Raw genomic sequence first — 115,343 nt, 5'->3', positions numbered from 1 at the left:
TTTAGGTGTTGCCCAAGCTTCGGAGTTGCCTCCCAAATTCATCCACTTAACCTACAAACCCGATGGTACGCCTAAGCGCAAGCTGGCGATTATCGGTAAAGGCTTAACCTTCGATTCTGGCGGTTTGAACATCAAGGGTGCTGGCAGCGGGATTGAAACGATGAAAATGGACATGGGTGGCGCTGCGGCGACTCTAGGGGCAGCTAAAGCGATCGCCCAATTGAAGCCCGATGTCGAGGTTCATTTTATTAGCGCCGCCACCGAGAACATGATCAGCGGTCGTGCCATGCACCCTGGCGATATCCTTAAGGCTTCCAACGGCAAGACAATTGAAGTTAACAATACCGATGCTGAAGGACGCTTAACCTTAGCAGATGCGCTAGTGTTTGCCGAAAAATTAGGCGTGGATGCGATCGTCGATCTTGCTACCTTGACTGGTGCTTGCATTGTCGCCTTGGGAGACGAGATTGCGGGATTATTTACTCCCCACGATGATTTAGCGAATGAAATCCAAGCTGCTGCCCAAACCGCAGGGGAAAAGTTCTGGCGGCTACCTATGGAAGAGAAATATTTTGAGGGATTGAAGTCTGGGATTGCTGATATGAAAAATACGGGTCCCCGCGCTGGTGGTTCGATTACTGCTGCCCTATTTCTCAAACAATTTGTCAAAGAAACTCCTTGGGTACATTTAGATGTAGCTGGTCCTGTCTGGACGGACAAGGAAAATGGCTATAACAACCCTGGAGCAACAGGTTTCGGCGTACGAACTCTGGTAAATTGGGTGTTGACTAGCTAGATAGAATGGATTCTGTAGCCTGTGCAACAGCACGGGCAAAACATCCTCAAACATATAATTCCAATGTTACCTGCGATTCCTGACTTGCCTTTGGCATGGCAATTTGCTTCTCCTGGACCCATTTTGGTACAAATTGGTCCTTTCACGCTCCGATGGTATGGTTTGCTGATTGCTTCGGCAGTCTTGATTGGAGTCACCCTGTCGCAATACCTAGCTAAACGCCGTCACGTCAACCCCGACATTATTGGCGATGTAGCGATTTGGTTAGTTGTGGGAGCGATTCCTGCTGCCCGTTTGTACTACGTATTATTTGAGTGGTCGAACTACGCGAATAATCCAGGTAAGATTTTTGCGATCTGGGAGGGGGGAATTGCCATTCATGGTGCAATCTTAGGTGGAGTTATCGCAGCTTTAATCTTTTGTCGGTTACGCAAGATTTCTTTTTGGCAAGTAGCCGATCTGATTGCTCCTTCGCTGATTTTAGGGCAGGCGATCGGACGGTGGGGAAATTTTTTCAATTCTGAAGCCTTTGGCAGCCCTACAAATTTACCTTGGAAACTCTATATTCCTCCTAGCAACCGTCCGCCGGGATACGGAAATTTTGAATACTTTCATCCCACATTTCTCTACGAATCGCTATGGAATTTGATGGTCTTTGGGATCTTAATGTATTTATTTTTCCGCAGCTTACGGGGATTGCGGTTGAAAACTGGCACGCTATTTTTAATCTACATGGTGGCTTATAGCTTAGGGCGCTTTTGGATTGAAGGATTGCGTACCGATAGTTTAATGCTAGGACCGTTGCGGATGGCTCAAATGGTGAGTCTAGTAGGAGTTGCCCTCGGGTTACTTGGGCTGGCTTGGTTGTATCTTTATCGCCGTTCGTTACCAGATGTTGCGCCTCCAGTTACAGCACCAGAACCAAGGATGGAAGTCTCCAAGCGTTGAATGTCAAAAAAAAGCCCTAAGGGCTGAATTTAGGGCTTACTTATGATGCAGCATCTACCAATAGGTATCTTCATCGTGAAGTGACTCGACTTCGGAAAAGAATGTGAAAATTTGGAGAAAATCTTAAATCTGCGATTATGAGAGCAGTTGACGGTTGACGGTTGACTGTGAAAGCGCGAGATTTACAAATTGTCTAAGATGGCTATACACAAATCAAGCGCGATCGCCTATGTCTAACTCTACTTCTGAATCTACTATCGAGTTAAATCGCGAATCAATTCCTTCCCTCGCCCCCGGAGTATACATTGTAGGGGCAGGACCAGGCGATCCAGAACTTTTGACCGTTAAAGCCCAAAAACTTTTAATGCAGGGAGATGTCATTCTTTATGCCGACTCTCTCGTGCCGCGACAAATCTTACAAATGTGCCGTCCAGAGGCAGAAATTATCCATACGGCAAATAAAACCTTAGAGGATATTTTACCCGTGATGGTGGAAAGGGTGCGATCGCATAAATCCGTAATCCGCCTCCAATCTGGCGATCCGAGTCTCTACAGCGCCATCCACGAACAAATGCACGCCCTCGCCGCCGCCGAGATTCCCTTTGAAGTCATTCCTGGGATCAGTGCCTTTCAAGCCGCTGCTGCCAAACTCAACGTTGAATTAACCGTCCCCGGACTCGTACAGACAATCATTCTCTGCCGTATCAGCGGACGCACGCAAGTCCCAGAAAGAGAAGAATTAGCATCCCTCGCTGCTCATCAAGCTAGTCTTTGCCTCTACCTCGCTGCCCGTCATGTAGAATCGGCTCAAAGTCAATTATTAGCACACTACCCGCCAGAAACTCCTGTAGCAATTTGTTTTCGCTTGGGTTGGGAAGACGAAAAGATTTGTGTCACCACCCTTGACAAAATGGCAGAGACCACCCACAAAGAACAGCTAATTCGTACTACTCTTTATGTTATCAGCCCCGCATTAGGAGAAGTCACGGCAAGATCTCGCCTCTACCATCCCGAACACACCCACCTGTTTCGCCCTAAGCAAAAACTCAATCCATAATTACAGTCACTGATAACTGATAACTGTCCCCTGCGGTTCGATAAGATTTACTTAGCAATTTAAGTAAACACAAATTTTGAGGAGAACGCACCTTGCTAGACGAACAAGCCAAGAAAACCATGCTGCGGAAAATTCCGCACGGACTTTATGTATGTGGTGTGAAGGATGGAGAAGATGTCAATGGCTTCACCGCTAGCTGGATCATGCAGGCTTCTTTTAAACCACCTTTAATAGTCAATTGTGTCAAACAAGACTCCAAATCCCACGAGATGATCAAAACCAGTGGGGTATTTGCAATCAGTTTTCTCGATGCCGAACAAAAAGATATAGCCCAAAAATTCTTTCAACCCCAACGACGAGTAGGCAACAAATTCGACGATATCGAGTTTTATATCGGCGAAACGGGGTGTCCGATCCTGACTGACTCTTTAGGCTACGTTGAATGTCAAGTTGTCGGTGCAGTGGAAAAAGGCGACCATACAGTTTATGTTGGCGAAGTCATCGCTGCTGGCGTTCACCGCGAAGGAGACTCGCTGCGCTTAGAGACAACCGGCTGGCAGTATGGAGGCTAGGGAAGAAGTCAAAAGTCAAAAGTCGGAAGTCTGAATTAACTGACAACTGGCAACTGATAACTGATAACTGATAACTGACAACTGACAACTGATAACTATGCCATTAATTAAAGTTCAAACTTCGATCGCGACTCCTGTTGAATCTGATGTGGAAGCTTTGCTGAAAAGCCTATCTTCTATGTTGGCAAAGCATACGGGTAAACCAGAATCATACGTGATGACGGCGTTTGAACCTGATGTACCGATGACTTTTGCTGGAACGTTAGATCCAGTTTGCTACATAGAAGTAAAAAGCGTCGGAACGATGAAGCCAGAACAAACCAAGGCAATGAGTCAGGACTTTTGCCAGCAGATTAACCAAGCGTTAGGTGTAGACAAAAACCGCATCTATATTGAATTCAACGACGCGAAAGGTTATATGTGGGGCTGGAATAGCTCGACTTTTGGATAGTCATCCACAATTGACCAATTTTTTGATAGGATATGTAAGCTCACTTCTAATGTAAGTGCAGCTTACTTTTTGTTAGGGTAGCAATGTTCTACCTTGGCTTAGTTTCTGGATCCTTAGTTCAGTGGATAGAACAACCGATTTCTAATCGGTAAGTCAGAGGTTCGAGTCCTCTAGGATCCGTTTAATTCTTACAGGCTTATACAAACTTTACCGAAGTGTGCGCCGCTTTCGAGGTAGGTTAGTGCTGCTCTGGTTTCGTGGAATGGAAAGACTCGATCTATAATTGGTTTTATTTCGTGCAGGCTAATACCGCGATTCATGTCTTCAAATAAATCGCGAGAGCCTACATAAATACCTTGGACTCGGATATGTTTGAACAGGATTGAACCAGTGCTGACATTTCCCATCATACCTGTAAGCACGCCGATCGTAGCCACTTTACCACCGTAGCGCACGGCACGAAGAGATTTTGACAGCGTTCCCGATCCCCCAACTTCTACAACCAAATCTACACCCCTACCATCCGTCAATTTCTCGACTTTTTCATCCCAGTCGGGTGTAGTTTTGTAATTAATGCCTACATCTGCACCTAGCTGCATGGCACGGTCTAATTTCTCATCACTACTGCTAGTTAGAATAACCCGTGCGCCCATCATCTTGGCGAATTGCAAACCAAACAGCGATACGCCTCCGGTTCCTTGTAGCAGCACGGTATCACCTGCCTTAAGCTGTCCCTCTGCTATCATTGCGTTCCAAGCTGTAACAGCAGCACAAGGTAAAGTTGCAGCTTCTTCATAAGATAGGTGTGCGGGAATTTTGACAACTCCCTGTTCGTCAAAGACAACGTACTCTGCTAATACACCATCGATCGCACCACCAAGGGCAGAATTCGCTTTTTCTAGTGTCAATTCCCCTGATATGAATGATTGCATGAAAATGCCTGCAACGCGATCGCCCACCTTTACTCGCGTCACACTTTCTCCCACAGCAACAACTTCTCCCGCACCGTCAGACAGTGGCACTATTGGATTAACTGATGGGGAACCATAAGTCCCTTTTGCAACGAGTAAATCTCGATAATTGAGCGATGCAGCCTTCATTTTGACCAAAACTTGTCCGGCTTTGGGTTGCGGCTGCGGACGTTCTACTAATGTTAAAGCATCCAATTCTGGCTTGTCGTTCTGGATTTCATAAGCTTTCATAAATGTCTCCAATTTGTTAGCGAACAGCACAAAATAATAGGTCGAGACGACCTAAATAGTCGATTAGAACGTGACAAATAACTAACAGAAATCTGAAACAAAAGCGCTACTTTACTTTTAATTGCGCTTCGTTCAAATAGTTGCGATCAAAAACCTATAATTTAAGTTTCTAAGCTAAATTAAGAATTGACAAGTACGCACATTTTTGTAGAGTAGTATTAAATTTGTGCGGTAGTATCAAAATTTATCCTATTAGAGGCAGTCTATGCAAAGCAGACAATACGATTATCGCTACGGTTGTTCTGTAGAAGCAACATTAGATGTGATTGGTGGTCGCTGGAAAGGCGTGATTCTGTTTCATCTAATGGAGGGAACCAAACGTTTTAACGAACTTCAACGTTTAGTACAAGGTTGCACTCAAAGAATGTTGACTTTGCAGTTACGCGAATTAGAAAAAGATGGTGTGGTTAAGCGTACTGTTTATGCTGAAGTGCCACCGAAAGTAGAATACTCTTTAACCGAATTTGGTCGCAGTTTAGAACCAATTTTACTAATGATGCGCGATTGGGGCGATCGCTATGTGAGTCAGTTGGTAGAGCAAAAGTCAAAAGTAGGGGTGGGTTTTGACTAAAAATTTCTGGTTCTAGCTGTGAATCTATCTGCTAAACCCGCCCGTACAACAGTCAAAGGTAGGGGCGGGTTTTGAGTAAAAATTTGTCGTCAAAGCGGTGAATCGATCTGCTAAACCCGCCCGTACAACAGTCAAAAAGGTAAAGGCTAGCGATCGCTTTTTTTGCGTCAGCAATATCCGATATTGGAATTAATACAACAGAATCGAACTGAGCGATTGAAATCGCAGCTATACAGACGAAACCCGCCTGCGCGGGTTTAAAAGCAGTCCGCGCAGGCGGACTTGGTTTGTTTAGCCGCGAATTCTATTCGCCCAGACTCTTAGGAAACAAAACCAAAGATTTTGGCAAACCCTCCTAAAATTGCTAGCACCAGTCCAATTACTACTCCTCGATTGATAAACTCCTGGGTATCAACCCGCTTGGCAATACCGTCTATTTTTTCATCCAAGACCCGAATTTCGCCTTTGAGTTCTGCTTCCACTCTGACTAGATCGCCTTTGAGTTCTGCTTCCACTCTGACTAGATTTGTTTTGATATCGCTAACATCTTCAGAAATCTTGTCAACTTTAGTTTCTAACCTAGTCAAGATTTCTTTGAGATGGAATTCTATATTCACAATCTCAACCTATTCCCATTCGATGGTTCCAGGTGGCTTAGAAGTAATATCGTAAACAACACGATTTACGCCCTTGACTTCATTCACAATCCGGTTAGAAATTAATTCCAATAAATCGTAAGGAACTCTTGCCCAATCTGCCGTCATCCCATCTTCGCTGGTAACGAGACGTAGAACAATTGGATAAGCATAAGTTCTCTGGTCGCCCATGACACCAACGCTACGAATTGGTAAAAGGACTGCAAAGGCTTGCCATACGTCATTGTATAAACCCTGGCGATTGATCTCTTGACGGACGATCAGATCTGCATCGCGAAGAATTTCCAACCGTTCGGCTGTGACTTCACCAATAATCCGAATTGCTAAGCCAGGACCAGGAAATGGCTGGCGCTGAACGATTTCTTCCGGTAAGCCGATCGCCCGTCCGACTTTACGTACTTCGTCTTTGAAGAGTTTGCGGAGGGGTTCGACGAGTTTGAATCTCAAGTCTTTGGGTAAACCACCGACGTTGTGATGACTCTTGATCTTCACTGCGACACGTTCGCCTGTTTTGGGATCGACGTTGGTATCGGCAGATTCGATTACGTCTGGGTAAAGCGTTCCTTGAGCTAGGTAGTCGAAGGGTCCGAGACGCTTGGAACTCTCTTCAAACGTGCTAATGAATTCATGTCCGATCCGACGGCGTTTTTCTTCGGGATCGGTAACACCTGCGATCGCCGCTAAAAAGCGATCGCTAGCATTAACATACTCTACCGGAATGTGAAACTGTTCTCGAAACAACTTCACCAACCGTTCCGGTTCGTGCTTGCGCATAAAGCCTTGATCGATGAATACACAAGTCAGTTTGTCTCCGATCGCCCGATGTAAGAGAAAAGCCAGGGTAGAGGAGTCTACACCACCCGAAAGCGCCAATAACACCCGCTTATCACCGACTTTCGCCCGGACTTCGCGCACTGACTCTTCAACAAAAGCCGCTGTCGTCCAAGTTGGTTCGCAGTCGCAAATGTGGTAGACAAAATTGCGAATTAATGCTAGACCACCGATTGAGTGGACGACTTCTGGATGAAACTGCACGCCGTAAAGCTTTGTATTGTGTTCGGCGATCGCCGCACAGCTAGTATTTTCTGTATGGGCGAGAATTTCAAACCCTTCCGGTAGCTTGACGCAGGAATCCCCGTGGCTCATCCACATGGTCGTCCCATCTTCTACGTTGGTCAGCAAGTCCGTAGGATCGTCTATACACAAGGCTGCTTTACCATACTCTCCCCGTTCGGCGCGAACCACTTGTCCGCCTAACTGATTGACCATCAGCTGCATTCCATAGCACACACCAAGGATGGGGATACCCAAATGCCAAATTGCGGGATCGCACTGCGGAGCGCCTTTGTCATACACGGAATTGGGTCCCCCTGAAAGGATAATTCCTTTGGGATTGAGTAGCCGCAGTTGTTCGGCGCTGGTGCGATAGGAGATCACTTCTGAATAAACTTGCGTCTCGCGAATTCGACGAGCAATCAATTCCGAATATTGAGAGCCGAAGTCAAGAATCACGATCGTTTGCCGATCGAGCCGCCTGAGTGACGCATCCTGTGGCGGCATTTCTGTTTGTATTGTCACTGCTGGAAGTCCTGCTGGATGAGAAAGGTTGCTCTAAGAGATGAAGCTCTCGATGACAAATCTAAAAAATATATCCCTATCTAATGAGGGATACTAAAACTGTATTTATTGCTATCTTTAAACGTTTATTCTTATTAAGTTAACACAAGCGATCCAGGATGGTAGTAGCAGTTTCGCTTTTGACTAAAATTTGCCGATCGCGGTCAAACAGAACTGTACCAACACTAACTTGGCGATCGCTGTAGTTGTAGATATATTCCTGAGAACGTCGATCGATTTCTGAGGCGATCGTTTCATAAACTCGACTTACCCAGTCGCTGTTTTCGCTCACATCCAATTCCCGTAAATATTCCAGCGCGGCTTCTGCTGTCGGACAAGCAAAAATTGCCTGAAGCACGTTTGTCGGTAAGCCTAGATTGGCACAGTGCGCTGTCAGGATCTCGCGCCGTCCGTCAGCTAGGTGGTGGTGCGTATGAAAAATGCCACCTGCGAGTTTCAGCAGCTTGCCATGATAGCCAAACAACAAAATTTCTTTGACTCCCTGCAATCCCGCCTCTACTAAGAGAGAACCTAGCCAATTAGCTGTTTTAACTAACCGTTCGCGATCGATCCCCAGTTGAGGCGCTAAGTCTAGACCATTTTCTCCCACACAAAAAACTAAACTCTCAAACTGTCGTGCTTTTGTTTGTAATTGTTCGCGACAGATATCTAACTGTCCTGGGGCGCTCAAAGGTTGAGAGATCCCTGTCGTCCCCAATAAAGAGAGTCCATCTACTACGCCAAAAGCAGCATTAGAAGTACGCTCTGCAAGTTTTCTGCCTTCTGGGAGGATGATTGTAACCTCAATTGTTTCCCCTGGGGCGAGCGATCGCTCTAAGTTAGCGTATAACAATCTTTGGGCATAGGCGTAAATTGCAGGCTTGGTAGGAGAATTCGGAATTCGGAATTTGGAATTCGGAATTGAAGAATCATTGACTATCCTTCCGATTCCTGCGCCGCCAACGATTGTAATTCTGGGTGCATCATCCTGCGTCCCGATTATCTTTGAAATGGGCAGGTTTGGCGTGATGGCTGGTGAATCTGTCCCGACTTCTGACTCCGGTACGGGCGGGTTTCGACCCAAGAGATCTTGCTTTGGCTGTGAATCTTTTGCTAAACCCGCCCCTACAATTTCGACTCCCAATTCTACCAATGCCCAGATCGGCGTATTTCGCGTGATATCCAAATTATCTCCTGGATCGCTACTGGTAATTGCTAAAGCGATCCCTGGCTTAAGTTCGGCTACTTGTTCGATCGCAATTTCGACAATTTCAGGTGGTTCGAGCAAGTCGATTGAAACACGATCGAGCGATCGCCCGTGTTTGATCTGCTGTAAAGCTGCTACAGCCGCAGCACAAGCGAATACTGGTAAGGTGTATCCAGAGCGGGGTGACATGGGTTGGAAGTCGGGGCGAAGAGGTGAAATGCCGAGATGGGTATAAATGTCAGATACAATAAGACTGCAAAGCCACTGATGGCGCAAACAATTACTGGTGTTCGATCGAGTAGTGACCTATGCCAGCCAATTCATGGTCTGAAAATGATTCATATGACGAACTAGACGCACTGAGCGCTTTCTTGTCAGACCTGTCAGATGCAGAAGAATCTGTAGAAACGTTGCCAGCAACGTCGCTGCCATCTCTGTTCCAAGGTCGCAGGCGCAAAGCCGCAGTTGTTTTAGTTACGATCTGGAGCAGTACTATTGCCCTGCATTTAGTTTCTTGGGGAGCATGGTTTGTACTTGGTCTAACTACGTTGTTTGGGATTCATGCCCTGCGGATAGTCTTAGCTCGACCGCGCCAGCAGGCAGAATTAGTTAGTGATGAAGCACTGGCAACGGCTCCTTTTATTTCCCTGCTTGTGGCAGCCAAGAACGAAGAAGCAGTAATCGGCAATCTTGTCAAGATACTTTGCAATCAAGATTATCCAAATGACAAGTACGAAGTTTGGGTGATAGACGATGATAGCACCGACAACACGCCAAAAATACTATCACAACTGGAGCAGGAATACGACTGCTTGAGAGTATTGCATCGCCAGACTGGAGCGACTGGTGGCAAGTCAGGAGCGCTAAATCAAGTCTTGCCGCTGACGAAAGGCGAAATTTTGGCAGTATTCGATGCTGATGCTCGCGTGACTCCCGACCTACTCAAACAAGTTCTACCTCTATTTGCAGAAAAAAAGGTAGGAGCCGTACAGGTACGCAAAGCGATCGCCAATGCCAGCGAAAATTTCTGGACGCTAGGACAGCAAGCTGAAATGGCTTTGGATGCCTACGTGCAGCAGCAACGACTGGCAGTCGGCGGATTAGGTGAACTACGGGGGAACGGTCAATTCGTCCGTCGTGCGGCTTTACAGCACTGCGGTGGCTGGAATGAGGAGACAATCACCGATGACCTCGATTTGACATTCCGCTTGCACTTAGATCGGTGGGAGATTGAGTTCCTACCTTATCCAGCAGTGCAGGAAGAAGGTGTAACGACAGCACTTGCCCTATGGCATCAGCGTAATCGTTGGGCAGAAGGCGGCTATCAGCGATACTTAGACTACTGGCGACCGATCCTGAGCAACCGCATGGGAACGCAAAAAACCTTTGACATGTTCATGTATCTGCTGATTCAGTACTTATTACCCGCTGCCCAGGTTCCCGACTTATTCATGGCGATCGCTCGTAATCGTTTGCCTGTGTTTAGCCCGCTGACAGGTTTAGCCATGTCAATGTCTATGTTGTGGATGTATCAAGGGCTAAAGCGGTTTCATCCAGATGGAAAGCTGCGTTTATCAACGCTGTTGATGGTGCTACTTCAAACCATGCGCGGTACTATTTATATGTTTCACTGGTTAGTGGTGATGCCTAGTATCACTGCGAGAATGTCAGTCCGCCCCAAACGATTGAAATGGGTTAAAACTGTTCATCGGGGTAAGAGTTAGGATTTGGTTGTTTGTTGATAGTTAATGGTTAATAGTTAATAGTTAGGATTTGGTTGTTTGTTGATAGTTAATGGTTAATAGTTAATAGTTAGTAGTTAACAGCAACGAACAATTCACTATCAACCATTATCAGATCGTCAAAAATCAAGATCGGAGTCTTCGGCAGTATCACTATCTTCCCACTCTGGAACGGTGGCAGATGAGATACTGCTTATGTCTGTAGACGACGTAAATTCTGTACTGTCACCGATCGCCTCACCATTGAAAGATTTAGCAAAGCGTTGAACTACAATATCAAACTCGCTAATTTCCAGTTGTCCGACTGGAGTGGAAGTCATGGGAGCTACCGGATCTCCAGTTGCGGCTGCTGAGAGTGGTGTTTTAGCAGTGCCATCTTGAAAAGAGGTTGCTGGTTGGGTGCTTGAAACTGGAGCATCTGGCTGAGTTACACCTATACCAATCGGTTTCTCGATCGCGGGAGCAGTGCCATTCGTATGATTGTTTTTCGTTTCAAGTGCGATACTATTAGCTGGAACAATCTTAGCTACAGTCAAGGTTGTTTCGCGAACCTCCTTCGACATTGTGGCTAATTCTAGCTGTACCTGGACTTCTTGTCCGAATGCCGAGAGAAAAGCAGCTTTAATATTTGGCACGTAAGCCTTAGCGCGATCGCGCCAAGCTGGAGATTTCATGCCAATCCGGGCAATACCAGCTTCAAATTGAATTAATCGTCCCATTTGCTTGAGCAATGCTTGAGTCGAGTGCGGTTGCAAGCAAGCAAGTACCTGAAGCCAAACTTCCTCATTAGAAGAATTTGGAGTTTGGAATTCGGAAGTCGGAATTGAGGATTCTTGGTTGTTGGTTGTTGGTTGTTGGTTGTTGGTTGACGGTTGACAGTTGACGGTTGTTTTTTCTCCCCCAGCTTCCCCAGCCTCCCCAACTCCCCCAGCTCTCTTCTCTCCTTCTGCAACTCTGCACCTCTGCGCCTCTGCTTGCTCGCTCCCAACTTCTGTACGGGCGGGTTTTGAACCAAGGTTTGTTGCCTCATCTGTCAAGCTTTCGCTAAACCCGCCTCTACGACTCCCGACTCCCGAAGGTGTAGGAGAAAGCGACGATCTGATTAACTGCTCCCTGCTACGCGGCTCCGATGGCGAGGAAACCTCGCCCTCTGCCCGCTTCCCTGCTCTCTGCTCCCTAAGTGAAGCAGATGGCAACAATCCCAATAAGCTGACTTCTAGCCATAAGCGGGGCTGGGTTGTATTTTTGATTTGGGCTTCACTTTTAGCTAAGTGCTGTTGTCCTACCAAGATATTAGAAATATCCCAAGCTTTAGCTTGCGTGCAAAGCGCATCCCATGTTCCAGGAGTAACGGCGATGAGATCGTTACGGTTGGGAGCGGTTTTAGCCACAAGCAAATCGCGATAGAAACCTGCCAAGTTTTGCAGCAGCGTCAACGGTTCTCTACCCCGATCCATAATTCGACGCACGGCATCGAGCAATGCTTCTGGTTGGTTCTGTGCGATCGCCTGTAAAATTTCTAGCAAGTCCGGCTCGGCTACAGAACCAACTAAATCCCAAATTCGCTCTACAGTTATGACCCCAGCGAATAAGCTCAACTGATCGAGTAAACTTTCGGCATCCCGCAACCCTCCCTGCGCAAAGGATGCAACTAAATGTATGGCTTCTGGGGTAATATCAATGCTTTCTTTAGCTGCGATCGCGCTTAAATGCCCTATCATCGCGTCTAGAGGAATGCGGCGAAAATCAAACCTTTGGCAGCGCGAAATAATTGTTGGTAAGACTCGTTGGGGATCGGTGGTAGCTAGGACAAATACGACATGTGCTGGCGGCTCCTCTAATGTTTTTAGTAGGGCATTAAACGCCGCCGTACTGAGCATGTGGCATTCGTCGATCGCGTACACTTTGTAACGACACTGGACGGGGGCAAATTGGGCGCGTTCGATCAATTCTCTAACATTATCTACCCCCGTGTTACTGGCAGCATCGATTTCAATCACATCTAGAGTCGCACCTTTAGCAACTCCTTGACACACGACACAGACACCGCAGGGTTGAGCTGTTGGTTTGTTGCTATTGAGGCAGTTCAGCGATTTTGCTAAAATCCGAGCGCTAGAAGTTTTTCCCGTCCCCCTCGGACCCGTAAATAAATAGGCAGGGGCGATTTTCTGTCGCTCGATCGCATGAGTTAATGTAGTCGCGATCGCCTCTTGACCTACCAAATCGGCAAAAGTCTGAGGGCGATATTTATGGTGTAGCGGCTCGTAAGACATTGATTTGAAACTCTTCCCTACCACTGGCTAAATAGTACTAATGCACTATTTAGAACCCCATCTATAGTATGGCAGAGGAAGTATATCTCCTAAAGAAACGAAATTATATTCTATTAAGCTAGGCGATTGGAAATCGCGTCTATACAGATAAAACCCGCAGATGCGGGTTGTAAATCTTTTACTCGAGTGATTCCGCGCAGGCGGACTTGGTTTGTGTAGTCGCGAATTTCATTCGCCCATTGCTTTCGCCTAAAGCGTCCTCATCTGACTTTGCTGAATCTGTTCCTGCATCTTTTCTAGAGTTTCAGCAGGTGCAAGACAAGTCAAACCTTTACACACTAACCCAACACTGGAATCCGGTAAGTTATCTGCTTGGGTCAGCACGACAGCAGGAAGATATTGACTTAAAAATGTCTCAATTTGCGCTTTTGAAGTCCGAATCGTCGTACAGTGAGAATACCAATCAAAAGCAGTGAATAAACTGGGACAAGCTTGTGGGTGTTGATGCATAGCGCTACTAAAAGCCTGTAAACCTTGCTCGGCGCGATCGAGATAGGTAAGATCTTCTGTCAGCAAAGCTAACCGTACGAGATTAGCGATCGCCACTCCATTCGCCGCCGGAGTCGCATTATCCGTGTAGCTGCGTTCTCTAACAATTAACTCCTGACTCGCATCTTTAGCGGTATTGAAATAACCTCCTAGTTCTACACTCCACAAAAATTCATCAAACTCTGCTTGAACTGCGATCGCTTTTTCTAACCAATTGTGAGGGGCGAGGAGTGAGGAGTGAGGAGTGAGGGAAACAGCACTTTCCCGACTCCCGACTCCCGACTCCCGACTCCCTAGTTCAGCCTGATGTAAATCCAACAATGCTTTAATAAATTGGGCGTAATCTTCCGACTGCGCCATGACAGCAGCCTTACCATCATAATTCAGGCGATGAAACCGCCCATCTACCCACTGATTTTCTAAAATGAAATTTGCTGCACGAACAGCCAAATCTAAATAATCATCTTGTTGGAATACGACAGCAGCTCTTGCTAAACCTGAAATCATCAAACTATTCCAGGCAACAATCATTTTGGTATCGGTGACAGCAGGAATTCTCCCCGCCCAAGTCTGATTTTTTGCTTCTTGGTTATTCCTAGCAGGTGAAAAAATTTCTAATTCTTCAACTGTAGAACCATAACGCACTTGAAATAGTTTTTTCAAAGCTGATTCTACTGTCTCGCTTAAACTACCAATTTGACAGCGTTGCAAAACATTTTTGCCTTCAAAATTGCCTTGGGGAGTGACGGTAAATTCTACTTGGATTGCAGTTAATTCTTCTGAAGTCAGGATATTTTCTAATTCGCTGTAACTCCAAACGTAAAACGCTCCTTCCTCTGGCTCTGCCTCTTCTGGGTGTATAAAACTATCAGCATCCTGAGCGGCATAAAAACAACCTTCAGGAGCCGTCATTTCTCGTTCCAACCATTTTACACTCAGCGCGATCGCCCTTTCAAAAGCTGGTTCTCGTACTCCCGCACTCCACAAATTTGCTAAATACTCGACAATTTGCCCATTATCGTAGAGCATCTTTTCAAAGTGAGGGACTGTCCAAGTTGGATCGACGGTGTAGCGATGGAAACCACCCCCAACATGGTCGTAAATTCCACCCAACGCTAGATCGATACCCCGCTGAGTACAAGACTCTGGGAGATTGTAGCGAAAATTATCTTTCCAGACAGGATAGAAACGCCACCCCCGTAAAGCCAAGTCAGCATAGGGAATCATGGGAAACTTAGTTCCGTAGTCGCCACCTGTAATAATTCCCGTACTAGTTTCAATTCCTTGGCGCAACAGTTCGCTATCTAAAGGCTGGGTATTGGGGAGAATAGCCGCTTGTTGAATAGCTTCAAGAATCGCTTCCTGGCGCGATCGCAAGTCCTGTTTTTCGGTATCGTAATAACGGCGCAGCGCTTGCAAAACTTGTAAAAATCCTGGTCTACCGTAGCGCGGTTCTAAGGGAAAATAAGTTCCACCATAGAACGGGACTAAATCTTCCGGTGCGAGAAAGATATTTAAAGGCCAACCTCCTTGACCAGTCATCATCTGCAAGGCTTGCATGTAGATACTGTCAATATCGGGACGTTCTTCTCGGTCTACCTTGATTGGCAAAAAGTTAGCATTCAAGTATTCTGCCACGGCAAGATCGGAAAAAGCTTCTCCCTCCATGACCGTACACCAGTGACAGCTAGAATAACCAATCGACAGAAAGATTGGCTTATTTTCTGCTTTTGCCTTTGCCAAAGCCTCATCACACCAAAACCACCAGTCAATCGGATTTTCAGCGTGCTTGCGGAGATAGAGGCTTTGAGTTTGAGCCAGACGATTAGTCATGGTTAAATTGTGGTTGCCTTCACTGCCAGTCTATCGCGAGCAGTTATCAGTTATCAGCGATCGGTTATCAGTTATCAGTTATCAGTCAACCGTCAACCGTCAACCGCCAACCGTCAACCGTCAACCGCCAACCGTCAACCGTCAACCGCCAACCGCCAACTGTCAACCGTCAACCGTCAACCGTCAACCGTCAACTGTCAACCGTCAACCAATGACCAATGACCAATGACAAATAGATAAAATGAAGAAAACTCACAACAGACTAACCGAATGATTCCTATTGTTATCGAACAATCTGGACGCGGGGAACGCGCTTTTGATATCTACTCTCGCTTGCTGCGGGAACGGATTATCTTTCTAGGACAAGCCATTGATTCTAACTTGGCTAATTTGATTGTTGCCCAGTTGTTGTATTTGGATGCTGAGGATGGCGAGAAAGACATCTATCTCTATATCAACTCTCCTGGTGGCTCGGTGACGGCGGGAATGGGTATTTTTGATACGATGAAGCACATTCGCCCCGATGTTTGTACTATATGTACGGGATTAGCAGCCAGTATGGGGGCTTTTCTACTCAGTGCTGGCACGAAAGGAAAGCGCATGAGCCTGCCAAATTCGCGTATCATGATCCATCAACCTCTCGGTGGCGCACAGGGACAAGCCACTGATATTGAAATTCAAGCTAAAGAAATCTTGTATCACAAGCGGAAGTTGAACGAGCATTTAGCCGAACATACAGGTCAACCGCTAGAAAGGATCGAGCAAGATACAGAGCGAGATTTCTTTATGTCGCCCCAAGAAGCGATGGATTATGGTTTGATCGATCAAGTTATCGACAAGAAAGCTGTTGGTAGACGACCGATGGCGGCAGTTGGCTAATAGGGAAGACAATTCAATTCACAATGGATTGTGTAAGGGCGGGTTTTGACCAAAGAAAAACTGCTTCGGTTGTCCATCTATTTGCTAAACCCGCCCCTACGACTGCTGGCTTCACACTTTATCTCAATGCGATGTATCAATGCGATCGCGTTCGGTTTGCAAATAGTCCAAAAATCCCTGTAATTCCCGCTCGGTCAATTGATGCCGCTTATTCTTACTATATTCTGCTTGCAGGTATTTAGGACCTTCTTTAGCATCCCATCCAAATTCCTGTAGCTCTTTGACGGCTTGAGTTGTTTGAGTGTATAACTCCAAATAGCGATTGAAGTCCCGTGCTTGTAGGGCTGTTAACTCGTAGCGCGACCCTTTACCGTAGTTAGTTTCCAAACATTCGCGCTCGTCGTTTGCCTTCAGCTTTGCCTCCTTGAGTTTGACCTCAATCTTTTGTAATTCCGTAGCTAAGTCCGCAGAGGATTGAGTTTCTTCTCTTGTTATATCATCTGCGATCGCTAGAGATTCATCATGAGAGGATAAATCTGCGCTCTCATGACTGTCTTGAGATAAAGGCAATTTACTGCTACTAGCAGCGAATAAATCAGCAGCAAAATCTCCGCCAAAAATATCTGTTTCCAGTGGTGGTTCGGGATTGGTGGCTAATGGTTTACTTTTGCCTCTACCACCAGTATTGATGGAAGTTGATTTTTGTTCTTTTGTAGAAGGTTCTAATTCTGGCTTGTGGCTAAAATCTAACTGCGATTTAGTCGGAGTAGGAGGAGTAGAAGAATTGCTTGGTTCCGACAAGGATGCAGCTGGTTGCGCCACAGGTATTTCTGGTGGCGTAGGTAATGCAGGAATTATTTGAGTTTTTGGGGCAATTGCTGTGAGAAAATCGTGGTTGAAACAAGCGATCGCTCTTTCTCTCGCCCGCTCTTCTGCTGCTTCCAGCGTTTCTGCTGTTGCCATCCCAGTAGCACGAACAATACCATCAACCTGTACCGCTACCCGCACGACAAACTTACCCTGATAAATTGTCAATAACTCTGAAATTAAGCTTTTGTCATTTGTCATTTGTCATACCCTACGGGAAGGGCTTCGCCCTACGTCATTTGTCAGGAGGCAGGAGTCAGAAGTCAGGAGTCGCGTGGGAGAAGAATATATCGAAATTCTCCCTTGTCTCCCTTGTCTCCCTTGTCTCCTTTGTCCTAAAACACTCTAGCCCCTATCCCCTTTTCTATATGTCGCTTGTTTCCTAAAATAGAATGGGGACAGCTGATTTTAGTAGATGACGTGCTGCTTACTCAAATGTTACCGACTTTTTGAAGAGAGTGTAACAAAACTGAGTAAATAGTATTTCAGCTCGGTCAGATAAATCCTCATGCATCACAAGTGTTACATCTTTTGACACTTCAATCCTCGTTATCTCACTGCCTAGCTGCGATTTATTTGTGGCTATATATCCGTTGGTGAGAGGCGATCGACTCGCACGCAGCATGACTACATCCGTTGTGTAGAGTATAGACCTTGATGATGCGACCCTCTCGCCTTTCCTAGTAACAAAGGTTATTTTGGGAGTTGGGTGAGATACTGCTGTTAGAAGTCCCAACTGTTTCACCCTACCAAAGCCAAAGTTGCGCCCAGCGGTAAAGATCTGGCTAAAGGTAGATGTAAAAGGAAAAAGCCTATTTTCCACAGGCAGTCAGAGATAGCTGACTGCCTAACCCAGACAACAAGAAGTATGATATTTTGACCGGAGGTCGGCTCGCTACATGGAGTTTTCAATCGCTACACTACTAGGTAATTTCACAAGTGATAAATTAGTTGCAGCAAAAGCCCTAGAAAAAAAACTAGATTACCAAGACGAAAGTAGTATTCAAAGGTTATTCATTGCCCTAGACGTACTGGAAAAAATCGGCGTTTTGGTTAAGGAACACGGTAAGTATCGTCGGGTAAGAGAAGAAGGAACGATTGAGGCTAAACTTCGTTGTTCTAGTAAAGGTTTTTGCTTTGCAATTCAAGAAGCTGAGGGATCGGAAGATATCTACATTCGCGAAAGTCATCTAAGTAATGCTTGGAATGGCGATCGCGTTTTAGTGAAACTGACGAAAGAAGGTAGCCGTCGTCGCAGTCCCGAAGGCGAAGTCCAACTCATTTTAGAACGGGCAAATCAAAGTCTGTTAGCAAGAATCAAACAAACAGATACTAATTTTAGAGCTGTTCCTCTAGACGATCGCCTCCTATTTGAAATCGAACTGCAACCCGACGGTCACGACCTAGCACAAGCGATTGACTATTTGGTACATGTAGAAATCCTCCGCTATCCCATTGCCCAATATCCTCCTTTAGGCAGAGTCGTACAAGTTTTAGGCAGCGATGCCGAAGCCGCCTCAGATGTAGAGTTGGTGTCGTGCAAGCACAACCTACCCCGCGCCTTTTCCTCATCCGTGCTTGAAGCAGCGGTCGAATTACCAGCTCAAATTAGCCGCAAAGAATTCAAAACCAGAAGCGATCTGCGTCCGTTCCTCACCTTAAGTTTCCGAGAGTCAGCGGACGACCCGACATATGTTGAAAATGCTTTTACTTTAGAAAAAACTACAACGGGACAGTGGCAATTAGGAGTTCATACTGCCGATCTTGCCTACTTTATCGAACCAGATACGCCTTTAGATCGTGAAGGGTTGAAACGTTCCAGTAGCGTTTACCTGGGAGAAAAAATTCTGCCTTTATTTCCCGATGCAGTGGCACAACGGAGTGCATTCGAGCCGGAAAGCGATCGCCGTGCCATTTCCGTTCTGCTGACTTTGGATGCAGCAACCGGACAAATTGTGGAGTTTGAAATTCAACCGAGCGCGATCCAAGTCGATTTCCAGCTCGATGCTGAAGTTGTAGAGAACATTCTAAGCGATCGCACCGCAGAACTAGGACTACCAGCCGCAGTGGTGGAAAAAGTCGGACAGCTATCAGTATTAAGCAAAGCCTTGCAAGAGCAAAGACAAGCTAGAGGTAGCTTTGCCCTCAACTTACCACCCCGTCAGTACTCCTACTATGACGAAGGCAGGTTAGGAGTCCTGACTCAAGGAGAACCCAAACTCTCCGAATTGGTTACCGAGTTGCTTTTATTAGCAAATCAAGTTGTTGCCGAGCATCTAAACGCTTTGGGGGTGCCTGCGATTTATCGCATTCAACCGCCTCCCGATGTTGAAGACGTGCAAGAAACAATCAAGCTAGCAGCTAACTTAGGAGTAGAACTAGGCTTAGATCGAGAAGATGCCGTCCATGCAGGAGACTACCAAGAATTTACCGAGCAGTTTGCGCGATCGCCCCAAGCAGAACAAGTCTTGACTTATTTGTTACGGGATACGCTGAAGCCGAGTGCTTACAGCAGTAAATTCCAGCCATACTTTAGCTTGGCTCTACCGGGCTACACCCACTCTCACGCACCCTTGCGGCGGTTTGCCGATCTATTAGTTCAGCGAGTCTTACATACAGTATTCGAGCAAGGACGCGAGCGCCGGACTACACGGGCAAAAGACAGCATAAATTTACGTCATAGCTCTTCTCATGGCAAAATTGGTTGGAACGTCTTGCCTCCAGAAACGCAGCAGGAGCTAGAAGTTTATATCGCAGGTGCGATCGCGCAGTTGAACGAGCGAGACAAGGAAGTTCAGGAAGCCGAAGACGATTTAGTTGGGTTACAAAAAGCTCAACTGATGAAACAGCGCATCGGCGACGTGTTTGAAGGCATTATTACCGGAGTCCAGTCCTACGGCTTTTTTGTGGAAATTGAAGTTTCCGACACTAAAGGCAGAACGTTGCGAGTCGAAGGTTTAGTCCACGTCAGTTCTCTCAAAGATGACTGGTACGAGTATCGCGGCAGACAACAAGCTTTATTTGGACGGAAAAACCGTGCTGCATATCGTTTAGGCGATCGCGTTTCCGTGCAAGTCAAGAGCGTAGACTACTACCGCCAGCAAATCGACTTAGTGACAGTCAACGGCGATCGAATGCTTAGTGGCGATCGGCTAGAGGACACCTCACCCCTCGATAACGACTTGAGCGACGACTCAGACACGTATTTTGACGATGAGGAATAATCTACCGCTAATCCTGGCTGTCAGCGGGGCATCGGGGTTAATTTATGCCGTCCGAGCGGTGAAATATCTCTTGGAGGCAGACTACGAGATCGAGCTAGTTGCCTCCAAATCAACCTACATGGTCTGGCAGGCGGAACAAAATCTTCGGATGCCTGTAGAACCCTTGCAACAAGAACAATTTTGGCGACAGCAGGCAAGGGTAGAATCCTCTGGAAAACTCCGCTGTCATCCTTGGGGAGATGTAGGCGCTAACATTGCCAGTGGCTCGTTTCGGACGCTGGGAATGATAGTCATGCCTTGTAGTATGAGTACGGTAGCAAAGCTTGCCAATGGTTTGAGTTCCGACTTGCTCGAACGCGCTGCTGATGTCCAGTTGAAAGAAGGGCGCAGGCTGATTGTCGTGCCTAGAGAAACCCCCTTTAGTCTGATTCACCTCCGCAACCTCACCACGCTAGCAGAGGCAGGCGCTAGAATTGTGCCAGCAATCCCTGCTTGGTATCACAATCCACAAACAATCGAAGACTTAGTGGATTTTGTCGTTGCCCGTACCTTAGATCAACTCGATATTGACTGCATTCCACTCGAACGATGGCAGGGACGATAATAGGGAATAAGAAGGAGCGAGGAGTGAGGAGTGAGGAAATTGCGCATTGGTAGTTGGTAGTTGCTCCCCTTTCCCTTGCGCCTCGCATGACTGCTGACGGTGCTTCTACTAGAGCGTCGATACCCTCAGCTCTTTTCTCCCCTTTCTCTCTCTCCTCACCCCTTACCCCTCAAAATTATGGCTGCCATCCGCTTCTTTCTTTTATTGATATTACTGGGAGGTCTGACGGTACTGCTGGTGCAAAACTGGACACCAGTACTGTCTTTGGTATTTTTAGGCGGACAAACTCAGGCATTACCTTTGTCAATCTGGATTTTGTTTAGCGTTGCTGCTGGGGCAATAACCTCGATATTCATTGCCAGTTGTTTTCAAATCTCTAGCTATTTTGCCCAACCGAGAGCGAAAAAGCAGCGCCGTCGAGCCGCAAAAACTTCGACTCGGTTTGCTACAGAAGAGAAAAATCCTAACAAAACGCCAGACCCTCCTAAAACAAATACCTACAGCTATACTGGTAGTTCCCCGCGACAAACTCAAACATCCGTGCAGGATGACTCAGATGGATGGGATACTGCGGCTAATGACGATTGGGACTTTACCGAAGATACAGAACCAATCACACAAGCTCCCGATCGCCAAGAGTATACCGATCGCGCTGTTGCGGACAGAAAACGCAGTAGCAACCTTGATGATGACTGGGATTACGTGCCTCAAGACACTCAGCGTCAACCCCAAGAGCGGCAAAAAAACTATGCTAGCGATGAGATCAATCGCCCAGCTAGCAACGATTCTAACGAACCTAATGAACCCAAAAGGAGCGATCGCTCTGCTTCAGTTTACTCCTATAGCGCTCGCGAGCCAAAAAATTCAGGTATAGGTAGAACTGAATCAGTCTATGATGCCGAGTACCGCGTTCTTACCCCACCCTACAAACAACAAAATTCGTCTTCACCACCACCCAGTAACCGCCCTCAAAATAACGATGACGATGATTGGGGATTTGTGAATGACGAAGACTGGAAAGTGGATAACGAGGACGATTCGCCCCGTTCAGAAAAATAATTTACGCCAGACTTAGTTACGTCCGTGATGCGATCGCCACGCTCAAGTGCTTTCGCTTTAGCCGCTCCCGCGATTCCTGTCTAACCCTGCCTTGCATAGCGGCTTCCTGCAATCGCATGAAAGCCAGAAAATCTTCTTGTCCGTAGTGATGTGACATCAGATAACGCAATTTCTCTTCAGCTTCCAATGTCAGATATCCAGTTTTAATTGCCTGGAGAGCTAGGTCGCGAATTTCAGCCATATTCATCTCCTCATGCACCACAATCGGGAAGCTTACTTCCCAGTTATCAATCATAGACGTTACAAGTCTACATATAGTTTCAGTTAACTTAAAGAAAATTTTATACTATGTTGGGTTCTCTTATGGTATCCATACCAACATTATACTCTCAAAGCTTACTACTAAACTTCTTTGAGTGTTTGACTCTATAGCTAAAAAGCAATAAAAGTCGATAGTCGATCGGTCGTTAGTTGTCAGTGACTAGCAGCTAGTATCAGTGGCTAGAAGAATTTAGTCACCTGATACCTAGTCACTAGACACTTATGTTGTCTCCTTTGTCCTCTTCTAACTGCCAGTTTGCCAACAACTGTTGTATTCTCAGCCGTTCGATATAAGGCCAACCGCCCGTAGTTTCAATGTCTTTTAGTAGAGCGTAAAGTGCTTGACGATTATCTGGCAAAGATTCTTGAAATAAGCCATCCCGAATTTCCCGATGCAATTGCTCTAACTGTCGCAGTAAGGCTAAAAGAGCGAGATTATCTCCCCGACACTTATCGGCTAAACTCAAGACGATAATGGCAATTTGCTGTAACTCTGACTCTTCTAGCTGCCAATTCATGCTGTTTTGGAGGGGTGAGGACTATTTGTACTGCGTTACTATAGCTCGTATTTGCTCGGCGACCATATCTGTCTGTTCTAACATTGCCAAATGTCCGCATTCAGGAATTTCGATCGCATTTTCGCCACAGGCTTGAAACAAAGGGTGAAAACTGGCAAGATGGCGGACGTATTTTGGTTCCATAATCTTGTCTTTGTCACCTGCTAGAAAATAAACTGGCTGTTGGAGCTGTGACACGATCTGCGGTAGGCGATTAATTTCAGTCTCCGTAGTAGAGTCTAGCAGCGCTCCCAGAGCTGCTTCTGGGTGAGCGATCGCCAAATCGACGATCCGCTGACGACCCCAAGAACGAGCGATCGCCCTGGCGACATTTGCCCGCGTCATCCATAAATCGACTAACGGTAATAAAGGCAACCAACGGGGACGAAGTTTCACCAGCTGAGTCCCAACTGCGCGAAATTGCTCGAAAGATTCCTTCAGATAAATTCCGCCACCAGCATTCACGCAAATGACCCCCTGTACGGACTGGGGCATTTGCTGAGCCGTCCAGAGCGCGATCGTCCCGCCAAGGGAGTGACCGATCAACCAAGCGCTGGAAATGTTAAGTTCCTGCAATAAACATTGCAAATCGCGAGCATAAGCAGTGGGTGAATAGAGAGAACCATCTCCATTTGTAGCATTGGAGCTATTTAGCGCCAGATCCCGAGCCTCTGCTTCAGCCTTCTCCTGAGAAGAAATGGCGTGAGATTGACCAAAGCCGCGCAAATCGTAAGATAAACATTGATAGTCTGCTGCCAGCCTTTCAATGAGAGGTTGCCAGTAGGCACGGCTGAGAAGCCAACCGTGAACGAATACCAAAGCATGGGGAAAAGTCGTCGGTGCAGTCAACTCGTAAACGTGACGCACTCCCGCAATCTCTATGGTTGCCATGCTTCTATCCTAGCCTTAACGCTACCTCAGCAGTTGTAGAGTTTATCTTTACTTCTTTCTTTTGACAGAACGCTTGCCCTAGAAGTTTCCTTCTTGCCGCTTGCCTCTTGCCTCTTACCCCTAATTCCTTTAAGGTGCTAAAGTTAAAAATGGCTGGTTATGAGTAAGCTAGTTGTACTTCAACTCTAATTCTGTGCCTTTCACACTACGGCATTCATTTGGCAATCAAACTGCTGCTTGAATCGGGTGGCGGGAAAGTAGACGTTAGAACTTGGGTAAGAACAGCGAAACTAGAAAAACTAGAAGTATCATACTAGCTCGTGCAGTCAATATCGTTTCTATCTCATAAATTGCATTGGCATGGGTTTTTGGAAAGGCTGGTTTAGCGGTTCTGAAACTGCTACCGGAACCAAGACAGCGCCAGTAGAGGAGGAAGCCGTCGAATCTATGGGCTTTTCTGCTCTAAATGGTGAAAGTATTGTTTTTAGCACCGATCGCAACATCGACCTTTACGAGTTGGAAGAACTTTGCGATGCTGTCGGTTGGGCGCGTCGTCCTCTCCGTAAGGTCAAAAAAGCGATTCAGCACAGCTTTCTCGTCGTGTCGATGTGGCAAGTACGAGGAACTCAGCGAAGGCTAATTGGATTTGCCCGTGCTACTTCAGATCATGCCTTCAACGCTACTATTTGGGATGTCGTCGTGCATCCTAGCTTTCAGGGAAAGGGGCTAGGTAAGGCATTGATGAAATACGCAATTAAAAAACTTCGTGCTGAGGACATCAGCAACATTACTCTGTTTGCCGACCCCCATGTGGTAGATTTTTATCGGGGTATGGGTTTTATGACCGATCCTGAAGGGATTAAGGGGATGTTTTGGTATCCCAACTAGCCAGGAAAGGGAGCAGGGAGCAGAGAGCAGAGAGCAGGGGAGAAAATTTTTTTCTTGCAACTGGCGCGAAATGCAGTGACTTTGACTAAGTGCTTGCACAAATCCAGGAACTTCTGGTAAACTAGTAAAGTTGCGAAAACGCAAAAGGGTCGCTAACTCAACGGTAGAGTACTCGGCTTTTAACCGAATAGTTCTGGGTTCGAATCCCAGGCGACCCATATTTTTAACTCGATATGTTTGTCTAGCGTTCAAGTAACAGTAAACGCTGGACAAATCGGCTTTGGCTCCAAAGCAGCAATCAAGCGATCGCGGTGAAGGTATCCCAGCACCTTACCTCATCTCTAAATCTAAGTCTCTAGTAATGATCTGAAATTTATCTTAAGATTAGCGTAATAAACACGCTTGTTCAAAGCAACTAGCTGATAACAAAACTAGGAGGACATTGTATGGCGCTCGTACCAATGCGGCTGATGTTGGATCACGCGGCAGAGAATGGATACGGCATTCCAGCTTTCAACGTGAATAACATGGAGCAGATCCAAGCAATCATGCAGGCTGCTAAAGAAACAGACAGCCCCGTGATTCTACAAGCCTCTCGTGGCGCTCGTAAGTATGCAGGTGAAAATTTCCTGCGTCACCTAATTTTGGCAGCAGTAGAAACTTATCCTTATATTCCTATTGCCATGCATCAAGATCATGGTAACGAGCCTGCTACTTGCTATTCAGCAATCAAAAATGGCTTTACCAGCGTCATGATGGATGGTTCTCTAGAAGCTGACGCTAAATCCCCAGCTAGCTACGAATACAATGTCAACGTTACCCGCGAAGTTGTAAAAGTAGCTCACGCTCTGGGTGTTAGCGTAGAAGGCGAACTCGGTTGCTTGGGTTCTTTAGAAACTGGCATGGGTGAAGCTGAAGACGGACATGGTTTTGAGGGTAAGTTGTCCCACGATCAATTGTTAACAGATCCAGATCAAGCTGTTGATTTCGTAGAGCAAACTCAAGTAGATGCTTTAGCAGTGGCAATTGGAACCAGCCACGGCGCTTACAAGTTTACCCGCAAGCCAACAGGTGAAATTTTGGCTATTAGCCGAATTGAAGAAATTCACCGTCGTTTGCCCAACACTCACTTGGTTATGCACGGTTCTTCTTCAGTACCCGAAGACTTACTGGCTTTAATCAACCAGTACGGCGGGGCTATTCCTGAAACCTACGGCGTGCCAGTCGAAGAGATTCAAAAAGGAATCAAGAGTGGAGTGCGGAAGATAAATATCGACACCGACAACCGCTTAGCAATCACCGCTGCGGTACGGGAAGCTCTAGCGAAAGATGCTAAGGAATTCGACCCCCGCCACTTCCTGAAGCCTTCCATCAAGTACATGCAAAAAGTCTGTGCCGATCGCTATCAGCAATTTAGCACTGCTGGCAACGCTAGCAAGATCAAGCAAATTTCTACCGATGATTTTGCTGCTAAGTATGCTAAGGGCGAATTGAACGCTATCACCAAAAAGACTGCAACCGTGTAATTCAACACATCGTTGCGAGACAAGCGTAGGGTGGGCATTGCCCACCCTACATTTTTGGCTAATATCATCGAATCTTACTACTCTTGTACGGGCGCACAGCTGTGCGCTCCTACTCGCTCTCTTCAAACAAACACCCGATGCTGTAAAGAAGGCATTTGACGGCGGACTTGTTCGAGACGAACGGGATTAATTTCCGCGATCGCTACTCCTGGGCGATCGCCTGCATCGGCTAAAATAACTCCCCAAGGATCGATAACCATTGCATGTCCGTGAGACTGACGTAGGGCGTAATGTTTCCCTGTCTGCGCGGGAGCAAGAATATAACAAGTATTTTCAATTGCTCTAGCTTGTAACAAGATTTGCCAATGGTCTTTACCAGTGTATGCCGTAAAAGCCGCTGGGATAAACATCACATCGGCTCCCTTGTATGCTAAGTGGCGGTAGAGTTCGGGAAAGCGGACATCGTAGCAAATGGAGAGCCCTAGATGACCTAATTCTGTAGAGGGATAAACCACTGGTAACTGTATTCCAGCTTGTACAGTACTGGATTCGCGGTAAGTATTGCCATCGGGTAAGTTGACATCAAATAAGTGTACCTTTTGATAGCAGGCGAGTTCTTCCCCACTTGGTCCAATCAGTAAGGCTGTATTGTAAACTTTGCGATCGTCAACTGGTACGGGAAATCCGCCGCCGAGAATTGTTACCTGAAAGCGTTGCGCGACAGTTCGGAGAAATTTTTCGCTTTTCGATGCGATCGCTGCTGCTTGGGCAATTTTATCCTCTTCCCGTCCCAAATAAGAGAAGTTTTCCGGCAAGGTGACCAACTCCGCGCCTTGACGGACGGCAAGTTCGATCAATTCTTCAGCCTGTACCAAATTTTTCTCTAGGTCAGGCACGCTAGTCATTTGAACGGCAGCAGCGAGATAAGACTTCATGTATATTCCGATAAGACAATCTGAAGTAGATTATTAAAAATATATCCTTCAATAGTGCCTTTCGCGTATCTCAGAAAAGTTCTGTCTTTTTTCTGTCTCTTGTCTTCTTCTAGCGACAACAGATAACTATTAACCAACAGCAGGTTAAGTCCGCGCTGTTTGAGTTTGTTGCTCTCAAGACTTATTAACTAGGATAACAAGGGAACTCAAGAATGTGCCGCTACCACTGTCAGGATTGGGTAGAGTGCTGTCGGCTTTCGATCTACAATAGCTTTGACATACTCCCCAGCATAGAAGGACGCGGCTTTAAACCCATTCTCTTAGTAACAGTGCAGAAGGCTGCTCGAACTTTGAAACAGCCTTTTTTAAAAGAGGAGATATTAACAGCGGCTCCCAAGCCATCCCTCATAGTTTTGTTTTTGAGTCGGAGAGGGATTTTCTACTGGGACAACCTGATAGCGGTTGGGACGAGGAGCAGCTAAAGTCACAGTATAAGTACATAGTTCTTCTTGATGGAAAACTGTAACTTCGATCGCATCTCCTGGTTGGTAATCTCGCAGGCGATCGCTCAAATTATTGGCGGTTGCTTTTAAGCCGTCAATTGCTAGCAATTCATCTCCAGGATTAATCCCTGCTCGCTGCGCTGGTGCGTCGATCTCCACAAATTTAATTGTTTCTTTTCCATTTTCTGCTTGTACTTTCATGCCTATATAAGGCACAGATTCCTCATTTTCTACGACTAATTTCAAACCAAAAGGTTCGAGATAACGATCGAAAGGTAATTCTTCCGTGCCATCAACGTATCGTTTAAAGAAATCATCTAAATTTGTTCCAGCTACAGATTCAATCACTTGTTTTAACTGTGCGGGAGTAAAACCAATTTCATCTTTGCCGAATTGCTCCCACATCTGACGCATGACATCATCTAGCGATCGCCGATTTTGATGTTTTTCTCGGATGGATAAATCGAGTAATAGCGAGACTAATTCCCCTTTCAAATAATAGGAGATTTGGGAGTTATTAGTATTATTGTCGAAACGATACAGCTTAATCCAAGCATCAAAGCTCGATTCAGAAGCAGGTTGTACGAGTCGTCCTGGCGTAGTTTGTAGGCGAGTAATTTCCTTACTCAAATTCTTCAAATAAGTCTTATCGTTATAAATACCTGCCCGTAAAGGAATAGCTAAATCATAATAGCTAGTCGTCCCTTCACAAAACCACAGCGACGGCGTGTAATTTTCGTTATCGTAATCGAAAACCTCTAACGCTTTCGGACGAATCCGCTTGACATTCCAGAGGTGAAAGAATTCGTGGGCGACAAGTTGCATGAAGCGTTCGTACTTCTCGCGATCGCGAAATCCAAAGCGGGAATAAATCAACGAGCAAGCGAATTTATGTTCTAAACCGCCATTATTTTGCGATGCTAAATGCAACAAAAATATATACTTGTCATAAGGTAAACCGCCAAATAGTTCTGCCTCCACCTCGACGATCTTTTTAATGTCGGGAATCATCTTGGCAGCATCGGCATTACCTTTACCCCAAATCGCCAGTTCGTGTAATTTACCCAGCACCTCAAACTGATGCGATTGGTGACAGCCAATTTCAAACGGACTATCTACCAAAGTGTCAAAATCTGTCGCCGTAAACGTGTTAATTTGCCCTGGTACTGCTGGTAGAGGAGTCGTGACGCGCCAATCCGATCTTGGTGGTGCGATCTCGACTTGGATCGGTTGCTGTTCTAGTCCTGGGAGGCGAAAGAAGATAGCCGCACCGTTAAAATAGCCGTGAGTCGCATTGAGGTGATTCGTCCGTACTGACAGCTCGTTAGCATGGATGCGGTAGCGTACAGTAATGTCAGGGCGATCGCCTGTTTCTACTTGCCAGTGATTTTTACTCAACTTTCGCCATGCTAAAGTCCGTTCCCCCGCGCTGGCAGAAAAATCTTGTAGATGTTTAGCATATTCTCGCACCAAGTAAGAACCTGGTGTCCAAACGGGCATTTTTAGATCTAAAACTGGCAATTTCCAACCGCTTAAATGCAAAACAACCTCAAACAGATGATTTTCTGGTTGAGGCATGGCAACTTGATAATGAATTGTTGGTGTAAAGCTAGAAATCTTACCAACTTGAGTTAATGTAGCTTCAGTCATCAATGGTAGTGAGTTGTTGGACTTAGGATAAATCTAACAACTCTTTAGTGGTTGTTGGTTGATTGACAGTAGACAGTGACTAGTGACTGGTGGCTAGTGGAACTAGAATTGCTCCCCCCTCTCCCTTGTCTCCCTTGTCTCCCTTGTCTCCCCTGCTCCTGAAGCGCCTCTGCTCCCTGTTCCCTCATAACGCAGGTCACTGCTTTAGCTGTTCCAATTGCCGCTCTACGTTTTCGATGATTTGATTGAGAGCGAGGAGAGATTGGTATCGTTCGCCATGTTCTTCAGCGTCGATGCTAGCTCGTTCTTGCAGTTGACGCAACTTTTTCTGAAGCTGGTTGGCGATCGCCATCGCGTCGCGGCTTAAAGTATCTAATTGTTGTTGTTGATAAAACTCTAAGGCTTCTCCGCGCAAAACTTGTAAAGTTGCCTGTTCGCCGTTGCTACCTGGCATGACGCGCAGGCGTAATAACACTCGTTCGCCATGATAAAAACGCTCGATCTCTACCTGTTTTGCTTCCTTCACTGGCGCAAGAGGCATGTGCGTCAATTCTTTCAGTTGTTCGATCGCCTCTTGAAACAGCTTTGCTGGAACTTCTGTTAGCACGCACTGCAAGTTTCCATCTTGGCTACACACGATCCGCCCTTGCTGTGGCGACTTACGCTCAAAATAAAGTCGTCCAATCCCTTTTTCTAAAACCCGTCCGAGTAATTCTCGTACGAGTTTCTTGGGAGGTAGGGTTTTAAGAGACTCGACTGAGTTAGTAGAATAACTAGCTGGTACTTTAATCGCCGACAAACCTGATGGAGTTGGGTTGGCTGGAGATTTTTGCTGGGACTTTGGCGTTCCGATCCCGCCTAGACCAGATGGTTTAGCAGCAGTTTGTTGAGATTGTGCCGATTTAATTCCACCTAAACCAGAATGTCTAACAGCAGATTGTTGGGATTGCGGTGTCTTAATTTCACCCAATCGAGCAGGTGTGGGTTGTGGCGTTTGTGGCTGAGAAGTCTTCCGGGCTGCAATATTTTCTCGCTCGTCAGCTAAAATCAGCGTCGGTTTGTCATTCGGGCTGAGTCCTGTTGGTTTGTCAGTTGTAGGTTTAGCAGCAGACGCACCAGGATATCCCGCAGCAATGGAGTGCAGCTTATCTGAGCTTAAATCGTTGTTTTTTGAGCGATTTAAGTAGGCTGACATGATCTGGCGGTGGTCTTCTGAGTCGAGCGCCTGGGGTACTAAAGTGTATTTTAAATATGCAGCGATCCGTTCGACGTATTCTATGGCAGCAGTATCGTCTAGATTTACCATTCCCAAAATCAAGTTTTGTCCCTCTACAGCTACAGGCAAAACTTGATGATATAAGCAAGCTTCAAAAGGCAGCATTCTATCAATGAGGCTGTAGATTTGCTCGGTATTCAGTTGGAATCTACCGCTTGCTGGCTCATCATTTTGGGGATGGAATTCTACCATAAAATTAGAATATTTTTCTGTATACTAAACTCTAATATATTCGCGGTCAGTGAAAACACGCAACGGTTAAGTACTTTAGTTTACAGAGATTTGAATGGAGAAACGGAAATAAGAAGTTGAGGTGAAATTCCTTATGTTTGGCTGCGCATTTCTTGAGCTATCAAGTATAGTTTACCCCATTCAGTCATAACCTGATGGCTCTTTAAATTCAAGGTTTTCGCAATTTCTTCATTATTCTGATTCGCTTTTTTCAACTGGACGATTTGTTGTTGAATTGGAGTTAATTGCCTTGAAAAGTCTTCCCACTGGTTTTGTGTCAGTCCCATGTTGTGTTCTATCAGGGAAGTCTCCAGCCATTCGCTCACGAGTTCCGGTTTATGTTTGAGTCCAAATACCCGTACGGCATGGTAGTTAATTTTCTCTCGCAAACGATAGATCTCTTTAACTGAGATGTTTAACTGAGCAGCGATCGCTTCTTGCGACTTACCTTGTAAGTAAAGCTGAAGCCATTGTGCGGCAGTCGTTCCCAGATTTTCTTCGAGATAGCTAGAAAATTCTTGTTTCACTAGCTGTCGCGCGGTTTGCTGCTCCTCTAAGCTTTGTTCTTCTTGATAGTCTGCGACTGCTTTGGGATCTAACAAGCTAAAGGAGTTATCGCTATCATCGCCTAGTATTTCTTCAGACAGCAGGCGTAATTTATTATTGACAGGAACTTGTGTGACTCCTCCCCGTGCCGTGCGGCGCAAATAATTGACAAAGCGATAGACCAATAAGGGTTGACTGCGGATCGGGCGCAAGCAATATTCTTCTAAACTAGCAAATAGCAGAGCGTTGCGTAGTTTTAGATCGTCCGTACACTCAGCAATCCAAGCTATTTGCTGTTGCATGTAGCGATCGCTTTGCAATAATTCTTGTAGTACTTCTTGCAATACTTCTGTAACTTGACGCTGGCGATCGCGACTCATAGAAACGAGCGTGCGGATTTTATTGCGCAACAACTCCAAACTACAGAGCCTCGTCATTAATTGACGATAGGCGCGTTCTGGTGGCATTCCTAAATAACGTTGCTTGAAGATGCGAAAGCGATATTCCATCGCTTGTTTGGCGATCGCTTGTTCGTTGGTGTTAAGTTGTTCCCAATTTTCGATCGCGTTGCCGACTAACCAACGAATGATACTCTCTCTGGTGGCATCGCTTTGTTCTGGACATTCAGTGCCTAGATGCGATCGCCAACTTTGTATCAGGTCTGTTGCCAACTTACTCATGAGATGGCACTCCTCCAATCCCTGCTTTACAGTTTGCATAACAACCTGCATTCTTCCTACCTACTACCTTTTGGAGCTGCTTGGGTTGGCAGTACGTGGTGTTTCAGGTCGTAATGATGAAACTTTCATCTCTTTTTATTCAGCAATCTTACCGACGCTGTGACTAATAGAGTGAGTTCCTAGCCAGCAAGGCATTAAACTTTACATTTGGAAGTCTTGTTAACGTTCTCCCCATGCGTGTCATGACCCTAGCTAGCTTGTCATCAGTACGAACTTCCACCCATATACTGTGAGTAGCGGTTCAGTTACCCAATGGACACTTATGAACCTCTATTTATTTCTCAAGTCTCAGTACAAATATCGTGCAATAATTTATATTAATTTACATTTGCTCTCAATGGTAGGATATTTTTTAGAAATGATTGGATAAATTACTAATATAATATCAAGTAACGATGCATTAAACATACCAATTTGTCAAGATTCAATGTTGAATTTTGTCTTAAATCATTTCTTTTTCGTCTAGCTTGAAAAGATCCTGTATTTTTAGCTACAGCAGAAATATTTTTTGATGCATCGTTTTAGTAAAGCCGCGAAATGTTTTAGAAGGAGATTTTAGAAAGGCGATTTGAAGGGTCTTATGAGTCAGCTAGTGTCTAAGTTTCATGCTCAACAAAGTAGAGATACTTTAGCTAGTAATTGCTATATAGCGATTCTATTTGAGTCATGAACCGATCTTTGTGGTGGTTGACGGTTAACAGTTGACAGTTAACCGTCAACCGTCAACCAGCAATATCCCAGATTCACAAATCATTTAGGCTCGCTATATAACTGACTATTGCTCGATTGAGATTGACAAATAACTCGCGAGCGATTCTGTTGCTCTAATAGTGAATCATTTCCAGAAACCACAGTATATGAGGAAACTTGCTCTATTTTCGCAAGCTATTTTTAGAAGTATTTAGATCTATTATTGCTCCAATATGCAAGCCGAAATTCATGTTATCGATCATCCATTAATCCAACACAAACTGACGCTGATGCGGAAAGCCGAAACTAGTACGGCAAAATTTCGCGCGTTGTTGAAAGAAATCAGCTTGTTACTAGCTTACGAAGTAACGCGGGATCTACCTCTAAAAACCGAACAGATCGATACACCAATTGCCTCTACAAACGCGCCAATGCTAGCTCCCGATAAAAAGCTAGTGATAGTATCGATTTTACGGGCAGGGCAGGGAATTTTGGATGGAATGTTAGAGTTGATGCCTTCCGCACGGGTAGGACACATAGGCTTGTATCGCGACCCCAAAACTTTAACAGCGATTGAGTATTATTTCAAAGTTCCCGATGAGGTGGAAAAACGAGATGTCTTAATTGTCGATCCAATGCTGGCAACTGGAAATTCGGCTATAGCTGCCGTGGATCGCCTCAAAGCGATTAACCCTTACTCCTTAAAATTTGTCTGTTTGCTAGCTGCACCCGAAGGAATTGAACATTTTCATTCTCAACATCCTGACGTACCAATTTATACCGCTGCAATTGACGATCGCTTAGATGAACACGGTTATATCGTTCCTGGCTTAGGAGATGCAGGCGATCGCTTATTTGGCACGAGATGAAGTCGTAGGTCATAAGTCTTAAGCCGGAATTAACTGATAACTGATAACTGATAACTGATAACTGACAACTACTCGCTTTTTTCCTTGAGATAGGGAAGACCTAAAGCGGCTGGGGGAGAGGATTTTCCGGCTAAGCCGACCAGGGCGAGAAGGGCGATCGCGTAAGGTAGCATGACTAAAAATTGATAGGGAATATTAACACCCAGAGCTTGAATGCGAAGTTGGAGAGCTTCGGTAGCGCCAAATAGCAAGCAAGCCAAAGTAGTACCGATGGGATGCCATTTACCAAAAATCAGAGCGGCGATCGCAATAAAACCTTTACCAGCACTCATCCCCTCGGCAAAAAACTTTACCTGTACTAAACTTAAGTATGCTCCTCCCAACCCCGCCAAACAACCGCTGAGAATGACGCTGAAATAACGCACCAATAGTACGGAAACTCCAGCCGTATTCGCAGCACGGGGATATTCTCCTACAGCACGGAGGGTTAAGCCAGGATGAGTGTAAAACAATAAGTAATTTGTAAATCCAACCAGAAAAATTAGCAAATATACCAGAATATTTTGCGCGAATAATAGAGAACCTATTATGGGAATATTGACTAACCCAGGAATGGCGATCGCCTCAATACCTGGTAATTTCTGCGCACCACCGCTAAAGATCAGCCGCGCCAGAAAAGATGTCAAGCCAGCAGCAACTAAATTAATTGCCAACCCAGAAACTAACTGATCGACACGCCAAGACACGCTCAGTAGTGCGTGCAGTAGCCCTACCATACCTCCAGCTAGAATAGCCGCTAATACGCCCAGCCAAACGTTGTTACTGTAAAATGTTGCAGCCGCGCTAGCAAAAGCACCAGTAAGCAACATACCTTCTAAGCCAATGTTTAATACGCCAGATCTCTCTGAATAAAGACCCCCTAAAGCTGCAAACGCTAGCGGTACGGCAAGACGCACGCTAGCAGCTAGATAATCGGCAAAGAAAGATTCATTAGTCATTTGTTGTCAGTTGTCAGTTGCCAGTTATCAGGGAGCAAGGAGCAGGGAGCAGAGAGCAGGGGAAGAGAGCTGAGGGAGCTGAGGGAGCAGCTCAAAATTCACGCATTCACGCATTCACGCATTCAAAACTTCCCCACACCCCGCACCCCACACCCTCTTTACGACTTACGACTTACGACTTCTGACTTATTCCTTGCCAATTATCTGCTGAAGAATCGAGAAGTTTAGCTTTGTTCGATCGCGCCACAGGCAAGCCGACCGCCGCCCGATTGTGCTGCCGTGCCTCCAGATATCATTAAATCGGGTAATTGGTGAACGATGATAGCGCTGCTATCTTCATCAAATAGAGAGACAGGGCTTTCGTAAAGGGTAATACGACTTGTAGCAGTTATCAGTCTGCCCTCACCTTTTTGATTAATATCTATATTTGGTAAATCTCCTAAATGATAAGGGTGGTTTTCTTGAACAGGTAAGGAGCTACCGAATGGTCCTGGGTCGAAATGTCCGCCAGCAGTACTAAATCGGGGTTCTGCTCCTTCATCACAAATAGCTTTTTCGTGGAAGTGAATGCCGTGTAATCCCGGCGTGAGAACGCTAGGATCTCCTTTAAGAGAAAGATCGACAAGAGTAACTCCATTACTAATTTGTCGTAGCTTTAATTCTCCAGCAATATCGGGACCGAAGATGGTTGCTTTAGCAGTGATGGGGCGAGAATCCTGAGCAAAACTTCCTTTAGAGGCAATGGCAAGGACAAACATTGACACAGCCATCGCGATTAGTACAACCCTAAATCCGAATTTTCTCATATAAATTAGATCTCAAAACAGCACGAAGGAAGCTGCTGAAGGCGAGTTTCAACAGCTATGGCAGATTTTTAGCGATCGCAAAAAGTCAATCGAATTTGAGAAACTCGATACTTTAAAAAGTACTACAAGGCTGGTACGAGTTTTTACGAAGATTTTTTGAAGATTGTCAGCAAATTTAGATAAGCAAGTTAAACATCGATCTCTGCCGATCTGACCAACAGAAAACAGGAGAGTCGCGATCGCCACTCTCCTGCTCTAAAACATTGCTGTTTTAAACTTGACACTATTTCATCAAATAACTAGCGGTTAGAACCACGAGGAGCAGTAAAGGCATCCCAAGCGGCTTTAGCTGCATCTGCCAGCCGATCGCCAAATTCGTGTATTTCTCTGGCAATCGATTCCCAGTTCTTCTCGGCTTCTTGCTTAAGGTGTTCGTAGGAGTTTTCTAGGCGATCTCTTTCGATCAAAGGCTGATTCCGTTCTACAAACTCCCTTGCCTTACGTACAGCTTCTATATACGTTTCGCGAGTGAAAGAACCGGCAGATTGTGCCTCTAGTTGAGCGCGGGTTCTAATTGCTTCAATCAAGGCTTTTGTTTCGTTTTTAATTTCATCGCTTTCCCCAGGCATTTGCTCGTCAACAAGAGCGCTGCTATCTTGGGGAATGATTTCGATTTTCACGGAGTTGTCTTCTTGATTGCCAATTTCATTAGTCATGGTTCGATCTCCTAAATGAGTAACTAGCGATCTTTTGCTTGCTTTAACTGATGACTACTGACCAAAGGAAAACTTAGTAGACTGCGGTAACTCTCTTTCCAATTTTAAAAGTTGCTCGATCCGCGCCTCAGTTGATGGGTGGCTGGAAAACAATCCACTCATGAATTGTCCCGAAAAAGCATTAACAATCAGTAGCGGTTCAAAAGCAGGATTACCCACCATCGGTGACTGTCTAGCAACACTTTCTAACCGCTGTAGCGCTCTCGCCAAAGCGCGAGGATTACCAGTCATCCGTGCCGAACCAGCATCAGCAGAGAATTCTCGCGTCCGCGAAATAGCGAGTTGAATAATTGTTGCTGCCACAGGCGCAAGTATAACTGTCAGTAATATTCCAATCGGGTTGACACCACCGCGATTATCTCTAGATGTTGGTGCAGAGAACCACAGACCATAGCTAGCCATTTGAGCCAGGAAAGAAATGGCTCCCGCAATCGTCGCTGCAACTGCTTGCGTCAGGGTGTCGCGATTTGCAACATGAGTCAATTCATGAGCAATGACACCTTCTAATTCATCTTCAGGCAGTAATTCTAAAATTCCTTCCGTTACAGCAACAGCTGCGTGTTCGGGGTCGCGTCCGGTTGCAAAAGCATTCGCTGCACGCGAGGGAATGAGGTACAGAGCAGGCATCGGCAATTTAGCGCGATCGCACAACCGTTTTACCATCTGATATAGTCCTGGTGCTTGCTGGGGACTAATCGGTCGGGCGCGATAAGCTGCCAGTGCGATCTTATCCGACTGATACCAAGATACTAGATTAGTAATTGCAGCAATGACAATACCGGTTATAACACCAGCGCTACCACCAAGAATCCAGTAGCTAATTGCAATTAATAAACCACTTAATAACCCTAGCAGTGCAACTGTTCTGAACTGATTGTGCATATATTTTCTCCTTGTAATGCTGTTATTAATGCTGAATTTGTATAGCAACAACATTACTCAAAGCGCACTCTAATTGTATCGACCTTGATTCAGATTTAGGAGGCAGATAACCTCCCCCTTGAGTACGGATCTACTCACCTTTATGAGGGGTGAGAGAACATTATCGTGTCATGCCACAATTTTTTCTCAAGAAAATTACTGAATTGCAACTATCTATACAGATTTTGAATCTATCGGTAGTAATAAATGTGGAGGCTGCTTGAGAATCAAACGTTAAAAAAGACTATTTTAAGAATATTTGATAACTATTTGATAACTAGAACACAAAAATATTGGTATTCACAACTGTTGCGATCGAGAACTACTGACTGCGATCGCTGTAGTAGCGAGCGATCGCTTGTAGATGAGAGATAATTTTATAGTAAGGTGAGCAATGCCCATCTTACTACCAACTGCTCATTATTATGAGTTGGAAACATTTAATACAACTTTTAGCACTGCAACAGCCAGCAATTCGCAATCCGATTGCGATTAGTTTTGGTGCGATCGCTGGAGCTTTGAGTCGCTATTATCTGACTTTATGGTTTGTGCAACGCTTCGGCACGAGTTTCCCCTACGGAACTTTTTTCATCAACCTCACAGGTTGTTTTGCGATGGGGTTTTTCACTACCCTTGCTTTAGAAAGGGCAATCGCGATTTCTCCAGAAGTCAGATTATTAATTGCAGTAGGTTTTTTAGGCTCCTACACCACCTTTTCCACCTATGGCTTAGATACGGTAGCATTAGCAAGAAACCATCAATTTGCAACTGCTAGCCTCTATTGGTTAGGTAGCGCACTACTTGGGGTTGTCTGCGTACAGCTAGGAGCTACGCTAGCGCAACTGGCGATCGAGTGACTAGTCGCCAGCCACTAGTGATGAGTAGACTTGAGCGTAAATAGAGCTACCATACGATTTCACAAGTATTGCCCAACTCAAACAGCGTATGGCTTGAGTTGATTGATGATTTCAACTGCACAATGGCACAACCCTTCAACTGGACTGATGAAGGAAAAGTCCTAAAACGGTGAGCCAAAGGGTAGGCTAACTCACGCCCAAGTCTACTAGTAGCTGGTGTCTAGAAAAGATTCCAGCTACTGGTTCCACCAGCTACTAGCTACTCACAAATGACAAATGACCAATGACAAATGACAAAATAGGCATTTTCGGCGGTACTTTCGATCCGGTACATTGGGGACACTTGTTGGTTGCTGAGAGTGCTTGCAGTCAAGTTGGATTAGAACAGGTAATTTGGGTAGTCAATTCTCGCCCACACTACAAACAATCGACACCATTTCAGCATCGGTGGGAAATGGTACGACAGGCGATCGCAGATCGTCATGATTGGGAAATCGCACCCCCATCGGATACATTTATGAAAGCTACCTATGCCAACCAAACTTTGCAGGCACTGCAAGCAAATTACCCTGATGGTCGTTGGTACTGGATTTTAGGCTTAGACACGTTTCTCACCTTACCCCGTTGGTATCATCGCCAGGAAATCGCCCCTGTTTGTGAGTGGTTAGTCGCTCCGCGTCCGCTCGTTGAATCAGAAAGTCCCCCAATTCAGGTATTATGCGATCGGGTAGCACAACAGTTAGCCACTGAATCAATGCACGTTCGCTGGCAAATTATCAATCTACCTTTGGTAGGAATTTCGGCAAGCTTAGTTAGGCAATACTGCCGCGATCGCCGTTCGATCCGCTACTTCGTTCCTGAAGCAGTGAGGAAATACATCGTCGCAAATCAGTTGTACGTCTAACGATCCCAATGATTTGTGTGGTTTTTCTGTCAATGTCACTGAAGCTAGTTTAGAATAGAGCGCCCTTTGCGATATGATCGATTGTCAATAATAGGTATTTTATTCACTACACCAGAGGGCAAGACGCTGTGATTAGAGTTGCAATCAATGGTTTTGGGCGGATCGGACGTAACTTCATGCGTTGCTGGCTTCTGAGAGACAGCAGTGATATCGAAATAGTCGCGATCAACGATACTTCCGATCCGAAGACCAACGCTCATCTGCTGAAGTATGACACCATGTTGGGGACTTTAAAAGGCATCGACATCAGCGCAGATGAAAATTCGATTATCGTCAAGGGTAAGACGGTTAAATGCACCTCCGATCGCAATCCAGAGAACTTGCCTTGGAAAGACTGGGATATCGATCTCATTATCGAATCGACAGGTGTATTCACCAGTCGCGAAGGGGCAACCAAACACTTGAACGCTGGTGCAAAGAAGGTGTTGATCACGGCTCCAGGTAAAAATGATGATGGTACGTTTGTCTATGGCGTAAACCATCACGAGTACGCGCATGAAACGCACACAATCATAAGTAATGCTAGCTGTACCACGAACTGCTTAGCGCCCATCGTCAAAGTGCTGCATGAAAAATTCGGCATCATCAAAGGCACGATGACCACCACCCACAGCTACACTGGGGATCAAAGATTACTCGATGCCAGCCACCGCGATGTCAGACGGGCAAGAGCCGCAGCTATGAACATCGTTCCTACATCTACTGGTGCTGCTAAAGCAGTGGCTTTAGTACTACCAGACTTGAAAGGTAAGCTGAACGGTGTTGCTTTGCGCGTTCCTACTCCCAACGTCTCGATGGTAGACTTGGTTGCTCAGGTTGAAAAACCAACCTTTGCTGAAGAAGTCAATTCCACATTGAAGGAAGCTGCTGAAGGCTCCCTCAAGGGCATTCTAGAATATAGCGATCTACCTCTAGTATCCTCGGATTACCAAGGTCATGATGCTTCTTCCATCGTTGATGCTAGCTTGACGCTTGTTATGGGCAACGACCTAGTTAAAGTCATGGCTTGGTATGACAACGAATGGGGCTACAGCCAACGGGTATTAGATCTGGCTGAGTTAGTTGCTAGAGATTGGAAATAATAAATGGTTGACAGCTAACAGTTGACGGTTAACTGTCAACTAAAAGTGTTGAAACCCCCGATCGCGGCTGAGAATCCGGTCGGGGTTTTTGTTAGTGCGATCGCCTAGTATAATTGCCGATTCTGCGGTAATTTCGCCGATAATTGCCGCACCTTCACCCAAATGTTCGATCGGGGCTTCAGCTAGTTGTTGAGGTAGACACAGAACTAACTCAAAATCTTCGCCGCCATACAAAGCCCATTCTACAGCCTGTTCTGCGGTCACTAAATTAGACAAAGCTGGAGGAATTGGAATTCGATCGCGATCGATCCTCGCACCAACATTACTCATTGCGCAAATCTGGACGATCGCATCGGCTAAACCATCGCTGCTGTCCATGCCAGAAATGGGAAATTCGGAATTCGGAATTCGGAATTCGGAATTAAATGCTCTCTTTGCCTTCCCTACATCTCCTGCTAAAATTTCTTGCAGAATAGGTAAAACATCTAAACGGGGTTTGGGGCGTTGGTGCGCTTGGATGAGAAAGGCGCGATCGCGATCGCTCAGATTTTGCCCAATTTCTGGATGCAGGAGCAATTCTAGCCCAGCACGAGAAGCGCCATGAAAGCCTGTAATTGCGATCGCATCTCCAACTTGCGCTGTATGGCGATAAATCGTTTGGTTTGGCTCCACTTCGCCAAAAGCTGTAATCGCAACTGTAATAACTGGAGAACGACAGACATCTCCCCCTACAATTGGAGTCTGATGTAGTTTCAAACATTCATCCATACCTTTGTAGAGGCGTTCTACCCACTCCACAGAAACCTCACCAGGTAATCCCAAGGCGACGGTAATTCCAAGCGGTGTAGCCCCCATTGCAGCTAAGTCAGACAGGTTAGCCGCAGCCGATCGCCACCCCACATCTTCTGGATTCGTGGTAGCATCGCTAAAATGTACCCCATCCACTAACATATCTGTCGTTACCACCAGAGATTTTTCTGGCGATGTTGTGATTACGGCAGCATCGTCACCGATGATTTCTGTCGGACAAAAACGCTGCAACCGCTCTAATAAACCTTGTTCGCCAATATCTTTAACTTTCACAAAAAATCGTCGGGGAAGAGAGCAGGGGGGCAGGGGAGCAGGGGAGCAGGGGAGAATTAATGACTCGCGCACCACGCACCACGCTTGACTGATAACTGATAACTGATAACTGATAACTGATAACTGATTAATCGCAATCCAAATATACTTTTTCCCATTCTCGATCGGATAGCGGTTGTACGACGAATTCAGCCTGAAAATAACTTTTGGCAGATGCAACTAAGGCATTCATAACTGTTCTGACTAACTCTTCCTTGTGTAGATTCAGAGGTAGTTTTACTGGAGCAAAAACATCTTTACCAAATACTTGAGCAAACAACTCCTCATCTGGCTCCAACCGCATCGAACCATGTTGAAGAATAACATTACCGCGCCTTAGTTGAGCGCTACCAATTAATTTTGTCCCATCTGCCAAAACTAGATCCGCTCCTGTTGCCGTACCAAAGCAGTTAGGGTTATGAATGTATCCTCGTCCAACCGTACCGTAGTGTAACTGAATGCCTAGCGATCGCCACCCCTGAATCAGAAATTCACAAATTTGTTGGTATACCTGAGTGCGACTCCCAGATAATCCAGAAATCACCACAGCATAGGTTAAATCGCCTTGATGTAAAACTGCCCTACCTCCCGTTGGACGGCGTACCAAATCGATCGCCCTACCATGCCAAATTAAATTTTGCCAGCGATCGGGATACTGATGTTGATGGTATCCAAGAGAAATTGCTGGCGGCGACCAACTGTAAAACCTTAATGTAGCAGGCATTAGACCTAACTGATGCTGCTCGACCAGATAGCGATCGATCGCCATCTGGACTGTTCCTGGTGCTTCTAGGTGAGGAATTAACCGCCAAAAGTTAAAAGTCAAAAGTTAAAAGTCAAAAGTAATTCTCCCTACTCCCTGCTCCCTTTCTTCACTGATAACTGATAACTGTCAAGCAAATTCTTGTTGTAAAGCTTCGTCATTATCATCGGCGATCGTAGCTACGACTGTAATCAGGCGGGATACTTCGCCAGCAGAAAGTTCTGCCACAGTGCGGGTAGACAAGACCACAATTTGCTCGTCAAAAATACCGAAACTGGCTTCAAATGTATCAGACCAGTTCATTTCTAGTAACCGTCGCATTAAGCCAGCATCGTTTTTGGTTGGTAGTTTTAAGATCGTAGACCAAACTTTGAATGTATCTTCGTCGGTTTGTCCGGTTAGTTGCACGAAGACTTCAACGCTACCATACTTAAACTTCCATAAATAGCTATTCTGACTATGGCTGACCATTGCACTTTCATCTTGCTGCAAGCTAGCAATGACAGTTTCAATCACTTCTACGTGGTTAGTGCCAGTACCTTCAACTAACTCTTCGAGGATTTCTTCGTTAGACATAGATTCAGTTGCCACCGTTGCCGGATCGGGTCGATCGCTCGTCATAGAAATGCCTTCTAACAGCTTTGAGGTCTCCTAGACCCAATTTATCGCTTTTAGGCATAGTAATTGCCTGTCTTTAGCAATAAATCTTAATTTATCTTCTCGTTCAAAGGCGGTAGCGATGCCACCGCCTTTGAACGCAATTTTTACACTGGTTTACGTGCTACCAACACCTTACTCATGTATTGGACTTCAGTAGTGACATTCTCAAAACCTGCCTTTTCTAGACGCTCTACCAAGTCATCTGTCATGTAATGTCTGTAGTATGGCTCGTGGAAGGTTTCGTAGAAGCCTGTCATGGCTGGCTCTAGTTCTGGAGAGTCGCTCATCTGAATTGAGTCGCAGATGATAAACTTACCACCTGGCTTGGTGACTCGGAAAGCTTCCTCAATGACTTGCTGCCGTGCGACTGCTGGTAGTTCGTGGAATAAGAATACGCTGGTCGTAGCGTGGAAGTAGTTATCCATGTATGGCAACTCTTCAGCATTAGCTTGCAGCAGTTGCGGTAGTTCCCCAGGAATTTGAGACAACATCTGATTGGCTTTGCGCAAATAGGCTGGGGATAAATCCGTACCGAACAACGCTGCTTTGGGTAAAGCGGCGCGAATCATTTTTAGCGTGCGACCAGTACCGCAGGCAATATCGAGAACCTTAATTTGGCTAGCGGGTACATCATCAAAAGCACTCAATCCTTGCTGCAAGGGTGTGAGAATCCGCCGCCGCATGGCATCAGCCGAACCGCCAAATAAAATTTCCACTTGTAAATCGTAGAGATTGGCTGATAAATCGCTTAAATAGCCACCCGTTTGATGATGAAAATTTTGCAGGTAGTAGTTGGGATAGCCAGCGGTGTCTAAATTGGGGTCAAAATCTTGGTAGTTTTTTTGTTTAGCTCTTTCCCAGATTTGCGGCAAATCGAACCATACAGCCGGATAGTAGAGGAAAAACTCATCCCAAGGGTTATCGAACAGTATATTGTGGGGATATACTTTTGCCTCGGCATCTTGCCAGTCTACTTCTAACAGACGTTCGTAACGCTGGTGAATTTTCTGTAGCACGTCTAGAGGCAAAGGCTTGGACTTGCGATCGCTCGGCGAAACGAGACTCATCAACCGCGTGCTGAGTATCTTGTGAGCGAGTCCAAAGTAATTTTTGCTCTGCTGAAAAGTTTGATATGTCAGTTTTGTTAAAGTGTCAGCCATAGGTAGTTGCTGGAATCGTTGTTGAGTCGGTCTTTACCTAATCTTTAATTTATTGTAAATAAGTGTAACGAGAAATTCCTAAATCTTTCGATAGGTCTGGAGATTTTTGGCGAAAAATTTTTGGACGCTGGTAAGGTGCATTTGCCGCATGAAAAAAGCCACCTGCAATTTGGTGGCTGAAAACTCATTTAGCGATAGTAAGGCGTTACAGCAGAGAGCGGATAGATGAGGACATTTCAATTGTCTACAAGCAATAGTAGCCAAGTCTTTTTCCTCTGCTCCCTGCTCTCTGCTCCCTGCTATACATGTAACGTTCTAGCAATCGTAGTAGAGGGCAAATTCATAAGGATGGGGACGCAAACGCATCGGGTTAACTTCGTTATCAAGCTTGTAAGCAATCCAGGTTTGGAGGAAATCTTCCGTGAATACCCCAGTTGTCGTTAAGAATTCATGATCTTTTTCCAGTGCTTCTAGAGCGTCTTCTAATGAGCCTGGAGTCGAAGGAATCTTGCTTAACTCTTCTGGAGACAAGTCGTAGATATCCACGTCTAAGGGTTCGCCAGGGTCGATCTGATTCTTAATCCCGTCCAATCCAGCGCAAAGCATAGCAGCAAAGGCTAAATAGGGGTTAGCGGTTGCATCTGGACAACGGAATTCTAGTCGCTTAGCTTTAGGATTGGGTCCAGATAGCGGAATGCGGATGGAAGCAGAGCGGTTACCTTGAGAATAGGCAAGGTTTACAGGCGCTTCAAACCCAGGGACTAAGCGCTTGTAAGAGTTAGTCGTGGGATTAGTTAAAGCTAAAAGTGCAGGAGCGTGCTTGAGGATACCACCAATGTAATGCAGCCCCATTTCGCTTAAACCAGCATACTTATCACCTGCAAACAAAGGCTGCCCATCTTTCCAAATTGATTGGTGGGTGTGCATCCCAGAGCCATTGTCGTTGAACACTGGCTTTGGCATAAAGGTGATAGTTTTGCCATACTTTCTGGCAACATTTTTGATGACGTACTTATAAATCATCAAATTATCAGCCGACCTGATCATAGTATCGAAGCGGATACCAAGTTCGCACTGTCCACCGCTTGCGACTTCATGGTGGTGCTTTTCAATCGGTACTCCACACTTAGCCATTGTCAGCAACATCTCAGTCCGCATATCCTGAGAGGTATCTGTTGGTGCAACTGGGAAATATCCCTCTTTGTAGCGGGGTTTGTAGCCCAGGTTACCACCCTCTTCTTTTCTACCTGTGTTCCAACGCCCTTCAATGGAATCTACGTGGTAGTAACCTTCGTGTTGATTTTGGTCGAAGCGGACATCATCAAAAATGAAAAACTCGGCTTCTGGACCAAAAAAGGCTGTGTCACCAATGCCTGTGGAGATTAGGTAGTCTAGGGCTTTTTGAGCGATAGAGCGAGGATCGCGGGCGTAAGGCTCTCCTGTACGAGGTTCAATAATGCTACAGATTAGGCTTAGAGTCGGTTCTGCCATAAATGGATCGATCCAAGCGGTTTTTGGATCGGGAACCATTGCCATATCTGATTCATTAATGGCTTTCCAACCGCGAATACTAGAACCATCGAAGGCTACGCCGTCGGTAAAGCTGCTTTCTTCAATTTGGTTTTGGTATACCGTTAAATGCTGCCAAATTCCAGGCGTGTCAATGAATTTTAGATCGATGACTTGAATGTTCTGGTCTTGAATCATCTTCAAGACTTCTTGTGCGGTTTCGGGCATGGTGACTCCTTAATCTGCCAATGACTGAATGGAACTATTGCACTCTCAGCTGCACTCTCAGCTTGCTGCCGCGATGTGGTTCACTGGAAGCCAGATCTTGCCACATTTGAATCATCCTAGAAAGAGAGTGAAGGCAATTTTGTAGTTTAAATGACAAAACGTCTGTCTGGAGGCTTATATTAGTTATTCCTTAACAAGCTGTATCAATTGGGACGCATGGATGGTTTCTCATCGGGGTCAAATTTAGCTTAAAATCCTTAAAGAGCAATGGTTTGCTTGTAGGCTTTCAAGCGTGAGGTGGCACGGTCAGTTATTAACAAGTGCAATTCCTTAGCTCAACAATATCAAACCACAGATAGGAAAATTCGGAGAGCAATCAAATGCGGGACGCAATAACAAGCTTAATTGGAACTTACGACGTGGCAGGACGATACTTCGATCGCACTGCCCTAGAACGGCTTAAGTCTTACTTTGACACTGGAACGGCACGGGTTCAAGCAGCTGCAACAGTCAACTCAAATGCTGCGTCAATTGTCAAGCAGGCTGGTTCGCAATTATTTGCCGAACAACCAGAATTGATTCGTCCTGGTGGTAATGCCTATACAACGCGGCGCTATGCTGCTTGTTTGAGAGATATGGATTATTACCTACGTTACGCGACTTACGCACTGGTAGCTGGCAACATGGACGTGTTAGACGAGCGCGTACTACAAGGCTTGCGGGAGACTTATAATTCTCTGGGTGTACCAATTGGTCCTACCGTGCGCGGTATCCAAATGATGAAGGATCTTGTGAAGGCACAAGTAGCAGCAGCTGGTGTGGAAAATACAGCTTTTATCGATGAACCGTTCGATCACATGACTCGCGAGTTGAGCGAACGGGATATTTAGTTATTGGTAGTTGGTGGTTGGCAGTTGGTAGTTGGTTGGGCGATCGCGTTCTGTTCAAATTATGAAGGCGATCGCTCTTTTACTAGCCTATTCAGATTTTGTCAAGAATCGCTTGAGCGGCTGCTTCATCGATAATTAACCCTGTAATTAACTTGCCGCGTAAAGCAGCTAAAATAGCTTCTGCTTTTTTCACGCCGCCTGCTACACCAATTACAAGCCTTTGTGCTGGTTGTTCGAGCGGTACGCTGGCGACACGGCTATTTGTTCCCTGTTGCAGCAAAACTCCGTGGCGATCGTACGCCCAGCCTGCAATCTCCCCCACTGCCCCCAGTTCGACTAATTCAGCTATCTCGTCATCGTTAATAAAGCCATTTTGATGTAATGGGGCATTCCAAACAATCTGACCGATACCGACAAACGTTGCCTTGGCTTGCTCGGCAAGAGTTTTGACGGCGATGAACGATCGCTGCGTTTGCAATAGTTCTCGTTCCTCAACACTAGTCGCTACCACCGGAGTCGGGACTGGATAGGCTTGCGAACCGACGCGATCCGATAAATGCATCACGACTTCATGCCGACCTGCCCGTCCGTAGTGAGACATATTGCCAATAATCGAGACAATTTTATGCTGCGGTTGATCCATTGACGGGATCTGCTCCACCATCGATCGCAATGTTCGCCCTGAAGTAAATGCCAATACTGTGGGGGTTTTTGCCACAAGATACGTCTCTAAACAGCTAGCAGCACACATGCCGATACCATTGAATGTATCGCCACTGCCCGCGTCATTCGGTACGACTTCGCAAAGCGATAAATCGAATTTGTCGCGTAGCGCTTCAGCCAGAGCAATACATTCACTCAAGGGATGATCGAGCCGAAATTTAATCAGCTTTTCACTCACTGCCAGCGCAATCAGGCGTTGTGCCGCTTGCCGAGACACACTGAGCTTTGCCGCGATTTCTTCTTGGGTATTGCCAGCTATGTAATAGAGCCATGCGGCATGAGCTGCCAGATCTAACTTGCGATCGCGTCGCTCCGAACCAGTTTCTCGCATATCATACCTTCAGGATCTACAGATCTCCCAAAAGGAAGATTGTATTTTTGAGCATATGCCCAAAGAAAAGCATTTTGCTCAATTCTTTACAAATTATTAAAAGTGGTAATTGGTAATGGGTAATTGCTTATCAGTTGACGGTTGACAGTTGACGGTTAACCGGTCACTGGTCAGGAGTCACTGGTCAGGAGTCACTGGTCACTGGTCAGGAGTCACTGGTCACTGGTCAGGAGTCACTGGTCAGGAGTCACTGGTCATTGTCCGCCCGTAATCTCCAAGTTAAACCCAGTAATATAGCTAGCTTCTTCACTCATGAGAAACGCCACGCTATTAGCAACCTCTTCTAAGCTTCCCAAACGGCGCATCGGGACTGAATCGATCATTTGTTGCTCGACGACTTTGGGTTCTGAACTAAAGTATTGAGATCCCACAGCTGCCTGTAATTCTGTTTGTCGCGTCCACATCATGCCAGGACCGATTAACGCTGGAGAAAGAGCGTTGACTCTAATACCATAAGGAGCGAGATCCTTTGCTGCTGTCTGAGTCATACCGATAACTGCAAACTTAGAAGCAGCGTAAGCCAGCATATTCGGTGGACCCACTACCCCTGCATAACTTGCCATATTTACAATTGCCCCGCCGCCAGATTCGCGCATATGTTGTGCGGCGGCTTTGAGAACGTGAAAAACGCCGACAACATTGATGTCAATGACTTTTTGAAAGTCATCTTCTGGATACTCATCAGTTTTGGCAAATAAACCTTGATAGCCTGCATTATTAAAAACATAGTCGATCCGCCCCAACTGCTCTACAGCACCAGCAAAAGCTTTGGCGACATCTTCAGAGGTTGTCACATCACAGCCAAATGTGGCGACTGGAACATTGTACTCTGCTAATTCTCGCGCCACATCTGCCATCTTTGTTTCGTTTAAATCCAAGAGTGCTACACCTGCACCATTAGCAGCAAAACGAAGTGCGGTCGCTTTGCCAATGTCTCCTGCACCGCCTGTAATCAGGATAGTCTTACCTGCAAAGTCATAGGTGGCTTTTGCTGTCATTGGTTCTACCTATTGTTGAAGAATTATTGCAAATACTCATTGACTTCTCATTTTTTAAATCGAGCCGAGTACGATCTCTATTATTGAGCTTTTGCCCAAAACAAGAGCATAAAATCAAAATTTCATTTAATTTTTTAACATCAAAGGAGTTATGCGGTGCGTATCCCCCGCTTCGCTAAAGTACTGGTTGCATTCCTGACTGGGTTGATGCTGGTGCAACTGCTACACGCTTGTTCGTCATCATCAGCTGCCGAGAAAACTAGATTGACGATCGCCACTGTCAACAACGGCGATATGGTAGTCATGCAGGGGCTTTCTCGCCAGTTCGAGCAAGAAAACCCCAATATCGAACTCAGGTGGGTAGTGCTGGAAGAAAACGTGTTGCGCCAACGCACGACTACGGATGTTGCCAGCCAGGGAGGACAATTTGATGTCTTGACAATCGGTTCTTATGAAACACCGATTTGGGCGAGACGAGGTTGGCTGACACCATTGAATAGCCTACCTGCTGGCTATGACGTAAACGATCTGCTAAAACCAATCCGAGAAGGGCTTTCCCACGATGGCACGCTCTACGCGCTGCCGTTCTATGGAGAAAGTTCGATGCTGTACTACCGCAAAGACTTGTTTGCCAAAGCAGGAATTAACGTTCCCGAACAACCAACCTACGCTCAGATCGCACAGTGGGCGAGTAAAGTCCACGATCCGGCAAATGGAGTATACGGCGTTTGCCTGCGAGGAAAACCTGGCTGGGGCGAAAACATGGCATTTCTGTCTACGTTAGTCAACACCTCCGGTGGAAGATGGTTTGACATGAAGTGGCAACCTCAGATCGATACTCCAGCCTGGAAAGAGGCAGTAGGATTTTACGTCGAGCTGCTACAAAAATATGGTCCCCCAGGAGCCAGTTCCAACGGATTCAATGAGAATCTAGCGTTATTCTCAACAGGTAAATGCGGCATGTGGGTAGATGCAACCGTTGCAGCGGGGCTGTTATCAAATCCCGAAGAATCCCAAGTGGCTGACAAAGTTGGCTTTGCCCGTGCGCCAATTGAAGAATATCCTAACGGCTCAAACTGGCTATGGGCTTGGGCGTTAGCGATTCCTCAAACCTCAAAATCTCCCGCAGAAGCGCAAAAGTTCATCGCCTGGGCAACATCCAAGGAATACATTCAATTAGTTGCAAACAAAAATGGCTGGGTTGCCGTACCAGCAGGGACGAGAACTTCCACCTACAACAACCCTAACTATCAAAAAGCCGCACCGTTTGCTCAGATCGTCTTGAACTCAATCCAATCTGCCGATATTACCCATCCCTCTAAAGAACCGACTCCTTACAAGGGAGTGCAATATGTGGACATTCCAGAATTTCAGGCGATCGGCGCTTCAGTTGGACAAACCATCGCCGCCGCACTGACCAATAACATCTCGGTAGACCAAGCATTGCAACAATCGCAAAGTACAACCGAACGGTTCATGAAACACACCGGATACATCAATCAGTGACCAGTGACCAGTGACCAGTTAATTCCAATTTTTGACTTCTGACTCCTGTACGGGCGGGTTTACCAATCGTGTTTGATTCTGACCAGTATTTCGGGTGAACCCGCACGGACACTTTACTCAACGGGGGGAACCCCCGCACGTAAGTGTCCTCCCCTACAATTTTTGACTTTTGACTTTTGAATTTTGATTTACTTATGTCTTCCTCATTAGCTGTAAAGCCTCAACAGGCAACGCCACCACCCGCCAAACGTTCCAAGCGACAGACATCGACCTTACCTTTAGTTGCGCCTTCGGTCGTTGTCCTGTTGCTATGGATGATTGTGCCTCTGGCGATGACCGTATGGTTCTCCTTTCAGCGGTATAACCTGCTGAATCCAGATGCCCGCAGATTCATTGGGATAGAAAACTTTACCTTCATCCTCACCGATCCGGCATTATGGACGGCGATCGCCACTACTCTAATTTTGGTTGCCTCCGTATTAGCAATTACGATCGCCATCGGTACGTTACTCGCGGTCTTATTTGACCAAGACTTTCCTGGTCGCGGGATTGCGCGGGTATTGGCAATCTCGCCATTCTTCGTCATGCCTACAGTCAGCGCCCTGATCTGGAAAAATATGTTGATGCATCCAGTCAACGGACTGTTTGCTCAAATTACCAGAGGATTAGGATTAGGGGCGATCGATTGGTTTGCAGATTTTCCCCTGCTGGCGATTATCATCATTGTTTCGTGGGAATGGCTGCCCTTTGCGCTGCTGATTTTATTAACGGCAATCCAGTCTTTAGACCGCGAACAGCTAGAAGCGGCGCGCATGGATGGAGCAAATGCGATCGCCTTATTTCGTTTCGTTATGCTACCGCATTTGAGTCGCGCTATTGCTGTAGTCGCTGCGATCGAAACGATTTTCTTCCTGACCATCTTTGCCGAAATTTTCGTGACTACTGGTGGTGGACCTGGACTGGCAACTACCAACCTTGCCTATTATATTTTCCTGAAAGCTTTGCTGGAATTTGATGTTGGCGGTGCTTCAGCGGGTGGATTAATTGCCGTCATCCTTGCCAACATCGTCGCGATCTTTTTGATGCGTAGCGTTGCTCGTAATTTGGATACCTAAAATGGCACGTAAAAATTCTCGTCTCTGGCTGTGGACATTGCTAGGATGGCTAGCCGCTGCCATCTTGTTTTTCCCGATTTTCTGGATGTTTATTACCAGTTTCAAAACCGAAGTGGCAGCAGTTTCAACTCCGCCTCAATTATTTTTCCAACCAACATTAGAAAACTACGTTGCCATCCAAGATCGGGCAGATTATTTCAACTATGCGTTTAACAGCATAGCAGTTTCGCTCGGATCGACAATCCTGGCGCTGCTGCTTGCCATTCCCGCCGCATATGCAATGGCATTCTTCCCCACCAAGCGCACCAAAGGAACCTTACTGTGGATGCTGTCTACTAAAATGCTGCCACCCGTAGGCGTATTAGTCCCGATCTACATTTTGTGTCGCAACTTGGGATTGTTAGATACCCGCATCGGTTTGATTATCATTTATACCCTGATTAACTTACCGATCGTCGTCTGGATGATCTACAGCTTCTTCAAAGAAGTCCCCAAAGACATTCTCGAAGCCGATCGCATGGATGGAGCAAACACTCGCCAAGAATTACTTCACGTCTTGCTACCCCTAGCATTACCTGGAATTGCCTCCACCGCACTGCTCTCAATCATTTTGTCGTGGAACGAAGCCTTCTGGAGCTTAAACCTGACAACAGCCGACGCAGCCCCACTCACCGCATTTATTGCCTCCTTTTCCAGTCCGCAAGGGCTATTCTGGGCAAAACTCTCCGCCGCATCAACACTGGCGATCGCCCCCATCCTGATCTTTGGTTGGCTAAGTCAGCGACAACTAGTACGCGGTCTGACCTTTGGAGCAGTGAAATAAGAATTCGGAATTCGGAATTAATCGCTCGCGCACCACGCAACTACCAACTACCAACTACCAACTACCAACTACCAACTACCAACTACCAACTACCAACTACCAACTACCAAAAAAAATTATGTCAACACTCACTTTAAGAAACATTTATAAACGGTATGCCGATACTGAGGTTATCAAAGGCATCGATCTTGATATAGGCGATCGCGAATTTGTTGTCTTTGTCGGTCCCTCCGGTTGTGGCAAATCAACTTTGTTGCGGGCGATCGCGGGACTGGAAGAAATTACCTCTGGCGATTTACTCATTGATGGCGTAAGAGTGAATGACGTGCCACCAGATAAACGCGGGTTGGCAATGGTGTTTCAAACCTATGCCTTGTATCCCCACATGACGGTAGCGGAGAATATGGCGTTTAGCCTTCGTCTTGCGGGTGTTCCCAAGGCTCAGCGACTTGAAAGGGCGAAAGAAGTTGCCCGTATCCTGCAATTAGAACCGCTATTAAATCGGAAACCCAGAGAACTATCGGGAGGACAACGCCAACGGGTAGCGATCGGTCGGGCTTTGGTGCGCAAACCTAAAGTCTTTTTGTTTGACGAGCCGCTGTCAAACTTGGATGCAGCCTTGCGCGTACAGATGCGGATCGAACTTGCCAGCCTACATGATACTTTGCAAGCCACGATGATTTACGTGACGCACGATCAAGTGGAGGCGATGACACTAGCTGACAAAATTGTAGTGTTGCAGGGTGGCATTGTCGAGCAAGTCGGATCGCCGTTGGAACTGTACCACCATCCCCGCAATTTATTTGTGGCTGGGTTTATCGGTTCGCCCAAAATGAATTTTCTTTCAGTGACGGTGACGGCTGTAAATAATTCTGGGACAACAGTTGCACTACCTGGTGACGCAACAGTCACAATTCCCGTCCAACCTGGATTGTCAGTGGGCGATCGCGCCACGTTGGGAATTCGTCCCGAACATTTGCGACTCGATCGCCATAACGCTACGCTCAACGGTGAAGTGCTTGTTGTAGAACGATTGGGTGGAGAAACTTTTCTCTACGTCAAGATTGCGGGTGGCGACACCTTAATTGTCCAAACAGACGGAGATAATCCCAGCCGGATGCACGATCTCGCACCGCTCCAGATTAACGGCGATCTCTGTCATTTATTTAACCAGCAAGGTGAAGCCATTCCTAAAGTCCGTCGCCACCATCTAACTTCTAATGAATTCCATGAACAGCAATATCAGCACAGGCTCAACAATTAAGCTGAATGAAGCTTCTTTATCTCGTTTACCAAACAACATCCGCGTTCCCAATTACGATCGCCACCAAATAATTAATGGCATTGTCCATATTGGCGTAGGTGGATTCCATCGAGCGCATCAGGCGTTGTATCTTGACAACTATTTACAGCAATCTCGCGATCGCGAATGGGGGATCTGTGGAGTGGGACTGCTGGAATTCGATCGCCGAATGCGCGATGCTCTGCATTCCCAAGATTGTTTGTATACTTTGGTGGAACGCTCAACCGAAGGGGATTCAGCGCGGGTTATTGGCTCGATTACGCGATATCTCTTTGCCCCAGATAATCGCGCCTGCGTTATTGACGTACTGGCAGATCCTCACTGTCGAATTGTGACGCTAACGATTACGGAAGCAGGCTACTACTACATCGAGGGTAGCGGCGAATTTGATGCCAACCATCCGACAATTCAGCACGATTTGCAACATCCGCATGAGCCAATCGGAGTCTACGGCTTTTTGACAGCAGCACTCGATAAGCGCCGTCAACAAGGATTACAACCATTTACGGTACTATCCTGCGACAACTTACAAGGCAACGGTAACATCGCCCGTAAAATGTTAACTGCCTTTGCTCAAATGCAAAATCCCGAGTTAGGAAAATGGATGAGCGATCGCGTCACCTTTCCTAACTGCATGGTCGATCGCATTACTCCCGCAACGACAGCAGCCGATCTCAAAATGGTGGCGGAGCAATTTCAGATTGATGATGCCTTTCCAGTGGTAGCAGAACCATTTCTTCAGTGGGTTGTTGAGGATAACTTTTGTGCGGGTAGACCCGATCTAGAATCTGTGGGCGTACAAATGACCGATGACGTTCATCCCTATGAGATGATGAAGATTCGGTTACTCAACGCCAGCCACCTGCTAATTGGCTATCTCGGCACTCTAGCAGGCTATACCTACGTACATGAGGTCATGGCAGATCCGGCAATCCGGCAAGCTGTCGATCGCTTGATGGCAGAAGTTACGCCAACGCTGCAACCCTTACCAGGAATCGATTTAGACGATTACAAACAAACGTTAATTCAACGATTTGCCAATCCAAAGATCCAAGATCGATTGCCGCGCCTATGCCTCAATAGTGCTGCTAAGATGCCAAAATTTATCCTCGGTTCGTTGCGTGACGCACTCAGGCAGGATGGGGCGATCGATTATCTGAGTCTGACAATTGCTGCTTGGTTCCGTTACCTCAAGGGACAGGACGATCGCGGCAATCCAATTGAGATTGATGACCCAATGGCAGATATTTTGACACAACGCGCCCGTTCTAGTGGCTCCGATCCTAGACCGTTGCTGAGTCTAGCTGAGATTTTTGGCGACTTGTCGCGATCGTCGCGTTTTGTGGAGACAGTTAGCAAGCATTTACACAACTTGGATGAGTTTGGAGCCAAAGGAACGCTAGCGAGATAGCGATCGCTTCCTACTGTTCTCTTTTTCCAACTAACTGTATTTTTCACAACATATTTCATGCATGGACACCCGTATGCTGAATCCGAGGTTAGATTCGGAAATCCATTTAGTGATATGACTACGGCAGCTACCCCAGATGCAAGTTTCTATATCAACGATCGCAACTACTGGATTAACGGCGCGGCGCTAGTCTATGTCTTAGGAGGATATAGCTTTGCCATCTTCTGCATCGTGCAGCATTCGTGGTGGTTAAACCTCTTGGGTACGGTGTTATTAACCCATACACTAATTTGGGCAGCATACTTCGTCCATGAATTTATTCATGGCAACATTTTTCGTAATCCGCGCTGGAATGTCGCATTTGCGCAGGTAATGTTGTTTCTGACAGGTTCTTGCTACAGTCGTTATCGCGATGTTGCTAGCAACCATTTAGCCCATCATAAAAACAGGGCTGACTTCTCTGCCTTTTCCCTACCAGATTTCCTACAAACTGCACCAAAGCCGATAGTACGCCTAATTGTGGCACTGGAATGGCTCTATTTTCCTGCCGTTAACTTTTTGTTGCGTTGGTTCAATGCCCTTTCTCCATTTTTAGGACAACAGCGCCGAGATGAACGAGTGCGTAACGGCTTGCTATTATTACTACGAGGAAGTTTATTTACAGCTTTAGCAATCTATTCTCCCCCTGCCATTGTTCTTTACTTTTTCGCCTATATCTGCTTTATCAATATCCTCAGATTTATCGACTGCTTTCAACACACATACACAGTCTTTCAGCTAGGTCAATCTTTCCCGCAATACAATTTGGAACATGAGGAAGCGAATACTTTCTCTAACCTCATTTCTCTGCGTTGGTCTTGGTTGAATGTCTTGCTGCTAAACTTTGGCTATCACAACGCCCATCATCGAGTTATCCGTTGTCCTTGGTATCTTTTGCCTAAATTAGATGCCGAATTGTATCCCAGCAATTATCGCCAGTACGTGACGCTACCTCAACTCATCGCTAACTACCATCGCTTTCGGATTCATCGCTTATTCCACGGTCAAGGAACGGTTGTGGATACCGAAACGGGACTGAATTTAGATAACTTTGTCGGGGCAGTTGGAGTATCTTTTTTATTCTCGCGGGAGCCGATAGACTGGTTGAAGCTTGCTACTAGTCCCAGTGATGGCGCGTTTAGCGTTCGCGAAGTGTAGCGCAGATAAGACTCGATCCACCCAACCCCCGATCTTCGGGGGGCAATATTCCCCCCTTTTTAAGGGGAGGACACTTACGTGGGCGGGTTTCCCGACTTGAGGAGCGAGTGCGTTGCGGGGGTATCCCCCGTTGTAGCAACTCGCGTTAAAGTGTCCGTGGGCTAGGGGGGATCTTCGAGGATCTAATACTTTTAACAGAACCGGATTGGGCAATGCCCTACACTTGAGTTTCCGAAGGACATCCTGGTTTGCGCCTTGCTGCTAAATACTCGGCGATAATTTGCTGATATCTTGCTTTCCCAAAAATCGTGTAGTGACCGGGATAAACTGTTTCTATTGGGAGTTTTTCTAATCGTTCGTAGGTAGCGATATAAGTAGGGATATCACTGCAATGAAGTTCGTCTAACAACTCGCCATCATAAATCACATCTCCTGAAAACAAATCTTGCGCTCTAGGTTCATATAAAGCAATACAGCCGGGAGAATGTCCAGGCAAATGCAGCACCTCGAAGGCGCGATCGCCTAAATCTAATACGTCTCCTTCTTGTAAAATTTGTGTAGGTTCTGTGGCATTTAAAGTATATGTTTCGACTGTAAATCCAGGGTAAGGCAGCAAGTCGAAATGTTCTTCTAACACCCAGCCTTGTGTTGGCGTACACAACGCCTCATAGTCGTCTCCCTTGCGTAATGCTTCAGCTTCGGCTGCATGAATGGCGCGGTGGTCAAATTCATGCATCCCACCTGCATGATCGAAGTGAATGTGAGAGGCGATCGCCAACAATGGTTTATCAATTAAACTAGCAATGTATTGCCGCAAACTCGCAACCCCTAGCCCAGTATCGATCAAAAGATCGCGATCGCGACCTTTAATTAACCAAAGATTTGCCCGATTCCACCAATAGTAATGCGGTTCGCTAATTAGGTAGAGGTTGTCACTAATTTTTTGTGTGGAGAACCAGGTTTGACAAACAGCTTTGGAGTCCGTCACAATGACAACCTTTAGGTAGACTTGACTATAGAATCATCGTACAAAGATTTCAGCTCAAGCGGTTTAGGAACTATTTTAAAGTCATAAGCAGCTTTTGCCGTCAGCTCGAAATTTTCCATTGCGTTGTTGGGATGATTTAAGTTAAATGCAATTGACTTATTGCCATCTAGATCGAAAATCCTAACTCCTGCAATTTGTTGTTTTGCTTCCTCTGGCGTGACTCCTAACTTTTGGGCTGCAATTTTGATTGCTTCTTCATCGCCAGAATTGACTAACTTAACACCTTTATCAATTGCCCGCAAGTAAGCCTGAAGATCTGCCCTGCGGCTTTCAATCAGTTTTTGTCTTACGACTAATACATCAGCAATTAAATTCGTACCTTTGGTAGTAAAAATAATTTTTCCTCCACTTTCCTTGGCTGCTTTAGTTAACCAGGGTTCGTAAGATACGGCAGCATCAACACGTTTGGCAGCAAATGCCGCTGCTGCATCTGCGGCAGTTAAATCTTTTGTAGTTACATCTTGTTCGGTCAATCCGCCTTTTTCTAAGTAGCTGCGTAATAAAACATTTTCAAATAATATATTTTCTCTAGCAACGGTTTTCCCTTTCATATCTTTAGGGCTATTGAGGTTATGCCCTAAAATACCATCCGATCCATCTGAATAATCGACAACATAGAACATCCGAATTGATGGATCTTTACTAATCATTTGTACTGCATCTCCTGATGTTACCCAGCCTACGTCAACTTTTCCAGCTAGGAATGCAGTAATACCTTCTGTTGCACTCTGAAAGAAAGTTTCTTGAACTTTGATTCCTGCTTGACTAAAAAAGTCTTTTTGCAGTGCAACATAGTGACCTGAATATCCGGGCCAAGGATTAATACCGGAAATCAATACTTGAGGTTGAGGCGCAGGAGATGAGGGGGAAGAAGATGAAGTGGTTGAATTTTGAGGAGAACAAGCAACAGCCCATAACAAAGATACCAAAACTAGCACAATCAAACGTCTTGCAGGAAATTTAACCATTACTTACACTCTAATTTCTGATAGTCGATAGGGGCGGGTTTAGAAACCCACCCGTACAGGAGTCCCGATTAATTAACCTCACCACGCAAAGCGTGCAGAATTTGGCGCTTGATCTCGACAAATTCCGATGAGAGTTTAATTTCTAAATGGCGATTGGCTGGCAAATTAACAGGTATTTCTAGTTGTAGCCGACCGGGATGACTGCTCATGACATAAATGCGCTGAGAAAGGAAGATTGCTTCTTCAACATCATGAGTAATCATCAATACAGTTGTGTGAGTTTGCTCCCAAAGTTCTAACAAGAATTGCTGCATTTGTTCTTTCGTTTGAGCGTCTAAAGCACCAAAGGGTTCATCCATCAACAGCACTTCTGGTTCGTTGGCTAAAGCACGAGCGATCGCGACTCGTTGTTTCATTCCACCTGATAATTGTTTTGGGTAAGCTTTAGCAAACTGGGTTAAACCAACTACGTTTAAGTAGTATGCTACCCGCTCTCGCTGCTCTGCTTTAGACATTTTACGCAACTGCAAACCAAATGCAATATTCTGCGAGACTGTCAGCCAAGGATAAAGCGTGTAGCCTTGAAACACCATACCGCGATCGGAGCCGGGACGACCAGTCACAGCCTGACCGTCAACTAATACTTGACCTGCGGAAGGAGCTGTGAGTCCAGCCACAATATTTAGTAGAGTAGATTTACCACACCCAGATACACCAACCAAACAAACAAATTCTCTAGGGTCAAGTTGGAAGTTAATCTTTTCTAGTACTACCAATTCCTTGCCGCGATTGGAATAAGATTTGCAGATTCCTCGTACTTCCAATTTAGGTTGATTTAGATCGGCTCGTCCCGATTGGGTTGATTGTTCCCGCAATTGACCGTTGAAGCGGGTATCAAGCATAAGCTACGCATTCCTAATCTAAAAAATTACTGCGATCTATAGCGATTCTATTTGAGTCATGAACCGATCGTTGTGGTGGTTGACTGTTAACGGTTGACAGTTAACTGTTAACCGTTAACAGTCAACCGTTAACAAGCAATATCCCAAATTCACAAATCATTTAGGCTCGCTATATACTTTTGTCAAGCTGCTCTAATTCAGTTAATCTCAAGCTATCTACTGAAATTGTTAATTGAGATACAGATTTTTGGGAGTTAAGAGTTATGTGTCAAAAGCAAGAGGTTCTAACTGAGAAATTACGGCTTCCGACTTCTCAATATAGCTTTAAAACGCGATCGCTACTCAACGATTTTTATCGGCGCGATCGCAGTTGCAAGAGAAAAAAACAAAGGAGCGATCGCGCCGATCGTTGTCGATCGGATATAAAGCATTACCTAAATAGAGGTAAATCAGCTTACACAAAATTTTGCCAATTTTAATACTTATTTTAAGTATAAATTAATACAAAAACATGAGTTGAGCAACTGTAATAGTATTGAAATAAACTGCCCAAACCTTGCTTTTCTTTACACTATACTTTTTAGTAGCAGAAGACTGAGACGATAGGGACGACTCTCGCCAACCCGGGAAGTTGGAACCCACTTTCAAAAGTTAATTATGCAGGCGATATCTGCTCCAGTTGCCAAATGTTTGTAAAGTATTTGCTAATAGATGGAGGTAATACCACTGGTGGCTCAATCTAGTTTCAGTAATTCAGATCTAGCTTCGCCTCGTCAAAACCGCTATCTCGAACCTTCCGTATTTTGGAGCATCCGCCAAGGTTTCCCCCGTTGGCTGGCAATGGCGATCGCCGCTACATCTCTCGCAGTACCGTTAATATTATGGGCGATCGCGAGTTACGCGGGTTGGGTTGCGCCAATGTTTCTCCCCACGCCAACGGCGGTTCTCCAAGCTGGTATAAATATGCTGACTCAGGACAATCTCATTATGGATGTCCTCGTGAGCTGCGGTCGGGTTCTCGGCGGTTTTCTGTTTGCCGCAATTATTGGAGTACCAATGGGAATTGCAATGGGAACTTTCTACAGCATGGAAAGCCTATTTGCTCCCATTGTCGGTACAGTGAGATATATGCCTGTCACCGCATTTGTACCGCTGATCGTGATTTGGGTTGGTTTAGGTGAAGAAGCCAAGGTGCTAATTGTCTTCTTGGGTGTCGTACTGTACAACGCCATCATGGTAGCAGATGCAGTCAAATTCATTCCCAACGAGATGATTAATGTTGCTTATACTTTAGGGGCAAATCGTCGCGATGTCTTGTTCAAAGTCATTGTACCAGCAACATTTCCTAGTGTTTTAGACACTCTACGAGTCAATATTTCTGGAGCTTGGAACTTTTTAGTCATTGCCGAACTGGTAGCAGCTCAAAGCGGGTTAGGCTTCAAAATTATTCAAGCTCAACGATTTCTGCAAACAGAGAAAGTATTATTTTGTATTGCTTTAATTGGCGCGATCGGTTTACTAATTGACTACAGTTTGAAGTGGCTCTCCCTACGGCTTACCCCTTGGGCAGATCAAACACGGTAGAATCAGTTATCAGTTATCAGTTATCAGTTATCAGTTATCAGTTAACCGTCAACCGTCTTCACGTAGCTTGCTTCCCCGAAGGGGTAGTGTAGCGCAGCGTTTAGCGTTTACCCTCAACCGTCTTCACGTAGTGTAGCGGAGCGTTTACCATCAACCAATGACCAATGACCAATGACAAATTAATTACAAACCTGAACTTAAATCCGAATAAAACTGCCTTAATTTGTGTCGATCTGCAAGCTGGGGCGTTTACAGGAGATTGCACACTTTCCTATGTTGGTATTGCTGAATTGTTGCCCAAGGCAAAGCGAGTTTTAGCAGCAGCGCGTCAAGCAAAATTACCAATTATTCATTGTAAAGAAGTCCATCGTAAAGAAATGGTGGATTTTGGACGGGAGTTAGATGGTGCAGAACCAATTCACTGTTTGGAAACTTGGGCTAGTACTGATTATTATTGGGAATTAGCTCCAATTGACGGGGAATTTACAGTTAGCAAACGTCGCTATAGTTGTTTTTTTGGCACGGATCTAGAGATTCTGCTGCGGGGGTTGAAAGTAGATACTTTAGTATTGATTGGTATAATGACGAACGTTTGCGTGCATTACACGGCAGCGGACGCTCACCAACACGATTATCACTTCCACGTTATTGAGGATTGCTGTGCTGGTTCCGATTGGGACGCACATTGGGCGGCGCTAACAGCGATGGAATATTTGCAATCAGGCGCAAGAATTTCACAAGCTGCATTTGTTGAAGCGATATCAGAAGTCGGAAGTCAGTTACGGGCGCACAGATGTACGCCCGTACAGGATTAATTTTTCTCCCTCAGCTCCCCCAACTCCCCCAGCTTCCCCAACTCTCTTCTCCCCTACTCCCTACTCCCTACTCCCTACTCCCTTAGCTTGAGCGTTCTCGGTACAAATATCGCCAAACTCACAGCCCTCACAACCATAAACAAAGCTAGAGACAACCAGAGTAGATGGCTGTTACGGAAATACCACGCGGCTACAGCCATTGGTGCAAATCCCAGCATAGCAGCCGCAAGAACCGAAATTCTCAAAATCCGACCTGCGGTTAAGCCGAGAAAGTAACCATCTAGCATATAGGCGATCGCCCCAAATCCCAAAATTGGTAGTAACCAGCCTACATAACTGCTAATTCGTCCCAAAATTGCAGTATGGTTAGTCAATAGCCCGAATAAGGGCATGGGAATGAGAATGAAGGCGATCGCAAACAGTATCCCTACGCTCAAACTCGCCGAGCCAGATACCCAGATGAGTTGAGTTAATTGAGCGATCGCTCCTCTGCCTAGAAAAACTCCGGCTAGGGTTTCAGTGGCGAAGGCAAGTCCATCAACAAAGTATGCTGTCAGCGTCACCACTTGCAACAACACTGTGTTAGTAGATAAAATCTCCGTTCCCAAGGTCGAACTGAGGTTGGTAAATACGGCAAATGTGGAAACTAAAGCAAAGGTGCGGACTAGAATTTCGCCATTCAGCGCGAAAGCTGCCCGTAGATCGCTGGGATTGAGAATTTGTCTGATGAATGATGCTTTTGCTGGATGCTGATGTATTTTTACAAGTGGGATTTCTCGGTTGACCAAGATTAGCCCTACCAGCAACATGAGGTACTGAGCGATCGCCGTTCCTAGTCCTGCTCCCGTACTTTGCCATCCCCAGCGCACGATAAACACGTAGTTTAGCACCACATTGGATAGATTACCGACAGCCGAGAGCAAAAATACCTTACCACTGTGCGATCGCCCCAAGAACCAACCAATGAGTACAAAGTTGAGCAAGGTTGCTGGTGCGCCCCAAATGAGAGCATCGTAATATGCTTGACCGGATGCTTTGACTTCTGGTGTCGCGCTCAGTAGGCTAAAACCTAGCAGTCTCAAAGGCTGTTGCAAAACTAAAATGAATAGTCCCAACGAGAGTGCTATTAAGCCGTTGCGTAAACCTATCAGTATGACTCCTTCTCTGTCTTCCCGCCCAATCGCTTGAGCTATCATCCCCGTTGTCCCCATCCGTAAAAAGCCAAATGTCCAGTAGATGTAATTAAATAGGACAGTTGCTAAAGCGACTCCTGCTAGGTAACGAATTTCCTGTAAATGTCCCAAAAACGCGACATCCACTAACCCAGCTAAGGGAACCATGAGGTTTGAGAGAATGTTGACGATCGCCAGTTGGAAGAAGTGACGCAGAAAGCTAGAACGAGATGGCAATGCTTTTAAACCCCCTGCATACTTTCCCCTACTGCTTAGCAAGTCAAAAGTTAAAAGTCAAAAGTCAAAATTGTACAACTCAACCTAACTACCACATTAGACGATTCAATCAATTTCTACATCGCTATTACTAGCCAGTTCTAGAACTCCGACTGTGTTGCAACTGGGCAACCGATCTGACTCATATAAGTCAAAGATTTTGCCGGGAGAGATTTGAGACATCATACGTCAAAATGTGTAATCGATCGTCCACAATGATTTGTGTAGCTTGCATACTGGATTGAGAATTAGAAACATGACGGATAGTTCTTACATTTTTCTGGCTGGTGCGAGTCGCGGTGTGGGGCGAGAAATTGCTAAATGCCTGGTACAGCTGGGTTTACAGGTAAAAGCATTGTTGCGGACAGCGGCGGCGCAAGCGGAATTAGAAGCGATGGGAATTGCGGTAGTTTTTGGCGATGCGTTGAATGTTGAAGACTTAGAACGGGCAATGCTGGGAGATTCTATCTCTACAGTTATTAGCACGATTGGCGGTTTACCAAAAGATGGAGTCAGAGCCGACTATTTAGGTAATAAAAACCTAATTGATGCAGCGGTGAAAGCAGGCGCACAAAAGTTTATTTTGGTATCTTCTATCGGGAGCGGCAATAGTGTATCAGCCATTCCTCCGCAGGCTTTAGCGACTTTGAAGGATGTTTTAATCGAGAAGGAACAAGCAGAAAACTATCTTGCGGCAAGTGGTTTGACTTATACAGTCATTCGTCCTGGGGGATTGAAATCGGAACCAGCAACGGGTAACGGCTTGCTAACGGCAGATCCGCGTATTGCTGGGACGATTCATCGCGCTGATGTAGCTCAACTGATTTGTCGTTGTTTGAATTCGGAAAAAGCGAATAATCAAATTCTTTCCGCCGTGGATCGGGAAATGCTTTACACTCCAACTCAATTTGAGGAGTTTAGTTTGAACTGAATGTTTTCACCCAGCCAAGGCGAATAGACAACGATAGGGCGATCGCGGCTAGGGTAAACCAGACTATACTTTCTCCAGCAGTAGCGATCGCGGGTAAGACTGTCTGGGAGGATTGCAGCGCCATTTCGATTTGAGTTAAACCGCGCACGCACCCAAAAGCCATAACAGCTCCTGCTTTTAACTGAATATTGCTATCCTCCCGAATTGTATAGCGGTACGTCACGCCAAATAGAAAGCCACAAACGACTGCGATCGCCCCTGTAAACAAGCTGGAGAAACTGAAAAGGCTAGGGGTAAGCAAGAAGTTATTTACAAAGGTAGTAACGACGAACGCCAAAGCTAAAGTTGCAGCCGCTATGGTTCCAGCCTTGAGCGATTCTAATCGTTCTAATTGGTCATTTGTCATTGGTTGTTGGTTGACGGTTGACAGTTGACAGTTGTTGGTTAACTGGTCACTGGTCACTGGTCACTGATAACTGGTCACTAGTCACTGTTTCGATCGCTCGTTCTTTTTGCGGGTCTGCGCCTTGGGCATATTCTAAAGTAAAGGGAACGGTAATATCTGGAGTAATTGGCTTGCCTTCTAGTCGATATTTACCATCAATTATCACGTCAGCAACGGCTAAATAAAGAACGCTGCCATCTGGCATGATAAAGGGACGACCACCTACTACTGCGCCTGCTGTAGGGGAACCAACCACAGAGCCAATTTTATAACGCTGAAAGCCAAACGCCAGAATTTCTTTACCGCTTCTACTACTTTCATTGACGACCATCACGACTGGTTTTTTCCATTGATAGTTTGCTGTAGATGGTTGGCGATCGCGTCCTGTCATGGTAACGCTGGGACCATTGGCAGTATATATATTAAGATAATTGGGCGATGCGCCACCCCATCCATCCCGCAAGTCTAAAACTAACCCATCTGCATCTTTGAGGCGACCGTACATTAAATCTTCTTCAAGTTGTTGCTGGTATTCGTCACCTGCATACGACCAAATATGTACGTAACCAATTTTTTTACCTTCTTTTTGAATAATTTGGGTACTGGCTTGCTGTGCTTTGAGAAACATCGTCGTAGCATCATATATCTGCGGCGTAACCTTTATTTCTTCCTGATTTTGAGTATCAGCACGCCGTTGAATTGCGATCGCGACTGGTTTATCAATCTTGGCAAAAGATTGAATCGGTTGGAAAGGTTTGCCATTGACGCTAATAATGCGATCGCCGACTTTCAATTTGGCTTTCGCTGCCGGACTTCCTGCTAAAATGCCGCTAATAAAAGTTTTGCCTTGAATCTCTTTGGTAAAAATACCAATTCCAGGATATTCAATCTTACCTTGGGGCAAGAATTTTTTTAACTGTTTCTGCAAGTCAGGATTGCGTTTAGCAAAAATACCTAAAATTTGATAATAAGCTGGTTCATCTGCGGTGTAATAGCGCGTGTGAGATGTCCGCAACTCGGATAGCATTTGATTGACAACGGTAGCAAATTCTGGTGTCGATTTCGCTCGAACTGCTTGAGACTTATATTGCTCTCGCATCGCTTTCCAATCTACGCCATTAAATTTAGAATCGAAAAAGTTTTCATTAACCGTTTGCCAAACGCGATCGAATACCTGTGCTTGCGGTTTTGCTAGCAGTGATGGTATTGGTGAGACAAGCCAGATGAGAAACAGAGTCGAAATACTAATTAAACAGGCGATCGCCCAACGATTTGACTGAGACAGTTTGAATCTCTGCATTGTGGAAGGTTGAGAATTTCGAGCAGGATCTCTAGTCTAGTGCGAATTTGAGGTAGTACAAGCAATAAGTGAAGAATAAGACTTATTGTAGATTTATCCACTGATAAGGGGTGTAGAATGGCTACCTTAATGGCATGGTCTAAATTACTATCTCGTAAACGGCTGGGAGAAACTTTTGTAGAAACTAGCGACGCGGAAATTCCAGCACAAAATCGGACATCATTTCAAAGAGACTTCGATCGCATTGTTTTCTCTTCTTCTTTTAGAAGATTGAAGGATAAAACACAAGTCTTTCCTCTATTTAATAACGATTATGTTCGTAACCGCCTCATTCATAGTTTAGAAGCATCTTGTGTGGGACGTTCCCTCGGCACGATTGTCGGAGAAGAAATTATTAAAAGACATAGTAAAAGTTTACGTGACTATATTGCCTCTGATTTTGGTGATATTGTTGCTGCTGCTTGCCTATCGCACGATATCGGCAATCCTCCATTTGGACATACTGGTGAAGATGCGATTCAAGAGTGGTTTAAATCGGCTCGCGCTCAGCCAGTATTACAACAGTTAAATTTACAACAACAAGCCGATCTCACCGAATTTGAAGGTAATGCTCAAGGATTCAGAATTATTACTCAAAAAGAGAAACAAGCCGATCGCATTGGGATGCAACTTACCTATGCAACGTTGGGAACTTTCATGAAATATCCTAGAGAATCTTTGATTTCTAGCGAGACTTTTCAACAATATCAAGGCAAAAGTACAGCTAAGCACGGTTTTTTTCAAGCAGAAAAAAATTTAGTCGAACAAATTGCCGCTGAAGTTGGCTTGATTCGTCGCGATGTAAACTCTGCTTGGTGGTGTAGGCATCCACTCGTATTTTTGATCGAAGCGGCTGACGATATTTGCTATCACATTGTCGATCTAGAAGATGGGTTTCGCATGGGTTATATCACTTATGAAGAAGCAGAAACCTTATTCATGACTCTACTCAAAGAAGACAATTTAGAATATTTAGGCAGCGATTTACTAGATAATATTAAATATTTGCGTTCTAAAGCAATCCACCAATTACTTCTTGAAGCTAAACACGTTTTTCTAGATTTCGAGTCAGGCATTCTGTCAGGAGAATTTGACGCACCTTTAACATCAGTCATTCCTTCGGCAAATAGTCTTAAAGAAATTGTAGATATTACCCGTAGAAAAGTATACGAATCTTGCGAAGTGATTGAAGTCAAAGTAGCAGGTTATGAAGTTTTAGGAGGATTGTTAGAAGAATTTATTACTGCTATTAGTCAAGAGCAACTTTCTAAGAGCTATTTAATTAAAAAACTACTGCCTAATTTTAAAGCAGATGATGAAAGCTTGGATTTATACAAGAAAATCTTGAAAGTCACGGATTATATTTCTGGTATGACTGATTCTTATGCCGTATCAGTTTATAAAAAAATCAAAGGAATTTCTCTGCCTCGGGGCGGGAAGTAAGCCGCAACTTAGTCTTTGTTAGTAAAGTCTTGATGTATCCTCGGATAGTATGAGATCGCGCGTACTATTGAAAGAAAAATCCAGCCAACAGTAAAGGTATCAGCAACAAAGCAGAGATAATTAACAGTAAAGTACCTGGTTCGATTTTGATTTCGTTTTTATCGGGTTCGCGCATTTTGCACCTACAAGTAAACACTTATACTACTTCAGGATAAAAGATTTTTGACTGCTATTTAAAGCCCTTTTAAGTTGAGAAATGTAAACATAGCTTGCCTCAGATGAGCATGAATGAGGTTGAATTTGGTTTGGATGAGCTAACTTACAGGCAGAATATGAGGCGATCGCATGAGAAAACTGTATTTCTTAGTACCGGGAACGGGTGGAAAGTTTGCCTGTGGTGGGCTGTGGGCAGAGTTAAAAACTCTAAATCTGGCAAAACAGATTTGTGATGCAGCAGCCGTAACATATCGTCAGCGAGAAAAGGATACGCTGTTCTTACAAGATCTATTGCAAAGTGATTTGAATGCAGATGATGTCATATTTGTACTGAGTTGGGGATTTGATGTCGCCAAACTTGCTAACCAGCTCAAACAATATCATGCAATCTATCATGCCCATAGTACGAATTATGGATTTAGGCTTTCAGCCAATATTCCAATTATTACCGTCAGCCGTCATACGATGGGATATTGGGGACAGCGATCGCCACATTCACTAATTTATTATTTGCCCAACCAAATTAGCGATGAGTTTCAAAATTTTAATCGCCAACGCGATATAGACGTTTTAGTTCAAGCACGAAAATCCTCTCAATATCTCATCCAAGAATTAATTCCGGCTTTAGAACAAAGCTGTCGCGTCGTCGTCGTGAATTCTTATGTTGAAGATTTAGCAGAACTATTTAATCGGGCTAAAGTTTACCTATATGATTCAGCAGAATATTGGGCGCAACAGGGTGTAACTGAAGGTTTTGGACTACAACCTCTAGAAGCGATGGCATGTGGTTGTCCAGTTTTTTCCAGTGTAAATGGTGGTTTATCCGATTACTTAGATCCTGGTTTTAACTGCTATAAAATTGCTGGATATGCACGGGAATTTGACGTGCAGCGGATTCTCCAAGTTATAGAACGTCCTCAATTACCTTTTCTGTCTGAGACTATTTTGGCTGAATATCGGACTGAGAATATTTTGAAACGTCTACCAGTAATTTTGCAAGATATTAATATCTTTTTTGACCAGCGATCGTCTTACGTTCATCCAATTCGAGATTTGACACCGATGAGGATCGCCCAGTTAAATTTGCAAAGATTCATGAGTAAATTGAGCAAAAAATATTTGAAAGCGCGATCGCCGAATTAATACATTACGGTAGCGTCAGAGTAGAGATCTTGGAGATCCCCCCAACCCCCCTTGAAAAGGGGGGCTTTGTTCCCCCCTTATTAAGGGATTAATTCTAAGCTTACAGATATTCGCACGTATACTCTTGAAAAGGGGGCTTTGTTCCCCCCTTGTGAAGGGGGGCTAGGGGGGATCGGATCTTATTCACTTCTGCTTACTCTGCCAAACTTTGCACCGCTGCTAATAAGTGCTGGTGTACCGATTCTGATGCAGCGATTATGAGTCCTGGTAAGCTGTAGTCCTTACAGGTGTGCAAGGGAGGGGGAACAGAACCATTGTGAGTAGTCACAATACAACCAGCTTCTCTGGCAAGAAAAGCAAGTGCAGCACCATCGATAAATTTACCAGAGGCGATCGCTGCTCCAGCTATGTCACCAGTTAAAATACCATTGAGGTTGGGGACTTGAATTTCCCGCGAGTAGGCATTAGCTATATCTATAACTTCGTAGTCCTGTTGTTTCAATCTCGGTTGGAGCGCACTCATCCCCCATCCTAAGAGAATAGTTGGTTTTGGCTGTCCGACTCGTAATGGTTTACAGGCGGCTAAATTCTGGTTTAACGCCCCTTGGCCAGTACCTTCGCCACGTAGGGCGTAGTAGTAAGTATTTTGGGCGGGAGAGATGGCAATGACCGCTTCAAAGTCATCCCAATTGAGAATGCTGAGAATAATTTGATAATTTGCGTGTCCGTCGAGGTAGAACTGAGTCCCGTCTATGGGGTCTAGCGTTACGAGATAGTCACCGTCACCACCCAAATCGATCGCGCGAAAATATTTTGTATTGCGGGATTGTTCGTATTCTTCTCCGTAAAAGCGAATATGGGGAAAGTTTGCCAAAAGTGCCACTTCCACTAAATTCTGAATCGCCAGATCTGCATCGGTCAAAGCCGCAGCAAAGAAATTATCTCCTTCTCCTTTCGCAGGAAGTACGGCAATCTTAGATTGAATCCGATCCGCGTAGGCTGCTGCTACTTGAAGATGGGGAAATAAACTTTCGACGATCGCGCGTGGACTCGATGTCTCTGACATGAAATTCAACTGCTAGAGGACTGAGCAATATTAGCAAAACCTCAAACTCTTGGCAGCGTCTCTAGAACACAAATTTAATTTTTTTCCAGGCAACGAATAGCGACTAAAAGACCCCTAGCTTTATTGAGAGTTTCTTCATATTCTTTGTCTGGGTCAGAGTCGGCTACTATGCCAGCACCAGCTTGGACGCTAGCAGTGCAATTGCGGACGATTGTAGTACGGATGGCGATCGCGCTATTTAACTGCCCTTCAAAGTCGTAATAACCATAGACCCCAGAATAAACTCCACGACGGCACGTTTCTAGTTCGTGAATAATTTCCATTGCCCGAATTTTTGGCGCACCGCTGACCGTACCAGCCGGAAAACAAGCTTTGAGCAAATCCCATGCTTTCTTATCTGGCGCGAGTTCTCCTACAACATTGCTGACGATGTGCATGACGTGGGAATAGCGCTCGATGACCATTAATTCATCAACTTTCACCGTACCGCTTTTACACGCCCGTCCCAAATCGTTGCGTCCCAAGTCAACTAACATGACGTGTTCGGCAATTTCTTTCGGATCTTGCAATAAATCTGCGGCAAAGGCTGCATCTTCCTGGGGTGTTTTTCCCCTCGGACGAGTCCCGGCAATCGGGCGCAAAGTCGCCACCATTACCCCGTTTGGATCTCGTTCTGCTTTCACCATCACTTCAGGACTAGAACCGATAATTTGCCAGTCTTGGAAGTGGAAATAAGCCATATAAGGCGAGGGGTTAATCAGCCGCAGAGAACGATATAAAGCAAACGGATCTCCCTCGTAGGTTGTCGTGAGGCGTTGAGAGAGGACGACTTGAAAAATATCGCCAGCTTTAATGTATGCCTTTGCCTTATCGACGTTGGCACAGAATTGTTCCTTGGTAATGTTACTCGTGTAATTTAAGGGGAGTCGGGAGTCGGTAGGGGCGCACTGCTGTGCGCCCGTACTAGAGAGTCGGGAACGATTGTCTTTTTCTCTAACCTCTTCTGGCGATTGCCATTCTAAAACTGTATCCCGATGGGAAAGAGGGAGTTGGAGTTTCTCGACCATTTGACGCACGCGATCGCCTGCTTGTTGATATGCTTGCTGGAGATCGGCATTGTCACGCACGTCGGCATAGGCGATCGCCCAGATTTTGCGCTTGACTTGATCGAAAATGAGTAATTGGTCTATTTGCATCCACAAGCCATCCGGCAGGTCGCTGTCTGTTGCTGGATAAACTGGAACTCTGGGTTCGATCCAACGGATCAATTCGTATCCCCAGAACCCAAACAAACCGCCAATCCCAGGGGGAAGTTGAGGTAACTTCACCGGATGATAAGGTTCTAAACACGATGCTAGGGCAGCAAACGGATCGCCCTCAATCGTGACTTGCGTACCGTCGCGATAAGTTTGAATTGTGCGATCGCCTTTTGCTGCTAAAGTCCATAGCGGATCGCACCCCAAGAAGCTATAGCGCCCAATATTTTCGCCCCCTTCGACCGATTCCAACAAAAAGCTATAAGGCTGTCCCGCACACACCTTATACCAAGCAGATACAGGCGTATCTAAATCCGCTACCCATTCTTGGTAAACCGGAATGAAATTACCTTGTGTTGCTAACTGCTGGAATTGAGCAAAATCGGGAAAAATCATGATGAACAAGTCAAAAGTCAAAAGTTAGAAGTCAAAACACTAGATAACCAGAATGTATGGCGAGTATCGTCTACCTTCTGCACGGAAAACTGAAAAAAGTAAATGTAGGGTGGGCAATGCCCACCCCACTCAGAAAGTTTTATATTATTGCCTTGTTTATCAACAAAAAGCAGAGACTAGAAACTAAAAACTAGAAATCGTAATATTCCTAGCCCCTAGTCTCCAGTCCCTAGCCTCGATTAGGGTGCGTCGTATGGCTGTACGCCGCTGAACTTCAACTTGGCTGGGCTGGGGTTGCTGCCAATGTTGCGATCGACGTAACGTACTTTTGGACGACCTTGGTTGACTTTTTCTGGGAAGACACCATCAGCTGGATGGATCATCTGAGTTTCTCCATTAGGATAGACTCGATAGATTTTGTAGTCGTTAATTTTGAATTTTGCCCGCAGTTGTTGCCCGCCCAAAGCGATACCATATTCTTTGCGCGCAATTTCTAGCTTATTTTTGCCCTGCCGCATGATGGCTGAACCACCTGTAGGCATTTCAAAAACTTGCTCTTTGGGGCTAGTCCAAGTAATAACGTATTTTTCTTCTCTTTCTGCTTTGGTCAGCAAGCCACCAGTGCCGCCACCAAATATAGGTGTTTGTCCCTCAAGTGTTTCTGCCATAGATTTCTCTCTCAAGGTTTTTAGGGCATCCTATCACTGAGATAGCGCCTATTTAGCCAGTATGTAAGGAACTGTTACAGTTATCAGTGGCTAGTGACTAGTGGCTGGTGGCTAGCTACTCACTATTCACTAGTGACCAACTACCAACTACCAACTACCAACTACCCATTACCAATGACTACTCTACAGTCGGAACTGTGAAGTGAAACGTAGTCCCTTTGTCTTTCCCTGCCGATTCTGCCCAGATTTTCCCGTTCCAGCTATTGACAATTTGACGACAAATTGCCAGTCCTAAGCCCGTACCTCCTGCGGTGCGACGGAGCGCCCCTTCTTCTTGGTAGAAGCGATCGAAAACAATTTCGAGCCGATTGGGTTCAATCCCGCGTCCAGTATCGGAAACGGTGACTTCTAGCGTCGTGCCACCGTTGGTACGTGCGGCGATCGCGATCTGTCCTGTGGGAGGCGTAAATTTGCAGGCGTTATCCAACAGTTTAGCGATTAACTCTACCAACCAGTCTCCATCAACCCTAATTAGAGGAAGTTGGACTGGAATTGTGCTGACGATCTGCGGTAAATCTTCTGGGTTAGAACGGGTGCGGACGCGGCTGAGGGCAAGCTCGACGCACTCATCTAAGGGTAAAGTTTCAGGATGCCATTCTACCCGTCCGCTTTCTAAGTTGGAGAGGGTGAGGAAATCTTGGACTAATTTGCGCATTCGCTCGGAGTCGGTAAGAGCAGTGCTGAGCATGACTTGCCGCAATTCTAAAGGCATATCTGGCTCGGTGGCAAGGCTTTCCAAACAAACTTGGATCGTCGAGAGGGGGGTACGAAGTTCGTGTCCAGTAATCGCGATGAGGTTGCTGCGGGTGCGATCGAGCGCCTCTAATTGCTGGTTGAGGTCTTCTAGATTTGCATAAGCTTCGGCTTGAATCAATGCTGCGCCTACCTGAGTGGCGATCGCTTCGACTAAAGAAGTTTCGTCTGCCGTCCACTGGTGTGGTTGGGAACCACAATAATGAGATTCGACTATTCCCAATAACTTACCTTGGTACAATACTGGCATTAACAACCAAGAACGAATATCTAGCTGTTTTACGAGCTGTTGTAGCAGGGGTGAATCAGTCACGCGGGAGTCAGTTTGAGTATCGACAATACAGAGCGCTCCTTGCTGACAGGTCATTTCTTGAAACAAGGGATTTTTTTGTAAAGGCATGACTTTTCCTACCACTGAGGAAACGCCAGGTTGTAAATATTCGTGAGCGATCGCCACCTGGTCATCGTTAGCTTGAGCGCGGTAAATCAAACAACGGCAAGCACCCAGGGCAATTCCTAACTCGCGGACTGCGACTTTCAAAATTTCTTGAGGATGTAACGGTAGTCCGGTGGCGCTACCTTTGCGAATCGCAGCGGTAATCGAGTTAATCAGGCGTTCTTTCCGTTCTTGGGCAGCAATCGAGCGGTAGGCTTTGAGTAATTTGTACTGTCCGGCTTGCAGGTACGTTACTAATCTCTGGACGAAAGGATTGGTATCGATCGCCGCAGGATCTAGCGAGGGCAAAGCAATGGGGGCAGCAGTTTTAGACTTTTTCGCTGACGATCGCCTTTGTGGAAATATCCCGAAGCGATTGCGCGCGAGTTCGATTTTGGCGGCTAATTCTGGTCTGTAATGTAAAATGCGTTGAAGTAACAGCTCGGCTGCAATACAGCTAATTTGTCGCTCGGAAGTCCAGATGCCTTCAAACTGGCGGGTGGGGTCCATATCCACCGCTGGCAAATGAGGTGAGGGTTTAATCTGGACTATGCTTGGGCGTTCGCGGCAAATCAGGCAAGTGCTATAGCTTTGCCCGATCGCGACGAGATGCCATTCTTGACTTAATGATTCTGTTGGATCGAAGGCGATCGTTTCGTAGTATTCGGAAGCATTAGTAAAATCTGTCTCCGGTGCTGCTAGTACGTAGACTTGATTCGTTTGCCGAGCAAGGCGCTTGTAGCGGTGGGCTTCTTGACGATAGAAGCGTTCCCGCTGAAAGCTAGCAATCAGCAACGGTTGGTCTGAAGTCGAAGCAAGCACTTGGTCTTCCATCGCATGGGACAAAGCCGTTAAGGAAGCTTTGAAATAAACTTGGGTTCTCAGTTGGGGTACTGCTACTAGCAGATCGCTTAGCACAGAAGTCAAATTGCTCATGACTGTGTTTGTCGATCGCGTTACCTGCGTACCACCCTGCCAGGAGAACTAGGAAGCGCGATCGCTGCTTGCTTGCATCGAGGGTTCTCTATCCACCATCCTACCGATACTGGGGACTAGGAGCTAGTAGTCAGTTATCAGTTATTAGGGAGCAGGGAGCAGGGGAGAGGGGGACAAGGGAGAGAAGAGAGCTGAGGGAGCGATCGGGAGCTGAGGAGGCTGAGGGAGAAAAACAATCAACTACCAACTACCAAATACCAAATACCAACAATATCCTTAGATAGATAGATGTTGTAAAAGTCAAGTAAAAATAGTATAAGTTAATCTTTAGGACTAAAAATTTTAAGTATATAAACCTATAGAGGGGTGCATCTAGGCGAGTTTATGCCTTTTATTAAAACTTATTAAGCGATGAGAGAAATCTTCTGTCGTTTGGGAGTTAGAAGGCTGCTAATTTCCTTTGGCAGCATTCTTCGGATCGATTCGTAGTTACTGCTCAATTGCAAGAAAAAATGAAAATCGCTCAGATTGCTCCTCTGTGGGAACGAGTCCCACCCTTTCGCTACGGTGGTATTGAATTAATCGTTAGTTTACTGACTGACGAATTAGTTCGGCGCGGTCATGAAGTCACGCTGTTTGCTTCTGGTGACTCGATGACTACAGCTCAGCTCAAATCAGTCCACAATAAAGCATTACGTCTCGATCCCAGTGTCAAGGAACCAGGACTTTACGAGCAAATGATGCTGTTCGAGGTTTTTAGCAACGCCGATCGTTTTGATATTATTCATTCCCATGTTGGCTGCGCTGCCTTGCCTTACACTGGTTTTGCTAAAACGCCTACAGTACATACAACTCACGGGATTTTTACTCCTGATAATGAAAAGATGTTTCGGCGTTTTGCTTGGCAACCATACATCAGTATTAGCGAAGCGCAACGAGAACCTCGTCTGGGGTTAAATTACATTCAGACTATCTACAACGGTATTGATACCTCTATCTATCCGTTTCAGCCTCAACCTAGTCAACCAGCTTATCTGGCTTTCGTCGGTCGCATATCTCCTGAAAAAGGTCCGATTGAAGCGATGAAAATAGCCCGCGCTGCTGGTTTACCATTAAAAATGGCTGGCAAAGTCGATCCGGTGGATCGAGAATATTTTCGCGATCGCGTTGAGCCATTAATTGACGGTGAGCAAATCCAGTATCTTGGGGAAGTATCTCATGAAGAGAAGGCTCAGCTTTTGGGTGGAGCTACAGTAACTTTGTTTCCGATTACCTGGCGAGAACCGTTTGGTCTAGTCATGATTGAGTCAATGGCAACAGGCACGCCTGTAGTTGGCATGGGTTTGGGTTCCGTACCAGAAGTAGTTGCTCATGGTAAAACAGGCTTTGTTTGTCATTCTCTAGAACAAATGGTGGATGTGATTCCCGATGCCATGAAAATAGATCGCCAAACATGTCGCGACTATGCGATCGATCGCTTTAGCGTTCAAGCAATGACAAGCGCATATGAAAAGGCGTATCAAACTTGGAAGGGGTAGGGGAATCAAAATTGAGCAGACGGTTGACAGTTAACGGTTGACAGTTGACTGCTCCCTGCTCCCTGCTCCCTACTCCCTGCTCCCTGATAACTGTTTGCCTTTGTTACTTTATGAGTTGACCCCTGTATTGAAAGCTAAGATTTTTTAACTTTGATGCAGATGTCTTTCATTAGTCGTATCTCTATTTAAAATCTGTTTACAATAATTTATATTGTTCAAATTAGTGTAATTAATTATTGCTGATGCTTATAGAAATTACAGATATAAGCTGCAACTTTAAGCGCAAAAGTCATAGAGAAAAAGTTGTCGCTGAAGGTAGTAAAGCCAATAAAAAAATTGAGATCGCAGCCTCTACTAAGAAGGTTGATAATAATAAAACTGGATCGCACACCTCTGACAGCAAAAAGCCTTTGGTATGACACTGGATACGATAGCAACACAAGACAGATTAGAGATAAGTGGTAGAGTATTCGTTCCCGCAGAACAATTGCCAATTCCAGAATGGCCCTGCGTGTTGAGCGAAAGACCACAGCCAACTTTGACGATTAAAGACGACGATCTATTTTTGGTGACAGATACGCTAGGAAATATTGCTGGCGGCTGTTATAGCGATGATAGTGCAGCTAGCATGGGGTTATTTTGCTGCGATAGCCGCTTTCTGAGTCGCTTAGAATTACAGATTGAGGGGCGATCGCCTGTTTTACTCAGCAGTACTGCCGATAAAGGATTTTCCCTTTCCGTCTTATGTACGAATCCTACAGTAGATAATCGCTTAAAAGCTGACACCTTGGGCATTCGTCGCGAATTAGTTTTGAATGGAGCGCTATTTGAAGAAATAGAAATTTCCAACTACAGTACGAGTGCCGTCAGCGTTGCTATTAGCCTGAGCTTTGATGCCGATTTTGTCGATTTATTTGAAATTCGCGGCTTCAATCGAGAAAAGCGCGGTAAACTGCTACGGCTTGCTGCAGTAGATGGAAGAAGACAGAGGGACAACAGAGTTGATGGATTTGAGGAAGCAAGTCGCAAGTCGCAATTAGATCGCGCACCACTCTCATTCCCGACTCCCGACTCCCGACTCCCGACTCCCGACTCCCAACTACCAGAAACACTCACCCTTGCTTATCAGGGTTTAGATAATTCCATCATGGAATCGCGGTTGCAGTTCCAACACACTCAGCCAGATTCATTCAAAGGCTATACGGCAATTTGGCAGCTAGACTTGGCTTCGCACGAAACCAAAAAGCTCGGTTATCGATTGTCAATGACAATCAACGATCGCTCGGCTTCTACCGTTAACGCTCCCAATACATTAGTCCAAGCAAGAGCAGCAGAAGACTCAGAGGAACTGCACTGGTGTCAACAAAGCACGCGAATTCGCTCTGATAAGGCTGATTTCAACCATATCGTCGAGCGAGCCGAGCAAGACATGTATTTGCTACGGCAATCTTTTGGTAAGTATAAAACTGTTTCCGCTGGCGTACCTTGGTTTTCTACTCTATTCGGACGAGATTCGCTGATTGCGGCAGCTCAAACTTTAATGTTAAATCCGTCGATCGCCCGCGAAACTCTAATTTTACTCGCAGCTTATCAAGGCAAAACTGAGGACGAATGGCGGGAAGAAGAACCAGGCAAAATTCTACATGAAATTCGCATGGGAGAAATGGCGCGCTGCCAGGAAATCCCCCATACGCCTTATTACGGTACGATCGATGCTACTCCTTTGTGGTTAATGCTCTATGCCGAATACTTTGCCTGGACTCACGACTTAGAAACCCTAGATCGTTTGTGGTCAAATGCTTTAGCCGCAATGGATTGGATCGATCGCCGCCTCAAGCCAACGGGATATTTATCCTACTTTCGCAAGTCACGCGGAGGTTTAGCCAATCAAGGTTGGAAGGATTCTGGCGATTGTATCGTTAATCGTCAAGGAGAACTCGCAACGGGGGCGATCGCTCTATGCGAAGTGCAGGCTTATGTCTACGCCGCAAAAGTGCGACTGGCAGAAATTGCTCAGATGAAGAAGCGGCTCGATCTTGCCGAAAAGTGGCAGGATGAAGCCAGAGAGCTGAAAGTTCGATTTAATCGCGATTTTTGGCTGTCTGACCAAGATTTCTGCGCATTGGCGTTGGATGGGGAAGGCAAACCAGTAGATAGTATTACCTCTAATCCCGGGCATTGTTTGCATCTAGGCATTTTTACACCTGAAAAAGCTTACAGCGTTGCCGAACGGCTCCGAGCGCCAGATATGTTTAACGGTTGGGGAATTCGCACTTTAAGCAGTTTATCCCCTGCCTATAATCCGATGGGCTACCATCTCGGTTCGGTCTGGCCTCACGATAATTCTCTGATCGTGCTGGGACTGCGATCGCTCGGGCTAGTGGATCAAGCTTTGGACGTATTTCAAGGGTTATTCGATATGACACTTCAGCAACCCTACCAGCGCCCACCAGAGCTTTTCTGCGGCTACGAGCGCAATGGCGATCGCGCTCCCGTCCAGTATCCCGTGGCTTGTTCTCCTCAAGCATGGGCAACGGGAACCATTTTTCAGTTATTGCAAACAATTATCAATCTCGTACCTGATGCCCCAAATAATTGCTTGCGGGTCATCGATCCGGCTTTACCAGACTCCATCAATCGTCTATCCATACACAATCTACGTGTCGGTCCTACCTTACTCGATCTAGAATTCGAGCGTGCTGGCAATACGACTGCCTGTCGCGTGGTCAAAAAACGCGGTAACCTGCGCGTAGTCATCGAAGCGTAAGAGAGTGGTGCGTGACTAGTGACTGGTGACTGGTGCCTAGTGGATAGAGAAACATCTAGCCACTAGCCACTAGCCACTGATAACTGATAACTGACAACTGATTCCTAGTATGATTAACACTAGAGTTGTTTTGTGAATTTGTTGTAACAGATTGTTATGGACGCTATTTTGACACTGGGTTGGGTTGGATTGCTGGTAACTTTTACTTGGTCTATTGCTATGGTCGTTTGGGGTCGTAACGGACTGTAATAAATCCCGTGGATACACTACCAGTTTTCAACATTCTGGCGATCGCTGCGTTTGGTCTTTTACTAGCTGTCACTGGTGGGATCGGCTACCTGACACTGGTAGAATGGCGCGATCGCCGTCGTCGCGATCGGGAAAACAAAGAACTTCGTCGTTCTAGCAAGGCAAAGAAAAGAGGGGCGAGGAGTTAGGGGTTAGGAGTTAGAGGAAGAGAGTCGATGGAGAAAAGTCAATTCGCAATTCGCAATTGATAGCGGTTTTCAGTTGGGTAAAATACGCGAACTGTAGGGGCGCACAGCTGTGCGCCCCTACAAATGTCACGCTCACTCCTAGCTCCTCACTCCTAATTCACCGTTCTCCACGACGAATGAAGCGAGTGTTCTCACACTGGCTTCGGGTTGGCGGATGGTTGAAACAATTCGGTAGTTGGTGACGAGGCGATCGCGTGTCAAGTGGCATCGAACGTACCCCCGATAAGTTCCGTTAAAAAACTTGGTGTGGGGGTTTCTACTCATTGCGATCGTCGCCGTCGGAATAAACTGCTTGGGAAAATTGGAAGAAATAGAAGTGCCGACAAACTCAGTGCCAACGGTGGGAGAATTAGGATTTTTAAAGTCAAGTTTGAGGTCGTGTACCCAACTGGAATGCACGTCGCCTGTAATCACGATGGGGTTAGCAGGTTGGCGTTGTGCTAGAAATTTCAGCAATCGCTGACGCGCTGCAACGTAACCGTCCCACTGATCGAGGTTGAATAACTCCGAACGAGAGCGCGGATCGACATCGAATTGAGCCATTACGGTTTGTTGGGCAAGAATATTCCACCGTGCTGGGGAGCGAGTTAAGCCTCGAAATAACCATTGTTCTTGCTGGTGTCCCATCATCGTCGTATTTGCAGCGAAAGCTTCCTGGCAGCGAGATTTAAATCCGCCGCCACAGGGCTGCTGAGTCCGGTACTGGCGCGTATCTAAAATGTTGAATTCAGCTAAGTCACCAAAAGTAAACCGACGATAGAGCTGCAACCGAGAGCCTTGGGGTACGCGATCGCGTCGTAAGGGCATATGCTCGTAATAAGCTTGGTAAGCAGCCGCCCGCCGCCGCAGAAAAGCAGATGGCGAGTCGCCGAAGCTAGAGCGATCGCCTGCATAGTTATTTTGCACCTCGTGGTCGTCCCAAGTCACGATCCACGGAAAGGCAGCATGAGCCGCTTGGAGATTGGGATCGGTTTTATATAAAGCGTAGCGGTTGCGGTAATCGGCAAGGCTAACAGCAGCGGGAGTACGGTGCGATCGCACGCTATCGGTGCGGGAGCCGCCATCATAGATGTAGTCACCTAGAAAGACAACTAGCTCCACATCTTCCTTGGCTAAGTTTTGATGCGCCGTATAATAACCGTTCTGCCAATCTTGACAGGAAGCAAAAGCAAAAGTTAGTTGTCCGAGTGCCTCATTCAGTGCGGCAGTGGTGCGCGTGCGTCCAATTGGACTTTCGGCATCCCCTGCTTGAAATCGATACCAATACCAACGTCCGGGTTGCAACCCTTCTACCTCAACGTGGATGGCATGGGCAAGTTCTGGAGTGGCGATCGCTTCTCCCTGCTGGACGATTTGCCGCATATTTTCATCATCTGCCACTTGCCAGCGTACGACAACCGATTCGGCAGGCATCCCGCCACCTGCAAGCGGATCGGGTGCGAGGCGGGTCCAAATGACGACACTCTCTGGCAGTGGATCGCCGGAAGCTACGCCTAACTTAAACGGATACTGGGAGAATTTCGGTTTCGCGATCGCCGTTTTTGTCTGCCATTGACTCGCGATCGTTCCAGCCGCCAAAGCCGCTGTACCAAGCAGCAACTCCCGCCGCTGCAATTTGTTATTCGTCATTTGTTATTCATCATTTGTAACAAGTGATGCGTGTTGATAGGGTGTGGAAAGTGTGGGAGGACACTCGAAGAATTTGCTCTCTCAGCTCTCTTTCTCTCCCTCAGCAACCTTGCGCTCCCTCAGCTTTCTTTTCTCCCTTGTCTTCTTTCCCTCACTCCTCACTCCTCACTCCTCACTCCTCACTCCTCACTCCTACCGCGACAGCAATTGTACGATTGTTAACCCAAGGGCGATCGCCACTGTCAAGCCAGTGATTGTGGTAAAGTTGCGGATCATTTGCAACTGGCGCTCGGTATCGCGCAAACAGGATTGCGTCAGACGCAATTCTGTTTCAAGGTTTTGTTGTTTTTCAAAATATTGGGGACTAAAGCCTGCTTGCTCTAATTTTTGAATAAAATCTTCTAGTTCTGCATTTAATTTAGTATCGACAATTTCGCTAATTGCCGCGTGCGTTGCCTCGTCAGCCGTCCATTCTTGCCAAAAATGCTTCAGTCGCTTCGATACCTCTTCGCGTAATTCGCTGACTTGCTTGGCGAGTTCGGCATTGTAGTTACTTAAATGAATATCCGCGCTACCGAGTTCGTCTTGTAAGTGTGTTAATTCTCCTTTAAATTCTCGCCAACGGACATCAATTGCAGTTTCGATCGCCGCTAGACGTAAGTTAACATCTGTTTCTAAGTTGATGAGGTCTGCTTTATTTGCTTTGACCTGTTCTAGATTTGCTTGTAATTGTTGGTATGATTGCCCTAGAGCGGCAAATTGAGCTGGAATTTGTGTGAGTGAATCTAAGACAGCAAATGATTGTTTGAGGCGATCGCGCAGCTCTGTTAGTTCTTGTTCCACTGATAATAGTTCGGTCAAATTATTTTTCATAAGATTTTTTTGACTCAGGCTTTAATTCGGACTTTAAATAAATTATCCAAAATTCTTCAGTTGTGCCAAACTTTGACGAAGAGCAATGATTTTCTCGTTCAAAGCATTGCAGTTTTCACTGACGGCACGAAGATCCCTGATTTGTTTTAGGACTAACAAAGTGCGATAAGGTTGGGAGCTATTACCAAATAAGCGCAAAGCTTCTGTAAGTAAAAAAGATAAATCCTGGTTCTGGTTCCAAGGAGCATTGATATGGGTCAACCAGTTAAAGGCAGTAGCTGGATCGACATCTACGCCCGCTTGGTAAAATAACAGTAAATCATCAGACGACAATTTCTGGTCAATTCCTGCTTGAAAGCCGACACCGAGATGTCTTAAGGCTGCATGGCGGTCTGGTGAGTGGCTCTGAGACGATAAAACGCCAGCTAGGTAAAGGGCAGATAAATTGAGCGGTTTTTCCCATAGCTGTTGCTTAACGTAAGCTAGCAATTCTTCTACCCAATTTTGACTGATGGCAAGGTGAATCGTTTCTGATAGAGACTCGGGATCGAAACGATCTAATTGTTGTTCTACCTGACGCTGCCATAGCGACAGCACCTTAGTCTCCGCAGCTACAGTCGTTTTGGTAATTGGCATCGCTTGGATGCGCTCGCTATTCCGCCCTGTAATTTTGCCGCTAATTTTTTCCAGCAATCCAGGACCAATTTGAGTGTATCCTTTGTGTACGGCGCGAATCACGTTGACCAGTTCTTCGGCAGGGGTATCTTTCAACAGATAACCCTTGGCTCCAGAACGCAACGCTTCAGCTAAATATTCCTCATCGTCGTAACCGCTGAGAACGATCGTTTTGGTGGCTGGAAAGCGTTCGGAAATGATCCGCGTTGCTGTCACTCCGTCCATTCCAGGCATCCGAATATCGATCAGCGCGATATCGGGTTTGAGCATGTCTACTTGTTCGATCGCCGCTTGACCGTCGCTAGCACTGCCGATAATATCCATCTCAGGATCGAGTTCTAGCAATGCTTTCAGCCCTTGGCGAATCAGTTTTTGATCGTCTACCAGCAATATCCGAATCATGCAGCAAACATTGACAAGTTAAAGGGTGGTGACTGGCAAGAGGTTGGCAATCGCTTGCAGTAAGTCGTCCGTGCAAAAGGGCTTGGTAAAATACTCCGTCGCACCCAGACCGAACGCTGTTTGTCGATGCCACTGATTTTCCCGCGAGGTCAATACGATGACTGGGAGTTTTTGCCATTGGGAGGAAGCACGGATTTCCCGTAGTAAGGATAACCCATCTACGCGGGGCATCTCCAGATCGGAGATGGCTAGGTCGAAGCGTTCCTCTGAGGAAGAGAGCTTTTCTAGAGCCTCTTGCCCATCACGACACTGTACTACTTTATATCCTGCTGCCGTGAGAATCCGCTCTAAAATTCGCCGAAATGCGATCGCATCATCTACGATCAAAATTTTGGGAATATCTTCAGTTGTAGCTGAAAATGTCTCCTGTCGGCTGCTTTCTTGACGAATTGTTGCTGGTGCGACCGAAAACTGAGATAGCAGTTCTTGAAATCGATCGGGTGAGAGAACGGGAACGATTTCCCCCGTACCCAGCACCGTACAACCAAGTAGGTAATTCGGAACTTTAACTGTAGCGTCAAAAGGCTTGAGAACTAATTCTCGCTCTCCCAACATCTGATCTACAGCCAGCACGACTGTCTCTGCTTCAATTTCCAACACGAGTCCCAAACGTTGGTCTAGTTCGGTAGCGTTAGCGAAGCTTGACGAAGTTATCGCCCCGCGCCGCCATTGGTAAGGTAAAAACTGTGGCAGATAGTACAGGCGAGCTGGGAGATTGCGCCAAGCGATCGTGCTGCCATGCTGCAATCCCGTCTCGTACTCCGACAAAACGATAACCTCTTTAACCTGAGAGGCAGGAACTGCCAAGGTTTGCTGCTGGCATTTGCATAATAGCAGCGGCAAAATATTCAAAGACATGGGAATGCTAATACTAAACTTAGTCCCTTGCCCTGCCGTAGTTTCCACGCCAATCGTGCCGCGCAAGCGCTCGACTTGCAGGCGGACGATATCTAGTCCTAAACCGCGCCCTGATAAAGTCGTAACTGTGGTGGAGGTGGAAAAACCGGAACGAAACAAAAATTCCAAAATTTGCTCTGAAGAGAGTACAGCATTTGAGTCGCACAGTCCGAGTGCTTCAGCTCGTTGTCGCACTGCGGTCAAGTCAATACCGCGCCCGTCATCGGCAAGAGTAATAATCAGTTGATTGCCTTCAGTGACAGCAATCAGACTCATCCGCGCTATGGGAGATTTACCGCTTCCCTGCCGCTCTGAAGCAGATTCGATCCCGTGGTCGAAAGCATTGCGAAATAGATGCAACAGGGGAATTTTCAACTGTTCCAGGATCGCCCGATCGATCGTGGTTTCCCGTCCTTCGATCGTCAACTGAACGGATTTGCCGTAGCGTTGGCTAAATGATTGTTGGGCAGCGGCAAACTGATTTGCCAAGCTACCAAACTTGACTAGGCGCGACTCGGTTAAGTCTCCGCGTAAATCGTCGAGTTGCTGGCGTAGCTCTACCAAAGCTTCCCGCATTTCTAGAGAAATAAATTCCACATCCGCCCTAGCTTCTTGCACCTGGACGATCAGCTCTTGCAATTCTTGTAAAGAATTAGATGTGGGTATTTGGTAAGTCGTAAGTCGTAAGTCGTAAGTCGTAAGTTGGGAGTGGCTAGTGGCTAGTGGCTGGTGGCTAGTAGTAGATAGGGTGTGGGGTGTGGGGTGTAGGGTGTGGGGTGTGGGGTGTGGGGTGTGGGGTGTGGGGTGTAGTGGATTGTTAACTGCTCCCTGCTCCCTGCTCCCTGCTCCCTGCTCCCTGCTCTTTCTGCCAAGTGCAGCAAGTTGGTTGTAAAGAGCTTGCATATCTTCACTAAGGGGGTTGAGCTGGGCAGCCCGCTGTTTTAATGTCAGATCGACCTGATGCAGCTGTTCTTGGTACAAAGATAACCGTTCGTAACTGATAAACAACTCGCCGATGGTGTTATCGATCCGCTCCAGTCGCGATACGGGTATTTTTAAATTTAAACTGCGGATGCCGGAGGCGATCGCCAGGGAATCGTTCAGGAGTTGGGAATCAGTAGGAGGATGCGGTGCGCTCGGATTGAAGCTTTGGGAGTTGGAGAGCAAAAATTCTTCTCCAGTTACCTCAGCTCTAGGACTCGGGGGCAGCGATTGCAAAAAATTTTCAATTGCTGTTGTTGTAGGTAGTAAGGTCGTTGCTTCTAGGCGATCGACTCCTTCGGGATTGCCGATCGCAGTGACAATCAAGCTACCGATCTGTTCGATGCTCAGGGAGATCAACTCATAGGCTAACTCCTGCTGTTCCACCCGTTCGTGCTGTAAGGCTTGTAATAGGTCTTCTAGGTGATGGGATAGGCGGCTCAGGGTGGTAAATTGAGCGATTCCCGCTCCACCTTTAAGGGAATGAGCTGCCCGCAGCATGGTGGAATATAACCCGCTCAAATTCACCTCGGGATCTGTTGCTTGCAACTGGCGAATTCCCTGTTCCAAGACTGACAATTGGTCTGGGGCATCTTCGTACAGGAAGCAAGTGCGTATTTCTTGAGTAATTGCCTCTAAGCTTGCAGCATCCAGCACCATAGTTAATCTTCTACTCGAAATCGGGACACGGAAAGTTGGAGTTCGCGGGCGACCTCAAGGAGTTCTTGTAGAGTAGATAGCACGGCAGCAGATTCGGTCGAAGTTGTTTGGGCGATCGCTGCTACTGTCTGCATGGTTTGATTGACCATACAGGAGTTATCTGCTTGAGAAACTGTCCGCACGGAAATTGATTGCAACAATTGGTCGATTTCTTGACCGATCTGTGCCATATCTTGCAAGTTAGTTTTCGTTTTTGCCACCAGCTGAGTTCCTATTGCTACAGAGGCGTTGCTAACTTCCATCGTTTTTAGCACATCGCTGGTTCCTTGCTGGATAGTTCGTACCAGTCGGTCAATTTCTTTAGTTGCGTCTGTGACTCTTTCTGCTAAGCGCCTGACTTCGTTAGCTACGAGGCGAAAGCCTTTCCCATTTTCTCCAGCTCTCGTTGCTTCGATCGCGGCGTTGAAGGCGAGGACGTTGGTTTTTTCAGAGATTGTCGAGATAATGCTGACGATTTTAGAAATTTCTTGGGAAGATTCCGCTAGCCGTTTGGCTTTTACCGTTGTCTCCCAAACATTAGCGCGGAGTGTTTCCATGCTATTGACGGTTTCATCCATCGTCCGATCGCTATCTTGGGCTGCACCTAGTGCCTGACGAGCGATGGTGGCGGCGGTTTGGGCAGAACTGGCGATCGCTTGAATCGATTGTTCCATTTCTTCTACCGAAGTCAATGCTTCTGCCACTGTTTCGGCTTGGGTGTTGGCTTCACAGGCAAGTTTTTCTACAGAAGCTTCGCTATCTACTGCTGAAATTTGCACCTGTTCGGCGGCTGATTTAACTTGCAAGACTATCTCGCGCAAGCTGGCAATAACTGTATTAAATGCATCAGAAATTGCGCCTGTTTCCCCCTGCGAGACTTTAGCTCTGACAGTTAAGTCGCCGTGTTTAACTGTTTCCGTCTCTAATAGCAAGTTGATCATGCCCCGCTGTAGCCTTTCTTTTTCCTGACGCTGGCGGGTTTCTGAGGTGCGCATTGCCTCTAGGTTCGCTTCAATGTTTGCCGTCATCGCATTTAATTGCCGCGCTAGAATGCCTATTTCGTCGCCGCGCTGAGAATTTTCTAATCTCTCTCCCTGCTTGCCCTCACCTACTGCCTGAGCGAATTCTGCTAGTCGTCTGAGCGGGCGGGCAAAGGTACTGGCAATTGGAATTGCCATCAATGCTGCTATTAATAGCATTCCCACTCCAATTCCATAGGCTGTTTTTTGCTGTTGGGCAAGCAGCTCGTCTAATTCTGACATTGGGCGAGCTACAAAGGTCATGCCTACAGGCTTGGCTTTGGTCGGATTGAGTTCTTGCTGGTGGTCGTACAATGGTAGGTATATGCCCAGATATTCTGCACCAGCAATTGTTGTTTTAGTAATGAATTCTTGTCCTTTACCGAGAACGGTGGCGGCTATAGCTTGAGGCGATCGCGTGCCGATATCTCGGGTTTTGCCGTCGCCAGCCGGAATATTAGAGGAAATTCGCCAGTCTTGGGCATAGACTGCCGAGATGGGAATGCCCACCCGTTGTTTTATACTATCGTTATTTAAAAAGTTCCGGTTTTCCACTGAGCCGACAATGACAGTGCCTACGACTCGATTGTTGATTTCGATCGGGTGGACGACGACACCCACTAAAGCAGCTTTCCCACCATCGATGCTGGCTTGACTTGCAGTTGAAGGCTGTGCTGCTTGAGCTGGCGACCGTAACCTGATATTTGCTTGTTTGTCTTGCCCCAAACGTTTGAGAAAATCTCCCTTCCATAACTCCATGCCTTGCAGCGTTTTGCCCGTGCGCAAGGCATTTTGAATGATGGGAATATCTGCCACATTTATCCCCAAGGGCAAGGACACGGGCTGATATTGTGGTGAGAGTTGAAGTTGTTCGGCGGAGGGGTTGAACGATCCTGGGGATAAGGTTTGAATGTATTGGGCTACCGTTCTACCCCGAGCATCGGTGACAATTCTCAAGTTTTTTTCTACTGAGTCGCTTTCATCGGAAACTTTCAAACTTTCCATGTAGGTTTGCAATTGCTGTCGATACGCACTGACTTGCCTTTGACTGTTCAAATCGATCTTCAAAGTTTCGATCAGCCGAGCGATCGTATCTGCCTCTGTCTGTGCCTCGTCCACACTCCACATCACGTAGTCTTCAGTGAAGTACGACCCGTCCCTTTGTAATGACTGCTTGGCTTTTTGCAGTAGGGTGTCTCGGGTGACTGTGACAATTCCTTGTGTGATGACGACGATTGGCAGGGCGGTGCTAATTATTAAAGCAATGGCGAGTTTGGTGCGGAAGTTGAAGTGTTGCCAGACGTTGGTAATTCTGCTACCAGCTACTCTCATTTTGAGCAAGAGTGGCTGTGGACTAACAGGACTTTCTAGCGCCTCCCCCAGACTTGATTTTGATTCTGACAGTGGTTTGCCCGTTCCCCAGCTATTCGCCTCTTGCCACCTATCAGATTTTTCCAGAGTTTCCAGCGCCTTTCTTGCCACAGAGCCGTAAATTCCATCGGGATCTTGCGCGATCGCTTCTCGGTAAAATGCGGCAGCTTTGATAACATCTCCCGTCTGCTCTAAGGCATTCGCGAGCGTAATTTTATTCACCAAATCTTTTGGTTCGCGTTCGACTTCTGCTGCTAGCGCCGCAATGTGCTGTGGCGTGGGCAGATTTGGATAACTTTTGCTAGATGCTGTCATGGATGTACTGAGGTGCGATCGCAGGTGGATAGAGCCGTAAAAATAGCATTCACATTCAGAGCAGTTACGGGGCGTTCGATCTGGGCAACACCAATGCCATAGAGCTTTAAAGCTGGCGGAAATTCTGTCGGTACGGGCTGTAACTGCTCTGAATCAAGCGATACAATTCCCTTGAGCAGCGACACCACACAGCCGACTTGCCGCGAATCTTGCTCTCTTGCCACGTGACCGCTCCCGTTCAGCACGACAAGAGTTAAGTTGGTCTTGGCATGAGCGTTTTTGACCGAACTAACTAGCCCCAACAACCCGCTTAAATCTAGTACCCACAACAACTTACCACGCTGATTTGCTACCCCTAACAATGTTGATGCTACGCCAGGGATGGGGCAAATTTGCTCTAGCGTTAAGGTTACTACACCTACCGTCTGTTCCAACGGTAATAACAGTTCGATTACCGGCGATAGCTGAATGTGAAAGTATTCGGTGAGCATTAGAGCCAACTAGGCAGTGGAATGCGGTGACTAACTGAGATGACTACATACTGTCTGGACTAGATCGAGTGGTGCAAAAGGTTTAGCAATATAAGCATCTCCTCCTTGACGTAAAGCCCAAAACCGATCGAATTCCTGATCTTTCGAGGAACAAAAAATAATTGATATATCTTCAAATGTCGGACTAGCACGCAGTTGGCGACATAAATCGAGTCCGCTTATCCCAGGCATAACAATATCTAATACGATCAGATCTGGTCGGTGGTTGACTGACAACCAGTGCAAAGCAGATTCTGCCGAGTCAACACAAACCACATTCAAGCCAACTTGTTGCAACAAAGCCACTATCAACCGTCGATCGGTCGGGCTGTCTTCAACAACTAAAACGGTTTTCATCTATAAATTTCAGCTAAAGTAAAAAATATCTGGTTGTAGTTGTTGATAGTTGACTTTTTCTAGTTTTCCGCCGTAGAAGTAAAATTGGGTTTTGTATTTACTAGGTTATATTTGTTCGGGCGTTAACTTAACTCCTAAAACAGGAACTTATCAAAATTTTGTAAACTTGTCTAGAGATAGCAGCAGATCTTAACCGTAAAATTGTATACAGGCAAGTAGCGAATAGGTCGGCTCCGGGTAGGGGGCAGGAAAGAATTTATACTAAATGACTCACCGCTCGCCAACTGTCACTGACTACTCGCTAAACTACCGACTTGCTTATTTACGGGTTATCGATAATAACTTGAATCCCTCGGTCAATTGTTGCGTCTGCTTCTGCTGGCGTGACTGGTCTAGGGGTAAATAAATCTCTTTGTAATGGCTTAATTTGGATGGTTCTAGTGGCTGGCAGTCTGGCGGGAGCAGGCGATCGCTTTGTTGAGGTTTCTAGTTCTATCGTGCCTAAAATTTCTGCATTTCCTCGGGCGATCGTTTGCTTCTGTAAACTTTCAACTGTTGAGATTTTATTTATACCAGAGTTAACCTCTGTTTGAGCTAAAACTGGTTGACCCAAGGCGGCTGTTACTAGCAATATAGCAGTTGCAATAAGAGAAAATCGTAGGTAGAGCATAGCTTTAGCTTGTCAAAACAAGCGCGAGGTTCGAGTAAACTTCTACACTCCATAGGTCGGCAAATAAGTACGTATATTGCAAACACGCACCAACCTAATTCGCACCACTGCTAATTTCAATTTTAGTTGTGCTTGATTAGATCGGAGTTTTAATTTATTTAATGGTACTAAAACCGCTTAGTAAAAATCTGTATCGAGACTAACTTAGTTTTTCTCTTATCTGCGAGGAGAGCCGGGAGTTGGCGAGTGGCTGGCGGCTAGTGGCTGGATTCTTTATCTATTCACTAGCCGCCGGTCATTGATAACTGATAACTGATAACTGATAACTGATAACTGATAACTGGTCACTAGTCACTAGTCACTGATAACTGTTGCCAACAAAGATATAGCGCCCGTGGAACGTGGAAACAACCTTTCCATTTGCCACCTTTAAGGTTTAATAATACTTGTCCCTGGCGATCTAAGTAACCGAACCATTCGCCATATTCAGGATCGGCAAAATGCGACCAAGTGTAGTCGTGCATTTTTTGATACCACTCCCAACACGCTTCGCGTCCCGTCAGGCGATATCCCATTGCCAGCGCTACCAATGATTCTAAATGCACCCACCACAGTTTTTGACTCCATTCCAGTTGCTGAGGCGGATGTCCATCAGCATCCATAAAATAGTACAAGCCACCGTATTCATTATCCCAGGCAAAGTTGAGAATGTTGAGGATTACGTCAACCGCTTGGTTAATCGTTTTCGGATCGTTGTGGCGGCGTGCAATATCGATGATGAACCACATAGCTTCAATCCCATGACCGGGATTAATCAGCCTGCCATCAAAACAGTCAATATGGGAACCATCGGGAGTCACGTTTTCATACATTAACCCGCGATCGCCATCTAAAAAATCGGTCATAACTTCGCGCACGGTGGCGGCTAAAATTTCCTCTAGGCGATCGCTGGGTAACAGCCAGTCCATTTCTAGAGACAAGTTGGCTAAGATCATCGGTACTGCGAGCGATTTGAGCGATCGCGTCCCAGGATATGCTTTGTTATATTTACCTTTGGGGTTATTCTGGCGGCGCAAGACGTTGTTGTAAGCTTGCAAGGCGATATCTTTTGCCCAATCTTCTCCCGATGCTAAGGCATACTTACTAAATGCCATTGCTGCGAAGCAATCAGAAAAGATATTGTATGGTTGTACCAAAGGATTGCCAGCGCGATCGAGTGCAAAGAACCAATTACCTTCAGGATCTCGTCCGTGTTTTGCTAGAAAATTTGCGCCATTTGCCGCAATTTTAAGCCATTCTGGACGTTTTTCTAGTCGCTCGTACAGCATGGAGAAGATCCAGACTTGGCGATTTTGCAACCAGATAAACTTGTCGGTATCGTAAACTTTCCCCGCGCGATCGAGACAAGTAAAGTAGCCGCCTTGTTGCCAGTCGATGGAATGCCGTTCCCAAAACGGAATCACATCGTTGAGCAGAGCATTCTTGTACAGTTCAGCCAGTGCTGGAAAATCTTGCTGCATAACTTATGGATAGCACGAGTGGATAGCACGAGGGAGCGATCGCCACAATTATCACCTTGCTATAGGTAATTCACAAGGGTTGTATCGCACGTCTTCAAGAGCGATCGTAGACGACAATGTTAAACTGCTCATCCTCGGAGGGAGGCTGAAAGTACTTGGTGATTTCCTCAAAAACTGTATCGCTGGCAAAAGCTGATTCCGATTGATTTTTACTTCGCTCTTTTAATTGACGTTTGCAAAGGTCATCAGTTGCGTTAATGAAATATAGCCTATGAGCTGCATTAGCTTTCTCAAACAGTCCGCGAAACCACTTGCGTTGGTTGATTGTGTTGGCTGAAAAATCTAGAACGACCGATATTCCTCTAGAGAGGAGATCGCTGACATGGGATGAAATCGCAGTCCGAAGGCGTGGCGAGTATTTAATATAGCTTGGAATATCGACAATTTCGTCAGGGTAAAGTTGGACAAGTAGCTCGTCTTCAACGACAAGAATCGCGTTGTATTCTTTGGCTATTTGTCTGGCTAACGTAGATTTTCCCGCAGCCATTTTTCCACAGAAGAAAAATAGAGTTGATTTGGTATTCACTTTAAATTTTTCTTAGGTTTGGCGATCGTGCTTCACAGTTATGACAACACTTCCTTGTTTGTGTCCTTGTTCGACATACCTGTGAGCCTCGGCAGTTTGTTCCAATGGATAACGCCGATCGATAACTGATTTTATCTTCCCCGCCTCAATCAGCTCTTTGAGAAAAATTAAATCTGCTTTACGCTCGATTGCTATCCCGCCTATGACTTTCTTGCTGCTTGTCATTGAAGTCCATAGTCCTCGAAGTATCGGGGACAAATCTATGTGGACAGCTCTGAGATAAATTCCTTTTTGCTTGAGCGATCGCAGACAACCTGAAAACGAACTCTTGCCTACCGTATCAAAAATAATATCGTAGGTCTTACCGCTTTTCGTAAAATCTTCTTGAGTGCGATCGATTACCGCGTCGGCTCCCAGAGATTTCACTAATTCTAAATTTGCCGTACTACATACCCCAGTCACTTCTGTTTCAAAGTACTTGGCAAGCTGCACGGCAGCCGTACCTAACGCTCCAGAAGCCCCATAGATCAGAACTTTTTGTCCGCTCTGAATCTTGCCCTTATCTCTAAGGAAAATCAGTGAAGTTGTTGCCCCAAAAGGAATGGCGGCGGCTTCTTCATAGGTCATGTTAGTGGGCTTTATGGCAATCGCTCCTGCTTCAGGCAGACATATGTACTCAGCATTAGCGCCAAGACCGATTCCTGCTCCAGCAAACACCCGATCGCCTGCTTGGAATTGCGTTACATTTTTGCCAACCGCTTCAATTTCTCCAGCTAGCTCGCTCCCCAGGATCGCACTCTTTTTAGGTTTTATGAAACCATAGAAAAATCGTACGGCGAATGGGTCAGCCTTTCGTAGGCGCAAATCCGCCGACGTTACTGTTGTCGCATGTATTCTTATCAATACTTCATTATCCTTGGGAGTAGGTTTTTCTACCTCCTTTAACTGCATAACCTGCGGCGATCCGTATTCCGTGCAGACAATCGCTTTCATGAATGCTCCTCAAAGATAGCTTTAGTGTAGTTCACCACAATCTACACCAATGAGTATGCAAAAGTGGCGGTAGATAACCTCTTGAACTCAGCACCAAAGGCTTTCGTTCGTTCGCTGCCGTGACGTGTTAGCCATCAACAAGCACCTTAGCGCTTAATACGTTCAAGTTCTTCGCGAACCACTCTGCGTAAGATTTCCTCTAAAGGTTCGTGACTCTGCTGAATATGCTGGCGCAGAGCTTCGTTAATCATAGTTTGATAATTTCCTCCGCCTGCACTGTGAGCTTGTTCGCGAAACCATGCTAAAACTTCGTCATCTAACCGAATTGTGATACGAGTTTTTCCGGGTGGTGTTGGATCGATCGCCCCTCGTTTACCCCGACTAAAATCATATTCTGTTTTCATTGGTAAGCCATCTCAATTATAGTATGCACATCTGTACATACTACCAATAGAACAGCGCCCCAAGAAGTTATTCGATCGCATTTATCATACTTGTTAAATAAAGCATCATTTTAAGCCATAAAAAAGTAGGGTGGGCATTGCCCACCCTACTAACAAGTCAAAACTAAACAACGGATAATTTTTGCTCTTTTTCTTGCATGTATTCGGTGACAATTTGCCGGAATTGTTCGCCTTCAATTGTCTCGTTATCGACTAACAAATCTACTAAGCGATCGACTAAATCGCGATTTTCGCGGATAATCGTCCGCGCTTTTGTAAATGCTTCAGTTGCGATCGCCCTAACTTGATTGTCGATTTTTCTTGCCATTTCTTCGGAATATTCCGATCGCTCCATCCACCCTCCCCCTAAAAATACCTCGTTATCGGGGCTTTCTAAAGCGACTGGACCTAAATCTGACATTCCATATAATGTCACCATTTCTCGTGCTAGGTTAGCCACCATTTTCAAGTCTCCAGAAGCGCCCGTAGTGACTTCTGAATCGCCAAATACCTCGGCTTCAGTGGCTAATCCTCCCAGGGCGATCGCAATTCGGTCTAAAATCCAAGCGCGACTCCGCAAGTAGCTACTATCTACATTTTCTTCGTCGGGTACGCTCTGAGCAAAACCACCAATTCCGCCCGAACGGGGAATAATTGTCACCTTATTTAGAGGATCGGAATTTTTCAGCAACGTAATTAATAAAGCGTGTCCGATTTCGTGGTAAGCCAACAACCGCTTTTTCTTACTATCTAATAAAGGTGTGAGCGACAACCCAATCGTAATTCGGTCGATCGCATCCATAATTTCCAACGGTGTAATCGCCTCTTTGCGCCGCCTTGCCGTCAGAATCGCCGCTTCGTTGAGTAAATTCGCTAGATCTGCACCAGAAAAACCAGGCGTGCGTTGGGCGATCGCTTCTAAAGAAACGGAATCATCCACTTTCTTATTACGGGCGTGGACTTGTAAAATTCCCAATCGTCCTTTGTATGCTGGCAGATCGACTGTGACTTGGCGATCGAATCGACCGGGACGTAATAATGCCGCATCAAGTACGTCAGGACGGTTAGTCGCAGCAATGATGATAATTCCCGTATTGCCTTCAAACCCGTCCATTTCTGTGAGGAGTTGGTTGAGAGTTTGCTCTCTCTCGTCGTTTCCACCACCAATTCCCGCACCTCTTTGTCTGCCTACCGCGTCAATTTCATCGATAAATATTAAGCAAGGGGCATTTTCTTTCGCTTTCTTAAATAAGTCCCGTACTCGCGATGCGCCAACACCAACGAACATTTCCACGAATTCGCTACCGGAGATACTGAAAAATGGGACTGCTGCTTCACCCGCGATCGCCTTCGCTAGTAATGTTTTTCCCGTTCCAGGGGGTCCAATTAACAAGACTCCCTTGGGAATTTTTGCCCCAACTGCGGTAAATTTTTCTGGCTGTTTGAGGAAGGTAACGACTTCTTGCAATTCCTCTTTGGCTTCGTCAATCCCCGCTACGTCATCAAATTTTACGCCTGTTTTGGCTTCCATTTGGAATCGAGCGCGAGACTTGCCAAAACTCAGGGCTTGATTAGAAGAATTAGCTGAACGACGTAACAATAGCAACATCAACGCCATCAGAGGCACGATCCAGAGTAAATTCGCTAGCAGACCCATTGCAGCTCTACTATCGGCAGAAGAATTCACTTCCAATGGAACTTGTCGATCTCTAGCTTTGTTAATTAATTCTGGATTTTGTTGTAATAACAATACTTCTTTAGGTGGTTCGTCCGCTTTTTGTCCCTTGAGCTGAACTTTAGCAATATTCTGCGCTGGGTCAAGCTCTATCCTGGTGACATCTCCGCGATCGATGCTGCGTAACAATTCACCGTAATTCAGCGTATTGGAATTTTCTCTTTGCGCCAGTACCGGAGTACCTACAAGCATTGACTGCAATATCATTCCGCTTGCTGCCAAATGCCATAGACTTCGCTTCGCCATATTCATAGCTTTACTGCCAGCTGGCGATCGCCGATCTAATGACTGTTTGCGCGAACCTCTCATATTAGAATGCCCTCTGTCGCTGCCTTGACCCATAAACTGTTTTGCTAAGAACGGTAGGTACAATCCACCGTTCTATTTCATACTTAACAGATTGAAGAGATTTTGCCTTAGCTCCAGCTATAAACTCAATTCTTCCAATCTCTAGTGTAACTTCCTGAATCAGTTGTCAGTTATCAGTTATCAGTTATCAGTTAGTGTTGACTGGTGACTCGTGACTTGCGATCGGCGATCTATTGCCAATTCCTGATTCCCACTCTCCGAAATTTGACATAGCAAGGTAGAAATCGCTATATTTAATTTAAGCATACTCGTAATGACTATGAATAGCAATAGTAAAATGAAAGCGAAGTCTGCAATGTGCTGACAAATCTGAAACTCTTTGATTTACTTTTGCAATATTCAATAAATATCGTCAACAAGGATTGAGATATGGTTAAGATTGTGGGTATCGGTGGCAGCTTGCGGAAAGATTCCTACAGCCAACTCGCATTAGAAATTGCAGCAAGGCGAGTCGAAGCACTAGGAGCAGAGGTAGAGATTTTAGATTTAAGGCAGATGCAGTTACCGTTTTGTCACGGGGGCGATGAGTATCCAGGCTACCCAGATGTAGAACGGTTACAGAATACCGTCCAGCAGGCTGATGGCTTAATTTTGGCTACACCGGAGTACCACGGTAGCATTAGCGGCGTACTGAAGAATGCTTTAGATTTGATGAGTTTCGACCAGCTAGATAGTAAAGTTGCAGGACTAATCAGCGTGTTAGGCGGTCAACCAAATAGCAACGCTCTCAACGATCTGCGGTTAATTATGAGATGGGTTCACGCTTGGGTTATACCGGAACAAATTGCGATCGGACAAGCGTGGAAAGCTTTTGGAGCTGATGGCAAGCTATTGGATGAAAAATTATCGCAACGCTTCGACCAATTTGCTCAAAGTTTAGTTGAGAATACGCGCAAATTGCGTGGTGTTTCCTAAAAATATAGAGACGTTGTATACAACGTCTCTATTTTATTTAATGATGGTGGTGATGTCCGTCGTGGTGATGATGCCCATCGTGGTGATGGTGATGGTGGTGAGCGGACACAACCGCTAAGTGAGGATTAACTGAGAGTGCCTGCTCTGATAGAAGGGCAGCGATTTGAGGATTCGCCCATTCTGCTGCCATTTGCAGAAAGCGGGGATGGGCATTTACACAAGGCATTTGCACGTAGCTAATTGTGGAATGCTTGCGACGTAAGTTGTGAATGATGTGGTCTACGTCTAGTAGAGTTTCATGATTTTCTGTGGCAAAACCAATTGGCATGAAGACGATCGCGGTTGCGCCCAAATCGATCAAATTTTTCGCTGCTTGGAATGCATTTGGCTGCGTCCATTCAATTAAAGGCGTATCGTGGTTGAGCCAGCCTACAGAGATCAGTGGATAGCGGTGGATGAGTTGTTCTCTAACTAATTCGTATAGAGCTTCACTTTCTGCAATCCCCGACGTGAAACCCTTAGCTTTGTGGGGACAACCATGATTCATTAACACGATGCCGATTTGCGAAGGTAGGTAGGCAGACGCAAGCTCGGCGGCGATTTTTTCTTCTACCAACTGCGCCATCAAATTGATGTAGGTAGGTTCGTTGTAGAAAGAAGGAATATAGCGCTGACCTTTCAGCCAGTGTTCTTCACCATCAGCCAACTTTGCTAAGGCATTGTTAACTTGTTCGACAGCAATGCCACTGGTAAAAATAGAATCGACAACCAGTAGAGGATAAATCAGTAGTTTGTCAAATCCTTGTGCCTTAATTTCTGTGAGAACTTGCTCTGGAAGGTAGGGAGCGCAGAAGTTAAAGGCTTTAAAAACTTGGACGCGATCGCCCCATTTAGCTTGTAACTCTTGCTCGATCCCCGCCCGTTGCTGCTCGAAAATCGCATTATGGGGGGAAACAAAGTGGTTGTGTTGATGCTGCCACTCGTGCAAGTCAAACATTGCCAATAGCTTTGCTAAAGGAGGATAGATCCACGTTGGCACGGGGGCAAATTTAGCTGTAAGTAGATTTAAAGCTTGTTCGTTATAGTTGGCGAAATCTGCATAGCTTTCAACTTCACCATAACCCATTAGTAAAACGGCAACTCTGTCTTGGTTAGAATTTGGAGCTGGCGCTTGAGGTTGTTGTTTCTCTGGAGTTGCTACCAATTTCCTTGCCTCGCCTGAATAAATGTTCTGCCAGTTTTTGATGCTCGTAGCAGGGAGAGTATAAATTCTCATACCCCGCGATCGCTGGTACTACTCTTACTCAAACTAGGTTAGCATCCCCTATGGGGGGATTGGTCTATCTATAGGAGAAATACATATGTTTTAAGAATCGAGTAGAGACGTTGCACGTAACGTCTCTACTCGGGATTAGGCAACGATCGCCCGGTCGCGTCCTTCTTGCTTAGCGCGATAGAGCGCGGTATCGGCAGCTTTGAGAATGGCTTCTCCCTCTAGTCCGTGCTTGGGAAAGCTAGCGACTCCTAAAGATAGGGTAATTGCTCCTATAGGTTGACCGAAAGATTCGACATGCAGTTGTTTGACAGCGGCGCGGATTTGTTCGGCACGCAATTGCGTTACTCCAAGGGAAGCTTCGGGAAGAATCAGGATAAATTCCTCTCCTCCGTAACGACAAGCAATATCCGAACCTCGGACGTAACTTTGCAAGCAGCGTCCCAATTCCCGTAATACGGCATCGCCAGCATCGTGTCCGAGGGTGTCGTTGATTCGCTTGAAGTAATCGACATCGAGCATAATTATGGAAAGTGGCTGTTGCTTGCGATCGCAACGTAGCATTTCCCGCTCTAAAGCTTCTTCCATATAACGTCGATTGAATAAACCAGTCAGCGAGTCGCGAATGCTCTGGTTCTTCAAAGTCTCGCGGAGTTTTAAATTCGCTAAAGTCGGAGCGATATGTTCTGCGACTCCAATCGCCAGTTGCCTTTTGGCAGGGGAAAGCACGCCCTTTTCTAGCGAACCGAGATAAAGCACGCCGAAGGTTTCTCGATGCGCCATCAAAGGCACGCACAAGGACTCAGCGGGTAAGCTGTGGTGTACGTGTTTGCAGAGCAAACCATCGTCGGCATCATCAACCCAGTGAGGTTTACCCAAGCGTAGCGCCCAACAATCATCGGGATTAAAAGCTTGCTGATTTGCTAAAAGGGGGACTCCCCAGGTAGCGACTGGTTCTAGTAAACTTTTCGTGTTGCGGTTGAGGAAAATTCCCCCCGACGCTTGCGGGAACAGAGACTGCACGAGTTGAGCTAGGGTGGTGCAAGCCTCTTCCAGGGTAAGACAAGCTTGTAGTACATCAACGGTATAGCTGAGGTAAGTAATTTCGTGGTTGCGCTGTTTGAGTTCGTTGACCCAATTACTGAGTTGCTCGTTAGCTTGCACTCTTTCTGCTTCCGCTTGCTTGCGTTCGGTTACATCAGTACCAGAAGCGATGATGTAACTAATTTTACCGCTGGCATCGTACATCGGCGTGAAAGCAAAGTCAATCGTGATGAATCGATCGTCGCCTACTTTTGCTTCGCCTTCATAACGCACCCTTTCACCCTGACTGACGCGATCGATCGCCGATCGCAACTCGGCTTGTACGGTAGGAGAGTAAGACCACCAGTAAGTTTGAATCAGGGATTTACCCAAAACATCTTTGGGCTGAAGATCGGCTGCATCTAATAAAGCTTGATTGGCTTCGATCAGCGTGCCATCAGCCGAGAGAACGGCAACAAAGGAGAATAAGCTATTGATAATGTTACGTAAATGCTGTTCGCTGTGACGCAGGCTTTCTTCAGCAGTAGAATGAGCCGTAACATCTATCCCACAGGCGATCGCGTACTCTACTAACCCTTGGCGATCGCGCATAATCGTATTCGTCCAAGCAATGCGGCGAGTATTACCATCGCGGTTGAGACAGTAACCTTCGTATTGGCTTGCCGATTGGCTGGCAAGTAAATTTTCCCAGTGGGTTTTGGGCAATTCAGCTTCACCAGGGAGCGAAAATAATTCCCAGAAAAACTTTCCTGTCACTTCTGTTGCCGTGCGAGCAGTCATTTCTTCGCAGGTACGGTTACAGCGGAGAATCTTCCCTTGAGGATCGAGAACCACCACTAAAGCGCCTGCGGTATTGAGGACTGCTTCCGAAAAATCTCGTTCCTGGGCGATCGCCTCAGTCACCTGCTGGCGCTCTCTCATTTCGCGATCGGTAAAACCGTAAACTCCAGTCAAGAGCAACATATTCAGGCAAATAGCAGCGGCAAAGGCAAACATGGATTGACGAGTGCGCGTGAATTCCACTTGCGACTGCTTCTGTAACAAAGCGTACTCCGTGCTTTCCATCTCTTGGACGATCGCTTCAATTTTATCCGTGAGATGCTTCGATTGCTCTAACAGGGTAGTTTGGGAAGCGGCTGTGGCTCCTTTAGTTTTTCTTAAAAAAGTTGCTTGTTCGATTTCAGTAATTTTTTGCTCGATTAGGGGTTGCAGAGTTGACAAACGGCGCTGTTGGTGAGGATTGTTTCTCGTTTCCTGCTGGAGATGGATGACTTTGATTTGAATGTCTCTTGCCGCATCGTAGTAGGGTTCTAAATAACTAGGTTGTCCAGTGGCGATGTAGCGATGTTTGGCGATCGTCGCCTTCTGCATAGAGGTATGGATGTCTTTCAAGTCTTCGAGGACGCGATAGTGCTGGATTTGCTTGTCGTTATTGCGTCCTAGACTAGTCAGAGTGTGATGAGACACTGCTCCTACCCCAATTAACGTTGCTGAAGCTAAACCCAAGCCAAGCGCCATGCGGGTAAAAAAGCGCTTGTTACTGGAATGTTGGCGATTGACTGTTGGTGTCGATGAAAAGCGATCGCTTCTCTGTTCCAACAACTTCACAACTTGACGACCTAAAGACTGCAATGCTTCTATTTGCTGTAAATCGAGTTCTCGCGCCGTGCGGTCGATCGCGCACAAACTCCCGATCGCGTATCCTTCCGCAACAACCAGGGGGACGCTAGCATGAAAGCGAATGTAGGGCTGGGAACAAACTAAGGGATGGGTAGCCAACTGAGAATCTGTGGAAGCATCGCTGACAATGAAAACTTCTTTTTGTTGTAGCGCTCGTTTGCATAACGCCAGATCGCGCGAGAGGGACTCGATCTGCCAACCAAAACAGGCTTTAAACCACTGGCGATCGAGATCGATAAAACTGATGCTAGCAATGGGAACGCCGCAAATTAACGCTGCCAATTGCACAATTTCATCAAATTCTGGTTCTGGCGGTGTATCGAGGATTTGACACTGGTAGAGAGCTGTTAGTCTGGCGGCTTCATCTTCTAACAGCGTTGAATTTCCAATAAAAGATTTTGTTTTTGATAACTTTTCTGCTGAGGCATTCAGCCGTTGGTGGGCGGCGGTAATCATCTAAACTCTAGATACTTAAAAACAAGGTTTGTATTCTTCAAAGTTTCGTTTCGAGAAGCCAGGAGTAACTACAGTAAGAACACTGAAAGACTTCTTAAAACTTTCTAAATTCAACTCATGAAAGTCGTTATTTGTGCGGGAATCCACGATTTGCATCTGACTCAAGCATTAATCACAACCTTCGAGTCAAGTTTTACCCCTCTATCGCAGCTAAAAGAAACGGGAAATTTACTGGTTTATTCTCCGCCATATCCGTATTTATCCCTATCTGCCGTAGGGATTTTACAGTTTCTTCACGATCGCCTCGGCAGTCCAAAAACAGCGCCGTCGTTGATTTTCCTCGGTTTCAGCGCCGGAGTCGTAGGCGCACTTGGTGCAGCCTGGGGATGGCAGCTCATGGGAGGCAAAGTACGCGCTGCGATCGCGGTAGACGGCTGGGGAGTGCCGTTATTTACCAACTTTCCTTGCTATCGCCTCAGCCACGACTACTTCACTCACTGGAGTTCCGCCCTCTTAGGTAGTGGAAACGACAGCTTCTATGCCGATCCGCCAGTAGAGCATTTGGTACTATGGCGATCGCTGCCCACAATTACAGGTTGGTGGGTACACTCAGATGAGAGTCAATGGCAACACCGCACTTACCTGACGGCAGCTGAATTTTTGTCTATGCTTTTAAAACGACACGGAGACGAGGGAGTGGCTGGTGGCTAGTGGCTAGTGACTAGAATTCTTCCCTTGTCTCCCTTGTCCCCGACTCCCAACTCCCGACTCCCTGCTCCCTGCTCCCTGCTCCCTAATCTCAATGTTTCCCACCGAACCGCCTGCTAACTCGAATGGGTTTCGCGCCCTGTTGCACAACCGAAATTTTATGCTGCTGTGGATCGGGCAACTACTGTCCCAGCTAGCAGATAAAGTTTTTCTCGTCCTGACGATCGCCCTGTTGGAAAACTATCCCCTTGCCGCAGGTATAGAGGATACTAGGCGTTCTGACCTATTTATGGCGTTTACTCTACCAGCGATTCTATTTGGTTCTGCTGGCGGTATTTTGGTCGATCGCGTCCCAAAAAAGCCGATTATGGTTGGTTCTGATGTGGTACGAGGGCTATTGACGCTGATGATTCCGCTTCTACCACGGCAATTTCTGATTCTGCTATTGCTGACTTTTGCTATTTCTACGGTGACGCAATTTTTTGCCCCCGCCGAGCAAACGGCGATCCCCTTGCTAGTTAAGCGAGAACAACTCATGTCTGCTAATGCCCTGTTCAGTAGCACGATGATGGGCGCGTTAATTGTTGGTTTTGCTGTGGGGGAACCGCTGTTAAGCTGGGCGAAATCTTCTTTAGGTGATTCAGGACAAGAGTTAGTCGTGGGTGGATTATATCTACTATCGGCGGGGATCATGCAGCCGATACGCTTTCAAGAACACCAGTCCCCAAGAGCAGAACGACAGAAAAAAAATGCTTGGACTGAATTTAAAGAGAGTTTGAGCTATTTGCGGCGAAATCGGCTCGTGTTGAATGCAATGTTGCAAATGACAACTTTGTATTGCGTGTTTGCTGCTTTAACCGTGCTAGCAATTCGCCTAGCAGCAGAGTTTGGCTTGAAAGAAAAGCAATTCGGCTTTTTTCTAGCGGCGGCTGGGGTAGGTATGGTATTCGGTGCAGCGATTCTAGGTCATTGGGGCGATCGCTTGCACCACAAGCCTCTACCTTTGTACGGATTTTTGATGATGGCGTTTGTCTTGGGCATATTTACATTTACCCACAGTCTATTCCTTGCCTTGGGATTGTCTGTGTTGCTGGGTGTTGGGGCTGGTTTTATCGGCGTACCGATGCAAACTCTCATTCAACAGCAAACTCCACCGGAAATGCACGGTAAGGTATTCGGCTTTCAAAACCACGCGATTAATATTGCCCTCTCCGCTCCTCTATTAATTACCGAAAGGCTAACCATTGCCTTTGGCTTACGCAGCGTTCTGATTGGAATGAGTGTCGCTGTCACCGCGATCGGGATCTGGGCATGGCAAAATACTCGTAGAGTTTTGAAAGATGCGATTTAGGCAGGGAGCAGGGAGCAGGGAAAGAAGTTATGAAAGTTTTTACTGCGATCGTCGAGAGAGATACCGATACTCAACTGTATGTGGGCTACGTCCCTGGTTTTCCTGGAGCGCATTCCCAAGGCGAAACCCTGGATGAGTTACAAGAGAATCTACGTGAGGTCATTGAAATGCTTCTGGAGGATGAAAAACCATTTGACTGTTGAAGAATTCTTAAAGTTTCGATAGTGTGAGAGCAGTAACCAGTGACTCCCGACCAGTTAGTTATTTTATCTCCTCTATCCCTGAAGCCCCTGAAGCTCTTTTCCCCCGACTCTCGACTCCCGCTGATTCAGCGCTTTTTATCTATGTCATGAGATCCTGAATATTAGATAGTAGAGTAAATTTAATAATTAATCAGCAATTTAAAATACAAAATATAAATACAGGTATCCCCCTAGTTAACTAAGTACTGCGTGAGGTTTCCCGTGCGAGCATCTCGTACCCACAGTGTTTCCATCAAAAACGGTCATCTAAACTCATCGGCAATTTCTACTACGCCTCTAGTCACGCCCAAACGCGCGACTGGGGCTTATGCTCTGATTGACAGCCTCAAGCGTCACGGAGTCGAACATATTTTTGGCTATCCTGGCGGAGCAATTTTACCAATTTACGATGAGCTATATCGGGCGGAGGCTGCTGGTGGGATTCAACATATTTTGGTCAGACACGAACAAGGCGCAGCTCATGCGGCTGATGGCTATGCCCGTGCTACTGGTAAGGTAGGCGTGTGTTTTGGCACTTCTGGACCTGGGGCAACAAACCTAGTGACAGGAATTGCTACAGCCCATATGGACTCGATTCCGATGGTAGTTGTAACGGGACAAGTCCCTCGGGCGGCGATTGGAACGGATGCGTTTCAGGAAACCGATATTTATGGCATTACCTTGCCAATCGTGAAACATTCCTACGTAGTGCGCGATCCCGCAGATATGGCGCGGATTGTGGCGGAAGCTTTCTACATTGCCAGCACGGGTAGACCAGGACCAGTTTTGGTTGACGTGCCGAAAGATGTGGGGCTAGAAGAATTTGACTACGTACCTGTAGAACCAGGAACGGTGAGGTTGACTGGGTATCGCCCTACTGTCAAGGGAAATCCCCGCCAGATCGTGCAAGCAGTGCAGTTGATCCGGGAGAGCCAGCGCCCATTACTATATGTGGGAGGAGGCGCGATCGCCTCTGGCGCACATGCAGAAGTTCAGCAACTAGCAGAAATGTTCCAAATTCCCGTCACCACAACTTTGATGGGCAAAGGGATTTTTGACGAACACAACTCCTTGGCTGTGGGAATGTTGGGAATGCACGGTACGGCATATGCCAATTTTGCCGTGAGTGAGTGCGATTTATTAATTGCTGTTGGGGCAAGATTTGACGATCGCGTGACTGGTAAATTAGATGAGTTTGCTTCCCGCGCTAAAGTCATCCACATCGATATCGATCCGGCGGAAGTTGGGAAAAACCGCGCCCCAGAAGTGCCAATTGTGGGCGACGTGCGGACAGTTTTAGTCGAGTTGTTACGGCGATGCCAAGAAACGGGGGGATGTCAAAATCCTAGCCAAACTCAAGTATGGCTCAAGCGGATCGAGAGTTGGAAAGAAGATTATCCTTTAATCGTGCCACGTCATGCCGATCGCCTCTCACCCCAAGAGGTAATTGTAGAACTGAGCCAGCAAGCACCTAATGCTTACTACACAACCGATGTCGGACAGCATCAAATGTGGTCGGCGCAATTCTTAAAAAATGGTCCCCGTCGTTGGATCTCTAGTGCTGGCTTGGGAACAATGGGCTTTGGAATGCCTGCGGCTATGGGGGCAAAGGTGGCGCTGCCAGATGAAGAAGTCATATGTATCAGTGGTGATGCGAGTTTCCAAATGAATTTACAAGAGCTGGGAACTTTAGCACAGTTTGGCATTAATGTCAAAACCGTAATCATCAATAACGGTTGGCAGGGAATGGTACGTCAGTGGCAGCAAGCGTTCTACGGGGAGCGTTATTCTTCCTCGAATATGGAACCTTCAATGCCAGATTTCGAGCTATTGGCTAAAGCCTATGGCATTAAAGGAATGGTGGTTTCTACGCGAGAAGAATTAGCTATGGCGATCGCTCAAATGCTAGCTCACGATGGTCCCGTCTTGATGGACGTGCATGTCAATCGCGAAGAGAACTGCTACCCAATGGTTCCTCCTGGTAAGAGCAACGCTCAAATGGTGGGTTTACCCAAACAACCTAAAGCTGAAAAAGCTCTAGAGGTGGTGCATTGCAGCAATTGCGGTGCGAAAAATCTCTCTAGCAATAACTTCTGTCCTGAATGCGGCACGAAGATTTAATGTGGGTGATGGGTAATGGGTCGTTGGTAGTTGGCGATCGCAACTAAGAGCCAATTTGCAGCTGAACGGTAAAGATATCATCGTTTGTTTGTAAATCTCGTCCAGAGATCTCGCCAAAATCGTACTCGTATTTGCTCCAGTTGACTGCTAAGCTGGGGCTATTTTTATGCTTACCTAGCCGCCACTGAAGATTAGCACCATAACGGGAACGGCTAGAGTTTTCATTGATGGGTGAAAAATAAATCGAAAAGCGCAAAGTCTTGGAAAACTGAACTGCTAAGGTTGTTAAAAGAGTATTATCGACTGACTCAGGGAAGATACCACCAAAAAAATTAGTTACACCAAATGAAACCGCACCAACATTTGCCACTGCTCCTAGAGTCACTGAGCTTTCAGGAGAGATGGTGATTGCATCATCAATGCGATCGTCTCCATCAAGGATATAGTCAAATCCTGTTGATAAGACAAAATTAGTATTTTTATTCCAAGTAAATGTTTTTGAGATGCTGCTAGCTAAATGGCTGTAATATTCGCGATCGGGGTTGATATAACCGATCGCCAGTGCTTGATAATTCCAATTATGACGAGCTTTTTTGGTGTAGTCTAAACCGATGTATGGTTTCAGTTCTTTGGCAAAAATTATTCCTGTATAATATCTAAAAACATTACGGGAACCTGTCAGGTTACCGCTAAAGCTAACATGAGGATAGTAACTCGTTTCCTCAGTTAATTTAGTTGAATTAGCTAGATTGACATCTTGCTCGAAAATTTTCAGATAAATTTGTGTATAAAAATTTTCTAAGGTAGGCGTGGAGAAAATTTCGTTGTTGACTGCGGAAACAAAAGCAATATTTTGATTAACTCCACCTTCGGCAGCCGCATCTGCTACAATTCTTCGATCGCTAGACAGTATGTAACGAATGTGATTCTTATAGTGTCGTTTTACAACTGGAGAAATACCAACCCATAAACTATTAAACTGAGCTTTAGGAGCGCTCTGTTTTTGATGACGAGATGCTGGACTAGCCGCTTTACCGATTCCCGCATGATATGCGGTAAAGCTATTGGCTGGAACTCTAGTATTTCTAGCCGCTAAAAAGAGGTTGATGTTAACGTTTTTATTAGCTTGGAAGGTTGAACCATTAATCTGAGGTATAGCATCGGGTAGTAACTCAGTACCAAATTGAATGGCTGAATTTAGTAGTGTATTTTTATCGTCTAAAATTCCCGTCCAACCGCGAATAGTCAAACCAAGTGCTGCTTCTCGATCGTTGGCTTTAATAATTTGTCTGACTCTAGAAAAAGTTAATCCTGGTTTGTAGTCTATTGTTTCTGTACGAGTAATCGACAATTTTTCAGCTTGGCGATCGCTCGTATACGTACCTGCATTAGGAAAATAGAAATCTAATCCAAGTTGCTGATCTTTGGTTCCCATTTGAAACCCTGGTTGCATAATTACAGCTAGCGTTTCTGGCTTCACAATCTCACCTACCTCAGATGTTTGCAGAAGTTGAGTAGGTACTAAGAAATCTCGATCGATGCTATTTCTATCTGTAATTAGACCTGGAGTATAACTGCATATATCGCCAGAAGTAGAGTCTGGAAATAAACAAGCAGCAACTAAGCTCATCTGCATTTCCATTCCCGTCATAGTTTGAGGCTGTTTTCTGTAAACAGTTACCTCTCTCAACTTTTTAATTGAATGTATTTGTATGTATTGCCCAGTTTGCTCGATAGTAAAAATATTATTTTTTGCCAAGCTTTCCTGAATTTCACTATTAATTTTTACTAAACCGTGAAATACGAAATTATCGCTAAAACGATCGCCAAACTCCAACCAAGAGCGCGTTTGCCAGTCTGTTAAGTGATTTATCGGCAGCTCGTTAAGAATAATAGTAGTTGTGAAGGGATGAATTTCTCGATCGCTAACCTTATGAGGTGAAATAATAAAACTTGACTTAGTTTTTCTCGAGCTTAATTTATGTAAGAGTTTATTTACTATTGGGCGATCGGCAGCCAATTTTGTTTCAGATATAGAAGATTGAGCTAAGGCATTTAGGGTATTGAGATGAGCGATAGTAGTAAATAAAAGCGTTCCAGTTACCAATTGAATAAAACGTATAGAACGTAAAACTGTAGAGATTTGGCTGCTTGAGATTTTTACAAAGTTTGCTTTGGATCGATCTTCCATACACCCTCTAGTTCATTCATATTAATAATCAAAAAACTATTACCTTTGACGGATATAGTTGGTATCAGTAAAGTACCCATGTCAATAAAAATACTTTCAAATAACCAATGAATTATTATTACTAAATCATTAATCTAGGTAAACAATAGTGGAAAAAATAATCGCTAAAAAAGAGATGCAAATGCTTGCATCTCTAATAGAATAAATCGATCGAACAGCAATCGCTCTTTGATTGCTCAATAATTGCTAATAGAAAGTTATTCAGAATTACTCTGGAACAACGTTATCACCAAAATCTACAACTTCGTCACCAGATGCGCTACCAATTTTAACAGCATGAGGTGAATCTAAATTGTTGTTTTGCGATGAACTAATCTGGGTATCTGTATTATCGTCGATAACTATTGTTCCACTACTCAGATTGAATGTGGGATCGATTTGACTGGCAGAACCGAGAGATACTGCTACGTTCATGCCAAAGGATGGTAAGCTAGCAGCGCCAGCAAAAGCACTGTTTTTCCCAACTGCTGCGGCAACAGCAACACTGTCTACCTTACTTGTGGTAGCGTTTATCGTAAACGCAGCACTACCAGCTGCACCGCCTTCTCCTGCCATAGCATTAGAAGCGATACCAAAAATGCCTACAATTGAGGCAGCAGCCATAACAGAGATTTTTTTTTGCAAGTTCATGTATTTTTCCTTGGGTAAGTTTTACTACTTACAGAAATAATGAATATGAGATATGTCAACTTGAGTTCGGAAAGAACAAAAGTTTGATAGCAGCAATAATTCCATCTTGAATAGAAAATTAGCCAGAATCAAAACTGACTTTTTATTCAGTTGCCGTATATCTCATACCAATTGACTGTTCTATTAATAGACAATGAGTAAATAGATACTCATCCGTTAGAATACTGAAGTTTTCTGATAAAATAAGCAAATATCAGGAAAATATACTAGAAATCGAGTTTTTTTGAATAAAACGTTTATTCTACACCTTTAGAATCAAGATGATTGCAGCTAGAGCTGGCATTCCTTACACCACTGAGCAGATTCAAAAAAGTAGATTTAACTTGTAATTGGCACGTTTTTAAATGCACCTGTATCTGGAATAAAAAGATCTATTGTCGTCACACCTTCCGGTATTCTCAACCAGACATAAGCGTCTGAGGATGCATTTCTGCGCACAAAATACAAATTAATGCTACCTGACGATCGCTTATAGCCTACTGGTTCGTAAGTTTCACTAGTATCGGGATTGCGGGCTTTTGTACCCGCTACATCAATTGCATCGTTAGGGTTGACTTCAGATGCAAGGCGACGAAGGCGCATTTGTACGTTGACTACATCGCGAGTTTTTGCCTCTGGATCTGCGATTCGCTTGACAGCTAATAACTCTAATTTCGCTTTATTGCCAATAGCAGACTGGACGAATTGTCCTGGTTGAATTCCATTTGTAGCAGCGGGTGTTGCTGCGGGATCGGGTGCAGCAGATGATACTGGTGCTATTGTCTCTGGTTGAGCATTTCCTGATGTACCAGTGCTAGCGTTATTGCTAATAGCAGCAATTTTTTCTTGTAGCGTAAACACTTGATAGGCAGTGAAGCCACTAAAACCCAACGCCAAAATTGAGAGTATAACAGCTATACCAGATAAAAAATTACTCATAGTCTATCGTTGTCAATCTTTGTGCTAGTGCTGAATGAAAATGCGATCGCCCATTATGCCCCACAATTAGAGCTGTTGGCGTGCGATTCAGCTAATAAATATAGTAGAAACCTGGTTTATGCTTCACGACTCCCTAGTACGGGCGCACTGCTGTGCGCCCCTACCGACTCCCGCTAATTATGACTAATCGGTACATTTCTAAACGTTCCCGTCTCTGGGATAAAAAGATCGAGAGTATTAACTCCCTCTGGTACTTGCAACCAAACATAAGCATCCGTGTAAGTTTGCGGACGCAGATAAAATAAAAACACTGGATTAGTTGCCCGATTTAGAAAGTCAAAGGCTCTGTAAGTCTCGCTAGTTTCGGGGTTACGGGCTGTAGTGGCGCTGACGGTAATTACGTCCTGAAAATTTGGCTGTTTTGTACCCAGTCGCCAAATCCGCATTTTGACATTCACAACATTGCGAGTTGCCAATTCGGGGTTATTCAAGCGTTGTGCTGAAATGACTTGGACTTGCGCTTTATTATCCAAAGCTTTACGAATCAAGCCGTTTGGTTGCATCATCAAGCTACCAGTCGCCTGCATTGCTGTCTCGCTAGAAGTTGCCGCGCGAGAAACTACTCTAGTAAATTGATTTGCAGCCGCGATCGGCACATTTTTAAACGGCGTAGTTTGATCGACAAACAGATCGATTGTCGTGACTCCCTGCGGTACGTCGAGGACGACATAAGCATCGATGGGTTTATCCTGACGCAGTTTACTGAGTGAAATTCTACCTGAAGATCGCCGCATGAAATCAGTGGCTCGATAGAATTCGCTGGTTTCGGAATTGCTTGCCATAGTCGAACCAATGCTAATCGTACCTTCTATAAGTGGCGTATCTGTAAGTTTTTCAATCTGCATTTCCACGTTAACTTCATCTGGCTTGCCAGGGATTCTTTTGACGGCAATAATCGTGACTTGGACTTGATTACCAAAAGCTGTTTGGACTAAGTTGGTTGCTGGAACTTTTGTTGCAGGTGGTACGGACATTAAGTCGCGATCGCTGCCTTTGTCAATTTGAGTGGTGGAGAATAATTTTAAATACTGGTCAAATAATAATCCGCCGATAATGGCGCTACAAATCCCAATAACCAAGGCGATCGCCAATAAAAAGTACGTTTTACTCTCGCGATCGCTGCTTTGAGCCATATTTGGTATGCTAAGAGTCTTTTTGTCAGGCGATGGTTTAGCAATTTGTACTTTAGTCATATAGTTTTAGTCGTCTGTACGCATTTCATCGTCTACACGCAGTCGGCAGTAATTATACGGGTCGGAGATTAAGTAAATCGTACAATATGTATCAGCAAAAACATGATGAAATCTGCTCTTAGGGATATTGTCAAACCAGTTAGCCTACTGCTAACAATTGCCAACGCTCAGATCTACTTGATGCTACCAGCCATAGCTAATAAGATTCCACACACATCTTTACCACATGCATCTTTAAATGCATCCTTCAAAATTGTCCAGCAGCCTTTACGTAACGCAACAACTGCCATTTGTCCGGCTCAATTAGAAACAGCGATCGCCACCGCGATCGATCGCCCCCAACTCAATCGCGCCCGTTGGGGGATTCTAGTCCAAACCGTGAATCGCGGCGATCCGATCTACAGTCGGGACGCTCACAACTATTTCATTCCAGCATCTAACGTCAAACTATTCACAACCGCTGCCGCTTTGCAAAGACTGGGTTCGCAATTTCAAATTCGCACTTCTGTTTATCCCACGATCGCCGGTGGTTTACGAGTTATCGGTCGCGGCGACCCTAGCTTAACCGACATCCAGTTGCAAGCATTAGCAAAACAGCTAAAACAGCAGCAAATTCACCGCATCAGTCAGTTAGTGGCAGAAGATAATTATTTTCAAGGTGCGATCGTTAACCCCAGCTGGCAATGGGAAGATATACATGCAGACTATGGCGCACCCGTCAATAGTTTGATTCTGAATCAAAATACTGTCAAGTTAACTGCAATACCACAACAAGTCGGTCAACCCCTACGCCTCAATTGGTCTGACTTGAGGGAGGGTATGCAATGGCAGATTGAAAATGAAGCGATCGCCGTTCCCGCAGCTAAATCTTCGCTTAACGTCAGCCGCGACTCAGGCGCAGCAATACTCAAAGTCACCGGAAAGATGGGAATTGATGCACCATCTGAATCAATAAATTTAGCGGTTGTCGATCCAAAAGCGCATTTTTTACGTCACTTTCAGCGCAGTCTTGCCCAAGCAGGAATTACGTTATCACCTGGTGACGAGTTAGTGCAACAACAAGATCGACAGTCTTTCCTCGGATGGCGGGAGATCGCATTTGTCGCCTCGCCACCGCTATCAGAGTTATTAGTGGAGACAAATCAACAGAGTAACAATCTCTATGCTGAAGCTTTACTGAGAATACTGGGAGTGAGGGTACAGCTAACGCCTACGACACGATCGACGGCTGAAATTGGCTTGCAGAATGTCAAAGAGACTTTGACTACCTTGGGTGTCGATCCTACGGGTTACGTGCTGGCAGATGGATCGGGATTATCGCGGCAAAATTTAGCTAGTCCAGTTGCGATCGCCCAAACTCTTAGAGCGATGGCAAATTCACCCCTTGCCTCTGTATATCGTACCTCTTTGCCCGTCGCTGGTGTAAGTGGTACTTTGAAAAGTCGCTTTCAAGGTACAACTGCACAAGGAATTGTCTTAGCAAAAACAGGGACGATGAGTGGTGTTGTTGCCTTGTCTGGATATATCAATCCTCCCAATTACGAGCCTTTAGTTTTTAGTATTATTGTCAATCAATCCGACCAACCTGGATCGGTTTTGCGACAGACAATCGATCGCATCGTGTTGTTTTTAACTCTTTTGCAACGCTGTTAGTTTAAATTTAAACCTTAATTTGAAATTCGATAATTCTACCTTTACTGAGAGAACCGTTTTCGTATTCGCTCAGTATATTACTAATCGCTCGATCCCCGTGCGATCGCACGACATCTGAAATTCACTCATAATAAATAAGAGCAAAAACTACTTGTAGTAGAACCGTGACCGCATTAGCCAATAACTCAACTTTTATTTTCCGTCTCTCACCTTTAATTCGGATAACACTGCTGAGTCTATACGTAGCTTTGACAATACCATTACCATTTTTAGCAAAGGTGACAGCCGCACCAGTTCCTCCAATCTGGTTGTGGATCGGGATTGGCATTGGTTTCATTGCCCTATACGCCGCTCTCAGCGAACGAGTCATACTAGATGACCAAGGAATTCAGGTAACATATCCCCTATGGGTTCCTCAATGGTTTCGGCGCGGTTGGTCTTTATCTTGGTCGGAGGTAAAAGAGTTAAAACCCCGTACTACCGGACAAGGCGGACTCGTATACTATTTCCTCAGCCAAGAAGGAAAAGCTTATTTATTACCGATGCGGGTGGCTGGATTTGCCAAATTGGTGCGGGAAGTGCAAGCAAAAACTGGAATTGACACCACAAGTGTAATTCCCCTATCACAGCCTTGGATGTACTTAATTTTGTTGGTATTTACTCTGCTGTTATTATTAGTTGATGCCTGGACAGTTACCACTGCGATCGCATTTAACTAGGAGTAAGGAGCGAGGAGTGAGGAGTGAGGGAACAGCACAATTAAGACTAGAAGGAGTCAGCCTAGCTGCAACAATAGGTTCTCAGTACTTATTGCAGGATATCTCCTTTGAAGCGTTCTCAGGCGATCGCATTGCAATTATCGGTGCTTCTGGGGCAGGAAAAACATCTTTATTGCGAGTCATCAACCGTCTTAACGAACCTACAGCCGGATTGGTTTATTTAGAAAACAAGGAATATCGTCAAATTCCTACAATTCAACTGCGCCAGCAAGTGACGCTGGTGATGCAAGAATCAAAACTATTGGGAATGACAGTCAGAGAAGCTTTGCAATATCCTTTGATTTTACGCAAAATGCCGCGATCGCAAATTCAGCAGCAAATTGCCTACTGGATGGAACGGCTAAATATCCCTGAAGACTGGCTAGAAAAGACAGAACTACAACTTTCAGTCGGACAAAAACAACTCGTTGCGATCGCCCGTGCTTTAGTTACCCAACCTAAAATTCTTTTACTCGACGAACCAACTTCTGCTTTGGATGCAGGTAAAGCATCTCATTTAATCGAAGTATTAATCCAACTAGCAAATAGCAGTCAAACAACAATATTAATGGTCAATCATCAACTCGAATTGGCTAAACAATTTTGTACGCGAGTGTTATTCCTACAAGCAGGACTTTTGAGCCAAAATATGTCCAATTCCAGTCAACTTGACTGGGACAAATTAAAAGCGAATTTAATCCAAGCTGAAACAAAAGCAACCCAAGAATGGCTCTAAAAAAGCCCCCCTTGTTAAGGGGGGTTGGGGGGATCTAAAAGCCCCCCTTTTTAAATTGGGGTTGGGGGGATCTGAAAGCCCCCCTTTTGAAATTGAGGTTAGGAGGATCTGAAAGCCCCCCTTTTGAAGGGGGGTTGGGGGGATCTTCTCAAGCTTCAAAAGTATCTTTCAACACCGTTCTTGCTGCTAAATGATTGCGCGTAGACTTAAGAATATCAGCTTCCCGCTCTAGCCGCGCCGCCGTATCTTGCATTTCCAATAGTGTTTGCTGTTCTGCCGCAACACCGTAAAGATTGCTGGCTACCCAGTAGGATAATTCTGTAGGTAAATCGGGAATATTTTCTGGTAAATCTATCTCCTGTTCTGTCAATTTAGCAGATAGCCTGACTACATCTCGCAGCAGTTGCTCTACTTCTCGTGCCATTGGTCTAAGGTCTTTTTGCGGTGGATTGTCTTCAATCCATTCCACCAAACCAACTTTGTAAGGTTTTTCTCGCACGTATTCCAAAACCCGAAACCGCTGCTGTCCGAGAGTAGCTACTCTCATCCGGTCGTCGGGTAAACGCTGATACTGAATAATTTCAGCGCAGCATCCAACTCTAGCAGGTTGACCTTGCACGGGGTCCCACAATAGTACCCCAAAGCGGCGATCGCTTTCTAGAATTGTATTCATCATAATTCGGTAGCGGAACTCAAAAATGTGTAGAGGTAGGGGGCGATTGGGAAAAAGCACTACCTCTGGCAATGGAAACAGTGGGAGTTCTCGCACCGCTATTTGAGAAGAAGATGTCATTGTCTATTCGTAAAAACGGTAACTGCGCATCCTGTTTTTACTTTAACGGATTTGTTTACAATTAGTTAACAGTTGACGGCTGACTGTTGACGGTTGACGTTTAACTGTCAACTGTCAGCAACTCAACGAGCATTTTACAACTTAAGCGAGCGTGTTAAAGCTTGACTTCAATATCTACACCCGCAGGTAAGTCGAGTTTCATTAAAGCGTCAATTGTTTTAGAAGAAGGTTGGTAAATGTCAATAATTCGGCGGTGAGTGCGAGTTTCAAAATGCTCTCTAGAATCCTTATCAACGTGGGGCGATCGCAGCACGCAATAAACGCGGCGCTTTGTAGGTAGAGGAATTGGACCGATAGCTGTAGCGTTTGTCCGGTTTGCCGTATCAACAATCTTCTCGCACGAGGTATCGAGTAAGCGGCGGTCAAAAGCTTGTAAGCGGATGCGGATTTTTTGCTGCTGAAGGGTAGCCATTTTTAGTTTTCTTGGTTCGGTTTATTGAGTAATCTTGTTTGAGCTTTGGAATACTCGTGTTGACGGCTGACAGTTAACAGCTAACTGTCAACCGTCAACTATTACAATTCAGTTAAAAGAGCAGAAAAGCATTATACCCCATTAGGCTTAGCTTTTCTGCTCTAAGTTAATAGCTGGTCGTTCTACTTCACAATTTTAGAAACAACACCAGCACCAATAGTACGACCGCCTTCGCGAATTGCAAAGCGCATTCCCTGCTCGATCGCGATCGGGTTGATCAATTCTACAGTCATTTTGACGCGATCGCCTGGCATCACCATTTCAGCAGCACTACCATCGTCAGCAGTGAATGCCGCAATTGTACCAGTTACGTCTGTCGTCCGCACGTAGAACTGTGGACGGTAGCCAGCGAAGAAAGGTGTCTTCCGACCACCTTCTTTATCTGTCAGCACGTATACCTCAGACTCAAATTGAGTGTGAGGGGTAATGCTACCAGGCTTGGCAATGACCATGCCGCGCTCGATTTCATCCTTTTTCAAACCCCGTAGCAGCACGCCTACGTTGTCACCAGCCATACCTTCATCCAAGGTCTTCTGGAACATTTCTACACCAGTAACGGTGGTGCTACGAGTGCCTTTGATTCCAACCAATTCGACGGTTTCACCAACCTTGACTTTTCCGCGCTCGATTCTACCAGTTGCAACAGTACCGCGACCGGAGATCGAAAATACGTCTTCTACTGCCATCAAGAAAGGCTTATCAATATCCCGTTCTGGAGTAGGAATGTAGCTATCGACTGCATCCATCAATTCGTAGATTTTATCAACCCACTCATTGTTACCCCGCGCAGTTGTAGGAGTTTTGATCATTGTTTCCAGTGCTTGCAACCCGCTACCTTTGACGATGGGAATATCATCGCCAGGGAAATCGTATGAACTCAACAGTTCGCGTACTTCTAGTTCTACGAGTTCCAACAATTCTTCATCGTCTACCATGTCTACCTTATTCAGGAAAACGACGATGTTGGGAACTCCTACCTGTTTTGCTAACAGAATGTGTTCGCGAGTCTGGGGCATAGGACCGTCTGCCGCAGATACTACCAGGATCGCGCCGTCCATTTGCGCCGCACCCGTGATCATGTTCTTCACGTAGTCAGCATGTCCCGGGCAGTCTACGTGAGCGTAGTGGCGGTTTTCGGTTTCGTACTCTACGTGAGCGGTATTGATGGTGATACCCCGTGCTTTTTCTTCTGGAGCT

Annotated in this window: 102 protein-coding genes, 2 tRNA genes and 1 pseudogene (2 of these 105 only partly in view); 47 read left to right on the top strand and 58 right to left on the bottom strand. The window is 45.8% G+C overall.

Features of this window, described 5'->3' with window-relative positions; genetic code table 11:
- The 6 genes from QH73_RS27405 to QH73_RS27380 form a co-directional block, all read left to right on the top strand.
- Positions 1-796, top strand: partial view of a leucyl aminopeptidase gene (locus tag QH73_RS27405; RefSeq protein WP_039713603.1) — the 3' portion only. Its footprint begins 680 nt before the window's first position; the window shows 796 of its 1,476 coding nt (coding positions 681-1,476); the start codon falls outside the window, past its left edge; the stop codon is at positions 794-796.
- Between the two features lie 63 nt (positions 797-859).
- The gene (gene lgt / locus QH73_RS27400) at positions 860-1,744 is read left to right on the top strand and encodes a prolipoprotein diacylglyceryl transferase (protein WP_039713604.1); all 885 of its coding nucleotides are present in this window, start codon (positions 860-862) and stop codon (positions 1,742-1,744) included.
- A 229-nt stretch (positions 1,745-1,973) separates the two neighbouring features.
- Positions 1,974-2,801, top strand: a complete 828-nt coding sequence (gene cobM, locus QH73_RS27395) for a precorrin-4 C(11)-methyltransferase (RefSeq protein ID WP_039713605.1) — start codon at positions 1,974-1,976, stop codon at positions 2,799-2,801.
- 92 nt (positions 2,802-2,893) lie between these two features.
- Complete coding sequence (locus QH73_RS27390; protein ID WP_039713606.1) at positions 2,894-3,373, top strand: flavin reductase family protein; 480 nt, start codon at positions 2,894-2,896, stop codon at positions 3,371-3,373.
- A 97-nt stretch (positions 3,374-3,470) separates the two neighbouring features.
- Positions 3,471-3,824: a phenylpyruvate tautomerase MIF-related protein gene (locus tag QH73_RS27385; RefSeq protein ID WP_039713607.1), complete on the top strand. Its 354-nt coding sequence runs from the start codon at positions 3,471-3,473 to the stop codon at positions 3,822-3,824.
- Positions 3,825-3,931: 107 nt separating this feature from the next.
- Positions 3,932-4,004 (top strand) — tRNA-Arg (locus QH73_RS27380).
- Positions 4,005-4,012: 8 nt separating this feature from the next.
- Here the strand turns inward: QH73_RS27380 and QH73_RS27375 are convergent.
- Positions 4,013-5,026: a zinc-dependent alcohol dehydrogenase family protein gene (locus tag QH73_RS27375; protein ID WP_039713608.1), complete on the bottom strand. Its 1,014-nt coding sequence runs from the start codon at positions 5,024-5,026 to the stop codon at positions 4,013-4,015.
- 265 nt (positions 5,027-5,291) lie between these two features.
- Between QH73_RS27375 and QH73_RS27370 the strand changes: the two genes are divergently transcribed.
- Positions 5,292-5,657: a winged helix-turn-helix transcriptional regulator gene (locus tag QH73_RS27370; RefSeq protein WP_039713609.1), complete on the top strand. Its 366-nt coding sequence runs from the start codon at positions 5,292-5,294 to the stop codon at positions 5,655-5,657.
- Between the two features lie 320 nt (positions 5,658-5,977).
- On the opposite strand, the gene QH73_RS27365 is transcribed toward QH73_RS27370, so the two are convergent.
- From QH73_RS27365 to cbiD, 3 genes are all read right to left on the bottom strand, one after another.
- On the bottom strand, positions 5,978-6,274 hold the full coding sequence (locus tag QH73_RS27365) for a hypothetical protein (RefSeq protein WP_039713610.1): 297 nt from the start codon (positions 6,272-6,274) through the stop codon (positions 5,978-5,980).
- Positions 6,275-6,283: 9 nt separating this feature from the next.
- Positions 6,284-7,873 carry a glutamine-hydrolyzing GMP synthase gene (gene guaA, locus QH73_RS27360; RefSeq protein ID WP_039713611.1) on the bottom strand — a complete coding sequence of 530 codons (1,590 nt, stop codon included), beginning with the start codon at positions 7,871-7,873 and terminating at the stop codon, positions 6,284-6,286.
- 157 nt (positions 7,874-8,030) lie between these two features.
- Entirely contained in the window at positions 8,031-9,326 is a 1,296-nt protein-coding gene (cbiD, locus tag QH73_RS27355; RefSeq protein WP_039713612.1) for a cobalt-precorrin-5B (C(1))-methyltransferase CbiD, read from the bottom strand.
- Between the two features lie 119 nt (positions 9,327-9,445).
- Here cbiD and QH73_RS27350 point away from each other — a divergent pair, with 119 nt between their 5' ends.
- Positions 9,446-10,861 carry a glycosyltransferase family 2 protein gene (locus QH73_RS27350; RefSeq protein WP_039713613.1) on the top strand — a complete coding sequence of 472 codons (1,416 nt, stop codon included), beginning with the start codon at positions 9,446-9,448 and terminating at the stop codon, positions 10,859-10,861.
- A 137-nt stretch (positions 10,862-10,998) separates the two neighbouring features.
- Here QH73_RS27350 and QH73_RS27345 read toward each other — a convergent pair whose 3' ends face one another.
- A complete protein-coding gene (locus tag QH73_RS27345; protein ID WP_039713614.1) occupies positions 10,999-13,152 on the bottom strand; it encodes a DNA polymerase III subunit gamma/tau in 2,154 nt (717 codons plus the stop codon).
- Between the two features lie 249 nt (positions 13,153-13,401).
- Positions 13,402-15,534, bottom strand: a complete 2,133-nt coding sequence (locus tag QH73_RS27340) for a thioredoxin domain-containing protein (RefSeq protein WP_039713615.1) — start codon at positions 15,532-15,534, stop codon at positions 13,402-13,404.
- On the opposite strand from QH73_RS27340, the gene QH73_RS27335 reads away from it, so the two are divergent.
- Both QH73_RS27335 and clpP read left to right on the top strand, forming a co-directional pair.
- The gene (locus QH73_RS27335) at positions 15,533-15,763 is read left to right on the top strand and encodes a hypothetical protein (protein WP_052289769.1); all 231 of its coding nucleotides are present in this window, start codon (positions 15,533-15,535) and stop codon (positions 15,761-15,763) included. The genes QH73_RS27340 and QH73_RS27335 overlap by 2 nt on opposite strands.
- 29 nt (positions 15,764-15,792) lie before the next feature.
- A pseudogene (gene clpP, locus QH73_RS27330) lies at positions 15,793-16,413 on the top strand (ATP-dependent Clp endopeptidase proteolytic subunit ClpP); the annotation flags it as partial.
- Between the two features lie 123 nt (positions 16,414-16,536).
- Here the strand turns inward: clpP and QH73_RS27325 are convergent.
- Positions 16,537-17,481, bottom strand: a complete 945-nt coding sequence (locus QH73_RS27325) for a slr1353 family protein (RefSeq protein WP_052289770.1) — start codon at positions 17,479-17,481, stop codon at positions 16,537-16,539.
- Between the two features lie 698 nt (positions 17,482-18,179).
- Between QH73_RS27325 and QH73_RS27320 the strand changes: the two genes are divergently transcribed.
- From QH73_RS27320 to QH73_RS27310, 3 genes are all read left to right on the top strand, one after another.
- Positions 18,180-20,504, top strand: a complete 2,325-nt coding sequence (locus QH73_RS27320; RefSeq protein WP_039713616.1) for a ribonuclease R family protein — start codon at positions 18,180-18,182, stop codon at positions 20,502-20,504.
- On the top strand, positions 20,494-21,108 hold the full coding sequence (locus QH73_RS27315; RefSeq protein ID WP_039713617.1) for a flavin prenyltransferase UbiX: 615 nt from the start codon (positions 20,494-20,496) through the stop codon (positions 21,106-21,108). Before QH73_RS27320 ends, QH73_RS27315 begins: the two co-directional genes overlap by 11 nt.
- Positions 21,109-21,285: 177 nt before the next feature.
- Positions 21,286-22,167 (top strand): LapA family protein, encoded by an 882-nt coding sequence (locus tag QH73_RS27310; protein WP_039713618.1) that lies wholly within the window; start codon positions 21,286-21,288, stop codon positions 22,165-22,167.
- A gap of 16 nt (positions 22,168-22,183) precedes the next feature.
- On the opposite strand, the gene QH73_RS27305 is transcribed toward QH73_RS27310, so the two are convergent.
- From QH73_RS27305 to QH73_RS27295, 3 genes are all read right to left on the bottom strand, one after another.
- Positions 22,184-22,462 carry a hypothetical protein gene (locus tag QH73_RS27305; RefSeq protein ID WP_309476541.1) on the bottom strand — a complete coding sequence of 93 codons (279 nt, stop codon included), beginning with the start codon at positions 22,460-22,462 and terminating at the stop codon, positions 22,184-22,186.
- 238 nt (positions 22,463-22,700) lie between these two features.
- Positions 22,701-23,006: a hypothetical protein gene (locus QH73_RS27300; protein WP_039713619.1), complete on the bottom strand. Its 306-nt coding sequence runs from the start codon at positions 23,004-23,006 to the stop codon at positions 22,701-22,703.
- Positions 23,007-23,027: 21 nt separating this feature from the next.
- A complete protein-coding gene (locus QH73_RS27295; RefSeq protein WP_039713620.1) occupies positions 23,028-23,936 on the bottom strand; it encodes an alpha/beta fold hydrolase in 909 nt (302 codons plus the stop codon).
- A 360-nt stretch (positions 23,937-24,296) separates the two neighbouring features.
- Between QH73_RS27295 and QH73_RS27290 the strand changes: the two genes are divergently transcribed.
- The 3 genes from QH73_RS27290 (at position 24,297) to fba (ending at position 26,350) form a co-directional block, all read left to right on the top strand.
- Complete coding sequence (locus QH73_RS27290; protein WP_015156799.1) at positions 24,297-24,824, top strand: GNAT family N-acetyltransferase; 528 nt, start codon at positions 24,297-24,299, stop codon at positions 24,822-24,824.
- A gap of 146 nt (positions 24,825-24,970) precedes the next feature.
- Positions 24,971-25,042, top strand: a tRNA-Lys gene (locus QH73_RS27285).
- A 228-nt stretch (positions 25,043-25,270) separates the two neighbouring features.
- The gene (gene fba / locus QH73_RS27280; protein ID WP_039713621.1) at positions 25,271-26,350 is read left to right on the top strand and encodes a class II fructose-bisphosphate aldolase; all 1,080 of its coding nucleotides are present in this window, start codon (positions 25,271-25,273) and stop codon (positions 26,348-26,350) included.
- A gap of 122 nt (positions 26,351-26,472) precedes the next feature.
- Here fba and QH73_RS27275 read toward each other — a convergent pair whose 3' ends face one another.
- The 5 genes from QH73_RS27275 to QH73_RS27255 all read right to left on the bottom strand — a co-directional run bounded on the left by QH73_RS27275 (position 26,473) and on the right by QH73_RS27255 (position 32,222).
- Positions 26,473-27,285: a carbon-nitrogen hydrolase family protein gene (locus QH73_RS27275; RefSeq protein WP_039713622.1), complete on the bottom strand. Its 813-nt coding sequence runs from the start codon at positions 27,283-27,285 to the stop codon at positions 26,473-26,475.
- Between the two features lie 380 nt (positions 27,286-27,665).
- Positions 27,666-29,438 (bottom strand): M61 family metallopeptidase, encoded by a 1,773-nt coding sequence (locus QH73_RS27270; RefSeq protein ID WP_039713623.1) that lies wholly within the window; start codon positions 29,436-29,438, stop codon positions 27,666-27,668.
- 44 nt (positions 29,439-29,482) lie between these two features.
- Positions 29,483-29,626, bottom strand: a complete 144-nt coding sequence (locus QH73_RS27265) for a hypothetical protein (RefSeq protein ID WP_165587794.1) — start codon at positions 29,624-29,626, stop codon at positions 29,483-29,485.
- A gap of 8 nt (positions 29,627-29,634) precedes the next feature.
- Positions 29,635-30,906, bottom strand: a complete 1,272-nt coding sequence (locus tag QH73_RS27260; RefSeq protein ID WP_052289771.1) for a GspE/PulE/PilB domain-containing protein — start codon at positions 30,904-30,906, stop codon at positions 29,635-29,637.
- 131 nt (positions 30,907-31,037) lie between these two features.
- The gene (locus tag QH73_RS27255; protein ID WP_039713624.1) at positions 31,038-32,222 is read right to left on the bottom strand and encodes a HetZ-related protein 2; all 1,185 of its coding nucleotides are present in this window, start codon (positions 32,220-32,222) and stop codon (positions 31,038-31,040) included.
- A gap of 932 nt (positions 32,223-33,154) precedes the next feature.
- Between QH73_RS27255 and upp the strand changes: the two genes are divergently transcribed.
- Positions 33,155-33,790, top strand: a complete 636-nt coding sequence (gene upp, locus QH73_RS27250) for a uracil phosphoribosyltransferase (RefSeq protein WP_039713625.1) — start codon at positions 33,155-33,157, stop codon at positions 33,788-33,790.
- 68 nt (positions 33,791-33,858) lie between these two features.
- Here the strand turns inward: upp and QH73_RS27245 are convergent, their stop codons facing one another.
- Entirely contained in the window at positions 33,859-34,788 is a 930-nt protein-coding gene (locus QH73_RS27245) for an ABC transporter permease (RefSeq protein ID WP_039713626.1), read from the bottom strand.
- Between the two features lie 3 nt (positions 34,789-34,791).
- Here QH73_RS27245 and QH73_RS27240 point away from each other — a divergent pair, with 3 nt between their 5' ends.
- Positions 34,792-35,016 carry a hypothetical protein gene (locus tag QH73_RS27240; RefSeq protein WP_132867294.1) on the top strand — a complete coding sequence of 75 codons (225 nt, stop codon included), beginning with the start codon at positions 34,792-34,794 and terminating at the stop codon, positions 35,014-35,016.
- Here the strand turns inward: QH73_RS27240 and QH73_RS27235 are convergent.
- The 3 genes from QH73_RS27235 to QH73_RS27225 all read right to left on the bottom strand — a co-directional run bounded on the left by QH73_RS27235 (position 35,013) and on the right by QH73_RS27225 (position 37,252).
- Positions 35,013-35,558: a superoxide dismutase family protein gene (locus tag QH73_RS27235; protein ID WP_015156789.1), complete on the bottom strand. Its 546-nt coding sequence runs from the start codon at positions 35,556-35,558 to the stop codon at positions 35,013-35,015. The two genes, QH73_RS27240 and QH73_RS27235, sit on opposite strands and share 4 nt — an antisense overlap.
- 335 nt (positions 35,559-35,893) lie before the next feature.
- The gene (locus QH73_RS27230) at positions 35,894-36,310 is read right to left on the bottom strand and encodes a hypothetical protein (protein WP_015156788.1); all 417 of its coding nucleotides are present in this window, start codon (positions 36,308-36,310) and stop codon (positions 35,894-35,896) included.
- A gap of 54 nt (positions 36,311-36,364) precedes the next feature.
- Positions 36,365-37,252 carry a M48 family metalloprotease gene (locus QH73_RS27225; RefSeq protein ID WP_039713627.1) on the bottom strand — a complete coding sequence of 296 codons (888 nt, stop codon included), beginning with the start codon at positions 37,250-37,252 and terminating at the stop codon, positions 36,365-36,367.
- Between the two features lie 464 nt (positions 37,253-37,716).
- On the opposite strand from QH73_RS27225, the gene crcB reads away from it, so the two are divergent.
- From crcB to QH73_RS27210, 3 genes are all read left to right on the top strand, one after another.
- Entirely contained in the window at positions 37,717-38,148 is a 432-nt protein-coding gene (gene crcB, locus QH73_RS27220) for a fluoride efflux transporter CrcB (RefSeq protein WP_039713628.1), read from the top strand.
- Between the two features lie 283 nt (positions 38,149-38,431).
- The gene (gene nadD / locus QH73_RS27215) at positions 38,432-39,052 is read left to right on the top strand and encodes a nicotinate (nicotinamide) nucleotide adenylyltransferase (RefSeq protein WP_039713629.1); all 621 of its coding nucleotides are present in this window, start codon (positions 38,432-38,434) and stop codon (positions 39,050-39,052) included.
- A 128-nt stretch (positions 39,053-39,180) separates the two neighbouring features.
- Positions 39,181-40,194, top strand: coding sequence for a type I glyceraldehyde-3-phosphate dehydrogenase (locus QH73_RS27210; protein WP_015156647.1), 1,014 nt, complete (start codon positions 39,181-39,183; stop codon positions 40,192-40,194).
- 39 nt (positions 40,195-40,233) lie between these two features.
- Here the strand turns inward: QH73_RS27210 and thiL are convergent, their stop codons facing one another.
- The 5 genes from thiL to glnA all read right to left on the bottom strand — a co-directional run bounded on the left by thiL (position 40,234) and on the right by glnA (position 45,636).
- On the bottom strand, positions 40,234-41,277 hold the full coding sequence (thiL, locus tag QH73_RS27205) for a thiamine-phosphate kinase (RefSeq protein ID WP_309476540.1): 1,044 nt from the start codon (positions 41,275-41,277) through the stop codon (positions 40,234-40,236).
- 127 nt (positions 41,278-41,404) lie between these two features.
- Positions 41,405-42,085: a lipoate--protein ligase family protein gene (locus QH73_RS27200; RefSeq protein WP_132867328.1), complete on the bottom strand. Its 681-nt coding sequence runs from the start codon at positions 42,083-42,085 to the stop codon at positions 41,405-41,407.
- 123 nt (positions 42,086-42,208) lie between these two features.
- Positions 42,209-42,700: a YbjN domain-containing protein gene (locus tag QH73_RS27195; protein ID WP_039713631.1), complete on the bottom strand. Its 492-nt coding sequence runs from the start codon at positions 42,698-42,700 to the stop codon at positions 42,209-42,211.
- Positions 42,701-42,843: 143 nt separating this feature from the next.
- Positions 42,844-43,899, bottom strand: coding sequence for a class I SAM-dependent methyltransferase (locus tag QH73_RS27190; RefSeq protein ID WP_039713632.1), 1,056 nt, complete (start codon positions 43,897-43,899; stop codon positions 42,844-42,846).
- Positions 43,900-44,214: 315 nt separating this feature from the next.
- Positions 44,215-45,636 carry a type I glutamate--ammonia ligase gene (gene glnA, locus QH73_RS27185; protein ID WP_039713633.1) on the bottom strand — a complete coding sequence of 474 codons (1,422 nt, stop codon included), beginning with the start codon at positions 45,634-45,636 and terminating at the stop codon, positions 44,215-44,217.
- Positions 45,637-46,016: 380 nt separating this feature from the next.
- Between glnA and apcB the strand changes: the two genes are divergently transcribed.
- Complete coding sequence (gene apcB, locus QH73_RS27180; protein ID WP_039713634.1) at positions 46,017-46,526, top strand: allophycocyanin subunit beta; 510 nt, start codon at positions 46,017-46,019, stop codon at positions 46,524-46,526.
- 91 nt (positions 46,527-46,617) lie between these two features.
- Here the strand turns inward: apcB and QH73_RS27175 are convergent, their stop codons facing one another.
- Positions 46,618-47,580, bottom strand: coding sequence for a sugar-binding transcriptional regulator (locus tag QH73_RS27175; protein ID WP_039713635.1), 963 nt, complete (start codon positions 47,578-47,580; stop codon positions 46,618-46,620).
- 254 nt (positions 47,581-47,834) lie between these two features.
- Complete coding sequence (locus QH73_RS27170) at positions 47,835-48,638, bottom strand: SDR family NAD(P)-dependent oxidoreductase (protein WP_039713636.1); 804 nt, start codon at positions 48,636-48,638, stop codon at positions 47,835-47,837.
- Between the two features lie 156 nt (positions 48,639-48,794).
- On the opposite strand from QH73_RS27170, the gene QH73_RS27165 reads away from it, so the two are divergent.
- The 6 genes from QH73_RS27165 to QH73_RS27140 all read left to right on the top strand — a co-directional run bounded on the left by QH73_RS27165 (position 48,795) and on the right by QH73_RS27140 (position 55,993).
- Positions 48,795-50,144 carry an ABC transporter substrate-binding protein gene (locus tag QH73_RS27165; RefSeq protein WP_039713637.1) on the top strand — a complete coding sequence of 450 codons (1,350 nt, stop codon included), beginning with the start codon at positions 48,795-48,797 and terminating at the stop codon, positions 50,142-50,144.
- 194 nt (positions 50,145-50,338) lie between these two features.
- The gene (locus QH73_RS27160; protein WP_039713638.1) at positions 50,339-51,259 is read left to right on the top strand and encodes a carbohydrate ABC transporter permease; all 921 of its coding nucleotides are present in this window, start codon (positions 50,339-50,341) and stop codon (positions 51,257-51,259) included.
- A gap of 1 nt (position 51,260) precedes the next feature.
- Entirely contained in the window at positions 51,261-52,082 is an 822-nt protein-coding gene (locus tag QH73_RS27155) for a carbohydrate ABC transporter permease (RefSeq protein ID WP_039713639.1), read from the top strand.
- A gap of 118 nt (positions 52,083-52,200) precedes the next feature.
- On the top strand, positions 52,201-53,346 hold the full coding sequence (locus QH73_RS27150; protein ID WP_039713640.1) for an ABC transporter ATP-binding protein: 1,146 nt from the start codon (positions 52,201-52,203) through the stop codon (positions 53,344-53,346).
- A complete protein-coding gene (locus QH73_RS27145; RefSeq protein WP_201278363.1) occupies positions 53,303-54,796 on the top strand; it encodes a mannitol dehydrogenase family protein in 1,494 nt (497 codons plus the stop codon). Before QH73_RS27150 ends, QH73_RS27145 begins: the two co-directional genes overlap by 44 nt.
- Positions 54,797-54,910: 114 nt before the next feature.
- A complete protein-coding gene (locus QH73_RS27140; protein ID WP_201278362.1) occupies positions 54,911-55,993 on the top strand; it encodes a fatty acid desaturase family protein in 1,083 nt (360 codons plus the stop codon).
- A gap of 217 nt (positions 55,994-56,210) precedes the next feature.
- On the opposite strand, the gene QH73_RS27135 is transcribed toward QH73_RS27140, so the two are convergent.
- The 3 genes from QH73_RS27135 to QH73_RS27125 form a co-directional block, all read right to left on the bottom strand.
- Positions 56,211-56,981, bottom strand: a complete 771-nt coding sequence (locus tag QH73_RS27135; RefSeq protein WP_039713643.1) for an MBL fold metallo-hydrolase — start codon at positions 56,979-56,981, stop codon at positions 56,211-56,213.
- A gap of 11 nt (positions 56,982-56,992) precedes the next feature.
- Complete coding sequence (locus tag QH73_RS27130) at positions 56,993-58,009, bottom strand: ABC transporter substrate-binding protein (RefSeq protein ID WP_039713644.1); 1,017 nt, start codon at positions 58,007-58,009, stop codon at positions 56,993-56,995.
- A 68-nt stretch (positions 58,010-58,077) separates the two neighbouring features.
- Entirely contained in the window at positions 58,078-58,911 is an 834-nt protein-coding gene (locus QH73_RS27125; RefSeq protein ID WP_039713645.1) for an ABC transporter ATP-binding protein, read from the bottom strand.
- Positions 58,912-59,640: 729 nt separating this feature from the next.
- On the opposite strand from QH73_RS27125, the gene QH73_RS29280 reads away from it, so the two are divergent.
- Both QH73_RS29280 and QH73_RS27115 read left to right on the top strand, forming a co-directional pair.
- On the top strand, positions 59,641-60,495 hold the full coding sequence (locus QH73_RS29280; RefSeq protein WP_039714535.1) for an ABC transporter permease: 855 nt from the start codon (positions 59,641-59,643) through the stop codon (positions 60,493-60,495).
- Between the two features lie 164 nt (positions 60,496-60,659).
- Complete coding sequence (locus QH73_RS27115; protein ID WP_039713646.1) at positions 60,660-61,310, top strand: cysteine hydrolase family protein; 651 nt, start codon at positions 60,660-60,662, stop codon at positions 61,308-61,310.
- A 74-nt stretch (positions 61,311-61,384) separates the two neighbouring features.
- Here QH73_RS27115 and gntT read toward each other — a convergent pair whose 3' ends face one another.
- Positions 61,385-62,761, bottom strand: coding sequence for a guanitoxin biosynthesis MATE family efflux transporter GntT (gntT, locus tag QH73_RS27110; RefSeq protein WP_236147193.1), 1,377 nt, complete (start codon positions 62,759-62,761; stop codon positions 61,385-61,387).
- 253 nt (positions 62,762-63,014) lie between these two features.
- Between gntT and QH73_RS27105 the strand changes: the two genes are divergently transcribed.
- A complete protein-coding gene (locus QH73_RS27105) occupies positions 63,015-63,689 on the top strand; it encodes an SDR family oxidoreductase (RefSeq protein ID WP_039713648.1) in 675 nt (224 codons plus the stop codon).
- Here the strand turns inward: QH73_RS27105 and QH73_RS27100 are convergent.
- Both QH73_RS27100 and QH73_RS27095 read right to left on the bottom strand, forming a co-directional pair.
- A complete protein-coding gene (locus QH73_RS27100) occupies positions 63,676-64,152 on the bottom strand; it encodes a hypothetical protein (protein ID WP_309476539.1) in 477 nt (158 codons plus the stop codon). The genes QH73_RS27105 and QH73_RS27100 overlap by 14 nt on opposite strands.
- Positions 64,142-65,434, bottom strand: coding sequence for a S41 family peptidase (locus QH73_RS27095; protein WP_039713650.1), 1,293 nt, complete (start codon positions 65,432-65,434; stop codon positions 64,142-64,144). The genes QH73_RS27100 and QH73_RS27095 overlap by 11 nt, the downstream gene beginning before the upstream one ends.
- 117 nt (positions 65,435-65,551) lie before the next feature.
- Here QH73_RS27095 and QH73_RS27090 point away from each other — a divergent pair, with 117 nt between their 5' ends.
- Both QH73_RS27090 and QH73_RS27085 read left to right on the top strand, forming a co-directional pair.
- Positions 65,552-66,916, top strand: coding sequence for a deoxyguanosinetriphosphate triphosphohydrolase (locus QH73_RS27090; protein ID WP_132867292.1), 1,365 nt, complete (start codon positions 65,552-65,554; stop codon positions 66,914-66,916).
- A gap of 345 nt (positions 66,917-67,261) precedes the next feature.
- Positions 67,262-68,275 carry a glycosyltransferase gene (locus QH73_RS27085; RefSeq protein WP_039713651.1) on the top strand — a complete coding sequence of 338 codons (1,014 nt, stop codon included), beginning with the start codon at positions 67,262-67,264 and terminating at the stop codon, positions 68,273-68,275.
- A gap of 193 nt (positions 68,276-68,468) precedes the next feature.
- On the opposite strand, the gene QH73_RS27080 is transcribed toward QH73_RS27085, so the two are convergent.
- The 4 genes from QH73_RS27080 to QH73_RS27065 form a co-directional block, all read right to left on the bottom strand.
- A complete protein-coding gene (locus QH73_RS27080; protein WP_039713652.1) occupies positions 68,469-69,341 on the bottom strand; it encodes an inositol monophosphatase family protein in 873 nt (290 codons plus the stop codon).
- Between the two features lie 74 nt (positions 69,342-69,415).
- Positions 69,416-70,993 (bottom strand): anthranilate synthase component I, encoded by a 1,578-nt coding sequence (trpE, locus tag QH73_RS27075; protein WP_039713653.1) that lies wholly within the window; start codon positions 70,991-70,993, stop codon positions 69,416-69,418.
- A gap of 239 nt (positions 70,994-71,232) precedes the next feature.
- Entirely contained in the window at positions 71,233-71,661 is a 429-nt protein-coding gene (gene psaD / locus QH73_RS27070) for a photosystem I reaction center subunit II (RefSeq protein WP_015156676.1), read from the bottom strand.
- Between the two features lie 178 nt (positions 71,662-71,839).
- Positions 71,840-73,846 carry a DICT sensory domain-containing protein gene (locus tag QH73_RS27065; protein WP_039713654.1) on the bottom strand — a complete coding sequence of 669 codons (2,007 nt, stop codon included), beginning with the start codon at positions 73,844-73,846 and terminating at the stop codon, positions 71,840-71,842.
- 68 nt (positions 73,847-73,914) lie between these two features.
- Between QH73_RS27065 and QH73_RS27060 the strand changes: the two genes are divergently transcribed.
- The 5 genes from QH73_RS27060 to QH73_RS27040 all read left to right on the top strand — a co-directional run bounded on the left by QH73_RS27060 (position 73,915) and on the right by QH73_RS27040 (position 78,588).
- A complete protein-coding gene (locus QH73_RS27060; RefSeq protein WP_132867290.1) occupies positions 73,915-74,130 on the top strand; it encodes a hypothetical protein in 216 nt (71 codons plus the stop codon).
- Between the two features lie 228 nt (positions 74,131-74,358).
- Positions 74,359-75,384: a glycosyltransferase family 4 protein gene (locus QH73_RS27055; protein ID WP_039713655.1), complete on the top strand. Its 1,026-nt coding sequence runs from the start codon at positions 74,359-74,361 to the stop codon at positions 75,382-75,384.
- 415 nt (positions 75,385-75,799) lie between these two features.
- Positions 75,800-78,151, top strand: coding sequence for an amylo-alpha-1,6-glucosidase (locus QH73_RS27050; RefSeq protein ID WP_039713656.1), 2,352 nt, complete (start codon positions 75,800-75,802; stop codon positions 78,149-78,151).
- 156 nt (positions 78,152-78,307) lie between these two features.
- Positions 78,308-78,400 carry a cytochrome b6-f complex subunit PetN gene (gene petN, locus QH73_RS27045; protein ID WP_015156680.1) on the top strand — a complete coding sequence of 31 codons (93 nt, stop codon included), beginning with the start codon at positions 78,308-78,310 and terminating at the stop codon, positions 78,398-78,400.
- 8 nt (positions 78,401-78,408) lie between these two features.
- Complete coding sequence (locus QH73_RS27040; RefSeq protein WP_132867289.1) at positions 78,409-78,588, top strand: hypothetical protein; 180 nt, start codon at positions 78,409-78,411, stop codon at positions 78,586-78,588.
- A 138-nt stretch (positions 78,589-78,726) separates the two neighbouring features.
- On the opposite strand, the gene QH73_RS27035 is transcribed toward QH73_RS27040, so the two are convergent.
- The 13 genes from QH73_RS27035 to ftsH form a co-directional block, all read right to left on the bottom strand.
- Entirely contained in the window at positions 78,727-80,277 is a 1,551-nt protein-coding gene (locus QH73_RS27035) for an alkaline phosphatase D family protein (RefSeq protein ID WP_039713657.1), read from the bottom strand.
- 192 nt (positions 80,278-80,469) lie between these two features.
- Positions 80,470-81,150: a hypothetical protein gene (locus QH73_RS27030; protein WP_039713658.1), complete on the bottom strand. Its 681-nt coding sequence runs from the start codon at positions 81,148-81,150 to the stop codon at positions 80,470-80,472.
- A gap of 42 nt (positions 81,151-81,192) precedes the next feature.
- Entirely contained in the window at positions 81,193-82,227 is a 1,035-nt protein-coding gene (locus tag QH73_RS27025; RefSeq protein WP_052289773.1) for a response regulator, read from the bottom strand.
- Positions 82,228-82,245: 18 nt separating this feature from the next.
- Positions 82,246-84,825 (bottom strand): hybrid sensor histidine kinase/response regulator, encoded by a 2,580-nt coding sequence (locus QH73_RS27020; protein ID WP_039713659.1) that lies wholly within the window; start codon positions 84,823-84,825, stop codon positions 82,246-82,248.
- 2 nt (positions 84,826-84,827) lie between these two features.
- Positions 84,828-87,569 carry a methyl-accepting chemotaxis protein gene (locus tag QH73_RS27015; protein ID WP_052289774.1) on the bottom strand — a complete coding sequence of 914 codons (2,742 nt, stop codon included), beginning with the start codon at positions 87,567-87,569 and terminating at the stop codon, positions 84,828-84,830.
- The gene (locus tag QH73_RS27010) at positions 87,566-88,060 is read right to left on the bottom strand and encodes a chemotaxis protein CheW (protein WP_039713660.1); all 495 of its coding nucleotides are present in this window, start codon (positions 88,058-88,060) and stop codon (positions 87,566-87,568) included. Before QH73_RS27010 ends, QH73_RS27015 begins: the two co-directional genes overlap by 4 nt.
- 30 nt (positions 88,061-88,090) lie before the next feature.
- Positions 88,091-88,456 (bottom strand): response regulator transcription factor, encoded by a 366-nt coding sequence (locus QH73_RS27005; RefSeq protein WP_039713661.1) that lies wholly within the window; start codon positions 88,454-88,456, stop codon positions 88,091-88,093.
- Between the two features lie 322 nt (positions 88,457-88,778).
- Positions 88,779-89,126: a hypothetical protein gene (locus QH73_RS27000; protein ID WP_132867287.1), complete on the bottom strand. Its 348-nt coding sequence runs from the start codon at positions 89,124-89,126 to the stop codon at positions 88,779-88,781.
- Between the two features lie 347 nt (positions 89,127-89,473).
- A complete protein-coding gene (locus tag QH73_RS26995) occupies positions 89,474-90,646 on the bottom strand; it encodes a n-acyl-d-glucosamine 2-epimerase (protein ID WP_039713663.1) in 1,173 nt (390 codons plus the stop codon).
- A gap of 94 nt (positions 90,647-90,740) precedes the next feature.
- Positions 90,741-91,232: a P-loop nucleotide/nucleoside kinase family protein gene (locus QH73_RS26990; RefSeq protein ID WP_132867285.1), complete on the bottom strand. Its 492-nt coding sequence runs from the start codon at positions 91,230-91,232 to the stop codon at positions 90,741-90,743.
- A gap of 12 nt (positions 91,233-91,244) precedes the next feature.
- Positions 91,245-92,225 (bottom strand): NAD(P)-dependent alcohol dehydrogenase, encoded by a 981-nt coding sequence (locus QH73_RS26985; RefSeq protein ID WP_039713665.1) that lies wholly within the window; start codon positions 92,223-92,225, stop codon positions 91,245-91,247.
- 146 nt (positions 92,226-92,371) lie between these two features.
- Entirely contained in the window at positions 92,372-92,629 is a 258-nt protein-coding gene (locus tag QH73_RS26980) for a BrnA antitoxin family protein (protein ID WP_039713666.1), read from the bottom strand.
- 163 nt (positions 92,630-92,792) lie between these two features.
- The gene (gene ftsH / locus QH73_RS26975) at positions 92,793-94,655 is read right to left on the bottom strand and encodes an ATP-dependent zinc metalloprotease FtsH (RefSeq protein WP_052289914.1); all 1,863 of its coding nucleotides are present in this window, start codon (positions 94,653-94,655) and stop codon (positions 92,793-92,795) included.
- Between the two features lie 486 nt (positions 94,656-95,141).
- On the opposite strand from ftsH, the gene QH73_RS26970 reads away from it, so the two are divergent.
- Positions 95,142-95,687, top strand: coding sequence for an NADPH-dependent FMN reductase (locus QH73_RS26970; protein WP_015156693.1), 546 nt, complete (start codon positions 95,142-95,144; stop codon positions 95,685-95,687).
- Positions 95,688-95,724: 37 nt separating this feature from the next.
- Here the strand turns inward: QH73_RS26970 and QH73_RS26965 are convergent, their stop codons facing one another.
- Together QH73_RS26965 and QH73_RS26960 are read right to left on the bottom strand one after the other, a co-directional pair.
- Entirely contained in the window at positions 95,725-96,891 is a 1,167-nt protein-coding gene (locus QH73_RS26965; protein WP_039714540.1) for a ferrochelatase, read from the bottom strand.
- A 207-nt stretch (positions 96,892-97,098) separates the two neighbouring features.
- Positions 97,099-100,140: a diguanylate cyclase gene (locus tag QH73_RS26960; RefSeq protein ID WP_052289775.1), complete on the bottom strand. Its 3,042-nt coding sequence runs from the start codon at positions 100,138-100,140 to the stop codon at positions 97,099-97,101.
- A 117-nt stretch (positions 100,141-100,257) separates the two neighbouring features.
- Here QH73_RS26960 and QH73_RS26955 point away from each other — a divergent pair, with 117 nt between their 5' ends.
- The 4 genes from QH73_RS26955 (at position 100,258) to ilvB (ending at position 104,562) form a co-directional block, all read left to right on the top strand.
- Entirely contained in the window at positions 100,258-100,851 is a 594-nt protein-coding gene (locus QH73_RS26955; protein WP_039713667.1) for a hypothetical protein, read from the top strand.
- A 91-nt stretch (positions 100,852-100,942) separates the two neighbouring features.
- Positions 100,943-102,199 carry an MFS transporter gene (locus QH73_RS26950; protein WP_039713668.1) on the top strand — a complete coding sequence of 419 codons (1,257 nt, stop codon included), beginning with the start codon at positions 100,943-100,945 and terminating at the stop codon, positions 102,197-102,199.
- Positions 102,200-102,228: 29 nt separating this feature from the next.
- Positions 102,229-102,402, top strand: coding sequence for a type II toxin-antitoxin system HicB family antitoxin (locus QH73_RS26945; protein WP_132867283.1), 174 nt, complete (start codon positions 102,229-102,231; stop codon positions 102,400-102,402).
- 291 nt (positions 102,403-102,693) lie between these two features.
- A complete protein-coding gene (ilvB, locus tag QH73_RS26940) occupies positions 102,694-104,562 on the top strand; it encodes a biosynthetic-type acetolactate synthase large subunit (RefSeq protein WP_052289915.1) in 1,869 nt (622 codons plus the stop codon).
- Between the two features lie 43 nt (positions 104,563-104,605).
- On the opposite strand, the gene QH73_RS26935 is transcribed toward ilvB, so the two are convergent.
- The 3 genes from QH73_RS26935 to QH73_RS26925 form a co-directional block, all read right to left on the bottom strand.
- Entirely contained in the window at positions 104,606-106,753 is a 2,148-nt protein-coding gene (locus QH73_RS26935) for a hypothetical protein (RefSeq protein WP_132867281.1), read from the bottom strand.
- A gap of 267 nt (positions 106,754-107,020) precedes the next feature.
- A complete protein-coding gene (locus QH73_RS26930; RefSeq protein ID WP_052289777.1) occupies positions 107,021-107,443 on the bottom strand; it encodes a hypothetical protein in 423 nt (140 codons plus the stop codon).
- Positions 107,444-107,821: 378 nt separating this feature from the next.
- Entirely contained in the window at positions 107,822-108,421 is a 600-nt protein-coding gene (locus tag QH73_RS26925) for a hypothetical protein (RefSeq protein WP_039713669.1), read from the bottom strand.
- A 27-nt stretch (positions 108,422-108,448) separates the two neighbouring features.
- Between QH73_RS26925 and QH73_RS26920 the strand changes: the two genes are divergently transcribed.
- Positions 108,449-108,598: a hypothetical protein gene (locus tag QH73_RS26920; RefSeq protein WP_165587793.1), complete on the top strand. Its 150-nt coding sequence runs from the start codon at positions 108,449-108,451 to the stop codon at positions 108,596-108,598.
- Here QH73_RS26920 and QH73_RS26915 read toward each other — a convergent pair.
- A complete protein-coding gene (locus QH73_RS26915; protein ID WP_132867279.1) occupies positions 108,595-109,674 on the bottom strand; it encodes a hypothetical protein in 1,080 nt (359 codons plus the stop codon). The genes QH73_RS26920 and QH73_RS26915 overlap by 4 nt on opposite strands.
- Before the next feature lie 102 nt (positions 109,675-109,776).
- Here QH73_RS26915 and dacB point away from each other — a divergent pair, with 102 nt between their 5' ends.
- The 3 genes from dacB to QH73_RS26900 all read left to right on the top strand — a co-directional run bounded on the left by dacB (position 109,777) and on the right by QH73_RS26900 (position 112,821).
- The gene (dacB, locus tag QH73_RS26910; RefSeq protein WP_039713670.1) at positions 109,777-111,327 is read left to right on the top strand and encodes a D-alanyl-D-alanine carboxypeptidase/D-alanyl-D-alanine endopeptidase; all 1,551 of its coding nucleotides are present in this window, start codon (positions 109,777-109,779) and stop codon (positions 111,325-111,327) included.
- A 164-nt stretch (positions 111,328-111,491) separates the two neighbouring features.
- The gene (locus tag QH73_RS26905; protein WP_039713671.1) at positions 111,492-112,046 is read left to right on the top strand and encodes a hypothetical protein; all 555 of its coding nucleotides are present in this window, start codon (positions 111,492-111,494) and stop codon (positions 112,044-112,046) included.
- 16 nt (positions 112,047-112,062) lie between these two features.
- Positions 112,063-112,821 (top strand): ABC transporter ATP-binding protein, encoded by a 759-nt coding sequence (locus QH73_RS26900; RefSeq protein WP_039713672.1) that lies wholly within the window; start codon positions 112,063-112,065, stop codon positions 112,819-112,821.
- Between the two features lie 148 nt (positions 112,822-112,969).
- On the opposite strand, the gene QH73_RS26895 is transcribed toward QH73_RS26900, so the two are convergent.
- The 3 genes from QH73_RS26895 to tuf all read right to left on the bottom strand — a co-directional run.
- A complete protein-coding gene (locus QH73_RS26895) occupies positions 112,970-113,614 on the bottom strand; it encodes an LON peptidase substrate-binding domain-containing protein (protein WP_039713673.1) in 645 nt (214 codons plus the stop codon).
- A 154-nt stretch (positions 113,615-113,768) separates the two neighbouring features.
- A complete protein-coding gene (gene rpsJ, locus QH73_RS26890; RefSeq protein ID WP_039713674.1) occupies positions 113,769-114,086 on the bottom strand; it encodes a 30S ribosomal protein S10 in 318 nt (105 codons plus the stop codon).
- Between the two features lie 182 nt (positions 114,087-114,268).
- Positions 114,269-115,343, bottom strand: the 3' portion of a protein-coding gene (tuf, locus tag QH73_RS26885) for an elongation factor Tu (RefSeq protein WP_039713675.1). 155 nt of this gene lie beyond the right edge of the window; the window shows 1,075 of its 1,230 coding nt (coding positions 156-1,230); its start codon lies off the right edge, out of view — the gene reads right to left on this strand; it ends in the stop codon at positions 114,269-114,271.

The sequence above is a fragment of the Scytonema millei VB511283 genome, assembly GCF_000817735.3.
Taxonomy (GTDB): domain Bacteria; phylum Cyanobacteriota; class Cyanobacteriia; order Cyanobacteriales; family Chroococcidiopsidaceae; genus Chroococcidiopsis; species Chroococcidiopsis millei_B.
Note: the sequence above shows the minus strand (reverse complement) of the source record. Positions and strands in the feature narration are given on the sequence as shown.

Coding starts and splice junctions, on each gene's coding strand:
- lgt (WP_039713604.1), top strand. CDS start 860: ATGTTACCTGCGATTCCTGACTTGCCTTTGGCATGGCAATTTGCTTCT.
- cobM (WP_039713605.1), top strand. CDS start 1,974: ATGTCTAACTCTACTTCTGAATCTACTATCGAGTTAAATCGCGAATCA.
- QH73_RS27385 (WP_039713607.1), top strand. CDS start 3,471: ATGCCATTAATTAAAGTTCAAACTTCGATCGCGACTCCTGTTGAATCT.
- QH73_RS27375 (WP_039713608.1), bottom strand. CDS start 5,026: ATGAAAGCTTATGAAATCCAGAACGACAAGCCAGAATTGGATGCTTTA.
- QH73_RS27370 (WP_039713609.1), top strand. CDS start 5,292: ATGCAAAGCAGACAATACGATTATCGCTACGGTTGTTCTGTAGAAGCA.
- guaA (WP_039713611.1), bottom strand. CDS start 7,873: ATGCCGCCACAGGATGCGTCACTCAGGCGGCTCGATCGGCAAACGATC.
- cbiD (WP_039713612.1), bottom strand. CDS start 9,326: ATGTCACCCCGCTCTGGATACACCTTACCAGTATTCGCTTGTGCTGCG.
- QH73_RS27350 (WP_039713613.1), top strand. CDS start 9,446: ATGCCAGCCAATTCATGGTCTGAAAATGATTCATATGACGAACTAGAC.
- QH73_RS27345 (WP_039713614.1), bottom strand. CDS start 13,152: ATGTCTTACGAGCCGCTACACCATAAATATCGCCCTCAGACTTTTGCC.
- QH73_RS27335 (WP_052289769.1), top strand. CDS start 15,533: ATGGTTAAATTGTGGTTGCCTTCACTGCCAGTCTATCGCGAGCAGTTA.
- QH73_RS27340 (WP_039713615.1), bottom strand. CDS start 15,534: ATGACTAATCGTCTGGCTCAAACTCAAAGCCTCTATCTCCGCAAGCAC.
- QH73_RS27325 (WP_052289770.1), bottom strand. CDS start 17,481: ATGACAAATGACAAAAGCTTAATTTCAGAGTTATTGACAATTTATCAG.
- QH73_RS27320 (WP_039713616.1), top strand. CDS start 18,180: ATGGAGTTTTCAATCGCTACACTACTAGGTAATTTCACAAGTGATAAA.
- QH73_RS27315 (WP_039713617.1), top strand. CDS start 20,494: ATGAGGAATAATCTACCGCTAATCCTGGCTGTCAGCGGGGCATCGGGG.
- QH73_RS27310 (WP_039713618.1), top strand. CDS start 21,286: ATGGCTGCCATCCGCTTCTTTCTTTTATTGATATTACTGGGAGGTCTG.
- QH73_RS27305 (WP_309476541.1), bottom strand. CDS start 22,462: ATGATTGATAACTGGGAAGTAAGCTTCCCGATTGTGGTGCATGAGGAG.
- QH73_RS27300 (WP_039713619.1), bottom strand. CDS start 23,006: ATGAATTGGCAGCTAGAAGAGTCAGAGTTACAGCAAATTGCCATTATC.
- QH73_RS27295 (WP_039713620.1), bottom strand. CDS start 23,936: ATGGCAACCATAGAGATTGCGGGAGTGCGTCACGTTTACGAGTTGACT.
- QH73_RS27290 (WP_015156799.1), top strand. CDS start 24,297: ATGGGTTTTTGGAAAGGCTGGTTTAGCGGTTCTGAAACTGCTACCGGA.
- fba (WP_039713621.1), top strand. CDS start 25,271: ATGGCGCTCGTACCAATGCGGCTGATGTTGGATCACGCGGCAGAGAAT.
- QH73_RS27275 (WP_039713622.1), bottom strand. CDS start 27,285: ATGAAGTCTTATCTCGCTGCTGCCGTTCAAATGACTAGCGTGCCTGAC.
- QH73_RS27270 (WP_039713623.1), bottom strand. CDS start 29,438: ATGACTGAAGCTACATTAACTCAAGTTGGTAAGATTTCTAGCTTTACA.
- QH73_RS27265 (WP_165587794.1), bottom strand. CDS start 29,626: ATGAGGGAACAGGGAGCAGAGGCGCTTCAGGAGCAGGGGAGACAAGGG.
- QH73_RS27260 (WP_052289771.1), bottom strand. CDS start 30,906: ATGGTAGAATTCCATCCCCAAAATGATGAGCCAGCAAGCGGTAGATTC.
- QH73_RS27255 (WP_039713624.1), bottom strand. CDS start 32,222: ATGCAGGTTGTTATGCAAACTGTAAAGCAGGGATTGGAGGAGTGCCAT.
- upp (WP_039713625.1), top strand. CDS start 33,155: ATGCAAGCCGAAATTCATGTTATCGATCATCCATTAATCCAACACAAA.
- QH73_RS27245 (WP_039713626.1), bottom strand. CDS start 34,788: ATGACTAATGAATCTTTCTTTGCCGATTATCTAGCTGCTAGCGTGCGT.
- QH73_RS27235 (WP_015156789.1), bottom strand. CDS start 35,558: ATGGCTGTGTCAATGTTTGTCCTTGCCATTGCCTCTAAAGGAAGTTTT.
- QH73_RS27230 (WP_015156788.1), bottom strand. CDS start 36,310: ATGACTAATGAAATTGGCAATCAAGAAGACAACTCCGTGAAAATCGAA.
- QH73_RS27225 (WP_039713627.1), bottom strand. CDS start 37,252: ATGCACAATCAGTTCAGAACAGTTGCACTGCTAGGGTTATTAAGTGGT.
- crcB (WP_039713628.1), top strand. CDS start 37,717: ATGAGTTGGAAACATTTAATACAACTTTTAGCACTGCAACAGCCAGCA.
- nadD (WP_039713629.1), top strand. CDS start 38,432: ATGACAAATGACAAAATAGGCATTTTCGGCGGTACTTTCGATCCGGTA.
- QH73_RS27200 (WP_132867328.1), bottom strand. CDS start 42,085: ATGGCGATCGATCGCTATCTGGTCGAGCAGCATCAGTTAGGTCTAATG.
- QH73_RS27195 (WP_039713631.1), bottom strand. CDS start 42,700: ATGACGAGCGATCGACCCGATCCGGCAACGGTGGCAACTGAATCTATG.
- QH73_RS27190 (WP_039713632.1), bottom strand. CDS start 43,899: ATGGCTGACACTTTAACAAAACTGACATATCAAACTTTTCAGCAGAGC.
- glnA (WP_039713633.1), bottom strand. CDS start 45,636: ATGCCCGAAACCGCACAAGAAGTCTTGAAGATGATTCAAGACCAGAAC.
- apcB (WP_039713634.1), top strand. CDS start 46,017: ATGCGGGACGCAATAACAAGCTTAATTGGAACTTACGACGTGGCAGGA.
- QH73_RS27175 (WP_039713635.1), bottom strand. CDS start 47,580: ATGCGAGAAACTGGTTCGGAGCGACGCGATCGCAAGTTAGATCTGGCA.
- QH73_RS27170 (WP_039713636.1), bottom strand. CDS start 48,638: ATGACAGCAAAAGCCACCTATGACTTTGCAGGTAAGACTATCCTGATT.
- QH73_RS27160 (WP_039713638.1), top strand. CDS start 50,339: ATGTCTTCCTCATTAGCTGTAAAGCCTCAACAGGCAACGCCACCACCC.
- QH73_RS27155 (WP_039713639.1), top strand. CDS start 51,261: ATGGCACGTAAAAATTCTCGTCTCTGGCTGTGGACATTGCTAGGATGG.
- QH73_RS27150 (WP_039713640.1), top strand. CDS start 52,201: ATGTCAACACTCACTTTAAGAAACATTTATAAACGGTATGCCGATACT.
- QH73_RS27145 (WP_201278363.1), top strand. CDS start 53,303: ATGAATTCCATGAACAGCAATATCAGCACAGGCTCAACAATTAAGCTG.
- QH73_RS27140 (WP_201278362.1), top strand. CDS start 54,911: ATGACTACGGCAGCTACCCCAGATGCAAGTTTCTATATCAACGATCGC.
- QH73_RS27130 (WP_039713644.1), bottom strand. CDS start 58,009: ATGGTTAAATTTCCTGCAAGACGTTTGATTGTGCTAGTTTTGGTATCT.
- QH73_RS27125 (WP_039713645.1), bottom strand. CDS start 58,911: ATGCTTGATACCCGCTTCAACGGTCAATTGCGGGAACAATCAACCCAA.
- QH73_RS27115 (WP_039713646.1), top strand. CDS start 60,660: ATGACCAATGACAAATTAATTACAAACCTGAACTTAAATCCGAATAAA.
- QH73_RS27105 (WP_039713648.1), top strand. CDS start 63,015: ATGACGGATAGTTCTTACATTTTTCTGGCTGGTGCGAGTCGCGGTGTG.
- QH73_RS27095 (WP_039713650.1), bottom strand. CDS start 65,434: ATGCAGAGATTCAAACTGTCTCAGTCAAATCGTTGGGCGATCGCCTGT.
- QH73_RS27090 (WP_132867292.1), top strand. CDS start 65,552: ATGGCTACCTTAATGGCATGGTCTAAATTACTATCTCGTAAACGGCTG.
- QH73_RS27085 (WP_039713651.1), top strand. CDS start 67,262: ATGAGAAAACTGTATTTCTTAGTACCGGGAACGGGTGGAAAGTTTGCC.
- QH73_RS27080 (WP_039713652.1), bottom strand. CDS start 69,341: ATGTCAGAGACATCGAGTCCACGCGCGATCGTCGAAAGTTTATTTCCC.
- trpE (WP_039713653.1), bottom strand. CDS start 70,993: ATGATTTTTCCCGATTTTGCTCAATTCCAGCAGTTAGCAACACAAGGT.
- psaD (WP_015156676.1), bottom strand. CDS start 71,661: ATGGCAGAAACACTTGAGGGACAAACACCTATATTTGGTGGCGGCACT.
- QH73_RS27065 (WP_039713654.1), bottom strand. CDS start 73,846: ATGAGCAATTTGACTTCTGTGCTAAGCGATCTGCTAGTAGCAGTACCC.
- QH73_RS27055 (WP_039713655.1), top strand. CDS start 74,359: ATGAAAATCGCTCAGATTGCTCCTCTGTGGGAACGAGTCCCACCCTTT.
- QH73_RS27050 (WP_039713656.1), top strand. CDS start 75,800: ATGACACTGGATACGATAGCAACACAAGACAGATTAGAGATAAGTGGT.
- petN (WP_015156680.1), top strand. CDS start 78,308: ATGGACGCTATTTTGACACTGGGTTGGGTTGGATTGCTGGTAACTTTT.
- QH73_RS27035 (WP_039713657.1), bottom strand. CDS start 80,277: ATGACGAATAACAAATTGCAGCGGCGGGAGTTGCTGCTTGGTACAGCG.
- QH73_RS27030 (WP_039713658.1), bottom strand. CDS start 81,150: ATGAAAAATAATTTGACCGAACTATTATCAGTGGAACAAGAACTAACA.
- QH73_RS27025 (WP_052289773.1), bottom strand. CDS start 82,227: ATGATTCGGATATTGCTGGTAGACGATCAAAAACTGATTCGCCAAGGG.
- QH73_RS27020 (WP_039713659.1), bottom strand. CDS start 84,825: ATGGTGCTGGATGCTGCAAGCTTAGAGGCAATTACTCAAGAAATACGC.
- QH73_RS27015 (WP_052289774.1), bottom strand. CDS start 87,569: ATGACAGCATCTAGCAAAAGTTATCCAAATCTGCCCACGCCACAGCAC.
- QH73_RS27010 (WP_039713660.1), bottom strand. CDS start 88,060: ATGCTCACCGAATACTTTCACATTCAGCTATCGCCGGTAATCGAACTG.
- QH73_RS27005 (WP_039713661.1), bottom strand. CDS start 88,456: ATGAAAACCGTTTTAGTTGTTGAAGACAGCCCGACCGATCGACGGTTG.
- QH73_RS27000 (WP_132867287.1), bottom strand. CDS start 89,126: ATGCTCTACCTACGATTTTCTCTTATTGCAACTGCTATATTGCTAGTA.
- QH73_RS26995 (WP_039713663.1), bottom strand. CDS start 90,646: ATGCAGCAAGATTTTCCAGCACTGGCTGAACTGTACAAGAATGCTCTG.
- QH73_RS26985 (WP_039713665.1), bottom strand. CDS start 92,225: ATGAAAGCGATTGTCTGCACGGAATACGGATCGCCGCAGGTTATGCAG.
- QH73_RS26980 (WP_039713666.1), bottom strand. CDS start 92,629: ATGAAAACAGAATATGATTTTAGTCGGGGTAAACGAGGGGCGATCGAT.
- ftsH (WP_052289914.1), bottom strand. CDS start 94,655: ATGAATATGGCGAAGCGAAGTCTATGGCATTTGGCAGCAAGCGGAATG.
- QH73_RS26970 (WP_015156693.1), top strand. CDS start 95,142: ATGGTTAAGATTGTGGGTATCGGTGGCAGCTTGCGGAAAGATTCCTAC.
- QH73_RS26960 (WP_052289775.1), bottom strand. CDS start 100,140: ATGATTACCGCCGCCCACCAACGGCTGAATGCCTCAGCAGAAAAGTTA.
- QH73_RS26955 (WP_039713667.1), top strand. CDS start 100,258: ATGAAAGTCGTTATTTGTGCGGGAATCCACGATTTGCATCTGACTCAA.
- QH73_RS26950 (WP_039713668.1), top strand. CDS start 100,943: ATGTTTCCCACCGAACCGCCTGCTAACTCGAATGGGTTTCGCGCCCTG.
- QH73_RS26945 (WP_132867283.1), top strand. CDS start 102,229: ATGAAAGTTTTTACTGCGATCGTCGAGAGAGATACCGATACTCAACTG.
- QH73_RS26935 (WP_132867281.1), bottom strand. CDS start 106,753: ATGGAAGATCGATCCAAAGCAAACTTTGTAAAAATCTCAAGCAGCCAA.
- QH73_RS26930 (WP_052289777.1), bottom strand. CDS start 107,443: ATGAACTTGCAAAAAAAAATCTCTGTTATGGCTGCTGCCTCAATTGTA.
- QH73_RS26925 (WP_039713669.1), bottom strand. CDS start 108,421: ATGAGTAATTTTTTATCTGGTATAGCTGTTATACTCTCAATTTTGGCG.
- QH73_RS26915 (WP_132867279.1), bottom strand. CDS start 109,674: ATGACTAAAGTACAAATTGCTAAACCATCGCCTGACAAAAAGACTCTT.
- dacB (WP_039713670.1), top strand. CDS start 109,777: ATGATGAAATCTGCTCTTAGGGATATTGTCAAACCAGTTAGCCTACTG.
- QH73_RS26895 (WP_039713673.1), bottom strand. CDS start 113,614: ATGACATCTTCTTCTCAAATAGCGGTGCGAGAACTCCCACTGTTTCCA.
- rpsJ (WP_039713674.1), bottom strand. CDS start 114,086: ATGGCTACCCTTCAGCAGCAAAAAATCCGCATCCGCTTACAAGCTTTT.